At 55.3% G+C, this 112,646-nt stretch carries 109 protein-coding genes and 3 pseudogenes (2 of these 112 cut by a window edge); 58 read left to right on the top strand and 54 right to left on the bottom strand.

Annotated elements, in window-relative coordinates; genetic code table 11:
* From ACMGGX_RS22045 to ACMGGX_RS22025, 5 genes and pseudogenes are all read left to right on the top strand, one after another.
* Positions 1-667: the 3' end of a host specificity protein J gene (locus ACMGGX_RS22045; RefSeq protein ID WP_420299011.1), read on the top strand. The gene continues 2,519 nt to the left of window position 1, outside the view; 667 of the gene's 3,186 nt are visible here — the last part of the coding sequence; the start codon falls outside the window, past its left edge; the stop codon is at positions 665-667.
* Positions 667-968 (top strand): annotated as a pseudogene (locus ACMGGX_RS22040) (hypothetical protein). The gene ACMGGX_RS22045 and the pseudogene ACMGGX_RS22040 overlap by 1 nt, the downstream one beginning before the upstream one ends.
* Positions 968-1,642 carry a hypothetical protein gene (locus ACMGGX_RS22035; RefSeq protein ID WP_420299010.1) on the top strand — a complete coding sequence of 225 codons (675 nt, stop codon included), beginning with the start codon at positions 968-970 and terminating at the stop codon, positions 1,640-1,642. The pseudogene ACMGGX_RS22040 and the gene ACMGGX_RS22035 overlap by 1 nt, the downstream one beginning before the upstream one ends.
* A gap of 110 nt (positions 1,643-1,752) precedes the next feature.
* A complete protein-coding gene (gene cor, locus ACMGGX_RS22030; protein WP_233456529.1) occupies positions 1,753-1,992 on the top strand; it encodes a phage exclusion lipoprotein Cor in 240 nt (79 codons plus the stop codon).
* A gap of 56 nt (positions 1,993-2,048) precedes the next feature.
* Entirely contained in the window at positions 2,049-3,452 is a 1,404-nt protein-coding gene (locus ACMGGX_RS22025) for a tail fiber domain-containing protein (protein WP_420299009.1), read from the top strand.
* A gap of 286 nt (positions 3,453-3,738) precedes the next feature.
* On the opposite strand, the gene ACMGGX_RS22020 is transcribed toward ACMGGX_RS22025, so the two are convergent.
* Positions 3,739-4,272 (bottom strand): DUF2778 domain-containing protein, encoded by a 534-nt coding sequence (locus tag ACMGGX_RS22020; protein ID WP_063440026.1) that lies wholly within the window; start codon positions 4,270-4,272, stop codon positions 3,739-3,741.
* Positions 4,273-4,626: 354 nt separating this feature from the next.
* Between ACMGGX_RS22020 and ACMGGX_RS22015 the strand changes: the two genes are divergently transcribed.
* Together ACMGGX_RS22015 and ACMGGX_RS22010 are read left to right on the top strand one after the other, a co-directional pair.
* On the top strand, positions 4,627-5,046 hold the full coding sequence (locus tag ACMGGX_RS22015) for a translesion error-prone DNA polymerase V autoproteolytic subunit (RefSeq protein WP_182383647.1): 420 nt from the start codon (positions 4,627-4,629) through the stop codon (positions 5,044-5,046).
* 2 nt (positions 5,047-5,048) lie between these two features.
* The gene (locus ACMGGX_RS22010; protein WP_182383646.1) at positions 5,049-6,326 is read left to right on the top strand and encodes a Y-family DNA polymerase; all 1,278 of its coding nucleotides are present in this window, start codon (positions 5,049-5,051) and stop codon (positions 6,324-6,326) included.
* 64 nt (positions 6,327-6,390) lie between these two features.
* Here ACMGGX_RS22010 and ACMGGX_RS22005 read toward each other — a convergent pair whose 3' ends face one another.
* The 3 genes and pseudogenes from ACMGGX_RS22005 to ACMGGX_RS21995 all read right to left on the bottom strand — a co-directional run.
* Positions 6,391-7,344: an HNH endonuclease gene (locus ACMGGX_RS22005; RefSeq protein WP_182383645.1), complete on the bottom strand. Its 954-nt coding sequence runs from the start codon at positions 7,342-7,344 to the stop codon at positions 6,391-6,393.
* Between the two features lie 76 nt (positions 7,345-7,420).
* Positions 7,421-8,095 (bottom strand): SOS response-associated peptidase, encoded by a 675-nt coding sequence (locus ACMGGX_RS22000; RefSeq protein ID WP_182410823.1) that lies wholly within the window; start codon positions 8,093-8,095, stop codon positions 7,421-7,423.
* 313 nt (positions 8,096-8,408) lie between these two features.
* Positions 8,409-8,477, bottom strand: a pseudogene (locus ACMGGX_RS21995) (hypothetical protein); the annotation flags it as partial.
* Between the two features lie 141 nt (positions 8,478-8,618).
* Here ACMGGX_RS21995 and ACMGGX_RS21990 point away from each other — a divergent pair.
* A complete protein-coding gene (locus ACMGGX_RS21990) occupies positions 8,619-8,939 on the top strand; it encodes a cupin domain-containing protein (RefSeq protein WP_023312014.1) in 321 nt (106 codons plus the stop codon).
* Positions 8,940-8,955: 16 nt separating this feature from the next.
* On the opposite strand, the gene ACMGGX_RS21985 is transcribed toward ACMGGX_RS21990, so the two are convergent.
* Complete coding sequence (locus ACMGGX_RS21985) at positions 8,956-9,063, bottom strand: YnaM/YnfT family protein (protein ID WP_407065670.1); 108 nt, start codon at positions 9,061-9,063, stop codon at positions 8,956-8,958.
* A gap of 305 nt (positions 9,064-9,368) precedes the next feature.
* Positions 9,369-9,596, bottom strand: coding sequence for a hypothetical protein (locus tag ACMGGX_RS21980; RefSeq protein WP_348561240.1), 228 nt, complete (start codon positions 9,594-9,596; stop codon positions 9,369-9,371).
* 90 nt (positions 9,597-9,686) lie between these two features.
* On the opposite strand from ACMGGX_RS21980, the gene ACMGGX_RS21975 reads away from it, so the two are divergent.
* Positions 9,687-9,857 carry a YnfU family zinc-binding protein gene (locus ACMGGX_RS21975; protein WP_320205348.1) on the top strand — a complete coding sequence of 57 codons (171 nt, stop codon included), beginning with the start codon at positions 9,687-9,689 and terminating at the stop codon, positions 9,855-9,857.
* A 187-nt stretch (positions 9,858-10,044) separates the two neighbouring features.
* Here the strand turns inward: ACMGGX_RS21975 and ACMGGX_RS21970 are convergent, their stop codons facing one another.
* Entirely contained in the window at positions 10,045-10,263 is a 219-nt protein-coding gene (locus ACMGGX_RS21970) for a cold shock domain-containing protein (RefSeq protein ID WP_109843992.1), read from the bottom strand.
* Positions 10,264-11,049: 786 nt separating this feature from the next.
* On the opposite strand from ACMGGX_RS21970, the gene ACMGGX_RS21965 reads away from it, so the two are divergent.
* From ACMGGX_RS21965 to ACMGGX_RS21940, 6 genes are all read left to right on the top strand, one after another.
* On the top strand, positions 11,050-12,573 hold the full coding sequence (locus tag ACMGGX_RS21965; RefSeq protein WP_420299008.1) for an EAL domain-containing protein: 1,524 nt from the start codon (positions 11,050-11,052) through the stop codon (positions 12,571-12,573).
* A gap of 497 nt (positions 12,574-13,070) precedes the next feature.
* Positions 13,071-13,415, top strand: a complete 345-nt coding sequence (locus tag ACMGGX_RS21960; RefSeq protein WP_420299007.1) for a DUF1294 domain-containing protein — start codon at positions 13,071-13,073, stop codon at positions 13,413-13,415.
* A 143-nt stretch (positions 13,416-13,558) separates the two neighbouring features.
* A complete protein-coding gene (locus ACMGGX_RS21955; RefSeq protein WP_420299006.1) occupies positions 13,559-14,008 on the top strand; it encodes a hypothetical protein in 450 nt (149 codons plus the stop codon).
* A 40-nt stretch (positions 14,009-14,048) separates the two neighbouring features.
* Positions 14,049-14,246 carry a hypothetical protein gene (locus ACMGGX_RS21950; RefSeq protein ID WP_023616678.1) on the top strand — a complete coding sequence of 66 codons (198 nt, stop codon included), beginning with the start codon at positions 14,049-14,051 and terminating at the stop codon, positions 14,244-14,246.
* 3 nt (positions 14,247-14,249) lie between these two features.
* Positions 14,250-14,672, top strand: coding sequence for a GFA family protein (locus ACMGGX_RS21945; RefSeq protein ID WP_420299005.1), 423 nt, complete (start codon positions 14,250-14,252; stop codon positions 14,670-14,672).
* 68 nt (positions 14,673-14,740) lie between these two features.
* Positions 14,741-14,818 carry a hypothetical protein gene (locus ACMGGX_RS21940; protein ID WP_223239581.1) on the top strand — a complete coding sequence of 26 codons (78 nt, stop codon included), beginning with the start codon at positions 14,741-14,743 and terminating at the stop codon, positions 14,816-14,818.
* A gap of 64 nt (positions 14,819-14,882) precedes the next feature.
* Here ACMGGX_RS21940 and ACMGGX_RS21935 read toward each other — a convergent pair whose 3' ends face one another.
* The 3 genes from ACMGGX_RS21935 to nifJ form a co-directional block, all read right to left on the bottom strand.
* Positions 14,883-15,008, bottom strand: a complete 126-nt coding sequence (locus ACMGGX_RS21935) for a hypothetical protein (protein ID WP_255319991.1) — start codon at positions 15,006-15,008, stop codon at positions 14,883-14,885.
* A gap of 148 nt (positions 15,009-15,156) precedes the next feature.
* Complete coding sequence (gene ompC, locus ACMGGX_RS21930) at positions 15,157-16,266, bottom strand: porin OmpC (RefSeq protein ID WP_023312005.1); 1,110 nt, start codon at positions 16,264-16,266, stop codon at positions 15,157-15,159.
* Positions 16,267-16,651: 385 nt separating this feature from the next.
* A complete protein-coding gene (gene nifJ, locus ACMGGX_RS21925) occupies positions 16,652-20,176 on the bottom strand; it encodes a pyruvate:ferredoxin (flavodoxin) oxidoreductase (RefSeq protein ID WP_420299004.1) in 3,525 nt (1,174 codons plus the stop codon).
* Positions 20,177-20,447: 271 nt separating this feature from the next.
* Between nifJ and ACMGGX_RS21920 the strand changes: the two genes are divergently transcribed.
* Positions 20,448-20,714, top strand: coding sequence for a DUF333 domain-containing protein (locus ACMGGX_RS21920; RefSeq protein ID WP_023312003.1), 267 nt, complete (start codon positions 20,448-20,450; stop codon positions 20,712-20,714).
* Here the strand turns inward: ACMGGX_RS21920 and hslJ are convergent, their stop codons facing one another.
* From hslJ to ACMGGX_RS21900, 4 genes are all read right to left on the bottom strand, one after another.
* Complete coding sequence (gene hslJ, locus ACMGGX_RS21915; protein ID WP_420299003.1) at positions 20,715-21,152, bottom strand: heat shock protein HslJ; 438 nt, start codon at positions 21,150-21,152, stop codon at positions 20,715-20,717.
* Between the two features lie 128 nt (positions 21,153-21,280).
* On the bottom strand, positions 21,281-21,409 hold the full coding sequence (locus ACMGGX_RS21910) for a DUF2474 domain-containing protein (RefSeq protein WP_008501283.1): 129 nt from the start codon (positions 21,407-21,409) through the stop codon (positions 21,281-21,283).
* Positions 21,409-22,419 carry a cytochrome d ubiquinol oxidase subunit II gene (gene cydB / locus ACMGGX_RS21905; RefSeq protein WP_033145694.1) on the bottom strand — a complete coding sequence of 337 codons (1,011 nt, stop codon included), beginning with the start codon at positions 22,417-22,419 and terminating at the stop codon, positions 21,409-21,411. The genes ACMGGX_RS21910 and cydB overlap by 1 nt, the downstream gene beginning before the upstream one ends.
* Positions 22,419-23,819, bottom strand: a complete 1,401-nt coding sequence (locus ACMGGX_RS21900) for a cytochrome ubiquinol oxidase subunit I (RefSeq protein ID WP_420299002.1) — start codon at positions 23,817-23,819, stop codon at positions 22,419-22,421. Before ACMGGX_RS21900 ends, cydB begins: the two co-directional genes overlap by 1 nt.
* A 391-nt stretch (positions 23,820-24,210) precedes the next feature.
* Here ACMGGX_RS21900 and ACMGGX_RS21895 point away from each other — a divergent pair, with 391 nt between their 5' ends.
* From ACMGGX_RS21895 to ACMGGX_RS21855, 9 genes are all read left to right on the top strand, one after another.
* Positions 24,211-24,399, top strand: a complete 189-nt coding sequence (locus ACMGGX_RS21895) for a cold-shock protein (RefSeq protein WP_325759805.1) — start codon at positions 24,211-24,213, stop codon at positions 24,397-24,399.
* Between the two features lie 82 nt (positions 24,400-24,481).
* Complete coding sequence (locus tag ACMGGX_RS21890; RefSeq protein ID WP_033145692.1) at positions 24,482-25,891, top strand: PLP-dependent aminotransferase family protein; 1,410 nt, start codon at positions 24,482-24,484, stop codon at positions 25,889-25,891.
* Positions 25,892-26,162: 271 nt separating this feature from the next.
* Entirely contained in the window at positions 26,163-27,308 is a 1,146-nt protein-coding gene (ydcS, locus tag ACMGGX_RS21885; protein ID WP_109844060.1) for a putative ABC transporter substrate-binding protein YdcS, read from the top strand.
* A 17-nt stretch (positions 27,309-27,325) separates the two neighbouring features.
* Positions 27,326-28,339: an ABC transporter ATP-binding protein gene (locus tag ACMGGX_RS21880; protein WP_348561233.1), complete on the top strand. Its 1,014-nt coding sequence runs from the start codon at positions 27,326-27,328 to the stop codon at positions 28,337-28,339.
* 1 nt (position 28,340) lies between these two features.
* Positions 28,341-29,285: an ABC transporter permease gene (locus ACMGGX_RS21875; protein ID WP_033145689.1), complete on the top strand. Its 945-nt coding sequence runs from the start codon at positions 28,341-28,343 to the stop codon at positions 29,283-29,285.
* A complete protein-coding gene (locus ACMGGX_RS21870) occupies positions 29,275-30,081 on the top strand; it encodes an ABC transporter permease (RefSeq protein ID WP_420299001.1) in 807 nt (268 codons plus the stop codon). Before ACMGGX_RS21875 ends, ACMGGX_RS21870 begins: the two co-directional genes overlap by 11 nt.
* Before the next feature lie 24 nt (positions 30,082-30,105).
* A complete protein-coding gene (gene patD, locus ACMGGX_RS21865; protein WP_420299000.1) occupies positions 30,106-31,530 on the top strand; it encodes an aminobutyraldehyde dehydrogenase in 1,425 nt (474 codons plus the stop codon).
* Positions 31,531-31,713: 183 nt separating this feature from the next.
* On the top strand, positions 31,714-31,887 hold the full coding sequence (locus tag ACMGGX_RS21860) for a GhoT/OrtT family toxin (protein WP_063441963.1): 174 nt from the start codon (positions 31,714-31,716) through the stop codon (positions 31,885-31,887).
* An 86-nt stretch (positions 31,888-31,973) separates the two neighbouring features.
* Positions 31,974-32,729: an alpha/beta fold hydrolase gene (locus ACMGGX_RS21855; protein ID WP_420298999.1), complete on the top strand. Its 756-nt coding sequence runs from the start codon at positions 31,974-31,976 to the stop codon at positions 32,727-32,729.
* Between the two features lie 121 nt (positions 32,730-32,850).
* Here ACMGGX_RS21855 and ACMGGX_RS21850 read toward each other — a convergent pair whose 3' ends face one another.
* The 3 genes from ACMGGX_RS21850 to ACMGGX_RS21840 are packed head-to-tail and all read right to left on the bottom strand — an operon-like array spanning position 32,851 to position 39,360.
* Positions 32,851-35,028: a virulence factor SrfC family protein gene (locus ACMGGX_RS21850; RefSeq protein ID WP_420298998.1), complete on the bottom strand. Its 2,178-nt coding sequence runs from the start codon at positions 35,026-35,028 to the stop codon at positions 32,851-32,853.
* Complete coding sequence (locus ACMGGX_RS21845) at positions 35,025-38,006, bottom strand: virulence factor SrfB (RefSeq protein WP_420298997.1); 2,982 nt, start codon at positions 38,004-38,006, stop codon at positions 35,025-35,027. Before ACMGGX_RS21845 ends, ACMGGX_RS21850 begins: the two co-directional genes overlap by 4 nt.
* A 4-nt stretch (positions 38,007-38,010) precedes the next feature.
* Complete coding sequence (locus tag ACMGGX_RS21840) at positions 38,011-39,360, bottom strand: SrfA family protein (protein ID WP_420298996.1); 1,350 nt, start codon at positions 39,358-39,360, stop codon at positions 38,011-38,013.
* Between the two features lie 283 nt (positions 39,361-39,643).
* On the opposite strand from ACMGGX_RS21840, the gene ACMGGX_RS21835 reads away from it, so the two are divergent.
* Together ACMGGX_RS21835 and ACMGGX_RS21830 are read left to right on the top strand one after the other, a co-directional pair.
* Positions 39,644-41,242 (top strand): ABC transporter substrate-binding protein, encoded by a 1,599-nt coding sequence (locus ACMGGX_RS21835; protein ID WP_420298995.1) that lies wholly within the window; start codon positions 39,644-39,646, stop codon positions 41,240-41,242.
* A gap of 95 nt (positions 41,243-41,337) precedes the next feature.
* Positions 41,338-41,571, top strand: coding sequence for a YdcY family protein (locus ACMGGX_RS21830; protein WP_181595025.1), 234 nt, complete (start codon positions 41,338-41,340; stop codon positions 41,569-41,571).
* 3 nt (positions 41,572-41,574) lie between these two features.
* Here ACMGGX_RS21830 and ACMGGX_RS21825 read toward each other — a convergent pair whose 3' ends face one another.
* Positions 41,575-42,024, bottom strand: coding sequence for a DMT family transporter (locus tag ACMGGX_RS21825; protein ID WP_114977116.1), 450 nt, complete (start codon positions 42,022-42,024; stop codon positions 41,575-41,577).
* Entirely contained in the window at positions 42,021-42,539 is a 519-nt protein-coding gene (locus ACMGGX_RS21820) for a GNAT family N-acetyltransferase (RefSeq protein WP_420298994.1), read from the bottom strand. The genes ACMGGX_RS21825 and ACMGGX_RS21820 overlap by 4 nt, the downstream gene beginning before the upstream one ends.
* A gap of 148 nt (positions 42,540-42,687) precedes the next feature.
* Between ACMGGX_RS21820 and ACMGGX_RS21815 the strand changes: the two genes are divergently transcribed.
* The 3 genes from ACMGGX_RS21815 (at position 42,688) to ACMGGX_RS21805 (ending at position 45,293) form a co-directional block, all read left to right on the top strand.
* A complete protein-coding gene (locus ACMGGX_RS21815; RefSeq protein WP_023311983.1) occupies positions 42,688-43,263 on the top strand; it encodes a helix-turn-helix domain-containing protein in 576 nt (191 codons plus the stop codon).
* 65 nt (positions 43,264-43,328) lie between these two features.
* Positions 43,329-44,369, top strand: coding sequence for an NADP-dependent oxidoreductase (locus ACMGGX_RS21810; RefSeq protein ID WP_420298993.1), 1,041 nt, complete (start codon positions 43,329-43,331; stop codon positions 44,367-44,369).
* A 255-nt stretch (positions 44,370-44,624) separates the two neighbouring features.
* Entirely contained in the window at positions 44,625-45,293 is a 669-nt protein-coding gene (locus ACMGGX_RS21805; protein WP_348561225.1) for a GntR family transcriptional regulator, read from the top strand.
* A 119-nt stretch (positions 45,294-45,412) separates the two neighbouring features.
* Here the strand turns inward: ACMGGX_RS21805 and pqqU are convergent, their stop codons facing one another.
* Positions 45,413-47,527, bottom strand: coding sequence for a TonB-dependent receptor PqqU (pqqU, locus tag ACMGGX_RS21800; protein WP_126795563.1), 2,115 nt, complete (start codon positions 47,525-47,527; stop codon positions 45,413-45,415).
* Between the two features lie 242 nt (positions 47,528-47,769).
* On the opposite strand from pqqU, the gene ACMGGX_RS21795 reads away from it, so the two are divergent.
* On the top strand, positions 47,770-48,831 hold the full coding sequence (locus ACMGGX_RS21795; protein WP_063408835.1) for a YncE family protein: 1,062 nt from the start codon (positions 47,770-47,772) through the stop codon (positions 48,829-48,831).
* 49 nt (positions 48,832-48,880) lie between these two features.
* On the opposite strand, the gene ansP is transcribed toward ACMGGX_RS21795, so the two are convergent.
* Both ansP and ACMGGX_RS21785 read right to left on the bottom strand, forming a co-directional pair.
* The gene (ansP, locus tag ACMGGX_RS21790) at positions 48,881-50,377 is read right to left on the bottom strand and encodes an L-asparagine permease (RefSeq protein ID WP_420298992.1); all 1,497 of its coding nucleotides are present in this window, start codon (positions 50,375-50,377) and stop codon (positions 48,881-48,883) included.
* A 322-nt stretch (positions 50,378-50,699) separates the two neighbouring features.
* Positions 50,700-51,596, bottom strand: a complete 897-nt coding sequence (locus ACMGGX_RS21785) for a LysR family transcriptional regulator (RefSeq protein ID WP_348561223.1) — start codon at positions 51,594-51,596, stop codon at positions 50,700-50,702.
* Between the two features lie 112 nt (positions 51,597-51,708).
* Between ACMGGX_RS21785 and ACMGGX_RS21780 the strand changes: the two genes are divergently transcribed.
* Positions 51,709-52,107 carry a cupin domain-containing protein gene (locus ACMGGX_RS21780; RefSeq protein ID WP_023311976.1) on the top strand — a complete coding sequence of 133 codons (399 nt, stop codon included), beginning with the start codon at positions 51,709-51,711 and terminating at the stop codon, positions 52,105-52,107.
* On the opposite strand, the gene ACMGGX_RS21775 is transcribed toward ACMGGX_RS21780, so the two are convergent.
* Entirely contained in the window at positions 52,104-53,639 is a 1,536-nt protein-coding gene (locus tag ACMGGX_RS21775; protein WP_045400023.1) for a methyl-accepting chemotaxis protein, read from the bottom strand. The genes ACMGGX_RS21780 and ACMGGX_RS21775 overlap by 4 nt on opposite strands.
* 345 nt (positions 53,640-53,984) lie before the next feature.
* On the opposite strand from ACMGGX_RS21775, the gene ACMGGX_RS21770 reads away from it, so the two are divergent.
* The 11 genes and pseudogenes from ACMGGX_RS21770 (at position 53,985) to ACMGGX_RS21720 (ending at position 64,263) form a co-directional block, all read left to right on the top strand.
* Positions 53,985-54,524 (top strand): AAA family ATPase, encoded by a 540-nt coding sequence (locus ACMGGX_RS21770; RefSeq protein WP_420298991.1) that lies wholly within the window; start codon positions 53,985-53,987, stop codon positions 54,522-54,524.
* 110 nt (positions 54,525-54,634) lie between these two features.
* Positions 54,635-55,636 carry an LLM class flavin-dependent oxidoreductase gene (locus ACMGGX_RS21765; protein WP_126795553.1) on the top strand — a complete coding sequence of 334 codons (1,002 nt, stop codon included), beginning with the start codon at positions 54,635-54,637 and terminating at the stop codon, positions 55,634-55,636.
* Positions 55,633-56,754 (top strand): M20 peptidase aminoacylase family protein, encoded by a 1,122-nt coding sequence (locus ACMGGX_RS21760; RefSeq protein WP_039262859.1) that lies wholly within the window; start codon positions 55,633-55,635, stop codon positions 56,752-56,754. The genes ACMGGX_RS21765 and ACMGGX_RS21760 overlap by 4 nt, the downstream gene beginning before the upstream one ends.
* A gap of 16 nt (positions 56,755-56,770) precedes the next feature.
* Positions 56,771-59,034, top strand: a pseudogene (locus ACMGGX_RS21755) (NtaA/DmoA family FMN-dependent monooxygenase).
* A gap of 9 nt (positions 59,035-59,043) precedes the next feature.
* Positions 59,044-59,553: a GNAT family N-acetyltransferase gene (locus ACMGGX_RS21750; RefSeq protein WP_032656866.1), complete on the top strand. Its 510-nt coding sequence runs from the start codon at positions 59,044-59,046 to the stop codon at positions 59,551-59,553.
* 9 nt (positions 59,554-59,562) lie between these two features.
* On the top strand, positions 59,563-60,489 hold the full coding sequence (locus ACMGGX_RS21745; RefSeq protein ID WP_420298990.1) for an amino acid ABC transporter permease: 927 nt from the start codon (positions 59,563-59,565) through the stop codon (positions 60,487-60,489).
* Positions 60,473-61,246, top strand: coding sequence for an amino acid ABC transporter ATP-binding protein (locus ACMGGX_RS21740; RefSeq protein ID WP_024909602.1), 774 nt, complete (start codon positions 60,473-60,475; stop codon positions 61,244-61,246). Before ACMGGX_RS21745 ends, ACMGGX_RS21740 begins: the two co-directional genes overlap by 17 nt.
* A gap of 9 nt (positions 61,247-61,255) precedes the next feature.
* The gene (locus tag ACMGGX_RS21735) at positions 61,256-62,143 is read left to right on the top strand and encodes an ABC transporter substrate-binding protein (protein WP_181595038.1); all 888 of its coding nucleotides are present in this window, start codon (positions 61,256-61,258) and stop codon (positions 62,141-62,143) included.
* Positions 62,144-62,184: 41 nt separating this feature from the next.
* Complete coding sequence (locus ACMGGX_RS21730) at positions 62,185-62,802, top strand: glutathione S-transferase family protein (RefSeq protein ID WP_196366177.1); 618 nt, start codon at positions 62,185-62,187, stop codon at positions 62,800-62,802.
* A 37-nt stretch (positions 62,803-62,839) separates the two neighbouring features.
* The gene (gene pptA, locus ACMGGX_RS21725; protein ID WP_023311964.1) at positions 62,840-63,070 is read left to right on the top strand and encodes a tautomerase PptA; all 231 of its coding nucleotides are present in this window, start codon (positions 62,840-62,842) and stop codon (positions 63,068-63,070) included.
* Between the two features lie 191 nt (positions 63,071-63,261).
* The gene (locus ACMGGX_RS21720) at positions 63,262-64,263 is read left to right on the top strand and encodes a Kdo(2)-lipid IV(A) acyltransferase (protein ID WP_420298989.1); all 1,002 of its coding nucleotides are present in this window, start codon (positions 63,262-63,264) and stop codon (positions 64,261-64,263) included.
* Positions 64,264-64,308: 45 nt separating this feature from the next.
* Here the strand turns inward: ACMGGX_RS21720 and ACMGGX_RS21715 are convergent, their stop codons facing one another.
* Entirely contained in the window at positions 64,309-65,994 is a 1,686-nt protein-coding gene (locus ACMGGX_RS21715; RefSeq protein WP_420298988.1) for an NAD-dependent malic enzyme, read from the bottom strand.
* A 32-nt stretch (positions 65,995-66,026) separates the two neighbouring features.
* Complete coding sequence (locus tag ACMGGX_RS21710) at positions 66,027-66,974, bottom strand: AEC family transporter (RefSeq protein ID WP_023311961.1); 948 nt, start codon at positions 66,972-66,974, stop codon at positions 66,027-66,029.
* 404 nt (positions 66,975-67,378) lie between these two features.
* On the opposite strand from ACMGGX_RS21710, the gene ACMGGX_RS21705 reads away from it, so the two are divergent.
* Both ACMGGX_RS21705 and ACMGGX_RS21700 read left to right on the top strand, forming a co-directional pair.
* A complete protein-coding gene (locus tag ACMGGX_RS21705) occupies positions 67,379-68,710 on the top strand; it encodes a 2-hydroxycarboxylate transporter family protein (RefSeq protein WP_033145663.1) in 1,332 nt (443 codons plus the stop codon).
* Positions 68,711-68,831: 121 nt separating this feature from the next.
* Positions 68,832-69,473, top strand: coding sequence for a DNA-binding protein (locus tag ACMGGX_RS21700; protein WP_348561216.1), 642 nt, complete (start codon positions 68,832-68,834; stop codon positions 69,471-69,473).
* On the opposite strand, the gene ACMGGX_RS21695 is transcribed toward ACMGGX_RS21700, so the two are convergent.
* Entirely contained in the window at positions 69,466-69,765 is a 300-nt protein-coding gene (locus tag ACMGGX_RS21695; protein WP_029741089.1) for an ArsR/SmtB family transcription factor, read from the bottom strand. The two genes, ACMGGX_RS21700 and ACMGGX_RS21695, sit on opposite strands and share 8 nt — an antisense overlap.
* Positions 69,766-69,925: 160 nt before the next feature.
* Here ACMGGX_RS21695 and fusA point away from each other — a divergent pair, with 160 nt between their 5' ends.
* Complete coding sequence (fusA, locus tag ACMGGX_RS21690; protein ID WP_348561215.1) at positions 69,926-72,028, top strand: elongation factor G; 2,103 nt, start codon at positions 69,926-69,928, stop codon at positions 72,026-72,028.
* Between the two features lie 79 nt (positions 72,029-72,107).
* Here fusA and ACMGGX_RS21685 read toward each other — a convergent pair whose 3' ends face one another.
* The 3 genes from ACMGGX_RS21685 to ACMGGX_RS21675 all read right to left on the bottom strand — a co-directional run bounded on the left by ACMGGX_RS21685 (position 72,108) and on the right by ACMGGX_RS21675 (position 73,594).
* Complete coding sequence (locus ACMGGX_RS21685) at positions 72,108-72,533, bottom strand: DUF3828 domain-containing protein (RefSeq protein ID WP_420298987.1); 426 nt, start codon at positions 72,531-72,533, stop codon at positions 72,108-72,110.
* Positions 72,533-72,895, bottom strand: coding sequence for a CHAP domain-containing protein (locus tag ACMGGX_RS21680; protein WP_420298986.1), 363 nt, complete (start codon positions 72,893-72,895; stop codon positions 72,533-72,535). Before ACMGGX_RS21680 ends, ACMGGX_RS21685 begins: the two co-directional genes overlap by 1 nt.
* Before the next feature lie 126 nt (positions 72,896-73,021).
* Complete coding sequence (locus ACMGGX_RS21675) at positions 73,022-73,594, bottom strand: flavin reductase family protein (protein WP_420298985.1); 573 nt, start codon at positions 73,592-73,594, stop codon at positions 73,022-73,024.
* 108 nt (positions 73,595-73,702) lie between these two features.
* Here ACMGGX_RS21675 and nhoA point away from each other — a divergent pair, with 108 nt between their 5' ends.
* Positions 73,703-74,548, top strand: coding sequence for an N-hydroxyarylamine O-acetyltransferase (nhoA, locus tag ACMGGX_RS21670; protein WP_420298984.1), 846 nt, complete (start codon positions 73,703-73,705; stop codon positions 74,546-74,548).
* A gap of 95 nt (positions 74,549-74,643) precedes the next feature.
* Positions 74,644-75,093, top strand: a complete 450-nt coding sequence (locus tag ACMGGX_RS21665) for a hypothetical protein (RefSeq protein WP_126795524.1) — start codon at positions 74,644-74,646, stop codon at positions 75,091-75,093.
* A 255-nt stretch (positions 75,094-75,348) separates the two neighbouring features.
* Here the strand turns inward: ACMGGX_RS21665 and ACMGGX_RS21660 are convergent, their stop codons facing one another.
* The gene (locus ACMGGX_RS21660; protein WP_420298983.1) at positions 75,349-75,924 is read right to left on the bottom strand and encodes a TetR family transcriptional regulator; all 576 of its coding nucleotides are present in this window, start codon (positions 75,922-75,924) and stop codon (positions 75,349-75,351) included.
* Positions 75,925-76,040: 116 nt separating this feature from the next.
* Here ACMGGX_RS21660 and ACMGGX_RS21655 point away from each other — a divergent pair, with 116 nt between their 5' ends.
* Together ACMGGX_RS21655 and ACMGGX_RS21650 are read left to right on the top strand one after the other, a co-directional pair.
* Positions 76,041-77,528 (top strand): MFS transporter, encoded by a 1,488-nt coding sequence (locus tag ACMGGX_RS21655; RefSeq protein WP_420298982.1) that lies wholly within the window; start codon positions 76,041-76,043, stop codon positions 77,526-77,528.
* 77 nt (positions 77,529-77,605) lie between these two features.
* Entirely contained in the window at positions 77,606-79,489 is a 1,884-nt protein-coding gene (locus ACMGGX_RS21650; protein ID WP_420298981.1) for a potassium transporter Kup, read from the top strand.
* 39 nt (positions 79,490-79,528) lie between these two features.
* Here the strand turns inward: ACMGGX_RS21650 and ACMGGX_RS21645 are convergent, their stop codons facing one another.
* The 7 genes from ACMGGX_RS21645 to ACMGGX_RS21615 are packed head-to-tail and all read right to left on the bottom strand — an operon-like array spanning position 79,529 to position 85,980.
* Positions 79,529-80,755, bottom strand: a complete 1,227-nt coding sequence (locus ACMGGX_RS21645; protein ID WP_420298980.1) for a Zn-dependent hydrolase — start codon at positions 80,753-80,755, stop codon at positions 79,529-79,531.
* The gene (locus ACMGGX_RS21640) at positions 80,752-81,234 is read right to left on the bottom strand and encodes an L-2-amino-thiazoline-4-carboxylic acid hydrolase (RefSeq protein ID WP_045354104.1); all 483 of its coding nucleotides are present in this window, start codon (positions 81,232-81,234) and stop codon (positions 80,752-80,754) included. The genes ACMGGX_RS21645 and ACMGGX_RS21640 overlap by 4 nt, the downstream gene beginning before the upstream one ends.
* A gap of 18 nt (positions 81,235-81,252) precedes the next feature.
* Positions 81,253-82,410, bottom strand: coding sequence for a branched-chain amino acid ABC transporter substrate-binding protein (locus ACMGGX_RS21635; protein ID WP_420298979.1), 1,158 nt, complete (start codon positions 82,408-82,410; stop codon positions 81,253-81,255).
* Between the two features lie 28 nt (positions 82,411-82,438).
* Positions 82,439-83,158 carry an ABC transporter ATP-binding protein gene (locus tag ACMGGX_RS21630; RefSeq protein WP_420298978.1) on the bottom strand — a complete coding sequence of 240 codons (720 nt, stop codon included), beginning with the start codon at positions 83,156-83,158 and terminating at the stop codon, positions 82,439-82,441.
* Positions 83,151-83,918: an ABC transporter ATP-binding protein gene (locus ACMGGX_RS21625; RefSeq protein WP_039262838.1), complete on the bottom strand. Its 768-nt coding sequence runs from the start codon at positions 83,916-83,918 to the stop codon at positions 83,151-83,153. Before ACMGGX_RS21625 ends, ACMGGX_RS21630 begins: the two co-directional genes overlap by 8 nt.
* A complete protein-coding gene (locus tag ACMGGX_RS21620) occupies positions 83,915-85,021 on the bottom strand; it encodes a branched-chain amino acid ABC transporter permease (RefSeq protein ID WP_420298977.1) in 1,107 nt (368 codons plus the stop codon). Before ACMGGX_RS21620 ends, ACMGGX_RS21625 begins: the two co-directional genes overlap by 4 nt.
* A gap of 8 nt (positions 85,022-85,029) precedes the next feature.
* Positions 85,030-85,980 carry a branched-chain amino acid ABC transporter permease gene (locus ACMGGX_RS21615; RefSeq protein ID WP_420298976.1) on the bottom strand — a complete coding sequence of 317 codons (951 nt, stop codon included), beginning with the start codon at positions 85,978-85,980 and terminating at the stop codon, positions 85,030-85,032.
* A 170-nt stretch (positions 85,981-86,150) separates the two neighbouring features.
* On the opposite strand from ACMGGX_RS21615, the gene ACMGGX_RS21610 reads away from it, so the two are divergent.
* Positions 86,151-87,095, top strand: a complete 945-nt coding sequence (locus tag ACMGGX_RS21610; protein ID WP_420298975.1) for a LysR substrate-binding domain-containing protein — start codon at positions 86,151-86,153, stop codon at positions 87,093-87,095.
* 55 nt (positions 87,096-87,150) lie between these two features.
* Here the strand turns inward: ACMGGX_RS21610 and ACMGGX_RS21605 are convergent, their stop codons facing one another.
* On the bottom strand, positions 87,151-88,260 hold the full coding sequence (locus ACMGGX_RS21605) for a porin OmpC (protein WP_033145646.1): 1,110 nt from the start codon (positions 88,258-88,260) through the stop codon (positions 87,151-87,153).
* Positions 88,261-88,890: 630 nt separating this feature from the next.
* On the bottom strand, positions 88,891-89,769 hold the full coding sequence (gene yddG, locus ACMGGX_RS21600; protein WP_420298974.1) for an aromatic amino acid DMT transporter YddG: 879 nt from the start codon (positions 89,767-89,769) through the stop codon (positions 88,891-88,893).
* Between the two features lie 221 nt (positions 89,770-89,990).
* On the opposite strand from yddG, the gene fdnG reads away from it, so the two are divergent.
* From fdnG to fdnI, 3 genes are read left to right on the top strand one after another with little or no spacing between them, the layout of a single operon-like run.
* The gene (fdnG, locus tag ACMGGX_RS21595; RefSeq protein WP_420298973.1) at positions 89,991-93,038 is read left to right on the top strand and encodes a formate dehydrogenase-N subunit alpha; all 3,048 of its coding nucleotides are present in this window, start codon (positions 89,991-89,993) and stop codon (positions 93,036-93,038) included.
* Positions 93,039-93,049: 11 nt separating this feature from the next.
* Complete coding sequence (gene fdxH / locus ACMGGX_RS21590) at positions 93,050-93,934, top strand: formate dehydrogenase subunit beta (RefSeq protein ID WP_420298972.1); 885 nt, start codon at positions 93,050-93,052, stop codon at positions 93,932-93,934.
* Complete coding sequence (gene fdnI / locus ACMGGX_RS21585; RefSeq protein ID WP_420298971.1) at positions 93,927-94,583, top strand: formate dehydrogenase-N subunit gamma; 657 nt, start codon at positions 93,927-93,929, stop codon at positions 94,581-94,583. Before fdxH ends, fdnI begins: the two co-directional genes overlap by 8 nt.
* Before the next feature lie 51 nt (positions 94,584-94,634).
* On the opposite strand, the gene ACMGGX_RS21580 is transcribed toward fdnI, so the two are convergent.
* The 3 genes from ACMGGX_RS21580 to ppk2 all read right to left on the bottom strand — a co-directional run bounded on the left by ACMGGX_RS21580 (position 94,635) and on the right by ppk2 (position 96,067).
* Positions 94,635-94,958: a CcdB family protein gene (locus ACMGGX_RS21580; protein WP_045619889.1), complete on the bottom strand. Its 324-nt coding sequence runs from the start codon at positions 94,956-94,958 to the stop codon at positions 94,635-94,637.
* The gene (locus ACMGGX_RS21575; RefSeq protein WP_181595058.1) at positions 94,958-95,146 is read right to left on the bottom strand and encodes a hypothetical protein; all 189 of its coding nucleotides are present in this window, start codon (positions 95,144-95,146) and stop codon (positions 94,958-94,960) included. Before ACMGGX_RS21575 ends, ACMGGX_RS21580 begins: the two co-directional genes overlap by 1 nt.
* A 102-nt stretch (positions 95,147-95,248) precedes the next feature.
* Positions 95,249-96,067, bottom strand: coding sequence for a polyphosphate kinase 2 (gene ppk2 / locus ACMGGX_RS21570; RefSeq protein WP_348561201.1), 819 nt, complete (start codon positions 96,065-96,067; stop codon positions 95,249-95,251).
* Positions 96,068-96,321: 254 nt separating this feature from the next.
* Between ppk2 and ACMGGX_RS21565 the strand changes: the two genes are divergently transcribed.
* The 3 genes from ACMGGX_RS21565 (at position 96,322) to araJ (ending at position 98,561) form a co-directional block, all read left to right on the top strand.
* Positions 96,322-96,690 carry a hypothetical protein gene (locus tag ACMGGX_RS21565; protein WP_221702299.1) on the top strand — a complete coding sequence of 123 codons (369 nt, stop codon included), beginning with the start codon at positions 96,322-96,324 and terminating at the stop codon, positions 96,688-96,690.
* On the top strand, positions 96,690-97,196 hold the full coding sequence (locus tag ACMGGX_RS21560) for a YbjP/YqhG family protein (protein WP_420298970.1): 507 nt from the start codon (positions 96,690-96,692) through the stop codon (positions 97,194-97,196). The genes ACMGGX_RS21565 and ACMGGX_RS21560 overlap by 1 nt, the downstream gene beginning before the upstream one ends.
* A 189-nt stretch (positions 97,197-97,385) precedes the next feature.
* On the top strand, positions 97,386-98,561 hold the full coding sequence (araJ, locus tag ACMGGX_RS21555) for an MFS transporter AraJ (RefSeq protein ID WP_348561200.1): 1,176 nt from the start codon (positions 97,386-97,388) through the stop codon (positions 98,559-98,561).
* Positions 98,562-98,567: 6 nt separating this feature from the next.
* On the opposite strand, the gene ACMGGX_RS21550 is transcribed toward araJ, so the two are convergent.
* The 12 genes from ACMGGX_RS21550 to ACMGGX_RS21495 form a co-directional block, all read right to left on the bottom strand.
* Positions 98,568-99,659, bottom strand: a complete 1,092-nt coding sequence (locus ACMGGX_RS21550) for an alkylhydroperoxidase domain protein (protein ID WP_348561199.1) — start codon at positions 99,657-99,659, stop codon at positions 98,568-98,570.
* Positions 99,660-99,670: 11 nt separating this feature from the next.
* Entirely contained in the window at positions 99,671-100,660 is a 990-nt protein-coding gene (locus ACMGGX_RS21545; protein WP_420298969.1) for a putative FMN-dependent luciferase-like monooxygenase, read from the bottom strand.
* Positions 100,657-102,264, bottom strand: coding sequence for a dipeptide ABC transporter ATP-binding protein (locus ACMGGX_RS21540; RefSeq protein WP_420298968.1), 1,608 nt, complete (start codon positions 102,262-102,264; stop codon positions 100,657-100,659). The genes ACMGGX_RS21545 and ACMGGX_RS21540 overlap by 4 nt, the downstream gene beginning before the upstream one ends.
* Positions 102,264-103,112 carry an ABC transporter permease gene (locus ACMGGX_RS21535; protein ID WP_420298967.1) on the bottom strand — a complete coding sequence of 283 codons (849 nt, stop codon included), beginning with the start codon at positions 103,110-103,112 and terminating at the stop codon, positions 102,264-102,266. Before ACMGGX_RS21535 ends, ACMGGX_RS21540 begins: the two co-directional genes overlap by 1 nt.
* Positions 103,109-104,053, bottom strand: a complete 945-nt coding sequence (locus ACMGGX_RS21530) for an ABC transporter permease (RefSeq protein WP_024909556.1) — start codon at positions 104,051-104,053, stop codon at positions 103,109-103,111. The genes ACMGGX_RS21535 and ACMGGX_RS21530 overlap by 4 nt, the downstream gene beginning before the upstream one ends.
* Before the next feature lie 10 nt (positions 104,054-104,063).
* Entirely contained in the window at positions 104,064-105,683 is a 1,620-nt protein-coding gene (locus ACMGGX_RS21525; protein WP_420298966.1) for a TIGR04028 family ABC transporter substrate-binding protein, read from the bottom strand.
* 149 nt (positions 105,684-105,832) lie between these two features.
* A complete protein-coding gene (gene adhP, locus ACMGGX_RS21520) occupies positions 105,833-106,843 on the bottom strand; it encodes an alcohol dehydrogenase AdhP (protein ID WP_023311899.1) in 1,011 nt (336 codons plus the stop codon).
* Between the two features lie 196 nt (positions 106,844-107,039).
* Positions 107,040-108,752, bottom strand: coding sequence for an ABC-F family ATP-binding cassette domain-containing protein (locus ACMGGX_RS21515; protein WP_420298965.1), 1,713 nt, complete (start codon positions 108,750-108,752; stop codon positions 107,040-107,042).
* 325 nt (positions 108,753-109,077) lie between these two features.
* Positions 109,078-110,775, bottom strand: a complete 1,698-nt coding sequence (locus ACMGGX_RS21510) for an NAD-dependent malic enzyme (RefSeq protein WP_023311897.1) — start codon at positions 110,773-110,775, stop codon at positions 109,078-109,080.
* Positions 110,776-110,951: 176 nt separating this feature from the next.
* Positions 110,952-111,089, bottom strand: coding sequence for a stationary-phase-induced ribosome-associated protein (sra, locus tag ACMGGX_RS21505; protein ID WP_008501714.1), 138 nt, complete (start codon positions 111,087-111,089; stop codon positions 110,952-110,954).
* Positions 111,090-111,184: 95 nt separating this feature from the next.
* Entirely contained in the window at positions 111,185-111,400 is a 216-nt protein-coding gene (gene bdm, locus ACMGGX_RS21500; protein WP_013096534.1) for a biofilm-dependent modulation protein, read from the bottom strand.
* A gap of 232 nt (positions 111,401-111,632) precedes the next feature.
* The gene (locus ACMGGX_RS21495; protein ID WP_420298964.1) at positions 111,633-112,484 is read right to left on the bottom strand and encodes a Vmh family MBL fold metallo-hydrolase; all 852 of its coding nucleotides are present in this window, start codon (positions 112,482-112,484) and stop codon (positions 111,633-111,635) included.
* Positions 112,485-112,594: 110 nt separating this feature from the next.
* Here ACMGGX_RS21495 and ACMGGX_RS21490 point away from each other — a divergent pair, with 110 nt between their 5' ends.
* On the top strand, positions 112,595-112,646 hold the 5' portion of the coding sequence (locus tag ACMGGX_RS21490; RefSeq protein ID WP_420298963.1) for a LysR family transcriptional regulator. It continues 824 nt past the right edge of the window; 52 of the gene's 876 nt are visible here — the first part of the coding sequence; its start codon is at positions 112,595-112,597; its stop codon lies off the right edge, out of view.

The following is a 112,646-nucleotide window of genomic DNA, read 5'->3' as shown; positions in this document are numbered from 1 at the left end:
TGATACCAATCTTGAAGCTGCAATGCAGAACGCGCTGGCCAACTATGGAACAGTTGAACATCAATGGGCGCAATACGGAGAAGTACGCGCCGATATCCTGGTTGTGAAAACGACTATTGCTGAGGTAGATAGGGCAATGGCCGAAATGTCGACACAGGTGCAGGCGCAGATCGACAACGTCACCGCTTCCCTGGAAGACAAGCTCACAGCCGTCGTCGATGCCTCTGGTGCTTCGGCAATCTACACCCTCAAAACAGGCGTGAGGATAAACGGCGTGATGTACAACGCCGGGATGTCGATTGCTGTGCTTGCTGAGGCCGGGAAACCGGTAGTTACCCGTATTGGGTTCAACGCTAATCAGTTTGTACTTATGAGTGGCAGTGGCGACGCGCAGTATTCACCGTTCGCGGTGGTTAATGGTCAGGTCTTTATGAGCTCAGCATTTATTCAGGATGGCACGATCACAAATGCCAAAATTGGCAATTTCATCCAGTCCAACAATTACGTTGCCGGACAATCCGGATGGAAACTGGATAAAGGTGGTACCTGGGAAAACTACGGTAGTGACGGTCAGGGTGCAAGAAAGACCACGAACATTACTGACAGCATCAGGGATGAGAACGGTGTCCTCCGCGTACAGATTGGCAAACTGACAGGAGTGTTCTGATGTCATGGGGTATACAAACATGGGATGCGAGTGGAAGTCCAAATAACTATGGCATTAAGCCAGTTTCGGTTGTTGGGCGTATTCCACTAGCGGCAGGGCAGAACTCAGGGGCATGGAGCTTTAGCCTACCTCAGGGGTTTAAAGTGGGGTTTGTTGTTTCTCTTGACGAGGGGGAAACAGTGTCGGACGCAGAATTGTAGCGAGCGGGAACACCATTGCTGTGACACCCGCATCAGAAACGGGCTTGGGCAATTATCCGGCATCTAAATGCGAGCTGATTATTTTTATGGAGAAAGCATAATGGCTGATTATGGTGCGATGATATTGATGGATAATGGAAATCCCTTTGTTACGCCGCAATCAACTCCATTCTGTCTCTACGGTAAATACACGTATAACTCCTCACCTAACGGCAGTTCACAGCAGGTAACGCAATATCTTTCTGTACTCGCAGATTATCCGGTAATGGTGTTTATCAAAACTACTGATACGGCGCAGCCGACACCAGTCATGTCATATCGACTCGGAGGAAATGTATATATTGGTGGTGTGAATCCGTATAACCAGAGCTTTACGCTTACTGCATACGTCTTCGCAATATTCCCGCAAACACTACCAGCGTGGGGATTTGCTATCTGGGATGCCACGGGAAAACTTGTTCTGACAAACGAATCAAGGGTGCTTTCTGATCTGCAAACAGTGGGCGATGCTGGTGCAAACGGAGGCATAAACATAGACCAGACACTGTCTGGATCTTGGGCTGTAGCTCCTGCACAGCTTGGTCAGACAATTATCACTAATAACGCGACCAAGCCTCCGACCATTTATACGATCAACGCGTATTCATCGTGCAGATTTAACGGAGGCAGTACAAGAATAAACGCAGGTGGGACATCAACCGGGACAGGATCACCAGGCGGAGGTACCAATACGGGGACGTCTTTGACCGCCATCAATACATCTGCTTACGATTAAACGATCGTTCAAAACGATCAATCTAAAGATATTGATCTATAAAATCTATTTTCATAGTTTTTTCCTCCAGGTTAACGTTTTAGAGCGTTTATTTAGCTCAGGGATGAATGATGAAACCTTTAATTGGCTGTGCACTTATATGCTGTTTTCTTTCCGCTTGCTCGTCACCCCTAATCGAGAAACAAACTCCCGTTTGCGAAGCCACCACATTGATCGGGGGAAATGAAGTATCGGTGCAGATTTACGGCGTGCGTAAAGTAGCTAATCAGACAGAATATAGGGCAGGCTTCCCCTTCAATTGGCGATGGGTGAGCAAAAACAACTTCACCAGGTCGACCTGTTCAAAATGAACAACACGAAAACCCGCTCCGGCGGGTTTTTTATTATCTGAATTCAGGAGTCCTTTATGTCGGCAGGTACCATCACCCTGACAAACGGGTCCGCTATTGTTGGCGGTTCCGGAACTGCTTTTGCAACTGAACTCTCTGCAGGTGACTTCATTGTCTCTACTGTGGGCGGCGTGCCCTATACGCTCCCAGTGAAAACGGTTGACAGTGGCATGCAGCTCACGCTTGTCAGCAACTTCACCGGGCCAACGCAATCTGGTGCGGCCTGGTCAGCCGTCCCCCGTGTGGCGCTGAATATGGTAACTGCCGCGCTGGTGGCGCAAAGCGCTGAAGCACTGCGTGGACTGAATTACGACAAACAGAACTGGCAACAGGTTTTCAGTGCTGCTGGCAACATTACTGTGAAGCTACCAGACGGTACAACGTTTACGGGACCATCATGGCCGTATGTAATCAGCCAGACAAGCTCGTTGAACGGGAAAACGGGTGGAACAGTAACCGGGAATTTAATGGTAACTCAGGGTAGCAGCATTGGCGTATCTACTCAGGAAGGTGGTGATAAGACTGTAAAGCTATACAACATCACAGGGGATGGGAGTGTAGGAGGTTATGTAAACGCTGTGGGAGGGGCCTGGTATAACGGGAACTGGTCTCTAGGCGGTGTTCGGGGGAGCGGGACTAATTTAGACAGAGCGCAGTTAAATGTTAATAGCGGAACTGGTACGGCGGGTTCATTTTTGTTTTACCCCGATGAGAGATTCAAATCATCTTCGTGTGGAGCTGATGGGGCTGGTTATGGTGGCTCATGGTCAGACATTAACACATGGCAAAGAAATATCTCTTTTTTCCGAGGTAACGTGTCCGTTAATAATGATGCAGGGTTTATCCCTTTTGCCCGCTGGCATAGTCAATGCAGTGGTGGATATTCTTCAACAGTAGGGCTTGGTTCTATAGCTACCGGGCCTAGTTCGTGGGCGGATGTAGCAATAACAACGCTCGGGGATGGTGGTTCTGCCGGGCAACGTATATTTCAATTCACGACAGCAAACGGTGATATATATGCTAATGCTGGTGGAAATCTTTCCGGTAACTATATTTTCCAGAAACAGCCTAACTGCGACATTACGCTGAAGCACGATATTAAATATGATGATGGTTATCAGTCATACGAGAATATCAGGAAATTCCTGCCAGCAACTTACGTCTACAACGATGACCCTCGTGAGAGAGTTCGCCGGGGTGTAATCGCTCAGGACGTCATGAAGATTGATAGTGAGTACGTAAAGCTGGTCCCTGCTGCGCCAAAGTTTGATAGCGAAGGAAACAGAGTTGATGCTGATGATACGTTGGCACTGGATAACAATGTTATCATGCTCGATACAGCACTGGCTCTCAATTACGTCATTAAGCAGTTGGAAAAAACACAGAAAGAACTTGATGAGCTTAAGAAAAAATTTTCTTAGTCATGGAAGTTTAGCGCCGCGGCCCAATCGAAAGAACAAGCAGCGGCGGCATCGATAATTCTGATGACCAAAAATTATTTCTTCAGAAGTTTCTTCAGTCTTATCAGCAAGAACGCAATTAATGCGGACAGAGAAAATTTAATCAAAATTATTGTGAAATCATAGTTATTCATGGCCTCTTCTCCATCACCTGATATCCGAATATGTTGCATGAAAACATCATTAATCCAGCTATCTGGGATGAGGATAAAACAGACGATAAGCAAAGTAACGAATATTATGATTTTCATCTCACACCACATTTACTGAAGTCAGGAACACCACGTACATCAATACGCCCGTATGCCATTAATCCTTTTCCGCCGGGTACAGTCACTTTTTTCCGTTTGAGTAATGCATTACGAAGAATCTGGAAATCGGCTGCTCTGTAAAGGGTGATGCAGCCCCACGATACACCAGAACCATCAGTATTGAGAGGATGGAGTCTGAAACTGCCACGTTTCGTACCGTTAACATAGACGTAATCGCTCATGGTTTGCGCACTGTACAAACCGAACCATTCAGAGTGATGGTTTTTATACAGGTGTGCCAGATCAATTATTTCAGCTCTCGCCTGGTTAACGAAACTGCCAGTGGGTCGATCAACAATCCAGTAAGTACCGGGTGGAATCGCGGCTTTTTCAATATCTGAGCAGTTAGGATTGTTGATATATCGTTCGATCCCTGACAGAACGTCAAATGATCCAATACCATAACAGTCCAGCTTGAGCGTTTTCCCATCTGACGACAGCCGGCCATAATCCATCATGCAAATCTGCAAGCTCTTACTCCTGTTCTCGATTATCAATTCGCCGGAATGATAATAGATAATAAACGGCTGGTTAACCTACTAATTTTTCAGTGTAAGGTAGGTTAGTTATACACCAGTTTGGTAGTAAGTAGCGGTGATGCCGGTAATGCCCAATGCCTTTTGCTGGCGGAGATCACTCAGGGTTGGTCTAAATATACGCATCTGAGTCAGAACTCGAAAAATTTACAAAGGTTATAATTCGAGGAGAGATAGAAACTTACAAGCGAAGCGGTGAAGCTTTGTACAGCCATAAGGAATCCGCAGTATTGCGAACCCTCAAAAAGAAAACTACTGTATATAAAAACAGTATTTGAGGTGTGCGCAATGGACTTCATTAGGCCAACAGAACTGCGAGAAATTATCGCTCTCCCGCTATTCAGTGACTTAGTTCAGTGTGGTTTCCCAAGCCCCGCAGCTGATTACGTTGAACAGCGTATCGATCTCAATGAGTTACTTGTCGCTCATCCGAGCTCCACCTATTTCGTCAAAGCCGCAGGTGATTCAATGATCGAAGCCGGGATCAGCGATGGTGATCTGCTGGTGGTGGACAGCTCGCACACAGCTGAGCACGGTGACATTGTCATCGCCGCGGTGGAAGGGGAATTTACTGTTAAACGCCTGCAGCTACGCCCGACAGTCCAACTCATCCCAATGAATAGCGCCTACAGTCCGATTGTTGTAGGCAGCGAAGATACGCTGGACGTTTTCGGCGTTGTTACTTTCATCGTCAAATCGGCGAGCTGAGTATGTTTGCGCTCTGTGATGTGAATTCGTTCTACGCATCATGCGAGACCGTATTCAGGCCTGACCTGAGAGGGCGCCCGGTTGTCGTTCTCTCGAATAACGATGGCTGTGTAATCGCACGCAGTGCCGAGGCCAAGGCCGCTGGAATTACAATGGGAGAGCCTTTCTTCAAGCAAAAGGACTTATTTCGGCGCGCTGGGGTTGTTTGCTTCAGCAGCAACTACGAGCTGTACGCAGACATGTCGAACCGTGTAATGACGACGCTTGAGGAAATGAGCCCCCGCGTTGAAATTTACAGCATCGACGAAGCTTTTTGCGACCTGACAGGTGTTCGCAACTGCCGGGACCTGACGGAGTTCGGCAAAGAGATCCGCGCTACGGTTCTGAAGCGCACGCATCTGACTGTCGGGGTTGGCATTGCCCAGACGAAGACACTGGCTAAGCTGGCCAACCACGCCGCGAAGAAATGGCAGCGGCAAACGGGTGGGGTAGTGGACCTGTCCAATATCGATCGCCAGCGACGACTCCTTGCCCTCGTACCTGTAGAGGATGTGTGGGGCGTTGGTAGACGCATCAGCAAGAAGCTGAACGCAATGGGCATTAAAACTGCCCTCGACCTTTCGGAGCAGAGCACGTGGATAATCAGAAAGCACTTTAACGTTGTACTCGAGCGGACAGTCCGGGAGTTGCGCGGCGAGCCTTGTCTCGTTCTTGAAGAGTTTGCACCGGCAAAGCAGGAAATCGTCTGCAGTCGCTCATTCGGCGAACGCGTTACCGAGTACGAACAGATGCGTCAGGCTATCTGCAGTTATGCGGCAAGAGGTGCTGAAAAGCTTCGGGGCGAGCATCAGTTTTGCCGGTTTATCTCGACGTTCGTTAAAACCTCTCCCTTTGCGCTGAATGAACCGTATTACGATAATAGTGCTTCAATGAAGCTTCTCACCCCTACACAGGATTCCCGCGACATAATCAACGGCGCGGTAAAGTGCCTGGACAAAATCTGGAAGGATGGTCACCGGTACCAGAAAGCCGGCATTATGCTTGGGGACTTCTTTAGCCAAGGAGTGGCCCAGCTCAACCTGTTCGACGAGAACTCGCCGCGGGCAGGTAGCGAGAGGTTGATGGAGGTTCTCGATCATCTCAACGCGAAAGACGGGAAAGGCACGCTCTACTTTGCTGGGCAGGGCATACAGCAGCAGTGGCAGATGAAACGTGACATGCTTTCTCCTCGGTATACTACACGTTATTCAGATTTGTTAGTTGTTGATTGCTATAAATAAATATTGGAGGTAATGAATGATTACATTACCACCAAAGCGATTATAAAAAGATTTTAAACATATCTTATTGACTTTCAAAACCATGCATATTGCTAAATAATTGCCATCTTTCGGTAAGGGCGGGATTATTAAGTTTATGCTTTACATTAACTCTTTTATGATGATATGCGCTATATTCACTCTCTAATAGCACAGGGGCAAAATGGATTGTTAAATTTATGGGGTGTATAGCGAAAAGATTTAAATCATAAAGCGTATGGATATCACTTCTTAGAAGTAATCCATTACTGATGTCATTATGTGAATCATTCCTGTAGGGTGTGATATGTGCTGCCTCAAGAATGTCAACAATTGCACAACCGGTAACAGAGCATTTTTCGTGTTTTACTAATAGTTTTTCACGAAATTTTCTCTGGCCTCTTCTTTGTTTAATCTGTCTAATAACAGCCAGCCTTCCATCAGTAGCATCTAAAGGTTTCTCGATTGTGTCTGCTTCAGTGGGGAGTAGATTTATATCTTTTGTTTTCAGTAGATTACGAGCCCATTCGATATCGACTTCTTGTATAGAGCCCTGAACGTTAAATCGTGGAGTCATTGTTTTGAGTGAGTCCATTGATATTCCATGGAGTTCTTTATAAGTGGTGCCGTAGTGTGCTATAAATTCAGTGGCATCAATGTGTTCAATCAATGGTTCATGAAATTCACAACCATTACTACAGCGCCACTTCAGTGGTTTGGTTTTTCTAAAATTAATCTTTTTAGGTGTGCAGTTTTTTGTTGGGCATTTATTTCTTTTTTTTATGTATGGCTGGGATGGTATTGATTCAATTATTGCTATGCCTAATAAAGCTTCGCGGTCAGTTATAATTGCAATGTCACCTTCTTTAACATTAGTGTAATTGCCGACGAAGTTGTCATATCTATAAAGTTTCGTTGGGTCGTCGTGATAGCCTGTATTTCCATGATAGCGAAGGTCATCCTGATCTACTGCTTTAAAGGACCAAGCTTTTTGAGTCATAATTATACCCTTATTATTTTAAATTCATCCTGTCATATCTAATACGCTTATCATACATACTTGAAAAGTAGATACTCTACTTTTTTAGGGGGGCGACAAGGTAATCGTCATTAATTTTAACATTTCCCACGGCGCGCGTCACAGTGTGCCAGATAAACTTGTCGGCTGGAACAGCGCCGTCGACGACAATCTCTTCGGCTTCTTTCCCACTAATATCCTGGCGCATCCATTCCCGGGCAGCTTTCGGTGACAGAACCAGTGGCCGACGGTCGTGAATGTCGATCAGACCTTTGTCGGCTGCTGATGTCATGATGAGAAAACCCTCCGCTTCATCACCGCACTCAAATGGCGTGCTGCCTATCGCCGCCATAAAGATTGGCTGACCGTCTTCCCGATGAATGAAGTAGGGCTGTTTCTTGTCGCCTTCCTTCCTCCATTCGAACCATCCATCGGCAAAACAGATCGCTCGGCCATGCTGCCATAACGGTTTGAACATGCGACTCGTAGCCGCAGTCTCGACGCGTGCGTTAATCAGTGGCGGCTTATCCCACCACTCAGGTGCGTAACCCCAGAAAACAGGATCAAGGTGCAGCTGCTCGTCACGTTCGCTCAGCAACAGAACTTTGGTACCTGGCGCCACGTTGTAACGTCCAATAGGCTCAGGGTCGTATGCGATGCCGCGATCGGCTTCATCGGCCAGGTAAGCCAGATATTCTTCACGCGTTTGAGCTTGTGCAAAACGTCCACACATAGAAACCTCGAAACAGATGTCACATCCAAAGTATAGGGCAGGGAGAAAAAGGAGGGCACACTGGCTAAAGTTAGGGGCAAATTTAGGGGCAAAACTGAGGAATAGGGGCAAAAAAAGGGCATTAAAAATGTAGTGCTGGGTAGCTTTAGGGAGAAGTTATTATGCTATAACTGATTGAATTAAATGATAAAATAAATGATATCAATGGATTGGCAAAATCAGCGTAGCTTATTCAGGTTGTATTGTTCTTTTTTGTTAATCTCTTGATTCTCTTGCATTTAGTACTACCTTCGGGGCCAGCAGGGGCAAACATTGTATGCCGCGTATGGTACGGATTCCGGCGGCGAATGCCAGCTCGTTTTACAGCGGGGTTATAACTGGCGCAGCAACGCCGTTAGCGTGCGGTGTGATTTAAGGACCTCATATAGCATTTTACTCGTGTTAGTTTTCCATATTTGTTATATGACCGCGGGGAACTTATATGGCATAAGAGCGTTAAATGAACATAAAAAGGAATGACTTTATGTCGCTTTATGACCTAAAAACCGAAGCACTTGCCTTACCGGAGACCTGGCACTCTCGTGTATTGGGCCGCATTGGAACTGCAAATCTTAAAGTTTTACGAATGGATGAACGCTCAGTGATTGAAGAGGTACATGAGTATGACGAGGGGTTACTGGTCATTGATGGACGTCTGGAGCTGGGCGTGAAAGGTAAAAAAATCTCTGTAACGGCTGGACAGCTCTATATCGCTAAAGCTGGCACTCCCCATACTGTAGAAACAGGCAGTTTTGGTACACTGGTTATCATTGATTTACCAGAAACGGAAGTGGCCTCGCTTTAAGCGGCTTGCGATAAGGTCATAGATTGTCAGGATTGTTCGACGTGCTAATCCAAACTTTAATCAGACTCAACGTTATCAACCCCATCACAACGGCAACAGTGGTTACTACAATACAAGATGTCATAAAATAATCTTTTCTGGTAAGGGTCTTCATTTGACTCCTTTCTTTTGCATTAGTTCCCGCAAAGAGCCAGATTTTAATGAAAAGAAGTGTCGAGTTTTAGCCTGTGTTGTGTAAATAAAAGTTGGGCGGTGTAATATTACAGTTCTATAAAAAAGCCTGCATTTAGCAGGCTTTAATTGTTAGGCGTTTTTATTATTTTAATTCAAAAGATAAAACCTAAAAGCGCTCGCCGCAAATATCGGCGATTTTACTGAGGTTTTATCTTTCCATTTGTGAAGTGGCTGAGTTTTTTCCGGAAACGCACATCACAAATGGATTTTTGCGGCATCAAGTATCTTCTGAGAGGTGAGTTCTCTATCAGAGGCAACATAAAGAAAGCTGCGATCGCCGGTTAAAGATGGGAAACCGGCAGACATAATCTGAAGGTGTATTTCTTCACCGTCCGGATATTCTTGTCTTACGGACGTAGTTGCTTGTTGCACTGTGACAACTTTACCTGGTTTTCCATTGAAAAAAACGATTACATTCTTCATAAATCACCCTGTGTTATTGAGATCTTTCCAAAACTAAAGCAAGCATTTTTTAGCTTTAACGTGTATGGTGGCAGTCCGTAAAATCAGGAGATGCCTATGTCTGGACGTAAAAATACACAATCCCGTCGAAATCATTTAGTCAAATGTCCATGCCCAAATTGCTCTAAAGATTCAGAGCATAGCTTTAATCGCGTACAAAAGGGCGCTCAACTTGTCTGCCCGTACTGCCACGCTTTGTTTAAAACCACTCAACGATTATAAATCAAAGTAGTGGAAAAAATGAGTTAGCTTTGAGTTTAGATTACCTGTGCACCAGTTCTGCACTTCATCACATTGGTTAGCGTACTGGTTAAGAAAATATGTCGGCTGTTGATATGAATAACAGTCATATAATCCAGGGCCCGTTTACTCAGGAAACCTTGTTGGTAATCACGGGCCATTGATAATATTATCTATCCAGAAGAATGACATTTGCAGCAGAAGGGCCTTTGTCGCCGCTTAGAATCGCAAATTCGACTTTCTGACCTTCAAATAGTGTATTAAAACTTTCTCCCTGCAGGGCAGAGAAACGAACAAGAACATCTTTACTGCCATCAAGGGGAGAGATAAAGCCAAAGCCTTTATCTTCATTAAACCACTTAACCAGACCTTGAATTCGTGAAGACATAAATACTCCTTTAAAGACTCTTTAAATGATAAGAAATGACTAAAATGTATGGACTCAAAAGGAGGGGATATCAGCGATAGCGCCTGGTTATGAGGACTGCGTGGTAAAATATTGTATTCAGTATTGCATCGAACCAACTAAATCATTAAGGCACGGACTGAGTTGATAAGCAAACGTTATTTTAGCCATCTGGATGGCTTCCGTGGCGCGTTTCCGGTCACGTTGAATCTGCTGTAAATTTCGATAAAAAGTCGTCGGCTTGATGTTCGCCTCTGCGAGTCCGGGGCAGGGAAAAGGGTTGTGCGCATTGACCTTGTGAATATATTTTGATTAGGCTATGTATGTTCAGCACCACGCTTTTTCTTAAAATTTTATCCCATTGGAAGGGTTTAACGTGTTCAAGCTTAGTTCATCTCTACTGGCTATTTTCCTGCTGTCAGGCTGTAGCTCCGATCTGGTTCTCAGTCCACCTAAACAACCCGAATACAAGTCAATGCCTGAAATAACCCAGTCTGTGACGCCAACGCAACAGCGTGCAATCATGGCCGGCGAAAGACCAGACTGGTCAGAAAGAACCCCGATCAATACAATAAAGCGATATTAATAGACATTTATCCACCAGGGCTGCCGTTCGGCGGCCTTTTGTTTCCCCTCAATCTGGCTGGCAATAACATTTCTGACGCCTGGCATGGTAATTATTACGTTATCGACCATGCTTAAGACAATGACAATTCAATCACTTCACCATCGTTGAAGCGGCTACTTCACTTAAATCGAGAACCCTAAATGCGCCATGCATCTATCCCCGTAGCTGCAGCCACGACAATGTTCTTGCTCGGCGTTTTTATCATCAATTTACAGGTCTGGTATTCTGCACGGGCTGATAGCCTGGCAGAGGCGCACTACGTCGTGCGGAACATGAATGTTATTCTTAAAGAAGCCCGTCATGCGACTGAGATGGCAATGCAACTTGCCGAGAATGAGTGTGATGCTGAAGGGCAATATCGGCTGGGCACCGAGGCGGCATTACAGCCTCACCTGAGAACGATCGTTATTCTGAAAAATGATGCGGTCTGGTGCTCCTCGTTACCGGGAAACCGCGTATTGTTGGTCAACAGCTCAATCCTGCCTGAGTCATCACTGCTCCTCGTCCCTTCGGCCAGTACCGTCAACGGTCTTCCGGTTCTCTTATACCAGACAATTCACGCTGGAAGCCGAATCATCGTTAGCATCAGCGATAGCCATATTCGGGATGCGCTGGATATGCCATTAAATGGCGTTGAATATTCACTGAGAGTGGGCAATACCCTTTTAGGTCTGACAGGGGATGTTACGACGGCAGACCCTACGAAGAAACAGGTATTAACGGTAAAAGCCTCTGGTTATCCTTTCTCGGTACAATTTAACTCTCCACCTCTTTTTAGCCTTAAGAGATTACTCAATCGAGCCGGAGGCGTGGTGTTATTCCTGCTGATAATATCCTCTCTCTCTGCTTATATTCTTCAACGCTATATTTCTAAGGATGTCTCACCCGAAGAGTCACTGCGCATCGCCATTTACAGAAATGAAATTATTCCGTATTACCAACCCGTTGTGAGCGGTAAAGAGGGTACCTTACGGGGTGTGGAAGTGCTGGCCAGATGGAAGCATCCTCAATCAGGGTTTATTTCTCCCGCGTCCTTCATTCCTCTTGCTGAGAAATCCGGTTTAATTATTCCTTTGACCCAGAGCTTAATGAGGCAGGTTGCAATACACATGAATGCTATTGCGACATTGCTGCCTGAAGGGTTTCACGTAGGGATTAACTTCAGCGCTTCTCATATCGTTGCGTCCACCTTTGTTGAAGAGTGTCTCCACTACAAGCGCAGCTTTACTCAACAGGATCTTAACCTTGTCGTGGAAGTGACGGAGCGTGAACCTCTCGACATTGATGCACATCTCGTTAATACATTGAATGAGTTACATAACAATGGATTTGCCATTGCGCTGGATGACTTTGGTACGGGTTATTCCGGCCTGTCCTATCTGCAAGATCTGCATATTGATTACATTAAAATCGACCAGAGCTTTGTTGCCAGGGTTAACGCGAATGAGGACTCAACGCGAATCCTTGATTCGGTACTGGAGTTGGCCAAAAAACTCTCAATTAGCATCGTGGCGGAAGGCGTTGAAACAGAAGAGCAGCTCGATTACCTCACACGCAATCATATCCGGTTTTTACAGGGGTATTTCTTTTACAAACCCCTTCCTTTCAAGGAACTGGTCAAAGTTCTCTTGTCGAAGCCAAAAGTTAAGGTCAGGGTGGAATAATGTTTATTCGGTTGTTTCTAAGAAAATAAAAAGGGGGGACATCATCCCCCAAAAAATGCAGACCATTATTGCTTTAACCACGGCAATATTTTGTTATGCGTTGACCGAATGGTCAAATTAATTGTTTTCAACATTGTTTTTGAAAATATGAAGCGGATGGGTGATCTTGAATATTAGCTGCCTAACGTTTAATTTGATTCTAATCAATATTGTCGCACCCCTCTTTAGATTAATGGATGCAATAATTGTTGTTTTGTTAAAACAATGCGCCTACGCTGTGTTTTCGACGTAAGATGTTTCAGGTTAATTTTTTAAGAAAAAAATGCTGGCCGCTAAAGCAAAATGAAATAATGCTTACTTATTACCGCAGTTTAAATGTTAGCCAGTAAAGGCCCGGGGCGCAGTTTGCTTTTAGATTAGCCGTCTCACTCTGAGATTTTCGTCAGTTAGCGTATAATGCGTTATCCAAAACTGCTAAACACCCCGTGACTGGTGCTATGACCCTTAATCGCTTTTGTTATTTATTCCTGATTATCGCTGCGATCGGCAGCCTTCTTGCTACCCATCCTCTGGTCATGTGGTTTCTGACGATCAATGTGCTGACGTTGGTCATGTATGGCGCCGATAAAATGGCGGCGCGGAAGGGGATGCGCAGGGTTCCGGAAGCGACTTTGCTGATATTTGGCGTGACAGGTGGCTGGCCTGGCGCCATTGTCGGCCAACAACTCTTTCGCCATAAAACCCAAAAGCAGCCCTTCAAAAGCTACTTTTTCATCAGCGTCGTCGTCAGCATCGCCATGATGGCGGCCGTTTATCATTTTTCTTCTTATTCTCTTTTATGAGCGTTGGCAGGGACCGTTGACGGTAAGGCATATCTTTAATTCATTCCTCCGGCACTGCCAATACTAGTAGGACTATTCTTAAGTGGTTGCTGTTTTTTGCACAATCTGAATAATACGTGCAACAACACGGACGACAACATCCCATGAAAATAGAATCTCTTATCCTGGCAGTGCTGGTGCTCTTTTCTGCGCCTTCCTGGTCTGCTTTTCAGGAGCGGGAATATAATACCTGGTATATAAAAAATGCGGTCCTTTATGATATGACACAGACATCGGAAGGTTTCCCTGTCATGGTGAGCGTCTCCCAGCCTGGAAGAAAATCCGCTAATTTACTGGTGTCATATATTACTAAAGGCCGCTGTGGTGAGAATAATCTGCCGCTTAATGTGAACGGTAAAGTACTGCCCGCCAAATATTATTGTGTTCAGGTAGGACAGAACAGAATAGAACATTTTTCAGTGGTTGATGCGGACAGCGTTAATGGCATGGTGACGCATTTAAAATCCGATTTCACGATCCTCCTGCAAAACGATATCAAGATTTGGGCTGCAAACATCAAAACGCCAAAATACGGTTTGACGCCGCGTTTTTAAAAATCCTGCTAAGCTTGTTGGTTGGATCAGGAGCGTGAGCATGATGAACAAAGATGAACAAACCGGATTAGTGGGGCTGGCGATTGGGGCCGCCGTTATTGGGCTGGTTTCAGCGCAAAAACCGATCCATCGCAACAGCATTGTCGATGAACTGGTCAGGCTCGGCAGGCAAAAAGGCGATGGCGTAGAAGATGAGGTTTTCGTGAAGGCCGCCGAGCTGGTGAGAAAAGGGGTATAGCTCATGGCTGAAAGACGTAATGCGAAGTGCCATTGCGGCGCGGTGGCGTTCACCGTTGAGCTCACTGATGGACTCAATACCGCGCGGCGCTGCAGCTGTTCCTTTTGTCGTATGCGGGGCGCGGTCGTCGTTTCTGCGCCGTTGTCAGGCATTAAGGTGACCAAAGGTGAAGATAAGCTCACCGAGTACCGCTTTAACACGGGAACGGCACGGCATTTCTTCTGCTCGGTGTGCGGGATCTACACGTTCCATCAGCGGCGTTCTAACCCAAACGAATATGGCGTTAATGTCGCCTGTTTTGAAAACGTTTCACCTTTTGATTTTCCAGAGGTGAAGGTGATGGATGGCGTTAACCATCCCATGGATGGGGAAAGTGGGGTATTTGGATATCTTTCTTTTCGCGAGAAAGGTGGAGAGCAGGCATGATTGCCGCCTGGCCACTCTTTTACTCCTCCGGCTATAGTAGGCAGTGGGTAACTGAAACAGGAGAAACTATGCTCTGTGTTGAAAAAGACGATCCGCGTGAGGCCCCTGAATCAGGTGATAAAAAGCCTCAACCTGTGAAAAAATAACGCGACATACGCGTTTACCCGCCACCGGCACTGCTGGTGGCTTTTTATTTCCGAGGCAACCCTGTTAACTGCCATCCAGATGGTTTAACAGCGCGCCGAGATGCCCGACGATATCACCAAAATCAAAAATTAACGCCATCCACAGCAATGCTAAAAGGGTAAGTACGGCAAGGGATACACGACCAAACAACGCTGTTATCCTTAGTGACGAAAGGGCTATCACCGCAGTTTAACCAGCTTTCTTTCAACTTTCCCTCAACCAATCCTTTTCTTAAACTGTCTTTTGTTACGAACTTCAAAAAACAAGCGAGCCCGCATGATTATGCGGGCTCTGACAATCAGAACTGGTAAACCAGGCCTAACGCTACAACATCATCGGTGCTGATGCCGTTGTCTTTGTAGAAGCTGTCATCTTCATCCAGCAGGTTGATTTTGTAATCAACGTAGGTGGACATGTTTTTGTTGAAGTAATAAGTGACCCCTACGTCAGCGTATTTAACCAGATCCTGGTCGCCCTGACCGTTGCCCAGGTCCTTACCTTTCGACTGCAGGTAGGAAACGGACGGACGCAGGCCGAAGTCGAACTGGTACTGCGCGGTCACTTCGAAGTTCTGGGTTTTGTTCGCCACGGCGTCGGTATTATCACCATACGGTGTCATATTGCGGGTTTCAGAATACATTGCCGCCAGATAGATGTTATTAGCGTCATACTTCAGGCCCGCCGTCCAGGCATCCGCCTTGTCTCCACCCGCAGTGGTATTCATGACCTGCTCGTTGGTGCGGTCAGAAGAGGTATACGCGGCCCCTGCAGTAATCCCCATGCCGAAGTCATAGGTAGTAGAGATACCAAAGCCGTCACCGTTCTCGTGACGCGTGTCGCGACCGTTGTTGGTGCCTTCCTGGTTGTTGCTGGCGTCTTCATTTTTGCCCTGGTACTGCAGCGCAAAGTTCAGGCCCTGCACCAGACCATAGAAGTCGGTGTTACGGTAAGTTGCCACGCCGTTGGCGCGGCCGGTCATGAAGTTGTCGGCTTTGGTGTAGGAGTCGCCACCGAACTCAGGCAGCATATCGGTCCAGCCTTCCACGTCGTACAGGACACCGTAGTTACGACCGTAATCGAAGGAGCCGTAGTCACCCACTTTTACGCCGGCGAAGGCCAGACGCGTCCAGGACTGATTATCAGACCCTTCCGTGTTATTAGCCTGAATGTTGTATTCCCACTGCGCATAGCCGGTCATCGTGTTGTTGATCTGCGTTTCACCCTTGAAACCCAGACGCATATAGGTTTGATCGCCGTCAGCACCTTTGTTATCGGAAAAGTAGTGCAGACCATCTACTTTTCCGTACAGATCTAATTTGTTACCGTCTTTATTATAAATTTCTGCTGCATGTGCAGAACCAGCCATTAACAGAGCCGGAATCATCAGAGCCAGTACTTTTCTTTGCATTGTGATATTCCTTTGCAGTTGTTTTTATTTAATTGCCTGTTGAACTTTCAGAATGAGAAAGTTGTCTCATGCTAAATCACTCCCGTGTAAGAGTAATAAAATATAATTGTTACGAACTAAGTAAAATCTAAACCGAATAAATCGGCGGAAATGGTCATTGGTTTGATGAATGATTTAAAAGTGACTATATTAAATTGAAATTATTAATCAGGCGTTAATTAAGCTAATCTTGCCGGCGTTATATGCCTGTAAGATGATTTATCCATAATTAACGTGAATGCTATTAAGGAAACTAAATAGATATTCAATAATTATCTGGATTCGCCCGGCTTGTCCGGGCATTTTTTTATGGCAAAAAAATGCCCGGACAAGCCGGGCAGGGGAACTAGTCGCTGGTCGGTTTTTCGGCTTTACCCGCCATCTGCGCCAGGAAGTCATAGCGTTTTTGCAGATCAGCAGCGGCATCTTTCCAGAGCTGTTCAGCCACTTCCGGCTGCTGGGCGTTAAGGCGACGGAATCGCTGTTCCTGCATTAACGTCTCGGCCAGGGCATCCGAAGGCGGACGCGAATCCAGCGCCAGCGGTAATTTACCCTCGTCAGCACGACGCGGGTCGAACCGGTACAGCGGCCAGAAGCCGGTCGCTGTCAGCTGACGCATCTGGTCGTGGCTGAGGGCCAGATCGTAGCCATGCTCTTCGCAAGGGCTGTAGGCAATGATCAGCGACGGGCCAGGATACGCTTCCGCTTCCTGAATCGCTTTCACCGTCTGGTTAAGCTGGGCACCCAGCGAGATTTGCGCGACGTAAACGTGACCGTACATCATCATGCTCACGCCGAGATCTTTGCGCGCCTTGCGTTTACCGTGTTCGCCGAATTTCGTTACCGCGCCTAACGGCGTGGCTTTCGACGCCTGGCCGCCGGTATTGGAATAACACTGCGTATCCAGAACCAGGATGTTGACGTTTTCGGTCAGGCTCAACACGTGATCCAGTCCGCCAAAGCCGATATCGTAAGCCCAGCCGTCGCCGCCAATCAGCCAGATTGATTTTTCGACCAGGGCGTCGGCGTCGGTCAGCAGCTGTTCAGCTCCCGCCACGCCCTGCAGCGCACGGCGCAGCTCAGCAACCTGCTCACGACGTTCTTCTGGCGTCGCGTCCGCATGAAGCGCGTCATTGAGCTCAGCAGGGATCTGCCCGGCAAACTGCTCCAGCAGGCGCATAACGCGCGCGCGGTGCTGGTCGACGGTCAGGCGGAAGCCCAGGCCGAATTCGGCGTTGTCCTCGAATAGCGAGTTTGCCCACGCCGGACCGCGCCCATTCGCATCGGTGGTGTACGGCGTAGAAGGCAAATTGCCCCCGTAGATGGATGAACAGCCGGTTGCGTTGGCAATCAGCATCCGGTCACCGTACAGCTGGGTAAGCAGCTTGATATACGGCGTTTCACCGCAGCCGGAGCAGGCGCCAGAGTACTCAAACAGCGGCGTAATCAGCTGTGAGGTACGAATATCAATACGTTCCAGTTTGCTGCGATCGATTTCCGGCAGATTCAGGAAGAAGTCATAGTTGACCTTCTCCTCTTCAACGTGCTCCAGACGCGACATCATATTGATGGCTTTGATCTCCGGATCCTGCCTGTCTTTCGCCGGGCAGACCTCGACGCACAGGTTACATCCGGTGCAATCTTCCGGCGCGACCTGCAGAACGTATTTCTGTCCGCGCATATCACGAGATTTCACATCCAGCGAGTGCAGGCTGGCCGGTGCGGTTTCCATCTCTTCTGGAGAAACCACCTTGGCACGGATGGCAGAGTGCGGGCAGGCCGCAACGCAGTGGTTGCACTGGGTACACAGCTCTTCTTTCCAGATAGGGATCGCTTCGGCAATGTTGCGTTTTTCCCAGCGCGTGGTGCCCATCGGCCAGGTGCCATCCGGCGGTAGCGCAGAGACTGGGAGGGCATCGCCCAGGCCGGCCAGCATCGCCGCCGTCACGGTCTTAACGAAATCAGGTGCCGCATCGGACACCACCGGAGGGCGGTTCGGGCTTGCCGCATTCACCGGCTGCAGCGGTACCTCAAACAGCGATTCGCGTGCCAGCGCCAGCGCCTGCCAGTTTCGCTCGACCAGCTCCTGGCCCTTGCTGCTGTAGCTTTTGGCAATCGCACCCTGCAGCTCCACCAGCGCGCTGTCGCCCGGCAGAATATTGGTCAGATGGAAGAAGGCCATCTGCATAACGGTATTAATACGCGCAGCCAGGCCACATTCGCGGGCTATTTTCGCAGCGTTGACCACGTAGAAACGGGCTTTTTTCTGATTCAGCACCGCCTGAACTTCCTGCGGCAGGCGCCCCCAGACTTCGTCTGCGCTGTACGGCGTATTCAGGAGGAAAATACCGCCGGGCTTCAGGCGCTCGGCCATCTGGTATTTATCAATAAACTGCAGCTGGTGGCAGCCAACAAAATCAGCCTGAGAAATAAGATACGCGGAGCGAATGGGCTGTTCGCTCACGCGCAGGTGGGAAACGGTCAGGCCGCCTGCCTTTTTGGAGTCGTAGACGAAGTACCCCTGGGCGTACCATGGCGTTGAGTTGCCGATGATTTTGATGTTGTTTTTGGTCGCGGAGACGCTGCCGTCGCTGCCCAGACCATAGAACAGCGCCTCAAGTTTGGCGGTCGAGGGCAGGGTATTTTCCGGCAGCGACAGGGACAGGTTGGTCACATCATCATAAATGCCGACGGTAAAGCGCGGCTTGGGTTTCGCTTCGCTTAACTCGTTGAATACCGCCAGCACGCAGTCCGGCCCAAACTCTTTGGAGGACAAACCATAGCGACCCCCGATAACGCGCGGCAGCGTTTCACGTTCGCCCTGATTAAAGGCTTCTGCCAGGGCGGTCATTACGTCCAGATAGAGGGGTTCCGCCTGCGCGCCAGGCTCTTTGGTACGATCGAGCACCGCCACAGCGCGGGCGCTTTCAGGCAGAGCCGAAAGCAGATGTTTAGCCGAGAACGGGCGATAGAGACGCACCTTAAGCACGCCAACTTTTTCGCCGCGCGTCAGCAGCTCGTCAACCACCTCTTCACAGGTACCAATGGCTGACCCCATCAGCACGATCACCCGTTCCGCCTGCGGATGTCCGTAGTACTCAAAGGGTTTGTACTCCCGGCCGGTTGCGGCGGCAAAGTCATTCATTGCCTCTTCAACATGGTCGTAAACCGCGTTGTACCAGGGGTTCGTGGCCTCGCGGGACTGGAAATAGGTATCCGGGTTCGCCGATGTCCCGCGAATAACCGGGTGTTCAGGGTTCAGAGCCCGGGCGCGATGCGCGTCGATTTCCGCCTGCGGCAGCAGATTCAGGATAGTATCGTCGGCCAGCGGGACGATTTTGTTGATTTCGTGAGAGGTGCGGAAACCATCAAAGAAGTGAATAAACGGCACGCGGCTTTTAAGCGTGGCGATATGCGAAATTAAGGCAAAGTCCTGGGCTTCCTGAACGCTGCTGGCGCACAGCATCGCGCAGCCGGTCTGGCGCACGGCCATCACGTCAGAGTGATCGCCAAAGATAGAGAGCGCGTGGGTGGCAACGGTACGCGCGGCAACGTGCAGTACGAAGGGCGTCAGCTGGCCGGCAAGTTTGTAAAGCGTAGGGATCATTAACAGCAATCCCTGTGAGGAGGTAAACGACGTTGAAAGCGCGCCGGTCTGAAGCGCACCGTGTACCGTGGCAATCGCACCGGCTTCAGACTGCATTTCAACCACTCTCGGGACATCGCCCCAGACGTTTTTTAACCCGTTACCCGCCCAGGCATCCGCCTGCTCGGCCATGGTGGAACTTGGCGTAATCGGGTAGATGGCGATAACTTCACTGGTGCGAAACGCGACTGAGGCAACTGCACCATTACCGTCAATAGTTTGCATAGGACAACACCCTTACATTGCGCAAAAAATAGGGGTCTGTATTACGGCAACAAACCCTGAATATTATCTGTGTATTCTAGCAAACGAGGGATTTTACGATTTTCGCTTTTGTGTCCTTGGTATTCTTGCCATCAATGAGTAGATCAAACTTTTGGCGAAAAAATTGCGAGAAATTGTTTCTGAAGCGCATAAATACGCACTTCCGCTCTCGACGACACGGGATGTGATGCCTATTATGCATAGGTTTCGCATTATTCATGGGGGAGAAAGCATGCGTTCAGCATTTTGGGTAGGGTGTGCCGCGTTATTGTTGTCGGCATGTAGCAGTGAGCCAGTCCAGCAGGCAACGGCAGCCCACGTGGCGCCGGGAATGAAAGCGGCGATGTCCAGTTCTGGTCAGGCCAACTGCGCAATGATTGGCGGTTCGCTGTCTGTCGCCCGCCAGCTTGATGGTTCTGCTATTGGGATGTGCGCCTTGCCAAACGGCAAACGCTGTAGCGAACAGTCGCTTGCCGTTGGAAGCTGCGGTAACTACTGATTATTCTACACGCTTAAACATCAGCGTTTTATCGGCTGTCGCCAGCGTTAACTGGTCCTCAGTCAGGTCAACCTGTGCCCCTTTGCGCAGCATGTCGCCGATGGCCTGATCCAGCTCATTCAGCTGCTGCTCAGTACAGAGCTTGCGCGTCATGGCCAGCGTTTTCACCTTAAGCTCGCCTTCGGACAATTTCCCCTGTCCGTTGAAGCGGTTACACATCTGGCCAGAAACGCTGATGTTATTCACCAGGCTGAGATCTGTCAGCGCGCTAAAACCGATCTCAGGTTGCGTTGTCGCGGTCTTCACGGCCTTACCGTTTACGTTTTCCAGCACAAAGCGGTGGTTTTTAAGTTGCTCCGGCTGTACGGAGGCTTTACCCGGATTAACGCAGCCGGTAAGGACAAGACTAATAACGCTTAACGCAATGAGCTTTTTCATTTTTCTTCTCAAACTATAAATACCGTGAATCTTTTTCCAGTGTAACGATACTCTGCCGTGCGTTAATGGGGTTTATCTGAAAGTGCGGGGAGAAGTACCGGGCAACGCAGCGGTTGCCCGGAATGACGTTAATGCGATTTAAATCCTGCCGCCGTCATCAGCATGCGGAAGAGCATACTGACAGCAGCCAGCGCCAGTACGCTGCCGCCCCAGATAATGGCCAGCCACAGTAATCTTTTCCAGACCGGTTGTTGCATCAGTGATAACCCTCCCCATGCTGAACTTTGCCGCGAAACACGTAGTAGCTCCAGAAGGTGTAGACCAGAATAACGGGAATGATCAACAGCGCGCCCACCAGCATAAAGCCCTGGCTTTGCGTCGGGGCGGCGGCCTGCCACAGGGTGATCGACGGTGGAATAATATGCGGCCAGATGCTTATCCCAAGCCCGCTAAAGCCGAGGAATATCAGCCCCAGCGTCAGAATAAACGGACGGCTATGGCTGGCGGGATTATTCAGGCAGCGCCACTGGTAGAGGCTAAAAATCACCACCAGAGCAGGGACCGGCAGCAGATAAAACAGATTTGGTAGCGTAAACCAGCGCGCAGCGATGGCCGGTTGCGCCAGCGGCGTCCAGAGGCTGATCGCCGCAATAAACGCCAGCAGCACGATTAACAGCGTTTTCGACACCTCACGCATCCGCTCCTGCAGCGCGTTTTCGCTTTTCATCACCAGCCAGGTAGAGCCTAACAGCGCATAAGCCACCACCAGCCCCGCGCCGCAAAACAGGTTAAACGCGGTAAACCAGTCAAAGGGGCCGCCGGTATAGGCCCGGCCGGTGACGGTAAAGCCGTTAATGACGGCGCCTACCGTCACGCCCTGGGTGAACGTTGCCAGAATGGAACCGCCAATAAACGCCTTATCCCAGAAGGGGCGGTGGGCCGGCGTGGCTTTAAAGCGAAACTCAAATGCCACCCCGCGGAAAATAAGTCCGATCAGCATTAATGTTAGCGGAATGGTGAGGGCATCAACGATCACCGCATAGGCCAGCGGGAATGCGCCGAACAGGGCGGCACCGCCAAGCACCAGCCAGGTTTCATTTCCGTCCCAGACCGGCGCGACGCTGTTGACCATCACGTCGCGATCGTCGGCGTTCTGCGTGGCTGGGAACAGAATGCCAATCCCCAGATCAAAACCGTCCATCACGATATACATCAGTGTGGCGAAGACGATGATCACAAACCAGATAATGGAAAGATCGATACCCATTATGGCTGCTCCTTATGTTCAGTTGTGACGGCAGAAAGCGGGCGCGCCGGACGTCCGTCGGACTCGGTAGCGAAAGTTTCATGCGACTGCGGGCCTTTTCGGATGAGGCGCACCATATAGCTGTAACCCACGCCGAATACCGAGGTATAGACGACGAAGAAGGCCAGCAGGCTCACGCTCATATGCAGGTCACCGTGGGCAGACACCGCATCCTTCGTTCGCTGGAGTCCGTAGACCACCCACGGCTGGCGGCCCACTTCGGTGGTGATCCACCCGGCCAGGATGGCAATCAGCCCGGTTGGCCCCATCAGCAGGGCAAACCACAGAAAAGGGCGCGACGAATACACGCGTTTTTTGTAGCGCAGCCAGAGTGCCGTTACCCCGAGCAGCAGCATCAGCATGCCCAGGCCCGCCATAATGCGGAATGACCAGAACACGATGGTGGAATTCGGACGGTCTTCCTTCGGAAACTCTTTGAGTGCCGGAACCTGTTTATCCAGGCTGTGCGTCAGGATAAGACTCCCCAGCGCCGGGATCTCCAGCCCAAAGCGGGTGCGCTCCTGTTCCATATCCGGCCAGCCAAACAGCAGCAGCGGGGTAGGCTCACCCGGCGGATTTTCCCAGTGGCCTTCAATGGCGGCAATCTTGGCGGGCTGATGCTTTAAGGTGTTCAACCCGTGCATATCGCCAACCATGGCCTGGATAGGGGCGACAATCAGCGTCATCCACAGCGCCATCGAAAACATCGCGCGGATGGCAGGGGTATTATTGCCGCGCAGCAGATGCCATGCCGCGGATGCGCCCACAAACAGGGCGCTGCTCAGGAATGCGGCTATCGACATATGCAGCAGGCGGTAAGGGAAGGAGGGGTTAAACACCACGGCGAACCAGTCCACCGGCACGACCTGACCGTTGACGATCTCATAGCCCTGCGGGGTCTGCATCCAGCTGTTCGACGAGAGGATCCAGAAGGTGGAAATAATTGTGCCCAACGCCACCATGCAGGTGGAGAAGAAGTGCAGACCCGGCCCGACTTTGTTCCAGCCGAACAGCATCACGCCGAGGAACCCGGCTTCGAGGAAGAAGGCGGTCAGCACTTCATACGTCAGCAGCGGGCCGGTAATGCTGCCCGCAAACTGTGAAAATCCGCTCCAGTTAGTGCCGAACTGGTAGGCCATCACCAGCCCGGAGACCACGCCCATGCCAAAGTTGACGGCAAAAATCTTCGACCAGAAATGGTACAGCGAGCGCCAGACCGGATTTTTGGTTTTCAGCCACAGCCCTTCGAGTACGGCAAGATAGCTTGCCAGGCCGATGGTGATGGCCGGGAAAATAATGTGAAAGGATACGGTAAAGGCAAACTGTATCCGTGCAAGGTGAAAAGCATCTAAACCAAACATGCACAGCCTCAATGTCAAACGGTGTGCTGTTATGGTATAGGGGCAAAGTTCGGACTATCAGACGCAGAAAAGTGATTTTTAACCATAACAGTTGGCTTAAAGCTCATCCTTTAGACATCTGATATACCTCGCGTGAGGAATAAAAACCGTTTTTTTATGAATTTTACGCATAAAACTGCTTGCCTTGTCGTCTGCGCCGTGCGTTAATGGTCATCTGGTTTTGAGTCCAAATAAATATCTGACGTAGTTTTATAAAGCAGTTCTCATCACGTTGTGCCTCTCCGCAGCCTCTCTTGGGTCTTTATCAACTTTCCGATTCGTTTTGTTTAAAACCATTATTGCCCAATCGGCCCATTAGTAATTTACGTTTTTACGTTCACAGGAGAATCCTATGACTTCTTATGTTCATTTCCGCTGCCCGTGCTGTCATGGCTCGCAGTACCGTACCTCAGTCTTTGATATGTCTGAGAAAAACCCACTCGGCGCGAAATGCATCTTTTGCAAATCGTCGATGATCACGCTCGATCACCTGGCCGCCGCGCGTCAGGCGCAAAGCCACGTTACCGAGTACCGTAAGTAATTTGTTTCACGAACCATAACAGTTAGCTAAATCTTCTCTTTTTCTCCTGCTGATATACACTGTCGGTCACAAGGAGAATTTGATGAAAAAATACCAGCGTCTGGCGCAACAAATTATCTCGCAGATTGAGCTTGGCGTATGGCTGCCGGGCGACAAGCTGCCTTCGCTGCGAGAGCAGGTGGCGAGCAGCGGCATGAGTTTTATGACCGTTGGCCACGCGTATCAGATGCTGGAAAGTCAGGGGCGCATTGTCGCCAGACCGCAGTCGGGCTATTACGTTGCCTCGCGCCCGACCGCACATCAGCCTGCTCCACCTGCCCAGGTGATGCGTGACGAAGTGGTGGATATTAACACCTACATCTTCGACGTCTTACAGGCCAGCCGCGACCCGTCCGTTGTTCCTTTTGCCTCCGCGTTTCCCGATCCCCGACTTTTCCCGCTGCAGCAGCTCAACCGTTCGCTGGCGAACGTCAGCAAAACCGCGACGGCGATGAGCGTGATTGAGAACCTGCCGCCGGGTAACGTCGATCTCCGCCACGCCATTGCCCGTCGCTACGCGCAGCAGGGGATGAATATCTCCCCGGAAGAGATCGTGATCACCGCAGGCGCGCTTGAAGCGCTCAATCTCAGCCTGCAGGCGGTAACCGAGCCGGGCGACTGGGTGATAGTCGAAAACCCGTGTTTCTACGGCGCGCTGCAGGCGCTGGAACGCCTGAAGCTTAAAGCGTTGTCGATTGCGACGGATGTCCGCGAGGGGATTGACCTGAATGCCCTTGAACAGGCGTTGAAGGAGTACCCGGTTAAAGCCTGCTGGATCATGACCAACAGTCAGAACCCGCTTGGCTTCACGCTGAGCGCGGAGAAAAAAGCGCAGCTTGTCGCGCTGTTAACGCAGCACAACGTCCCCCTGATTGAAGACGATGTCTACAGCGAGCTCTATTTTGGCCGCGAAAAGCCGCTCCCGGCGAAAGCATGGGATCGCCAGGACATGACGCTTCACTGCTCGTCCTTTTCAAAATGCCTGGTGGCCGGTTTTCGCATCGGCTGGGTTGCGGCAGGAAAACACGCGAGACGCATTCAGCAGCTGCAGCTGATGAGCACGCTCTCCACCAGCTCACCCGTGCAGCTGGCGCTGGTGGATTACCTGGCGACGAAACGTTACGACGCCCATCTGCGCCGCCTGCGGCGTACCCTTGCAGAGCGAAAACAGCAGGCCTGGCAGTCTCTTTTGCGCCATATGCCTGCCGGCGTCAAAATCCACCATAACGACAGCGGCTACTTTTTATGGCTGGAGCTTCCGGCGCAGCTGGATGCGGGTCTGCTCAGCGAAAAAGCCTTAACGCACCACATCAGCATTGCGCCCGGAAAGATGTTTTCCACCTCCGACGCGTGGACACCGTTCTTCCGGTTTAATACCTCCTGGGCCTGGGGAGAGCGAGAAGAGCAGGCGGTCATTCAGTTAGGAAAATTAATTAGCACGATGCTGGAATAAACTTTTCTCCGTTATTTAAATAATCAATTCTTATCCTGATGACGGCACGGCGAATATTTCGCGGTGCCCTGTCATAGGAAATCTGCATACCGTCTCTCGCGGCTAACTCCTTGTCTATAATCCAGTTAACGGGGAATGCGCCCTCGGTCACACCTTGATGAAATTTCCTGAAGCCGTACGGTGCGGCGCATTTGCGCGGTCTACGTTTAATAAGGGAGATATTTTTACGGCACGGCTGCCGCTAAATTTCATTGCGACAGGAGTAACTCTTATGAGCAAACATTTTGCCCGCAGCAGCCTGTGCGCGCTCGGCATGACTATCATGACAGCGCAAGCCGCAGAACCACCAAAGGCCATTGGCGACGGGGAAGGTCGGCTGGATATTATCGCCTGGCCGGGATACATCGAACGCGGACAGACGGATAAAAACTACGACTGGGTCACCCAGTTTGAAAAAGAGACCGGATGTGCGGTCAACGTCAAGACGGCGGCCACGTCGGATGAAATGGTCAGCCTGATGGCGAAAGGGGGCTATGATCTGGTCACCGCCTCGGGTGACGCCTCCCTGCGCCTGATCATGGGTAAACGCGTTCAGCCCATCAACCCCGACCTCATCCCCAACTGGAAAACCCTCGACGCGCGGATTGTGAAAGGGGAATGGTTTAACGTCGGCGGGAAAGTCTACGGCACGCCGTATCAGTGGGGGCCAAATCTGCTGATGTACAACACCAAAACCTTCCCGACGCCGCCGGACAGCTGGAGCGTGGTCTTTACCAAACAGGATCTGCCGGACGGTAAAACCAATCAGGGACGCGTGCAGGCGTATGACGGCCCGATTTATATCGCCGATGCCGCGCTGTTCGTCAAAGCTACCCAGCCGCAGCTGGGTATCAAAGACCCTTACCAGCTCACCGAAGCACAGTATGCCGCCGTGCTGAAAGTGCTGCGCGACCAGCACGCGCTGATCCACCGCTACTGGCATGACACTACCGTTCAAATGAGCGACTTCAAAAATGAAGGCGTCGTGGCCTCCAGCGCCTGGCCGTATCAGGCGAATGCGCTGAAGGCTGAGAACCAGCCCGTTGCTACCGTCTTCCCGAAAGAGGGAGTGACCGGCTGGGCGGATACCACCATGCTGCACGCGCAGGCAAAACACCCGATGTGCGCCTATAAGTGGATGAACTGGTCGCTGACGCCTAAAGTGCAGGGCGATCTGGCGGCGTGGTTTGGCTCCCTGCCCGTGGTTGCAGAAGGGTGTAAGGCCAGCACGCTGCTGGGTGATAAAGGCTGCGAAACAAACGGTTATAACGAGTTCGACAAAATCATGTTCTGGAAAACCCCCATCGCCGAAGGCGGCAAATTTGTCCCTTACAGCCGCTGGACGCAGGATTACATCGCCATCATGGGCGGTCGTTAATTGCCCGGGAGCAGAACATGACGTACGCGGTAGAGTTTAACAACGTTTCCCGTCTGTACGGCGACGTACGGGCGGTGGATGGGGTCACCATTGCTATTCGTGACGGAGAATTTTTCTCCATGCTGGGGCCTTCGGGCTCCGGCAAAACCACCTGCCTGCGTCTGATAGCGGGTTTTGAACAGCTGTCAGGCGGCACGATTTCTATCTTCGGCAAAGAGGCGAGCGAACTGCCTCCCTGGGAGCGGGATGTGAACACCGTCTTTCAGGACTACGCGCTGTTCCCGCATATGTCGATTCTCGACAATGTTGCCTACGGGCTGATGGTCAAAGGCATCGACAAGAAAAAACGCCATGCGCAGGCTCGTGATGCCCTGGAAAAAGTGGGCCTGGGCTTTGCCGTTGCCCGCAAACCTTCACAACTTTCCGGCGGCCAGCGGCAGCGTGTCGCCATCGCCCGGGCGCTGGTCAATGAGCCGCGCGTCCTGCTGCTGGATGAACCCTTAGGTGCGCTCGATCTCAAACTGCGTGAACAGATGCAGTTCGAGCTGAAGAAGCTTCAGCAGGAACTCGGTATCACCTTTATTTTTGTCACCCACGATCAGGGCGAGGCCCTTTCCATGTCAGACCGGGTGGCGGTGTTCAATAACGGGCGCATCGAGCAGGTGGATACCCCGCGCGATCTCTACATGCGTCCGCGCACGCCGTTTGTCGCTGGTTTTGTGGGTACGTCCAACGTCTTTGATGCGGGCCTTGCGCAGAAAATATGCGGCATGGAAGGCAGCTATTCCCTGCGCCCGGAACATATTCGCCTTAATGAGGGCGGAGACGTTCAGGTTCAGGGCATCGTGCAGGCCGTTCAGTATCAGGGAGCGGCCACGCGGCTGGAGCTGAAGCTCGCAGATGGTGCCAGGCTGCTGGTGAGCCAGGCCAATCTCAGTGAAACCTCGCCGCTGAGCGGCATTGCGCCGGGGCAGGCGGTGATGGCGTCGTGGTCACGCGAGGCGATGATTCGCCTGCACGAGGAGAGGTGAAATGGCTATGAGTGTCGCGCATCCTCCCGCCTCGCACGGCCGCTTAAGCCGCATGACGGCGCTGTTCTGGCGTAAACCGTCGCTCGGCCTGTTCCTGCTTCTGCTCGCGCCGCTCATGTGGTTTGGCATCGTCTATTTAGGATCGCTTCTGACCCTGCTGTGGCAAGGTTTTTACACCTTTGACGATTTCACCATGGCCGTCACGCCGGATCTGACCCTGGCGAACATTCAGGCGCTTTTCAACCCAGCAAACTACGACATCATCCTGCGCACGTTAACCATGGCGATTGCGGTGACGATTGCCAGCGCCATCCTGGCCTTCCCGATGGCCTGGTACATGGCGCGATACACCCGCGGCAAGTGGAAAGCGTTTTTCTATATCGCTGTGATGCTGCCAATGTGGGCGAGCTACATCGTCAAAGCCTACGCCTGGACGCTGCTGCTGGCGAAGGATGGGGTGGCGCAGTGGTTTCTCAACCATATGGGGCTGGAGCCGATCCTGACCTCACTCCTTACGCTCCCGGCGATTGGCGGCAACACCTTGTCCACCTCCGGGCTGGGGCGGTTTCTGGTCTTCGTCTATATCTGGCTGCCGTTTATGATCCTGCCGGTCCAGGCGGCGCTGGAACGCCTTCCGGCCTCGCTACTGCAGGCCTCAGCCGATCTCGGCGCGCGCCCTCGCCAGACCTTTCGCTACGTCGTTCTGCCGCTGGCGATCCCGGGTATTGCGGCAGGCTCAATATTCACCTTTTCCCTGACGCTGGGGGATTTCATCGTTCCGCAGCTGGTGGGGCCGCCGGGCTACTTCATCGGTAACATGGTCTACTCGCAGCAGGGTGCCATTGGCAATATGCCCATGGCCGCCGCGTTCACGCTGGTGCCCATCGTGCTGATTTCACTCTATCTGGCGTTCGTGAAACGTCTGGGAGCATTCGATGCACTCTGAACGCGCACCGCTGTTCCTGAAAGTGGCAGCGTGGGGAGGCGTTATCTTCCTGCACTTCCCGCTGCTGATTATCGCGACCTATGCCTTTAATACCGAAGACGCGGCCTTCAGCTTTCCGCCGCAGGGGCTGACGCTGAAGTGGTTCAGCGTGGCGGCGGGGCGCGGCGATATTATTGAATCCGTGACGTTGTCACTTCAGATTGCCGCGCTCTCCACCGCAATTGCCCTTGTGCTTGGCACGCTTGCTGCAGCGGCGCTGTGGCGAAGCGAGTTTTTTGGCAAGAATGCGATCTCGCTGCTGCTGCTGTTGCCGATTGCGTTGCCGGGGATCATCACCGGTCTGGCGCTGCTGACGGCATTCAAAACGATCGACCTTGAGCCTGGGTTTTTCACCATCGTGGTCGGACACGCCACCTTTTGCGTGGTGGTGGTGTTTAACAACGTGATTGCCCGGTTCAGACGCACCTCCTGGAGCCTGGTGGAAGCGTCGATGGATCTCGGGGCTGACGGATGGCAAACCTTCCGCTATGTGGTGCTGCCCAATCTGGGTTCCGCGCTGCTGGCCGGGGGAATGCTGGCGTTTGCCCTGTCGTTTGACGAGATAATCGTCACAACGTTTACGGCGGGACACGAGCGCACGTTACCGCTGTGGTTGCTCAATCAGCTCGGTCGTCCGCGCGACGTTCCGGTCACCAACGTTGTAGCACTGTTGGTGATGCTGGTGACAACTATCCCCATTCTGGGAGCCTGGTGGCTAACCCGTGACGGTGAGAACATCGCCGACAGCGGGAAATAACAGTGAATTCAACAGGAAAATGCTATGCAAACACAACTGCTGATAGAGGGAAAACTGGTAACCGGAGAGGGAGAAAAGCAGCCGGTCTATAACCCGGCCACTGGAGAACTCCTGCTGGAGATTGCCGAGGCGTCAGCGGCTCAGGTCGACGCGGCGGTTCAGGCGGCCGACCGTGCTTTTGCGGAATGGGGGCAAACCACGCCGAAAACCCGTGCCGAGTGCCTGCTGAAGCTGGCGGATGCGATTGAAGCGCATGGGGAGGACTTTGCCCGGCTCGAATCCCTCAACTGCGGCAAGCCGCTGCACTGTGCTCTGGGTGATGAAATTCCGGCGGTGGTCGACGTTTTCCGTTTCTTTGCCGGGGCCGCCCGCTGTCTGAACGGGCTGGCCGCCGGGGAGTACCTTGACGGCCACACGTCGATGATCCGCCGCGATCCGGTGGGCGTGGTTGCCTCTATTGCCCCCTGGAACTACCCGCTGATGATGGCGGCCTGGAAGCTGGCGCCCGCGCTGGCGGCAGGGAACTGCGTGGTGATTAAGCCCTCAGAGATCACGCCCCTGACCGCGCTGAAGCTGGGAGAGCTGGCAAAAGATATCTTCCCGGCAGGCGTTCTGAACGTCCTTTTTGGCCGGGGGAAAACGGTGGGCGATCCGCTTACCGGGCATGAAAAAGTCCGTATGGTCTCGCTGACCGGTTCGATTGCTACCGGTGAACATATCATCGGCCATACCGCGTCATCCATTAAACGCACCCACATGGAGCTGGGCGGTAAAGCGCCGGTTATCGTCTTTGATGATGCCGACCTGGATGCGGTTGTCGAAGGGGTGCGGACGTTTGGTTTCTACAATGCCGGGCAGGACTGTACGGCGGCCTGCCGGATTTATGCCCAGAAGGGCATTTATGCCGCGCTGGTGGAAAAGCTGGGTGCAGCGGTCGCCAGCCTTAAAATGGGTGCGCCGGAGAATGCCTCTACCGAACTGGGACCTCTCAGCTCGGCCGCCCATCTTTTACGCGTCTGTAAGGCCGTCGATGAGGCGAAAGCGCTCGGTCATATCCGCGTTGTCACGGGTGGGAGCAAAAAAGAGGGGGCGGGCTACTACTTCCAGCCAACCCTGCTGGCGGGGGCAAAGCAGGACGACGCTATCGTTCAGCGCGAGGTGTTTGGCCCGGTGGTGAGCGTCACCGAGTTTGATGACGAGGCGCAGGTGCTGGCCTGGGCGAACGATTCGCAGTATGGCCTGGCGTCATCGGTATGGACCAAAGACGTGGGTCGTGCCCATCGCCTGAGCGCGCGCCTGCAGTACGGCTGCACCTGGGTGAATACCCATTTTATGCTGGTGAGCGAAATGCCGCACGGGGGCATGAAATTATCCGGCTACGGCAAAGATATGTCGGTCTACGGGCTTGAGGATTATACGGTTGTCCGGCATGTGATGATCAAACACTAAGCCCGTCATGCCTGGCCGCATTCGCGGCCAGGCGTATCCAACGCCCGCCGTGAGTGTTACGTAAGATACTCAATTGTTATTATCCGTAATCTTTAAGTGGTTATTCTGTAACGAAAAAACTTGATCTGTATCAACATATGACGCATATTGCGTGCGGTTATTTTTTCGGCTCTGGTATACAGAATGACGTTGTATCAAAAGATGTTGGTTTTTTACGCAGTTATGGCTTCCATCTGCGCATTAATTACCTGGTTCCTCTCTAAAGACCGCAAACGTATCCGCCTGCTCAGCGCTTTTCTGGTGGGGTCAACCTGGCCAATGAGCTTTCCCGTTGCGCTGCTGGTCTCGCTTTTCTGAAGCACGCTTCCATTTTTAAAAGATGAATATGGCATTCCAGATACGGTAACTGTATAAATACACAGTGCATCGTAAAAGGAGTGCTTATGAACAGTTTTTACTCGCAGCAGGCCGGCTGTACCGTGCGCTGGCATGATCTGCCCGGCACCGGCGATCCCGTGGTGTTCATTCACGGGCTGGGCTGCGCCTCTTCCTATGAATATCCCCGTGTCGTTCATGACCCGCTGTTTGGCGCGCGCAGAGCGATTCTCATCGACTTGCCCGGCAGCGGCTACAGCGACAAGCCCGAACGCTACAGCTATAAAACCACCGACCAGGCGCACGTTGTGGCGGAGCTGATTGACCACCTTAAGCTGGATGCCTTCTGGTTATACGGCCACAGCATGGGCGGCAGCATTGCAATCGAAACGGCGGGGCTGCTTGCAACGCGCGTGAAGGGGCTGATGGTGTCAGAGCCCAATTTTCATGCGGGTGGGGGGATGTTTAGCCGGTCTATTGCAGCGCAAACCGAGCAGCAGTTTCTGACGCAGGGCTATGACGCCATGCTCAGCGCGGAAAAAACGGCGTGGGCAGGGTGTCTGCAGAGCAATGCGCCGTACGCCGTCTGGCGGGGCGCATCGAGCCTGGTGGCGGGCGTAGAGCCCGAATGGGAAGCGCAGTTCCTGTCACTTCCTTGCCCGGTAACGTTGATTTTCGGCGAGCTGTCTCTGCCGGATGACGATGTGGAAAGTCTGAAGCAAAAGGGCGTTGAGGTAAAAATTATCCCAGCGGCGGGGCATTCGATGTCGTGGGAAAATCCGTCTGCGCTGGCACAGACGTTAGCCGGGTGTATGACGGAGTGATGTGCGCAAAAGTTTCGCCCGGCGGCGCTACGCTTGCACGGGCCTACAACGATGAAGAATGTAGGCCGGGTATGCGGCAGCGCCACCCGGCAAGAAATGCGGCTACATTGTTAATCAGCGTTCAGCGCAATAACGCGTGCAAGGCCTGACGTGCGTCAGGCTGAACATCATGCGGATGCTGGTAATCAATGTTCTCTATCGCGCGGCTATAGAGTGCGACCAGCCAGTCGTATACGTACGCGGTGGCCGCATGCACAGGCTGTTCTCCCAGTCGCGTCAAGCGAGGCTCGGCGCTGCTGACCACTGGCGTAACGAAGATTGCCTGCCCCTTGCGGATGCGGCTTGCCGGACGTGTTGCCACGGGCGTCTGGTCGTAACCCAGCCAGCCAATGAAATTGCCCATCACGGCATGCAGCTGTGCCGCGCTGCTTTTATCAGCTTCGACGATACGCTGAAGCTGTTGTGGCAGATTAAGCCGGTAGCTGGTGACCACCAGCACATCCGCGATTTGCTGTAATACCGAAGGCTCCAGCCCGAGGCGCGCGGCCGTGGCCTCATTGCGGCTCCACTGACGCAGATGATTTATCCAGACTCTGTGCGCCAGACGCGCTTTGTCTTTTGTCTGGAACAGGCCGCTGCTTTCCTGGGTATTCTCGGCAAACAGGTCAATAGTGTCCGTAAACAGCCCGTTCACCTGCTCCTCGCGCGGCTGCTGAACGGCGAGCAGCGTTTCAAAGGCTTTCAGCGGCGGCAGCAGGCCTTCAAGCAGTTCGCCGTGGCGGGCGGCGCTGCTTTGCAGCGTACGCACCATGCTTTCGGCCTGAGCGCGTCTTGTCCCCGGCTCTTCAACCAGCGGTGCCAGATAGCTCTGCATCAGCGATGAGAGCTCCTGTCGCAGCAAGCCTTTCAGCGTGCCGAGACGCTTCTGTCGCTGCGCGGGCAGCGTGGCCTGAGAGAGCCACTCAATGACGCGCTGCATGCTGTGGCTGTCCAGCGCCTGAAGCGTGCCCCAGCGCAAACCCGGCTTCCCGAGCAGATGCTGTACGGCTTCATCGAGATTCTGCCGGGTGGTAAAGCGGGCGTCGTGAGGGGTAATCGCCCATACCAGCCCCGGCAGGGCCGATTCTTCAGCAGGCTGCGTCTCCTTGACCCAGTTCATCAACACTTTTGCTTTTTTCGCCGTCTGCTCGTGCTGCGCCGTCGCATTGCAAATCACCAGCACATCCGGCTGAAGCTGTTGACGGTAATGCTCGAGCAGCCACTGGGACTTCGCCTGGCGTAGCGGGTCGGCACGGTTATCTTCAAAAACCGGAAGATCAATAATATCGACGTTATCCAGCGCGCCGTTCTCAACCGGCAGCACCAGCTCGCGGGTCAGGAAGGCCAGCACGTCGACGGGGATGCTGATGGCGTTTAGCATTTCACCGCTATTCAGCGGATGAAGCAGCGTCTCCTGCGCGTCCTGAAGATCTAACGTGCCGTCGTGCGTCAGGAACCCTTCACCCGGCAGGCCAAAGCTGTCCACCAGCAGGCTAAGCGGGGCAGCAAGCTCGCCGGCATGACTGGTCTGGTGCAGCACATGGGCCAGTTTTAACCACTGCTGGGTCAACTCCTGCTGCTCGCCCCACAGCAGCGACCAGACGCTGGCCCGCGTGCTGAGATCGAGAGAAGGCACCAGCCGGGCGAACTCATGCCACAGGGCATCATCAATTTGCTGCTTAGCGGCGGGTACGGTGCTTTGCCAGAAGCGGGCTATCGCACCCACTTCCTGAGCCGTGATGCCGGGAACTCCCTGCGGCTGGCGCAGCCCACGCCATTTGTCCAGACGTGTCTCAATGACCGCCTTATCCACCGCGCGCATCTGCGGATGCAGCGTCGTGCGGGCAATAAACAGCTGTACCAGCTCGGCCTCGGTGACCAGGCTCAGACGCAGCGGGAACGCCTCATCCGCCACCTCCGGGCTTTCCGGCGTGAAGCGGACTGCCATGTTGGTCAGGGCATGTCCCGGATTGATATGCGAAAAATAGTCAAAGGTGCGCTGGCCCGGCGTCACGTTCAGGCGTCCATTACCGCTGCCGCACAGGGATAACAGCAGATGGGCTTTCGCGCTCTGCGAATGACCGTAAAGCCCAATGCTGCTCTGGCGCGTCATGGCGCGTTCAATGGCCTGCTCCCGCGCCTGCGCCGCGTTGATGCGAGCAAGCAGGGCGTCAGCATCGTTATCCAGCACAGGGGCGTTCAGGCGCGTCTCATTAATCCACCCGATTAAGGCCTGAGTGGTGGTCGTCGTCGCTGTCATTTCAGGTATACGCTCCCGCTGTCGATCCAGTAGTGGCTACCGCTGTGTCGGCGATCGGCCAAAGTATTCAGTTTGAAGGTTAATGCGTCAGGGGCAACCGGCGTGCCGTCCTGCAGCCAGGCATCGCTCAGCTCGAAGGCCTCAGGACCTTCCTGCTTGCTGCCGCCGCAGAGCTTCAGCCGCACGTTCAGCACGCCGTCACCGGCAATGGCTTTCGCCAGTTCAGCCGAGTTGATGCTGAGCGTGTAGAGCGGCGTGGCGGGCCAGCGTGCGTTCGCCAGCTGGCGGAAGCCGAGGGTAACGTTACCGCGCAGCGGGAAGTGCAGACGCGCGTCGAGCTTCGCACCCGGCTTATCGAGGTCGATATCCTGATACCAGACGTTTTCCTCGCGCAGGGTATTAACGGTGTTATCCAGCACGCCGAGATACCGCACGGTTGAATACGCGCCAATGTCCGCGGCTTTAAAGTTGAAGCGCGGCAGACGCAGGTCCAGCGCCAGGCTGCAGAGCATGGCCCCCACGGCGGCCGTCGATTTCGGGTTGCCAATGCGCCCCTGCTGGCTGAACGGATACCACTCGTGCACCTGGTATTTATCCAGCCAGACGATACGGTTTACCGGCACCGGCTGCAGATGACGAATCAGCGCCTGAACGCCAGGCAGGCAGCCGGGGCGTCCGGTGATCAGCAGAATATCGCAGCTGTAATGGGATATCGCCTCGCACACCGCGTGAAGCGGCGAGGCCAGCGTAAACTGCCCGGCCAGCATCGCATCCTGCATTTCGCGGAAGTTCACGTGCAGCGGCACCTCGAACAGGTCAAACGCGTCTGAACCCGCAGGCAGGGCATGGTCGATCGCCTGCTGCAGGTAATTCATTACGTTGCGGGTCGGTTTCTGCGGCAGGAGATCGCCAAAGGTGGCATGCAGACCGGCCAGCGGATCGTCAACGTCGCTCGATTCCCACGCGGCAAGAATGGCGTGGCCAATCGGCATAAACAGCTGAAGCGCCGTCTGCTGACGGAGCACGGCCTGGGTATCGATGCGCCCGGAGTCGCCGAACAGCGACGCCATCAGCAGCGAGGCGTCCGCGATACCGGATTTCTGCAACTGCGTTTGCAGCGCGGGCAACACGTAGCGCTGAATCACGTCCAGAAGCGTGTCGTCGCCCGCGACTTTAAAACCTTCACGGAACAGCAGCTGCGGGGTGATTTTGACGTTATTGCCGGAGCCGTCATCCAGCTGATAATGGGTGATCGCCATATCCGTTGTGCCGCCGCCGATGTCGATGGAGGCGACGCGCAGCGCGCGGCCCGGCTGGCTACCCGGCTCAGGCTCACGGTCCGGGCGGGCCAGGGAGGCGAAGAAGGCTTCGGTCTGACCGCCAAAGCGGGAGATCGCTTCGTTATACAGCCAGACCAGCTGACCGCAGCTGGCTTCATCCCACTCCATCTGGATTTCAGGAACCGGCACCACGCTTTTATCCTGCTGTTTGCGGGTGACAAAATCCTCATCCTGCGGGTGCCAGCCCATCGCTTTCCAGACGATGGCGATGGCTTCAAACATGCGGCGACGGAAAATCTCGCGCTCCTGCTTGGGCATGGCCGAGGGCAGGGTCAGGATGAGGGTGCGCAGCTGGCGCGGTGACGCCGGGAAGCCCAGACGCAGGCGCGTGGCGACGCTGTTGATTTGCCCCAGCGCCTGCGCCAGCAGCTCGCACAGCATGTGCGTCATCAGCGTGCTGCGGCTGTACTGCGGCGAGAAGACCGGCAGGCGCTCGTCCTGCGGCAGCGTGAAAAGCGGTTCGCCGTCATCGTTCATCAGGTTCATCAGCGGAAACGCGGTGGCAAGCGGTTCACGCTGGGTTTTACTGTTCATCTGGCTAAAGCGCCAGTCCTGCACGACCGGCGTTTCATCCCACAGGTAGCGACGCGGGCTGGAGATGCCGCTGTTGCCTTCGGTCCCCAGACGCTGCATCGCCAGCTTGCGGGCTTCATCACCCACGCGAACAATCGACGGCCAGACAAAGGCATCTTCGCGACCGCTTTCAACCGAGAAGTGCTGCTTGCCAAAGCGCGCTTCCGAAAACTCAAGACGGCTGGTGAACAGGGGCGCATTCAGGAACTGCGGCTCGCTTAGCGAGCGAACCTGCAGCTCGGCGGTCTGGCGCAGTCCATCGTTCGCATCGCCGTGGTCTTCAATAATGACGCCGCAGGTGTGAGTGTTACCCACGTCGAGGATCAGGTCGACCGGAATGGCTGGCGTGCTGAGCGTATGGGTGACAAATTTCACTTCGGGTACGGTGAGCTGTTCACCGAGCATGGTCAGCAGATTAAGCCAGTGGGCCTGATATTCAAAACTGCGCATCGCCTGCTGGAGATCGCGTTCTGAGCGGTTTTCAACGCCGTCGGCATACTGGGTAAACGCCTCGCGCAGCCAGCCGTCAATCCAGGTCTGGTCGAGGAAACTTTCAACCTCATTGTCTCGCCAGGCCAGCGCGAATCGGGTCCCGTTCAGAATATCGTTTTCAACCGGGGACAGGGCGGACGTGGCGTGTTCAGCTATCTGGCTGTCGAGGGCGAGCGTGACGCGGTGCGTATTGCCCGCCGTGTCGGGTGTTTCCAGCCTGCGCACCTGAACGCGGGCCCAGTTATCTGGCCCTTCAACGAAGGTTCGCGGCGGGTTGAAGCGCAGGAACGGAACCGGAAGCCAGACGCCGTCCAGCACCGCCAGGGACTGATGCAGCGGGATGGTGGTTTCCGGCTTAACCACTTCAGGCTGTCCGCCGTTCGTTCCCGGCACGGTATAGCGCCCGTTAACCAGGTCGAAATCGAGCCGCAGCAGCGGACCGTTCGCGGTTTTACGTACGAAGCGCCCGTTGCTGGCGGTGTCCTGCGGCGTCAGACCGAAATCAAGGAACTGCACGCCGCTGTTGGCAATAAGCGTGACGCTTTGTTTATAGTCGCAAAGATTAACCAGCATAGGATCAGGCACCTGCTTTCTTGAACGTCAGGGGAACGACGGTATTGGCATCATAACGGGCGCGACATTCTGCGATATCGCTGGCGCCTGCTTTACAGGCAACCTCCGGCATCGGGTAGCGGGAGCCGTCGGTGCAGCGGGCAGTACCGCGACTTTTAATCATCAGCTCGCCGTTGCTGTGCAGGCCGGAGAAGACCTCCGCGCGGCAGACAACGTTGTCGCCATGGACAACCCTGGCGAAGCCTTTATTGTTCTGGATCTGATAGCGCATTGACGGCGGTTTGCCGGTAACCGGATCTTTCACGTCCAGAACCGCACGCCAGGTGCCGTTCAGGAAGCGCGTCGATCCCGCTTTCACCTGATTCGCTTCCATCACCATGGCGTCTTTCGGGATGGCGACAATCACCACCGGGGCAGGCTGTGGCGCAGGAGCGGCCGGAGCCGCTTCTTTTTCTTTGCTGGCCACGACCTCTGCCTGATGCAGCGGTAATTTCAGGGCCAGCGGCTCAACCGCTTTGATCGGCTTTGGCGCAATCTCTACGGGCTGAGGTGCGGGCACCGGGGCGGGCTCAGCGGAAGGCGACTGTTTTGGCCACAGCAGCGGTGCGGCAATGGCGGCAACGATCGCGACGGCAACCGGCAGCGTCCACAGGGGGATACGGCGCTTTTTCGCGACGATCGGTACAGCCGGTTCCTGAACGGGTTGCGCAACGGCCGGGGCCGGCTCAGGTTCATACAGTTCTTCCGGCGTGATACGCACCACCGTGGAAGGGGCGATCAGCGGCTCGTCGGCGTGTTCAAAGGCCACCACCGGTTCTGGCTCAGGCTCGGGTTCAGGATCTTCAATCACAACGGGGGCGGGTTCAGGGACCAGCGATTCACGCAGGCAGTCGAGAACATCGTCGCGCGCATTCTCGTTCAGGTTGACGAACCCCCAGAAGCTGATGACCGGCTTTCCGTCCACCAGGAAGAGGAAGTTTTCACCCGGGAACTGAAACGTCTTCGACAGCAGAGAACCAAAAAGCTGCTGCGCGGTTTTGGGCGACTGGAGGCATTTCTTGCTTAACGACTCAACGCTGGCTAGCGTGTTTTCCAGATAGCGCAGGGCGCGATAACGGTCATCTTCATCGGCCGCTTTCCAGCTGGTTACGCTCCCTTCAACGGGGGAATACCAGTCCACGCGGTCACCGCTGTCGTTGACCTGAGGAATAGCCAGACAGTCGACGATGGCCTGTTGTTTGCGCAACCGGAGCGCTTCCCGGATTTGTAACGCTGATTCAAAAACGGCTTGTCCGCCGCCGCCAACGGCCTGAAAGTCATCCAGGTTACCGCTGCGTAAAAGAGTTTTTGCCACGATTTGATCCCATATACTTCTTCACACCGTTACTTTAACGAAACGAGGAAGCAACCAAACGGGGGAAGAGACGCTAAAAGGACCGATTTCTTGCGGCATAGAAAGTGACGGTTGTGCTTGACGAATAACGGCCCTTAAGGCAAATCACCTTTTTGGGCGCTGGCTGTTAAAACAGCAAAAAACGCGGCTTTAGAATAACCTGATAGTGTTTCGTTATTTGCCAGGTCATATCGCCTGTGCTGTTATTACTGTCTTATATAATAAAACTGTCAGGGTTATAACCATGTCTACAGGGAAAACACTGCTCGCCCTTGCGCTGAGCGCGCTGTTACCAGCCGGTGCCGCATGGGCGGCGAACAACGACACCCTTATTTACTGTTCTGAAGCGTCCCCCGAGTCCTTCAACCCGCAAATCGCCAGCTCTGGCCCGTCTTTTGTGGCCAGCTCTCAGGTGCTTTACAACCGCCTGATCAATTTTGACCCGGTGAAAAACACCCCGGTCCCGTCGCTGGCGGAGTCCTGGACGATTTCGCCGGACGGTAAGACGTATACCTTTGCCCTGCGCAAAGGGGTGAAGTTCAACAGCAATAAATACTTCAAGCCGACGCGCGACTTTAACGCCGATGACGTTATTTTCTCGGTTCTGCGTCAGAAAGACCCTAAACACCCGTATCACAACGTGTCGCAGGGCAACTACGAATACTTTAACGATGTCGGGCTCGATAAGCTGATTCAGGACGTGAAAAAGGTCGACGACTATCACGTTCAGTTCACCCTCAGCGAGCCTAACGCCGCGTTTCTGGCCGACTGGGGGATGGATTTCGCCTCCATTCTCTCCGCTGAATACGCCGACGCGATGCTGAAAAAAGGCACGCCTGAAAACGTAGACACCTGGCCGATTGGCACCGGGCCTTATGTCCTGCAGCAGTACAAGGTGGATTCGCTGATCCGCTACGTCGCTAACCCGAACTACTGGGAAGGCGAGGTGCTGACGAAGCATCTCATCTTCTCCATCACGCCGAACGTGGAAACCCGTCTGGCGAAGCTGCAGACCAACGAGTGCCAGATCATTCCTGCACCGTCCCCGGTTCAGTTTGACGCCATCAAGAACAACAAAGACCTGACGCTGCATTCGGTCGATGCGCTGAACGTCGGCTATCTGGCGTTTAACACCGAGAAAAAACCGTTTGATAACGTGCTGGTGCGCCAGGCGCTTAACTACGCGACCGACAAGAAGGCGATCGTTAATGCGGTCTTTATGGGATCCGGTACGGTGGCAAAATCGCCGATCCCGCCAAATATGCTGGGCTTTAATAAAGACCTGAAGGACTACAGCTACGATCCTGAAAAAGCGAAAGCGCTGCTGAAGCAGGCGGGGCTGGAGAAGGGGGCGGAAGTCACGCTGTGGTCAATGCCGGTTCAGCGTCCGTACAACCCGAACTCGCGTCGTATCGCAGAGATGATCCAGAGTGACTGGGCGAAAGTCGGCGTGAAGGCCAAAATTGTCTCTTACGAGTGGGGTGAATATCTCTCCGGAATGCGTAAAGGCGAACATGACTCCGCGCTGTTTGGCTGGATGTCCGATAACGGTGACCCTGATAACTTTGCCGACGTGCTGCTGGGCTGCAACAGCATTAAAACCGGATCAAACGCCGCGCGCTGGTGCGATAAGGGTTATGATGCTCTGGTGCAAAAAGCGAAGCTGACCAGCAGCCCGGCCGAGCGCGCGAAACTCTACGGCCAGGCGCAGGAGATTTTCTACCAGCAGGCGCCGTGGATCGCACTGGCAAACGGGAAAACGTTCTATGCAACCCGCAGCAACGTAACCGGATACAGCGTGAGCCTGATGGGCAGCGATTTCTCTAAGGCGAAGCTTAACTAATATGTTGCCCGGTGGCGCTGCGCTTACCGGGCCTACGGTTCCCATGTAGGCCGGGTAAGGCGCAGCCGCCACCCGGCGATTCACAAGGAGTGACAATGTCACATTTAAACGAAGTTACCGCCCGTGTCGATGCCGCCATTGAAGAGAGCGTCATCACCCATATGAATGAACTGCTGATCGAATTAAGCGATGACGCAGAGCTCAGCCGTGAAGAACGCTACACTCAGCAGCAGCGTCTGCGTACCGCGATTTCGCACCACGGTAAGCAGCATAAAGAAGAGATGGACGCGCGTGAGGAACAGTTGACCAAAGGCGGCACCATACTTTAGCGTTCAAAACTGGCGTCGCGCCACCAGCCAGGCCCCGACGACCAGCATCACTGCGCCGCATACCGGGCCAATCAGGGCGCGCAGCGGAATGCCGTTGCTTCTCAGCACGTCCATCACCAGCCCGCCAATCAGCTGGCTTGCTACCAGCACGGCGATAGTCGTCGCCGCGCCAACGTTCTGATACCCGCTGATGCTGGCAAACACGAAAAATGACCCCAGCAGTCCCGGGATAAGCGTCCACCAGCGCACCGTTGCGGCCAGCTCGCTGAATCCTGCGAAGCCCTGTTTCAGCAGCAGAATGCTGACAAACAGCACAATGCCGACCAGGGAGTTCAGCAGCATCGCAATAAGTATGGTGGAGGAGGACTGGGTTATACGCACCATTAAGGTATTTTGCACCACCAGACCAATTCCCGCCGCCACCAGAAACGCCAGGGTCAGTGACTGATTCATGGGATGGCGTCCGGATCGCTGCGCTCGTCCAGCTGCAGCTGCATAAAGGTCAAGTCCAGCCAGCGGCCAAACTTGGTTCCAACCTGCGGCATCTGCCCCGTGGTGACAAAACCAAGCGTTTCGTGGAGGTGAATCGAGGCATGGTTTTGCGCTTCAATACCGGCCACCATTACGTGTTTACCGATGGCGCGGGCCTCGTTAATCAGCGCGACCATCAGCGTGCGGCCAATGCCTTTTCCCTGATGGTCCGGGTGGACGTAGACCGAATGCTCAACCGTATGACGGAAACCGTCGAAGGCGCGCCAGTCGCCGAAAGAGGCGTAACCGGTGATCGCACCGTCCTCTTCACTCACCAGAACCGGGTAACCCGCGAGCGTGCGCGCCTCAAACCAGGCGATTCGGTTATCGGTATCGACGGTTTTATCGTTCCAGATCGCGGCAGTATGCAGCACCGCGTGGTTGTAGATTTCGCCTATCGCAGCGCAGTCTTCCTTGCAGGCATGACGAACGATCATGATTAACCCTCTGTGTGTTGTTCACTATAGTATTACGTTATCCCTACGATATTACACAACCGTATAGCCCGAACGCTACGGCATAAGCCATATTTTTTTGTTATCAAAAGCCCATTGAAATGCCTTTCATACACTATAGTATGACGTCATGAACACCATAACAGACACGATGAATCAACGGATTAGCGCAAGAATTCGCCTTGAACGCGAGTCTCGCGGATGGTCCCTGAGCGAGCTTGCTGACCGGGCAGGGGTCTCGCGCGCGATGATCCACAAGATTGAACGCGGAGACAGCAGCCCGACGGCCACCTTGCTTGCCCGCCTGTCCGGTGCGTTTGGCATCAGCATGTCAACGCTTATTGCCCGGGCCGAAATGCAGGAGGGCAAGCTGCTGCGCCTTGCAAACCAGCCCGTCTGGCGAGATCCGCAGACGCACTACCTCCGCCGCCATGTTTCTCCCCGCACCGATCTGCCCATCGACCTTGTTCAGGTTGAACTGCCCGCGGGCAGCGATGTTCCGATGCCTGCATCTTCTTACGCGCTGGCACGTCAGCTTATCTGGCTCCAGTCCGGCGAGCTGGTGTTTCAGGAGGGCGATACGCGCCACGAAATGCACGCCGGAGACTGTCTCGAGCTGGGGCCGCCAAATGACTGCCGGTTCATCAACGAAACGAATGAAACCTGCATCTATCTGGTTGTACGGCTTAACCAGTCTGCCTCGTAATGCTAATGCGATAACGCCGATCGTGAGCCAGGCTGTAATGATATTTGTACCAGAAGGAGATCCCGATGAATCAACCTGTTTCGCAAAATCGCCGCTGGGTACTGGCCTCTCGTCCTCAGGGTGCGCCGGTCGCGGAAAATTTTCGTCTCGAAACGCAGCCTGTTCCCGCCCCGGCTGAAGGGCAGCTTTTGCTGCGCACCGTCTGGCTGTCGCTGGACCCTTACATGCGTGGGCGCATGAGCGATGCGCCATCCTATTCACCACCGGTTGAGCTGGGCGCTGTGATGGTGGGGGGAACGGTTAGCCGCGTTGAGCAGTCAAATCATCCCGACTTCAAAGCCGGGGAGTGGGTGCTGGGCTACAGCGGCTGGCAGGAATATGAACTCTCGGACGGAAGCGGCCTCGTGAAGCTGGGCGAAAATCCGTCACATCCTTCCTGGGCGCTGGGTATTCTGGGCATGCCGGGTTTTACCGCCTATATGGGATTGCTGGATATCGGGCAGCCAAAAGCGGGCGAAACGCTTGTGGTCGCCGCGGCGACAGGCCCGGTTGGTGCGACCGTCGGGCAGATCGGCAAAATTAAAGGTTGCCGGGTGGTCGGCGTCGCCGGTGGGGCTGAAAAATGCCGCCATGCCGTTGAGGTCCTCGGGTTTGACCTGTGTCTGGATCACCACGCGGCTGACTTTGCCGAACAGCTGAAACGCGCCTGCCCGAACGGGATTGACGTCTATTATGAAAACGTCGGCGGGAAAGTATTTGACGCCGTGCTGCCGTTACTGAATACCTCCGCGCGCGTGCCGGTCTGCGGCCTGGTGAGCGGCTACAATGCGACGGGCCTGCCCGAGGGGCCGGATCGCCTGCCGCTCCTGATGGCGACCATCCTGAAGAAACGCATTCGTATGCAGGGCTTTATCATCGGTCAGGATTACGGTCACCGCATTAAGGAGTTCCAGGAAACGATGGGGCGCTGGGTGCAGGAGGGCAAAATTCACTATCGCGAACAGATAACGGACGGGCTGGAGAACGCGCCCGAGGCGCTGATTGGCCTGCTTGAAGGGCGTAACTTCGGCAAAGTCGTGATTCGCGTCGCGAGTGACAATAAATAAACAGCACTATGGCGGGGTTTCCCGCCATATTTATTTGTGAAGATACGATATATTGTCTTTAATTAATGGACATGGCATTTCGCGCCTGCTCCCCGGATGGGCACGGAACCAATAAAAAAAACAAACTTTGCTTTTTTGATGTTTTTACGTACTTCCCACCACCAGGCATGACGATACAGGATATATCGGACCAGCGTCGTTTTATTAAAACTGGCGTTTAAAAATAGCATTAAGTTTTAGCTACAGGAATTGAACATGCTTGATTTGGACAACTTAGAAAAAGCCCAAAGGGTCAGTCTTACCATGCAAGTTGAACACAGTTTGAAAGGAGCGTTAATTACAGGCTCACTCAAACCTGGGGCACGACTGATTACGAAAGAGATCGCCGATAAATTAGGAACCAGTATTACCCCTGTTCGCGAGGCGCTGTTGCGCCTGGTGTCATCAGGGGCGTTACACGCCACGCCGGCGCAGGCATTTCTGGTTCCGGAGGTCACGCTGGAGCGCTATAACGAGATTAACGCCATCCGCAAGCAGCTTGAGCCGATGGCGGTCGCCGCAGCCTGTCAGAATATGTCTGATAGCAAACTGGAGGCGTTGCGCAAATTGTCGGATGCCTTTCATGAGGCCATGCGCAACGGGAACGTCCAGCAGGCGTTGCATGCTAATCGCGTCTTCCGGTTTACGCTTTATCAGTATGCAGAAATGCCTACGCTTAATGCCTTAATTGAGCAGCTGTGGGTGCGCATCGGGCCCTGTATGAACTATCTGCATCAGGAGCTCAACGACATCAAAGCCTCGACATATCACTATGACGAACTGCTTTCCGCCCTAGAGCGAAGAGATGTTGTTGCCTGCCAGAAGGCGATTGATAAGGTGATTGATGAAGCGAATTTGCTTTTACAGCGACAATATTTTAACTAAGAGATTATTTAGCAGAGCGACTATATTCCGCCCCTAATTATTTATCTGGTGAATAACTCCTGATGGTTTATTGCCATCAGGAGCGTTATTTCATTAATAAAATAAACTTTTCTTTTCGCTTACTCGAAGCGATAAGAGACCGACAGCCCGACCCCGTAGTTACGGCCTGGTGCAGGCTCGTAATAACGACCGTTAGACTCGTTGACAATAACCGAGCCCGCGTACTCTTTATCGAACAGGTTATCGACGCGGCCAAAGACATCCATGCCCCAGCTGCCGTAGTTGAATTTGTACCCGGTGTTCAGCCCGACCACAGTATACGACGGCGCTTTCGCCGTATTCTCGTCGTCGGCCATGATATCGCTCATGTAGCGCACGTCAGAGCCCGCGTACCAGCCTTCCTCCGGCTGCCAGCCAAACGAGGCGTAACCCATGTTGCGGGCAATGCCCGGCATCCGGTTACCGTTACAGTCCGCGTCGCTGCACACGTTAGTCCGGTAGGTGGCATCCAGATACGTCCACGCCATCTTCAGCTTCCAGTTCTCAGCAAACTGCTGGTCGAGGGAGACTTCCACCCCCTGACGACGGGTTTTACCGGCATTTTTATAGCTGGTACGCCCGCCAGAGCTGGCATCCACCACGATCTCATCATCCGTATCGGTGCGGAACAGCGCCGCGGTCAGCAGGCCATTGCCGATGCGGGTTTTGCTGCCCACTTCATACGTGTTGTTGGTGGACGGCTGCAGGCCGATGTTCAGGCCGCCCTGGTTATCGGCGCGATAGGACAGTTCGTTGATGGTTGGCGTTTCGAATCCACGACCTGCGGCAGCGTAGAGGTTCCATGCGTCCGTCACCGCATACTTCACGGAACCGGCCGGGAGCCACTTGTGATAGCTTGCGTCACCGCTGTCGTCACCGTTGCCCGGCGTAACGTAATGGTCGTTGGAATCAAACCAGACCGAGCTGTAGCGCACTCCCGCATCCACCGACAGCTTCTGCGTCAGCTGCCAGCTGGTTTGCAGGTAAGGGTCAACGTTCCACATCAGGTTACGTTCGTTTCGACGCTTGTCACCCTTCACGCCGTAATCCGGCACGCCGTTGTTCATCACGAAGTTCTCGTATCCGCGACGATCTTCGCTCAGATTTTCGTAGTTCAGGCCGGTAGTAAAGGTCACCGGCACCAGCAGCTCGCCACGGTGCGTCCAGCGGGTATCGATACCCTGATAATGACGCTGCATATCAATCACGCCGCCGGAGTGGGAGGCTTTCAGCTGCGGCTGATACGGAATCGACTGGTACTGCGTCATTTCACGCTCGCCGGCGTACATCATCACGCTGAGATCGTCCTGAGTGCTGAGCTGACGATCGTAGCGCAGGCCGGCCTGAGTCTGTTTGATGGTCTTGCGGGTGTTGTACTGATCGCCGCGCGGAGACTGACGCGGATTGTTCTGCCACTCCTGATAGCTCAGCCCGCCCGGATCGTTGGCCTTCATGTCCACGCTGTTGAAAATCAGCGTCAGCTTGCTGACGTCGTCAATGCGCACGCCCAGTTTGGCGTTAGCGAGGTTCTTCCGCGCGCCGCTGTGATCGCGGTAGCCTTTGGTGGTGAAACGGGTGGTGGAAACGGTGTAATCCACATCGCCCGCGTGGGTGCCGTCACCCATCGCGCCGGTGGCTTTCATGCCGTAGCGCCAGGTACCGTAGCTGCCGTAATAGCTGCTGGCTTCAATGGTCGGCGGCTGCTGCCCGGTCTGGGTGTTGATGTTAATCACGCCGCCGGAGGCGTTGCCGTAGAGGGCAGAGAAGGGGCCGCGCAGCACTTCAACGCTTTCCACGCTGGAGAGATCGATGTTGGAGGTCTGGCCCTGTCCGTCCGGCATGGTGGCAGGGATACCGTCGACATACATACGGATACCGCGCACGCCAAACGTTGAGCGGGCGCCAAACCCACGCATTGAAAGCTGGAGATCCTGGGCATAGTTCTGGCGGTTCTGAATTTGCAGTCCCGGGACGCTGCCCAGAGATTCAGACAGGTTGATGCGCGGCGCGGCGTGGCGCATGTCATCGCCATTGACGACGCTGACCGCGGCCGGGGTATCCAGTTCCGATACGGTTTGCGGCGTGGCGCTGACGATCATGGTCTGTTCCTCCGCGCTCATTGCAGTTAGCGGCGCGAAAATAACGGGAACCAGCAGCAGCGGGAGAGAAGCCTTACGGGCAGAAATGATTTTCATGAATAAAACCGGTTGTGGTGTATAAACGAACCAAATGGAACATGTCCATACATGTTAAAGGTTTTGTAAATGTTTTGAAAACTATAACCGCACATTGCGTTAATGAAAGGCGAAGCGCGAAAGAAAAACTCCACATTCAGTCCATTAATGATTACTATTCTCATTATCAAAAGACGATGCCATGACGTTGTCTGCCGGAAGTGATGTCAGCGGAAACCCCTCTTTTCAGAAAAGGAATTGTTATGTCTTTACGTCATCTGTGCTCGCCGCGTCTGAGCCTGTCACTGCTGTCTGCCACTTTACTGCTCGCCGGGACGTTCCAGGTGCATGCCGCCGAAGAGGTGCTGCGTAAAGCGGTGGGCAAAGGGGCGTATGAAATGGCGGTCAGCCAGCAGGAGAATGCGCTGTGGGTGGCGACCTCGCAAAGCCGCAAAACCGATAAGGGCGGAGTTATCTATCGCCTTGATCCGGTCACGCTGGACGTGACGCAGGCGATTCACAGCGATCTCAAACCCTTTGGCGCCACGCTCGACGGCGCGACGCAAACCCTGTGGTTTGGCAACACCCTCAACGGCGCTGTGACGGCCATCGATGCGAAAACGGGCGACGTGAAAGGGCGACTGGTGCTCGATAATCGCCAGCGCAGTGAAACGGTCAAACCGCTGCAGCCGCGCCAGCTGGTGGCGGATGACGCGAGCAACACGATTTACATCACCGGTGTCGGCAAAGAGAGCGTGATTTGGGTGGTGGACGGCGCAACGCTGAAGCTGAAAGAGACCATTGCCAATACCGGTACGTACAGCACCGGCCTGGCGCTGGATGCGCAGGCAAAACGTCTGTACACCACGAATGCGGACGGCGAGCTGGTAACCATTGATACGGCCACCAATAAAATCCTGAGCCGCAAAAAAGTGCAGGATGACGGCAAAGAGCACTTCTATCTGAACCTCAGCCTCGATACCGCCGGCCAGCGCGCGTTCCTGACCGATTCAAAACAGCCGGAAGTGCTGGTGGTGAGCCTGAAAGACGGCAGCGTGATGGAGAAGATCGCCGCGCCTGAATCACTGGCCGTCCTGTTTAACCCAACGCGCAATGAGGTTTACGTGACGCACCGTGAAGCCGGTAAGGTGAGCGTGATTGACGCGAAAACGTATAAGGTCACAAAAACCTTCGACACGCCGGTCTACCCGAACAGCCTGGCGCTCTCTGCGGATGGCAAAACCCTGTACGTGACGGTGAAACAAAAATCCACTCGCCAGCAGGAAGCCACTCAGCCTGACGACGTCATTCGTATCGCGCTGTAAATAAAAAAGGGAAGGCATTTGCCTTCCCTTTTTAATGCTTACCGGATGCTTAACGCGAGGTTTCTTCCACCAGCGGTGCGTCGTGTTTTTCATCGTCGTGATGAACCGGCGCGGTGCTGTGAATTTCGTGAACGCGCTTACGCACGCCGAACCAGCCGGCAATCAGCAGCACGGCCAGAAGCGGAATGGTCGCGATGGTGTAGGTACCGTTCGGGTAGTCGAACGCCATCAGCACCAGCACGCTGAACAGGAACAGCAGGGTGAGCCAGGAGGTCACCGGTGCGCCCGGCATCTTGAAGCTCACATCAGCCGCTTTGCCTTCTTTGATCGCTTTGCGCAGACGCATCTGGCAGACCACGATGAAGGCCCAGGAGGCGATAATCCCCAGTGCAGCCACGTTCAGAACGATCTCAAATACGCGGGACGGCACCAGATAGTTCAGGAACACGCCAAAGACGTAAACCACCAGCGTTGCCAGAATCCCCGCATAGGGAACCTGCTGCTTGCTCATCTTCGACATGAACTTCGGCGCAGAACCGCCCATCGACATAGAGCGCAGGATACGGCCGGTAGAGTAAAGGCCTGAGTTCAGGCTGGAGAGCGCTGCCGTCAGGACCACGATGTTCATGATGCTGCCAACGTAAGGCACGCCGAGCTTAGAGAAGAAGGTCACAAACGGACTCTGACCGGCCTGATAGGCAGTCCACGGCAGCAGCAGAACCAGCAGCACCACGGAACCGACGTAGAACAGACCGATACGCCAGATCACGCTGTTAATGGCTTTTGGCACCATGGTCTGCGGATCTTTACATTCACCTGCTGCGGTGCCCACCAGTTCGATGGAGGCGAAGGCGAACACCACGCCCTGAACCAGGACCAGCGCAGGCAGCAGACCGTGCGGGAATAATCCGCCGTTATCGGTTATCAGATGGAAGCCGGTGGCATTGCCGTCCAGCGGCTTGCCGCTGCCGAGGAAGACGGTACCCACGACCAGGAACACCACGATGGCCAGCACTTTAACCAGCGCAAACCAGAACTCCATCTCCGCGAACCACTTCACGCCGATCATGTTCATGGTGCCGACAATCGCCAGCGCGCCAAGCGCAAAGACCCACTGCGGCACATCGCCAAACGCGCCCCAGTAGTGCATATACAGCGCAACGGCGGTGATATCGACAATACCGGTCATCGCCCAGTTAACGAAGTACATCCAGCCCGCAACGTAGGCCGCTTTTTCACCGAGGAATTCACGGGCGTAAGAGACGAAGCTTCCGCTGGAAGGGCGATGCAGTACCAGTTCGCCCAGTGCACGAAGAATAAAGAAAGAGAAGATCCCGCACACCAGATAGACCAGGGCGAGAGCCGGGCCAGCCATTTGCAGACGCGCACCCGCACCTAAAAACAGACCCGTTCCGATAGCGCCGCCGATGGCGATCATTTGAACCTGACGGTTGCCCATCGCTTTGTGGTAGCCCTCTTCGTGGGAGTTCAACCAGCGACGTTTAGCAGCATGATGATCGGCTGCGCTTTTATTGCTTGTTTTCATTGAGTTACCTGTTTGCCTGTCTGAACCATTATCGTGATAGTCCTGCCTGGCAGAGCGCAATACAAACGATTGCTTCTGCGCAAACACATGTCGCCTTCCCAGTCATTCTGCGTATGGATAAGGCGAAACATGGCGAGGCATCCTACCTGCAATTCATAAGCGACGCAAAATATAACCGTGCCGAAAGTGATGCACGTCGAAGGAAATCGTGTGGTCAGAGCAGACGGCGATCACAACACGCTGAATCGTGGTGAGTTTTTAGACAAAACATTCGGAGGGTTGATTATTTAATCATCAGATTTTCTTAATTATTACCAGGTGGTCAAGATTTTGACTGCTGGAGAGCATCTAACAGTAACCTGAAAGCGGTAGTGTGCTGGCGACGGCTCGGATAATAAAGGTGATACCCCTCGAAAGTAGGGCACCACGATTCAAGGACCCTGACGAGCCGTCCGTGATTAAGCGCCTCCAGAACCGACGCCTCCGGCACGTAGGCTAATCCGAGTCCATTCTCAGCGGCGTCGATGCGCTGCGGCAGGCTGCTCAGCGTAAGCTGCCCATCAACCCGAACGCGAAGCTCGCGCCCGTCGCGTTCAAATTCCCAGTGATACAGTCCGCCGCGCGTGGGCAGGCGCATGTTGATGCAGCGGTGTTCAGCGAGCTGCTCCGGCGTCTGCGGCACGCCAAAGCGAGCCAGATAATCCGTAGAACCGACCACGGCCATGCGCATGTCCGGCGCGATCCGTACCGCAATCATATCTTTTGCCACCTGTTCACCCAGGCGTACTCCCGCGTCGAAACGGCCATCCACGATATCCGTCAGGCCGTTATCTACCGTCACTTCGACGTTAATCTCAGGATACTGCACCATAAACGCCTTCAGGACCGGCCAGAGCACGGCGTCCATCGCGTGTTCGCCGGCGACGATGCGAACAGAACCTGCGGGTTTGTTGCGTGCGCTGCGAAGCGCCGTAAGCTCCTGCTCAATCTCAAGCAAATGCGGGCTTAAGCGCGTAAAGAGCTGCTCACCCGCCTGGGTGGGAACCACGCTGCGGGTTGTGCGGGTTAAAAGGCGAACGTCCAGTCGCGCTTCAAGCTTGCGCATGGCATGACTCAGCGCCGATTGCGAGACGCCCAGCTGCGCCGCCGCGCGCGTAAAGCTGCGCTCGCGGGCGACTACCATAAAAGAGAGCAGGTCGTTGAAATTATCTTTTAGCATCGCGATTGCCTCTATTTATGAATTTCAATCATATTTCCTATCTGATTATGCACGCTAATGCTCCGGATTGCTTTGCGCTACTGTTAACGCAACAGTAAACGAGGAGCATAAGATGAAAATTATCCGCAGCGGATCATTACCTTCAGCAAAAGGACCGGAAGCCTGGTTCACCGGCACCGTCCGCATTGACGCGCCATTTCAGGCGAGCGAACCTGCCAGCGTCGGCGGGGCAACCGTGACCTTTGAGCCGGGCGCGCGCACCGCGTGGCATACGCATCCCCTTGGGCAAACGCTGATTGTGACGCAGGGTCGCGGCTGGTTACAGGAGTGGGGCAAAGCGGCGGAAATATTGAATCAGGGCGATATCGCCTGGATCCCACCCGGCGTAAAGCACTGGCACGGCGCAAGCGCGCAAACGGCGATGACGCATATTGCCATCGCCGAATCCGTTAACGGCAGCCCGGTTGCATGGCTGGAAAAAGTCACCGACGAGCAGTATCCGAACGGCTAACCGCCAAAAACGGCAATCGCCTGCTGCAGGCGCGTGGTGCGCTGCGTCAGGTGATTCGCGGCGTGAGTGACGTTATCCACCATCCCCGTATTGTTGTGGGTCATTGCGCCGATACGGGAGATGGATGCGTTGATGAGCGTCAGCGCCTGGGTTTGCTCCTGCGTGGCGTGGCCGATCTCCTTAATCAGGGAGGAGACCCGCAGCACGTTGTCGATCATAACCGTCAGCTGCGTTTCGGTCTGTTCTACCTTCTCTACGCCTGCGTTGACGCTGGCGACGTTTTTCTCAATCAGCGCTTTGATCTCTTTCGCCGCCGTCGCGGAGTGCTGCGCAAGATTGCGCACCTCAGCCGCCACCACGGCAAAACCGCGCCCGGCTTCACCTGCGCGCGCCGCTTCCACGGCCGCATTCAGCGCAAGAATGTTGGTCTGGAAGGCAATACGATCGATAACGCTGATAATATCGACGATCTGGCTGTTATCCTGCGACACGGATTGCATCATACCGATGGTCTCTTTCATCATCGCTTCGCCGCGGTGGGCGCTGTCGCGAGTGCGATCCGCCATCTCCGTGGCTTCTTTCGCGGTTTCTGCCGTCTGCTCCACCGCGCTGGCGATCTCTTCTACCGCAGACGCGGTTTGCTGCAGAAAATCTGCGGTCTCTTCTGAACGCGTCTGCAGCGCCGCACCTTCTTTCGCGACCTGCTGGCTGATGGTGCCAATCCCGCTGATTTGCGCCCCGACATCGTCAACCAGCGAATTGAGGTTCAAACCTGATTGATTGACCAGACGCATCATCAGCCCGATGTCGTCGATCCTGTCAAAATGGTAATAGTCCGTTTTACGTCCTGAAACCACGCGCTGCATCTGTTGCACAATAGATTTTACCGGACGGGCGATCTGCGCATGAAGATAATAGGTCAGGGCAATAAACAGCAGCGCCAGACTTCCCGACTGCATAAGTTTATCAGGGAATAAATACACCGCCAGGCAGGAGAGTAACGCCGTCGTCGCAATACCCAGATGGATGCGTTTACTGGTGCTAAGACATTTAAAGAGCGACATAAACGAAAATAAGCCGCGCCGAACCAGTAACCCTTTATAAAAGCGGTAATGTTTTAATTCGTTATTACGCACTTTTGCATACAGTTTTTCACTGGCCGCAATCTCTTCCCGTGCGGGTATATTTCGCACGGAAATATAGCCCGTCAGGGATCCACCCTGCCAGACCGGCGTCACGTTAGCCCTTACCCAGTAGTGGTCGCCATTATGACGACGGTTCTTCACCAGCCCCGTCCAGGTCTCGCCTTGCTGCAGGGTATACCACATGTCGCCAAACGCTTCGGCAGGCATGTCGGGATGACGGATGAGGTTATGCGGCTCACCCAGGAGATGTTCTTCTTTATATCCGCTGGCTTCAATAAAAGCGGAATTAGCATAGGTAATATGGCTTTTGGTATCGGTGGTCGACATTAACGTCGAACCATCGTTAAGTAAATACTCGTTTTGTGTAACGGGACTGTTACGCCTCATGAGTAACTCCATGATGATGTGCAAGAATAAAAAATGCCCGGAAAAAGCTCCGGCAAGATTAATGTGATTATTTTTATATAACGGCCTGCTGCATATTCTCTCTGAAATTCTGACCGCCTGAAATACCCGTTGTTCATTATTTTTAATCTGTTAATGCTGGCGAATGTAATAAAAATGAAAATATTTTCAGGGGCGTATTCTGGAGTCGCTGCAAATAAACGACATAACCCAAACTGAAAGAGGGAGATCGTCTCTCAGGAAAAATTGCCATGCTGAAATAGCATTTCGTTAACAGGATGAAAACGCTATGATTTGGGCTGTTTTCGATAACACAGTGAGGCTGAGGTGAAAATTAACGTCATCGGGACCAGCGGGAGCGGAAAAAGCACGCTGGCGAAGCAGATTGCGACCGAACTGGCTATTCCCTATATCGAGATGGACAGACTCTACTGGCGACCTGACTGGCAGGGAACGCCGGACGATGTGTTTCAGAAAAAGCTGGAGCAGGCGCTGCTGGCTTCGCCAGACTGGGTGCTTGACGGCAACTATAACCGCACGCGGCCGGTGAAATGGCGTGATGTCGACGTTGTGGTGTGGGTGGATTATGGCTTTGCACGCACCCTCTGGCAGGCGGTCACCAGGGCAGTCAAACGCGCCTGGCATAAGCGCGAGCTCTGGCCCGGCACCGGGAACAAAGAGAGTTTCCGGCGCGCGTTTTTCAGCAGAGAGTCCATTCTCATCTGGACGATGAAAACCTGGCGTAACAACCGCACGCGTTATGAAGCCGATCTGCAAAACCCGCAGTATGGGCATATTCGCTTCGTCCGCATTACCCGGCGCGGGCAGGGGAAAACGCTGATTGCCGACTTAAAGTCTTATTCTTAGCATGGTTTTATATATCTGATTTCCGGCAAACTAAATGTAAATTAATTGTTTCTCAGTGGTGAAATGCGCCTTTAATAATGTCGACATGTTAAGTCAAACGAGAACGCAACATGTCATGGCGAATCAGCATTCTGGATAAAAGCCCCATCGCTGAAAACGAAACGGCTGCCGATGCACTGGCGCGTACCCTGGCGCTGGCGCAACAGGCAGAAAATCTGGGCTATCACCGCTTCTGGATTGCCGAACACCACAACACTCCCCACCTTGCCAGCCCCTCGCCGGAGCTGCTGATTGCCTGGATCCTCGGGCAGACAACGCGCATCCGCGTCGGATCCGGCGGCGTGATGCTCCAGCACTACAGCCCTTATAAAGTCGCCGAGAATTTTAACGTGCTGGCCGCGCTGGCGCCCGGCCGCGTGGATCTCGGCGTCGGAAAAGCCCCCGGCGGGCTGCCGCTCTCAACCCGCGCGCTGCAGCAGGGTCTGAATCAAGAGGAAAAGGGCAGCTTCGCCGAACAGCTGGCCCAGCTCGATCGCTGGATCCGTCCTGAGCATCAGTCTCATGAAGAGGCCGTTCGCGCCACGCCTCTGCCGCCGCTGCCTGCAGAGGGTTTCCTGCTGGGCGCGAGTATCGATAGCGCGCTGCTGGCCGCCGGGCTCGGCTGGCACTTTGTGTTTGCCGCGCATCTGAACGGTGACCCTGAGCTGCTGCGCGAGGTGGTCTCGACCTGGCGTAAGAACAGCGCGCGGGACGTGATTGTGGCGGTACAGGCGATTGTTGCGCCGACGCAGGCAGAGGCGGAAGCCCTGGCGCAAAAGGTCGAAGTGTGGGGCGTCGAGCTGGCAAACGGCCAGCGTGTCACCGTGGCCAGCGAAGAGCAGGCCTACGCCTTTGCGCGTCAGGCGGGCAGCGAGCCGGTGCGCATTGCACGTCGGGCGCAGTCGCTGCTGGCGGGTACGGCTGAGTCGGTGCTCGAACAGCTTAACGCCCTGCATGAAAAGTGGGGCATTGACGAATTTATCATCGACACGCCGGTAGCGGAGGGGGCAACGCGCGTAGCGTCGCTGCGCCTGCTTGCCGAGGCGCGTCTTAACAAGGAGGTCACCGTATGAGCTTTGGCGAACAGCTGATTGCCTGGCGTCGCGAGCTGCACCAGAACCCGGAGCTCTCCGGCCAGGAAGTGGAGACCACGACGCGCCTGCGCCAGTGGCTGACGAATGCCGGGATTACCCCGCAGCCTTACGACCTGTCTACCGGGCTGGTGGCGGAAATCGGCTCGGGCAACAAACTGATTGCGCTGCGGGCCGACATTGATGCTCTGCCGATTGAAGAGCGCAGCGGCGTGCCGTTTAGCTCCCAGCGTGCAGGCGTAATGCATGCCTGCGGACACGATATCCACACCAGCGTGATCCTCGGCGCCGCGTTGAAGCTGAAAGAGCGGGAAGCGTCGCTTAACGGCCGGGTGCGGATCCTGTTTCAGCCTGCCGAAGAGAACTTTGGCGGTGCGAAGAGCATGGTGCGGGCCGGTGCCCTGCGCGACGTCAGCGCCATCTTCGGCATGCATAACGAGCCCGGCCTGCCGGTCGGTGAGTTCGCTACCCGCGGCGGGCCGTTTTATGCCAACGTCGATCGCTTCGTGATCCGCATTACCGGTAAGGGCGCGCACGCCGCACGTCCGCACGAAGGTAACGACGCCATCGTGCTGGCGAGCCAGCTGGTAACGGCGCTGCAAAGCGTCGCCAGTCGCAACGTCAATACGCTGGATTCGGTGGTGCTGAGCGTGACGCGCATTGCAGGCGGTAACACCTGGAACGTGCTGCCGGAAAGCGTCGAGCTGGAAGGCACGCTGCGCACCCACCGCACGGAGGTGCAGCAGAACGTTAAAGCCCGCGTGGGCGAAATCGCCGCCGGGTTTGCCAGCGCCTTTAGCGCGCAGATTGACATCACCTGGTATGCCGGGCCCACCGCGCTGGTGAACGACGAGCGCTGGGCCGATTTCGCCACCTCGGTCGCCAGAGAAGCTGGCTACGAAACCCGGCACGCCGAGCTGCATATGGGCGGGGAAGATTTCGCGGTCTATCTGCAGCAGATCCCGGGGGCGTTTGTCAGCATCGGCAGCAACAGCCCGTACGGTTTACACCATCCGGCCTTCAATCCGGATGAGGCATTAATTGAGCCCGCTGCCCGCTATTTTGCACAGCTTGCGGAAAAAGCCCTGCAACACGTTTAATTCTTAAGAGGTGAATATGTCTGCACATCGTCAACTGCGGCTGGGGACCATTTTGCATGGTGCATCCGGAAATATGTCCGCCTGGCGTCACCCTGAGGCCGTCGCCGATGCCAGCATCAATTTTGACTTCGTCAAAGCGACGGCGTTAAAGGCGGAGGAGGGCAAACTCGATTTTTTATTCGTTGCCGACGGTCTCTATATCAACGAGAAATCGATCCCGCATTTTTTAAACCGCTTTGAACCGCTGACGGTGTTATCCGCTCTCGCCAGCATCACCTCGCGCCTGGGGCTGGTGGGAACCTTATCCACCTCCTACAGCGAGCCTTTCACCACGGCGCGACAGTTCGCCAGCCTCGACCACCTGAGCAACGGGCGCGCGGGCTGGAACGTGGTGACTTCGCCGCTGGAAGGATCAGCAAAGAACTTCTCTCGCGAAAAACACCCCGAGCACGCGCTACGCTATCGCATTGCGGATGAGTATCTCGACGTGGTGAAAGGGCTGTGGGATTCCTGGGAAGGCGACGCCTTTGTGCGCAATAAGGAGAGCGGTCAGTTTTTTGACCCGGCAAAATTGCATACCCTGGACCACCACGGTGATTTCTTCCAGGTCGCCGGGCCGCTGAATATTGGGCGAACGCCACAGGGGCGGCCGATTGTCTTTCAGGCGGGCGCGTCGGATGACGGGAAAAAGCTGGCGGCGAAACATGCCGACGCCATTTTTACCCATCACGAAACGCTCGACGAAGCGAAAGCCTTTTACCGCGACGTGAAGCAGCAGCTGGAAAGTAACGGACGCCGCGCGTCAGATTTACATATCTTCCAGGGCGTCAGCGTGATTGTGGGTAAAGACGCCGATGACGTGGAAAACCAGTATCAAACCACGGCGGCGCTGGTGTCGATTAACGATGCCCTCAACTACCTCGGACGCTATTTCGAACATCACGATTTCAGCCAGTATCCGCTCGACGAGCCGTTCCCGGATATCGGCGACTTAGGCAAAAACAGCTTCCGCAGCACCACCGATGAAATCAAGCGTAACGCCCGCGAGCGCAGCTTAACCCTGCGTCAGGTGGCGCTTGAAGCCGCCTCGCCGCGCCCGCGCTTTTCCGGTACGCCGGAAGAGGTGGCCGACGGCCTGCAGGCCTGGTTTGAAGGCTATACCGCAGACGGCTTCATCATTCAGGGCGGTACGCCGGACACCTTCCCGCGCTTTGTTGACCAGGTGGTGCCTGTTTTACAGGCGCGCGGCCTGTTCCGTACCGACTACCCGGGCACCACGCTGCGCGAAAGTCTGGGTTTAGACGAACCTAAAAACCAATACACACAACAATAAAAGAGAACCCCGCTATGCAGAAGACAACGCTTATTCTGGCGCTCGCGCTGGCCTTTACCCCTGCCGTCTGGGCAGAGAATGTGAATATTAACGGCACCGGCGTGAGCATCGAGGCCAATAAAACGCCGGTTAATACCGCTAAAAACAATGATGCGGTGGCACAGCTGCCGAAAGATTATCGCTTTGCCGTCCCGGGGAAATTTACCGTGGCGGTGGCGGGGCTCAATCAACCGCCGCTGACGGTGTTTTCCGATGATAACAAAACGCTGCTGGGAAGTGAGGTTGACGTCGCCCGTCTGGTCGCTGACAGCCTGGGGCTGGAGCTAAACGTGGTGCCGACCTCATGGGAAGACTGGCCGCTGGGCGTGGCCTCCGGGAAATATGATGCCGCCATCAGCAACATCACCGTCACCAAAGAGCGTAAAGAGAAATTTGACTTTGCCACATACCGCAAAGATTCCCTCGGGTTCTACGTGAAATCAACCAGCCCGATCAAGTCGCTGCAGAAGGCGGAAGACATCGCCGGGCTGCGGATTATCGTCGGCTCCGGCACCAACCAGGAGGCCATCCTGCTGGCCTGGAATGCCGAAAACCTGAAGAAGGGCCTGAAGCCCTTTACCCCGATCTACACCAAAGACGATGCGGCACAAACGCTGGCGCTGCAGTCCGGGCGCGCGGATGCCTACTTTGGTCCGAACGTGATTGGCGCCTGGAAAGCGGCGCTGAACGGGAAAACCAAACTGGTGGGTAGCGTCGACGGCGGCTGGCCGAAGGCGGCGCACATTGCGGTCACGCTGAAGAAAGGCAGCGGGCTGGTTGAGCCGGTGCAAACCGCGCTGAACGGGGTCATCAAAAACGGCGACTACGACAAAGTGCTGAACCGCTGGGGGGAAGGCGTTGAGCGTATTCCTCAGTCAGAAGTGAACCCGGCTGGCCTGGGCGATTAAGGAGGCGTGATGAGCGAACGATTTCGTGATGTTTCACCGGAAGACGCCGAGCTTCAGCCCATTATCGAAGGGCTGTTCGGTGAATATGCCGCCCGCTACGGGGACTACTTCTCCAAAGACGCGGAAGTTGAGCTTACAGAGTGGTATTTAGCGCCGCAGGGGCTGTTTATCGTGCTGGAGCGCGACGGGAAGATTATCGCCACCGGCGCGTACAAACCTTTCGACGAACGCACCGCGGAAATCAAACGCATCTGGACGGACAAAACCCTGCGTCAGCAGGGGCTTGCCGGGCGCGTGGTGCAGGAGCTTGAGCGCAGGGCGGTGCTGGCAGGATACAGCCAAATTTATCTGACAACCGGCTTTCGCCAGCCGGAAGCGGTACGGCTCTATCTCAGCCAGGGCTATCAGGCGCAGTTCGATCTGAACCGCGATCCGGAAGAGTACAGCCAGCCGCCGTTTGACGGTCGGCTGCGCTTCACCAAAACGCTGGTACGCGAAGCGTTCAGTAAAACCGCATGAGGAACGACGATGAGCAACGTTGAAACCATTAAGGTGGTCCCGGCGCGTTATCCGCTGCGGGCCGTCGGCGCCGCGGTGGCGCTGTTTGTCCTGGCGGTCGTGATTCAGTCCGTGGCCTTTAACCCGCGCTGGGAGTGGGCGGTGTTTGCCCGCTGGTTCTTTGACCCGGTGATCCTTGAAGGTGTCGGGCAGACCCTGCTGCTGACGCTGATCGGCGCCGCGCTGAGCGTGGTGTTTGGCGGCATGCTGGCGCTGGCGAGACTCTCTTCATCCTGGCTGCTGAGCAGCCTGGCGTGGGCCTATATCTGGCTGTTTCGGTCGCTGCCGCTGATCGTGGTGCTGATCATTCTCTACAACTTTTCCTATCTCTACGACACGCTCTCGCTCGGCGTGCCGTTCACCGGCATCACCTGGGGCAGCTTTGAAACCATCAACGTGCTGGGGCAATTTTCTACCGCCGTGGTGGGGCTCACCCTGGTGCAGAGCGCCTATACCGCCGAGATCATTCGCGGCGGATTCCTCGGGGTCGATCACGGTCAGTATGAGGCCGCCGCCGCGCTCGGCCTGCCGGCCTGGAGACGCACGGTGCGCATCATTTTGCCTCAGGCGCTGCGCACCATTCTGCCGTCGGGGTTCAATGAAATCATCAGCCTCGCCAAGGGCACGGCGATGGTGTACGTCCTGGCGATGCCGGAACTGTTCTATACCATCCAGATGATCTACAACCGCACGCAGGAGGTGATCCCGCTGCTGATGGTCGGTGCGGCGTGGTACCTGGCGATCACCACCGTCCTGTCCGCTATTCAGTATGGCGTCGAACGCGCGCTTGCCCGCAGCGAACGCCGCTCTGCCGTTAACCAGAACCGTGCCGTCCGTCGCACCCGTTCTGTCACCACCACGCCAGCACAGGAGCCCGTCCATGCAAGCCTCTCCTGAAGGACATATTTCGATTACCGGCGTCAGCAAGTTTTTTGGTCGCCATAAGGCGCTCGACAACGTTTCGCTTGAGATCCCCCCCGGGTCCGTGACGGTGATCCTCGGGCCGTCCGGCTCCGGTAAATCGACGCTGCTGCGCACTATTAACCACCTGGAGCGCGTCGATGAAGGCTTTATTCAGATCGACGGAGACTACATTGGCTATCGCCGTCAGGGCGACAGGCTGTATGAACTGAAGGAGAAGGAGATCCTCAAGCAGCGCGTCAACGTGGGCTACGTGTTCCAGAACTTCAATCTCTTTCCGCACCTCACGGTGCTGGAAAACCTGATTGAGGCGCCCATCGCGCATAAAAAGCTCAGCAAAAAAGAGGCGGTGGAAAGGGCGTACAGCCTGCTGGACGTGGTCGGGCTGCGTGATAAAGCCGATGCCTGGTCGCGCCATCTTTCCGGCGGTCAGCAGCAGCGTATTGCCATTGCCCGCGCGCTGGCGCTGCGTCCCCGCGTGATGCTGTTTGATGAGCCCACCTCGGCGCTGGATCCGGAGCTGGTGGGGGAAGTGCTGGACGTGATCAAAAAGCTGGCCCGGTCCGGCACCACGCTGGTGGTGGTGACGCACGAGATCGGCTTTGCCCGGGAAGTGGCGGATCAGGTGGTGTTTATGGTCGACGGAAAAATTGTCGAGCAGGGAAGCAGTGACGAGGTATTAAACCGTCCGTCACATGCCAGAACGCGCCAGTTCTTGTCAAAAGTGCTGTAAGGAGCGCCAATGAAATACGGACTTCTGGCGGGGCTGATCTTCACGACGGTGAGCCACGCCAGCATTGATTTGAAAGCCAACGAGCAGCCGCTGCCGGTGACGGTGGATCGGCAGGCCGTGGCGAAGATCCCCGCCAATTACAAATTCGTTGAGCCGGGTACGCTGACGGTCGCCGTTTCGGCGCTGAATTCTCCGCCGCTGGCGCTGCTGGCCAGCGATAACCGCACGCGCATTGGCAGCGACCCGGATATCGCCCGCCTGCTGGCGGGCAGCCTGGGACTAAAGCTGAAGCTGGTGCCGACGGCGTGGGAAGACTGGCCGCTGGGGATCGCCTCCGGGCGCTACGACGTGGCGCTAGTGAACATTGCGGTGACCGAACAGCGTAAAGAGAAGTTTGATTTTGCGACCTACCGCGTCGATTCGCTGGCGTTTTCTGTGAAATCCACCAGCGAAATTCAGTCAATCAAAAGCGCGGAAGATCTGGCAGGGAAAAAGGTGATTGTTGGCTCCGGTACCAATCAGGAACGCATCCTTTTGGGCTGGAACGAAGAGAACAAAAAGGCGGGAAGGGCGCCTGCGCTGCCGGTCTATCTCCACGACGATGCCTCGGGCAATCTCTATATTCAGTCCGGCAGGGCGGACGTGTTCTTTGGTCCGCAGTCGGTATCGGCCTATAAGGCTGCGCTCACGGGCAAAACCCGCGTCGTCGGTTTAGGGCCGAAAAAAGCCTATGTCGCGACCACCACCAAAAAAGGCAATGAGCTGGTGTACGCGCTGCAGGCCGCGCTGGACGGCGCGATTAAGCGGGGTGATTACCAGAAGGTGCTGGCGCGCTGGGGTGAGCAGGGCGAAGCGGTGGCGCAGTCGGAGGTCAACCCGCCTGGGATAACCTACTAATGGTGCTCTACACTTAGGGTTTTCATCCCGCAGGGGGCAACATGATTAAACTCTATGGCGTACCCGGCTGGGGCTCGGCGATCGGTGAAGTGATGCTAACCCTGGCTGATATCCCCTATCAATTTATCAACGTGGACGGGTTTGACCAGCCCGGCCCGCAGCGCGAGCTGCTGCAAAAGCTCAACCCGCTGTGTCAGGTGCCTACGCTGGAGCTGGAAAATGGCGCCATCATGACCGAAACGGCGGCGATTGCCCTGATGGTGCTCGACAGATGCCCCGATCTCGCGCCGCCCGTGGGGCAGGCCGAACGCCAGCAGTTTCAGCGTCTGCTGATCTGGTTTGTGGCTAACGTCTATCCCACATTTACGTATGCGGACTATCCCGAACGCTGGGCGCCGGATGCGCCAGAACAGCTGCAGAAAAACTGCATCGAATACCGGAAGTCCCTCTATTTGTGGTTCGAAACTCAGCTCAAGGCCGCCCCGTTTGCGTTGGGGGAACGGCTGACGCTGCTGGATGCGTATATCGCGGTGGCGCGAACCTGGGGACCTCGCCATGACTGGTTTGCGACCAATACGCCGAGGTTTACGGCTATTGCGGACACCGTATGCCAGCTGCCGGAACTGCACAAGGTGTTAAAGGCCAACGATATTATCTGATAACGTGGAGCCCTGACTCACAACTGGAAGCCTGCATATGCCACACGTAGATATCAAATGTTTTCCCCGCGATTTGAACGACGAACAAAAAGCCGCACTGGCCGAGGATATTGCTGAGGTCATTATTCGCCATTTCAACAGCAAAGACAGCTCGGTGTCCGTTGCGTTGAATCAGGTGAACCAGGAGGACTGGAAAGCGCAGGTCTGGGATACCGAAATAGGACCGAAGCTGGACGAATTAATCAAAAAGCCAGGCTATTCAATGTAAGCACAATTGCCGGGGGGACTCTCCTCCCCGGTTTTTCCCCGCCTCGTCTTCCCGCTTTTCGCAAAAATCGATAAAAATGCGTTTTATCTTATCCGTTACACTTTACGTTTCTGGCTGACAGCCCATCAATCCTTAGGAAAGATCTCAAACAGAATCAGTTAAGGACAGACACGTTAAAGGATAATTTTCTCATGACAAAATTACCCCGTTTTTCACTCGCCTTTCTTCATCCCCGTTACTGGCTAAGCTGGGCCGGCATTGCCGCACTGTGGCTTATCATGCTGCTCCCTTATCCAATTCTATTCAGAATCGGTCATGGCCTGGGTCGACTGGCGATGCGCCTGCTTCCGCGCCGCGTCGAGATTGCCCGCCGCAACCTGGAGCTCTGTTTTCCGGAGATGAAAAAGGATGAACGCGAGTCGCTGCTGCAGCGTAATTTTGAATCGGTAGGAATGGGGGTGATCGAAACCGGAATGGCATGGTTCTGGCCTGCATGGCGGGTGCGGAAATGCTTTACCGTGACGGGTTATGAGCACATGGAAAAGGCCAGGGCGCAAGGAAAGGGCGTAGTGCTGGTGGGGATGCATTTTCTGACGCTTGAGCTGGGCGCGCGGATATTTGGCATGCTTAACCCCGGTATTGGGGTGTATCGTCCCAACAATAATGCGCTGCTGGACTGGCTGCAGACGCGCGGACGCCTGCGCTCAAATAAAACCATGCTCGATCGCCATGATTTAAAGGGCATGATCCGCTCGCTGAAGCAAAATGAGATTTTGTGGTACGCCCCGGACCATGACTATGGCAAAACCAATAGCGTCTTTGTGCCGTTTTTTGCGGTTCCGGATGCCGCCACGACCGCGGGGAGCTATATGCTGGTCAAAAGCGCTAAGCCTGCCGTCATTCCCTTTGTGCCGCGCCGCAGGGCGGACGGCACCGGCTACGAACTGATTATTCTGGAGGATATCAGCGAGGCGCTGCAGGGGGGAGATAAAGAATCTGTTGCGACGCAGATGAACAGGGCGATTGAGCAGGCGGTACGGATGGCGCCAGAACAGTATATGTGGCTGCACCGGCGCTTCAAAACGCGTCCTGAAGGTCAGCCTGACCGGTATGCCCGCCGCAAGAGCGTGGCACCAAGGGCTGATATCCTGTCTGCCGCCGATCTTTCTGACCGGTCGGGCGTCCAGCACTGAGGCAGTGATTCTGCCCTCACCGTGCAGTGAGGGCAGGATCGAGGCTTACAGCGCAGATCTGCGGTACGGCGCATAGTCCGCCTGCCACCAGGTCTTCTCGATACGCGCCATCAGCGTCTCATCATCTATCGCCGGAGCCACGCCCTGTTCAATCGCGGCCCGGGCGACGGCGACGGCAATCTGGCGTGAAACCGTTTCAATCTGATCTACCGGCGGCAGCAATCCGCCTTTTTCCGCGGTGACCAGCGGAGACTGCGCGGCCAGGCTGCGGCTTGCTGCCATCAGCATCTCTTCCGTCACCCGGCGCGCGTTGCAGGCCAGCACGCCCAGCCCCAGGCCCGGGAAAATATAGGCGTTGTTACACTGAGCGATCTCGTAGTGTTCATTCTCCCAGAATACCGGGGCGAACGGGCTGCCGGTGGCCACCAGCGCGGCACCCTGGGTCCAGGCGATAAGATCCTGCGGCTGGGCTTCCGCCCGCGAGGTCGGGTTCGAGAGCGGCATGATGATTGGGCGCGTACAGTGGCGATGCATCTCTTTAACAATCTCTTCGCTGAACAGCCCCGGCTGGCCCGAAACGCCGATCATCACCGTAGGATGCGCGTTCTTCACCACGTCCAGCAGGGAAATATTCTTCGCGTCTACCTGCCAGCTGCAAACGGCGTCGCGCGCGGTAAGCAGGTTTTTCTGGAAATCGAGCAGGTTGGTCATGTCGTCGGTCAGCAGGCCGAAGCGATCGACCATAAAGATCCGACTGCGCGCTTCCGGCTCGGTCAGGCCGTCATCCACCATCAGCGCCACAATTTTTTCAGCTATCCCGCATCCGGCAGAGCCGCTGCCCAGGAAGACCACGCGCTGGTCGCGAATGCGCGTGCCCGCCGCATGTGCCGCCGCCATCAGCGTACCGGCGGTCACGGCGGCCGTGCCCTGGATATCATCATTGAAGCAGCACAGCTGGTCGCGGTAGCGCTGGAGCAGCCTGGTGGCGTTTTTCTGCGCGAAGTCTTCAAATTGCAGGAGCACACTGGGCCAGCGCGCTTTAACGGTGCTGACAAACATATCCATAAACTCAGCGTACTGGTCGTCGCTGATGCGCGGGTGGCGCCAGCCCATGTACATCGGGTCGTCGAGGTGTTGCTGATTATTGGTGCCGACATCCAGCATAATCGGCAGGGTAGAGGCCGGATGGATCCCTCCGCAGGCGGTATACAGCGACAGCTTGCCAATTGGGATGCCCATTCCGCCGATACCTTGATCGCCAAGCCCTAAAATACGTTCCCCGTCCGTCACCACAATCACGCGAACGTCGTTGCGCGAAAAGCTTTGCAGCATCTCATCAATACGATGGCGATTCGGCCATGAAATAAACAGGCCGCGCGCGCGTCGATAAATCGTAGAGAAATGCTCGCAGGCTTCACCGACCGTCGGGGTATAGATAATCGGTAACGTCTCTTTCAGGTGCGAACGCAGGAGGTTATAAAAAAGAGTTTCATTGGTGTCCTGAATATTTCGCAGATATACATGACGCGAAATATCGCTTTTAAAATGACAGAACTGCACCCAGGCGCGCTCGGTTTGTTCCTCAATCGTTTCAACGTTGTGCGGCAATAACCCATGCAGATTAAAATTGTCACGCTCTTCTTTAATAAATGCGAGCCCTTTATTTAGCAGCGGATTTTCCAGCAATACGGCCCCGTTATAGGGGGTGTACAGAACTTCTTTCCGGGACATGGTTAACTCCTGATTTTTTTATATAAAGCGGATTAAGAAATAAAATAGATCATAATGCCTTCGGTCACGACCCCGACGGCAGTGCCAATTAATATGGAAGAGGATGCGGTATCAATATAGGTATCGCTGCGTAAGGCAAACATCCCCGCGGCAATAGCGGAAGGCGTTGCGCCAATAATAACGACCTGCTGCAGTAAGGTATGGCTCAGGCCAAAGGCGATCCCCGCGGCGGCCATCATTGCCGGCTGAATAAGGTTTTTAATACTGATATTGGTAAACGTCTGCACGTTCAGTTTTGGACGCTCACCGTAAAACAGCAGGCCGAGGGCAAACAGGGACAGCCCGCCTGAAACTTTGCCAACCATTTCGATGGGCATGCTGAGAATGGACGGTATCTGCACGCCGGCCAGACTGAGCAATACGCCGGAGACCGGGATCCAGACGATAGGATTGCGTGCCGCCTTGATGAGGTTTTGCACGATCATCGCGCCCGGGTGCAGCGCCTCCAGGCCATCTTGACCGTTTTTATCACCCATACGAATCAGGACGATAGTCAGAGGGATCATGATAACGCTGGTAATAATATTGCCAATCAGCACGCCGATAAATCCTTCCGGCCCAATCAAGACCGCCAGGACCGGTGCGCCAAAGTAGGCCATATCGGGAAAGGCGCAAACCAGAGACTGAATGGCGCTGGTTTTGATATCGTGGCGAAAAACGTAGCGCGAAATAAATAGCGTCAGTAAATACGACCCCATTAAACCGACAACTAAAACGGCCATAAAGGTCAGGTTCTTAATTTTATTGGGATCGGTATGCAATGCACCGATAAAAAGATGGAAAGGAAGGGCGAAACGAATCACCACGGTTGCCATGACGTTTGCATCTTCACGCCGGGAATATCCCAGCTTTCCACTTAGCCATCCAAGTAACATTATAAAGACGAGCGGAAACAGTGACTGTAATAGTAATGAAGGCATAGTATTTCCTGTAGGGTATTTTATGTGTTTTATTGCAGCGCTAATCTAGCGCTTAGAAAGAGGGGCAGGAGTGACAAGGGTCACACTCTCTCTGGTTTTATTAATTTCAAAAAGATTGCATTAGTTGGATAAGTAATACTTCCGTCAAATCTTGATAAGACGCAAAAAATCAGTGTTAGCCGTTATAAATAACTTTAGTTACTTAATGCTGAATTAAGTTATTTAAAAGCAAAGAGCCAGATTGTTCACATTTCTACCCGCAGGCCCGTGATAATTTCATCGTGAGCCTGTTTTTAGAAAAGGCCATCTAAGTCTTTATTTATATTTAAGAACATTTATTCGTATCAGGAATAGTTTCAGTTATTCCTTTCTCTGTTTATCCGAACACAAATTCAGGTGATTATATGAAAGATAATCCTGTACCGACTTCTGAACTGTCGACCTCGCGTTTTGCCTTTGGGCTCAACAATACCGAGGTGGGCACGGTCCCGTTGATGCTGTTCGTCGGGATTGCCGCGATTGTGGCGACGTCCGCCTGGGCAGGGCTGCTGCCGAAAAATATGATAGGTGGACTCGCGGTCATCATGACCCTCGGTTTCGCCTTTGCCAAAGTGGGGCGTCAAATTCCGGTGCTGAAGGATATCGGCGGCCCGGCGATCCTGTGCCTGATGGTGCCCTCCGTGCTGGTCTATTTTGGCGTATTCGGGAAACATACCCTTGATACCGTGCATCTGCTGATGAAAGAGGCGAACCTGCTCTATTTCGTCATCGCCTGCCTGGTGGTCGGCAGCATTCTGGGGATGAACCGGGTGCTGCTGATTCAGGGGATGATGCGCATGTTTGTACCGCTGGTGGCGGGGACATGCATGGCCGTGCTGAGCGGCCTCATTGTGGGCTCACTGTTTGGTTATACGCCTTACCACACCTTCTTCTTCATCATTGTGCCCATCATCGGCGGCGGGATCGGCGAGGGGATTTTGCCGCTGTCCCTGGCCTATTCGGCAATACTGGGGCAAACGCCGGACGTCTACGTTGCGCAGCTGGCACCCGCTGCGGTCGTCGGGAATATCTTTGCCATTATTTGTGCGGGCTCGCTGGCGCGTCTCGGCGCGAAACGTCCTGCGCTTTCGGGAAATGGCATGCTTACGCGGAGTAAAGACGACGCCAGCCTGTTTGCCGGGGCGCAAAGCACGCAGCAGACGGATTTTCATCTGATGGGGGGCGGATTGCTGATGGTGTGCGCGTTTTTCATCGTCGGCGGATTGTTTGAAAAACTAGTCCACATTCCCGGCCCGGTGCTGATGATCCTGATTGCCGTTCTGTGTAAATACTTCAGGGTGATCCCGGCCTCAATGGAGCAGGGCGCGCACAGCTGCTATAAATTCGTCTCGGCTGCGCTGGTCTGGCCGCTGATGATCGGCCTCGGGATGTTATACGTGCCGCTTGAGAGTGTGGTGTCGGTCTTCTCGGTGGGATACGTGGTGGTATGCGGTTCGGTCGTGATTGCGATGGCGCTGAGCGGCTACTTTATCGCGTCGCGTCTGAATATGTATCCTGTGGAAGCGGCCATTGTGACCTGCTGCCACAGCGGGCTGGGCGGAACGGGGGACGTGGCCATTTTGTCCGCGTCTAACCGGATGTCGCTCATGCCGTTCGCGCAGATTGCCACCCGCATCGGCGGCGCGTCGACGGTGATTTTCGCCACGCTGCTGATGGGCTGGATTATGGCGCACTGATCCGAAACGTCAGGATGCTGAATCGCAACGACATTTTCAGGTTGCCGCTGCGGTTCAGTCCTTTATAAAACTCACCGCGCTGTATAGAATTACCGCATCCACAGCGACGGGATACCACACGATGACCGGAAGAGTTGATTATCAGATTGAAAAATATCTCCTTACCGAAGCCGCCGAGCCGGAGCGCCTGACGCGCCAGTGGGCAGAGGTGATGGAGGAGTGTCGTGAGCAACAGTCCGGTGCTGAGGAGCGGCTGCGCCTCGCGCTGCTTAATGTGGATTACGTCACCAGCTTCGAGCTGCCCTTCAGGCTGCTCCTTACCCGTGCGCCCCAGCTCATAGACGTTGTCAGAAAAGAGCTTCAGCTCAGTCAGAAAAATGTTCTGTTTAACGGCAAGCGCTTTGGCTGCGTCTATAGCCTGAAAAGAGATCTGGACGGAATACCCGACGAGTTTACCTATCAGCTGAAAACGCGGATCCAGCGCAGTGACGCGACGGGATGTAATGAATTACCTTACAGGCAAATTGCTCAGCAGGTTAAAGCCCCCCGCGAACGACTTAAGCTGGCGCTGGAAAATGGGTTAGCGGTAACGGCACTCGACGGGCTTTTCTGGTTTGGCATTCAGCGCATCGCGGCCGATGTGCAGAGATTACGCAAAACAGGGATGAGGATCGTGACGTCCGACGCCGAGGTGTTTGATACGCTCACCAAAACTACCCGGCGGATCCCGGTCTATCGCCTGGAAGGGACTGAAATTATTTAACCTGCAGCAGTATCTCCATCAGCCCTGGAAAACGGGCATCCAGATCGTCTCGGCGTAACGAAATCATGTTCTCCCGCCCCTGCGGGCGCTGCCAGATAACACCGCTGTCGCGCAGTACGCGCCAGTGGTGCGTCATTGTCGACTTTACTACATCCTCCGGGCGCAGCGCGTTACAGCTGAGTTCGCTGCCATCGGCCAGCCGGCGTATGATCGACAGCCGGAGCGGATTTCCGAGGGCAAACAGCACATTTTCCAGCAGTATTTGTTCAGTTTCAGGGTGGTTTGGGATCATCGTTTTCCTGCGTTTGGCGTCAGATTGAGCTATATCAACAATAGGTCAACCGTTAAAAAATAGTTCGATAATACTCGTACAATAGGACTATTATAGCAAACGAACGAATGCACGACCATCCTGGTCGTCACAGACAAGTCATAGTGACTAAGGAAATATCATGCCCCGACCCATCCCTCTCGAACGTTATCGCAACATCGGTATCTCCGCGCATATCGATGCCGGTAAAACCACTACCACTGAGCGCATCCTGTTTTATACCGGGATGAGCCACAAGCTGGGTGAAGTACACGATGGCGCGGCAACCACTGACTGGATGGCGCAGGAGCAAGAGCGCGGGATCACGATCACCTCCGCGGCCGTCAGCTGCTTCTGGCCTGGTATGGACAGAGGCTATGAGCCGCACCGGATTAACATCATTGACACCCCGGGGCACGTGGATTTCACCATTGAGGTGGAACGTTCCATGCGCGTACTCGACGGCGCCGTTATGGTGTATGACTCCGTGGGAGGCGTGCAGCCGCAGTCGGAAACCGTCTGGCGTCAGGCCAATAAATATCACGTTCCGCGTCTGGCCTTCGTCAATAAAATGGACCGTCCGGGTGCCGATTTTTTCCGCGTCGTACGGATGATGCAGGAGCGCCTGAAGGCCAATCCGGTGCCGATTGTCATCCCGGTGGGCGCAGAAGATCATTTCACCGGCGTGGTGGATCTCATCAAGATGCGCACCATTCTGTGGGACGACGCGACGCAGGGCATGGTGTTCACCTATGCGCCCGTGCCGGACGATTTGGTCAGTACCGCCAAGGAATGGCGGGAAAAAATGGTCTCTGCGGCGGCGGAAGCCAGCGATGAACTGATGGATAAGTACCTGGAAACGGGCGACCTGACGGAAGCGGAAATTATCAAAGGGCTGCGTATTCGCACCATCTCGGGTGAAATTCAGCCGATGCTGTGCGGCAGCGCTTTCAAAAATAAAGGCGTGCAGCGCATGCTCGATGCGGTCATTGAGCTCATGCCGTCGCCGCTGGACGTGCCGGCCATTGATGGCGTGGATGAAAAAGGGCAGCACGCGGAGCGTCATCCGAGCGATGATGAGCCGTTCTCGGCCCTGGCGTTCAAGCTGATGAGCGACCCGTACGTCGGTCAACTGACCTTTATTCGCGTTTACTCTGGCGTGCTGCGCAAAGGCGACGCGGTGTACAACCCGGTGAAAGGGAAGAAAGAGCGTATCGGGCGTATCGTGCTGATGCATGCCAACGATCGCCACGAGGTGGACGAACTGCGCGCGGGAGACATCGCGGCCTGCGTTGGGCTGAAGGATGTGACCACCGGCGACACGCTCACCGATCCGAATGCAGTGATCACGCTTGAACGCATGGAGTTCCCGGACCCGGTTATCTCGCTGGCGATCGAGCCGAAAACCAAAGGCGATCAGGAGAAAATGGGGATCGCGCTGCAGCGTCTGGCGGCGGAAGATCCCTCTTTCCGCCTGCATACTGACGAAGAGTCCGGGCAGACCATTATCTCCGGGATGGGTGAACTACATCTTGAGATTATCGTCGACCGAATGAAGCGTGAGTTTGGCGTCGAGGCGAACATTGGCCGCCCACAGGTAACCTACCGTGAAACACTGCGTAAAACGGTGAAGGATATCGAAGGTAAATTTGTTCGTCAGTCCGGCGGTAAAGGGCAGTACGGCCATGTGGTGCTGAGCCTGGAGCCGCTGGAGCCTGGAAGTGGCTTTAAATTTGAAGATGCCACCAAGGGCGGCGTTGTGCCGCGCGAGTACATCCCGTCCGTTGAGAAAGGGCTGCGGGAAGCGATGAACAGCGGCGTGCTGGCGGGCTATCCGGTCGTTGATGTTAAAGCGACGCTGACGTTTGGCTCGTATCACGACGTCGACTCCTCGGAGATGGCGTTCCGCATGGCGGCGATCCTCGGCTTCAAAGAGGGCGCCCGCAGGGCGGATCCGGTGATTCTCGAGCCGATCATGCACGTGGAGGTGGAAACGCCGGAAGAGTACGCTGGCAACATCATGGGCGATCTCTCCTCCCGGCGCGGCATGGTGCAGGGAATGGCAGAGCAGTACGGAAGCCAGATTATTCGCGCTGACGTGCCGCTGGCAGAGATGTTTGGTTATGCCACGACATTGCGCTCGATGTCCCAGGGACGCGCGACGTATACGATGGAGTTCCATCATTTTGCGGAAGCCCCGCGGAATGTTGCGGATGAGATTATTTCACGACGTGCGAAGAGTTAATTAATTGCACGCGGTAGCCGCTGGGCTACCGTGTGCTTTTTCCTCTGCAACAGAGGGCGTTTCCTTTCATATCACATTGTTACTTTATCAGCGTGGCCGAGCGAACTTTCCATACGCCTTTTTCCTGGACGAGACAATCTGCTACAACGTGATCTTGTTTCTTACCAAACGCGATATAGACGTTTGTGCAAACGGCATCAAAATCAGAATGTAAGACGGTTATCTGATTCCAGTCTTCATCCCAATCCTGCGATTTGATGAACATATCCGCATCTGGCATGTCTTTTTCGTTACTGTCGCCAGAGTACATTTCTCTAATTGCTACGATAGTCTCTGCGGCAACGTAATCATTCATAATGTCCGGATTGAGTACGGGCGGTTTGTTCTGATCTAACTGCGCGATATACCATTGATTGAATTTAAGCGCCGCCTGGCCCGGTGCATAAATGTTATCTGCGACAGCGAATGGAGACAGGGCGAAAAGTAAAAAGAAGAGTGTTTTCATTATTCATGCCTGAACAGCACGTAATGAGGCTGTATGTTTCGGTAAGCCTGTCCTGGATACAGAGAGCGTTGTACAAAATCGCTGATCCACTGCTGACCATCATATATGCAAACGTGCCCGCTATCGTGGCCCGCAATATTCTGGATAACGGCTATGTCACCGGCATGAGGTTGATCGTATACCAGGCGGAATCCAGCATTGACCAATGTCCGCCCCATGTCTTTTGCCAGACGCGTATTGGGGATTTTTAATCTTCCACCCGTTCTGATCGCTTCGGTGACGTAGTGAGCACAATAACCCGTGCTCTTCGGTTGGGCGTGTGATTTGGCATACGAGATTGCGCCATCTTTATTCCATGTCATTGATATTTCCTTAACGCGCGAATGCTAATGCAGCAACTCCGGAAATATCCTCCGTTTTAAAACGCAATGGTAAACATAAAATGCCATAGAAGTTTAATATAATTCAGTAGGATATGATTAAGTAAATCAATCCAGCGCCTTCACCATCTTCCCGATCGCGACAAACGTCCCGGCCCCAAGATGATGCAGGGTATTCAGCTTATCCCCGTCAAACTGCCAGCGCCCGGCGATAAACGCGCGTTCATCGGCTGCCGCTGAAACCACTTCCCCAAACAGCGTATCGTATTTTTCTGCCGCTGAGGTGACGGGTAATAACCGACACTCCATCCACGCCAGACATTTTTCTTCTATCACCGGCAGGCCAAGTTCAGGACCGTTCACGACCGGGATCCCGTAGCAGTTAAATTTGTCTTCATCGCGCCCGCTGACGCTACCTACCGCATAAGTCCAGTTGGCCGCTGCCACGCCGGGGATGACGATGCCAAATTTTCCGCTGCGCTCAATCAGCTCGCGCGACCAGGTACTTTTATCCACGACTATTGCGATGCGCGGCGGTTCAAACTCAACGGGCATTGACCATGCGGCGGCCATCACGTTGCGTCTGTCGAGGCTTTCATCCCGACTGGTGATAAGCACAGTAGGGCCGTGGTTCAGCAGACGGCTGGCATGACGTAATTCAACAGGGCGAAAGTGGCTCATAGGATCTCCTCATCTACACCGATGAGTATGACGAAAAAGCACGTAAATCAAAGTGGATGCGTAAAATTAGTTTATAAACAGAACATCTCAATCAAAGGAAACTGATGTATGTCCCCATTTCTGACCGCCTATTTTGCCCGCATCGGCTGGGCGCAACCGACGCGGGTGGATATCGATACCCTGCGCGCGCTGCATTTACATCACAACTGTGCGATCCCTTTTGAGAATATTGATGTTGTTCTTCCTCGCCAAATCCAGCTTGACGATCGGTGCCTGGTCGATAAGCTGGTCACCGCACGTCGCGGAGGGTACTGCTTTGAGCAAAACGGCCTGTTCGAGCGCGTCCTGCGTGAAGTCGGGTTTACGGTGCGTAGCGTGCTGGGGCGCGTGGTATTAGCGAATCCGCCGCAAATGCCGCCGCGCACGCACCGTCTGCTGCTGGTTGAGCTTAACGGTGAGCGCTGGATTGCCGATGTTGGCTTTGGCGGCCAGACGCTGACGGCGCCGATTCGGCTGCTCGCTAATGAAGAACAGGAGACGCCTCACGGGCTGTATCGTCTGCTGAGCGAGGGGAACGACTGGGTGCTGCAGTTCCGTCACCACGAGCACTGGCAGTCGATGTACCAGTTTGACCTGACGACGCAGTTTTTCAGCGATTACGTGATGGGGAATTTCTGGTCGGCGCACTGGCCGCAGTCGCATTTTCGTCATCATCTGTTGATGTGTCGCCATCTGCCGGACGGCGGCAAGCTGACGCTAACCAACTTCAACTTTACCCACTGGCAGAACGGTCATGCAGAAGAGCAGATCCATCTGCCGGATGCTGAGGCGCTTTACCAGCTGATGCAGGAACGCTTTGGGCTTGGGGTTGACGATCCCAAGCATGGCTTTACACTGTCAGAATTGACGGCGGTGATGGCAGGGTTTGATACGCATCCGCAGGCAGGAAAATAGCCCGGTGACGGCTACGCCTTACCGGGCCTACAAGGGCTCGTACGTAGGTCGGGTAAGGCGTAGCCGCCACCCGACAATATCAAAGGTATACTGATATGGAAATCTTGATTCGGAATAAATTCAGTTCAGTGGGGATGTTGCTCGGGGTTATTGCACTGCTTCTCTCATTAGCTCAGTTCACCCTCGGTCCGTTTTCTTCAAAGTCGACAGCGCTTGAAGTTGTTGTGGCTGAAAAGGTTTCGGCGGTAAAAAAAGGAATAATGGCTGGTATAAAAGGAGAGCAGCCGACCGTTGAGAAGAAAAAGGAACCGGTAGATATTGACCGGTTACTGATCGCTAGCGGAATAATGTTATCTGTGATGGCGTTGGGACTTGCTTTCATTAGTGGCCTGCGTAAAGAGAACAAATGGACCGTGAGTGGGGCACTCTTTTTTTCCGGGGCCACGATCGCTTTTCATGCGGCGTTACTGGCTTTTGGTGTTATCGCTGCGGTTTTGCTCCTCATGTTAATTGTTTCAATCATAAGCGGAAGCACTCCGTTCTGACCTTATAGCCCGGGGGGCGGCTACGGCTTACCGGGCTACAGGGTTCGAACGTAGGTCGGGTAAGGCGAAGCCGCCACCCGACACAGTCAGCGGCGCGTTCCACACGCGCACCAGGCGGGTGAAGGGGAAGATAAGAACGATCGGCACGATGCCGTTGTCTATGGCACCGCTCGGGGAGGAAGCCACGCTGCCTGGCTTGAGGCAGTGCTCGCACTAATTATAAATTTTATAAAGAATAATATTCCGTTTGGAGTATTAAAATAACTCGAGTGAAATAAGCTTATCGAGATGCTTATTAAATGCCGCGTCGTCCATTTCTGGCATATTCAATACCGTAATCCCATCCAGGCCACATACCAGGCCTATCAAGCGCCAGGCAATATTTTCCGGCCGGTCAGTGAGCGTAAAGGCCCCGGCTTCAGCTCCTCCCCGAATAATCACCACCGTTTCCTGGTGCCACATCTCCATGGTCATCACATAGGCGCCTTTGATATCGGCATCGCGGCTGGCCAGGATCTGCGCCTCACGCCACAGGCGAATATAGGGTTCAAACCTCCCGTCATCGCTGCCGAGCATGGCATGAAGCTGTTCCCGCCAGCCGGCCTGTTTACCCGCGACATCCGCATCCAGCAGCTCGCGAATTAGCCGTACGAAGGCCAGCGATTTGAGTTCGCCGCCGGACGTAAAATGATGATGCACCTGGCCGGTGGCGACTCCGGCCTCGGCGGCAATACGGCGTACCGTCATTGCAGCCAGTCCTTCAACCAGCGCCACTCGCATGGCGGCCTGTAAGATGGCTTCCCGCCGTTCATCCTTGCTCAGATATCGCATATTTACTCACTCTCAATGGGAATGAAACGAGTGTAACAAAAAGCTGGACATGTGTTCAACTTTACGTAGGATCGCATCCTGGACATGTGTCCATGTTTTAAAAGAAAAGGAAATTTATGTTTCGTCAGTGGTTAGCGTTAGTGATTATCGTGCTGGTGTATATCCCGGTGGCGATCGACGCGACGGTGCTGCACGTGGCGGCGCCGACATTGAGCATGATGCTGGGCGCCAGCGGCAATGAATTGCTGTGGATCATCGATATTTACTCGCTGGTGATGGCGGGAATGGTGCTGCCGATGGGCGCCCTGGGTGACCGCATTGGTTTTAAACGACTGCTCATGATTGGCAGCACGCTGTTTGGCCTGTCGTCGCTGGCGGCAGCATTTGCCCCGTCAGCAGTGTGGCTGATTGCGGCGCGCGCCTCGCTGGCAATCGGCGCGGCGATGATTATTCCGGCCACGCTGGCTGGGATCCGCACGCTGTTTATCGACGCGCGGGATCGTAATATTGCGCTCGGCGTCTGGGCAGCGGTGGGCTCCGGTGGCGCGGCGTTTGGCCCGCTGATTGGCGGTATGCTGCTCGAGCATTTCTACTGGGGCTCGGTGTTTTTAATCAACGTGCCGATCGTGCTGGTGGTGGTTTCGCTGGCCGCACGTTTTGTGCCTCCTCAGCAGGGCCGCCCGGAGCAGCCGCTGAATATTAGCCATGCCATCATGCTGATTGTGGCGATTTTGCTGCTGGTCTACAGTGCGAAAACCGCGCTAAAAGGCGTCCTGTCGCCGTGGGTGGTCGCGTCCGCGCTGGTGACCGGCTCGGTGCTGCTGTTTATCTTCGTGCGTATTCAGCTCCGCGCCCGCGTGCCGATGATCGACATGCGTCTGTTCTGCCATCGCATCATTTTGAGCGGCGTGGTGATGGCGATGACCGCCATGATTGCCCTGGTCGGGTTTGAGCTGCTGATGGCCCAGGAGCTGCAGTTTGTTCATGGTTTTACGCCGTTTGAAGCGGGAATGTTCATGCTGCCGCTGATGGTGGCGAGCGGGTTTAGCGGCCCGATCGCGGGTGTGCTGGTGGGACGTCTCGGTCTGCGCATTGTGGCGGCTGGCGGAATGGGGCTCAGCGCCGTCAGCTTTATCGGCCTGTCGATGCTCGACTTCAGCACGCAGCAGCTGCTGGCTTCTGCCCTGATGGTTCTGCTCGGCTTCAGCGCCGCCAGCGCGCTGCTGGCCTCGACCTCGGCGATTATGGCCGCTGCGCCGAAAGAGAAAGCCGCCGCGGCAGGGGCGATTGAAACCATGTCCTATGAACTGGGCGCCGGGCTGGGGATCGCCATCTTTGGTCTGCTGTTGACCCGCAGCTTCTCGGCGTCGATTGACCTGCCGCAGGGGCTGAACGCCTCGCTCGCAGATAAAGCCTCGTCATCCATTGGTGAGGCGATGAAGGTGGCGCAGGATCTGACCCCGACGCTGGCGGAGTCGGTGATTGAGGCGGCAAAAAGCGCGTTTATCACTTCGCACAGCGTGGCGCTGGGCAGCGCGGGCGGAATGCTGCTGCTGTTGGCTGTGGGGATCTGGTTTAGCCTGGCGAAGGCCAAGCCGCAGTAATACAGGGCGCGCGGTTGGCGCGGGTGGGGCAGATGGGCTATGTTTTTTATAGGATTATCTGACTCTTGCTGGAAAATATGAGCCCTCGCCACAGCAGTGAACCGTCCCAACCGCTCTCCCGGTTAACCCTGCTTGCAGGGGGCGCGCTGGGCGTCGTTTTTGGTGATATCGGCACCAGCCCGCTCTATACCTTCCGCACGGTGCTGTCGCTCTCTGAGCATGACCCGACGCCCGGCGTCATCCTGGGCCTGCTCTCCCTGATTACCTGGACACTCATCCTGGTAACGTCCATAAAATATGCCGCCTTCGCCATGCGAATTGATAATCATGGCGAGGGCGGCATCATGGCCCTGATGTCGCTTCTGGTGGAGAAAGGCAAAGGCGGGCGCTGGGTTATTTTTTCCGCCCTTATCGGTGCCGCATTAATTTACGGTGACGGCGCGATAACCCCGGCTATCTCCGTGCTTTCTGCCCTTGAAGGGCTGGAGATGGTCATTCCTGAATCTCAGCCGTACATATTACCCCTGACGGTGGCGGTTCTGCTGGCGCTGTTTCTTCTTCAGCCTTTTGGTACCGCTCGCATAGGGAAAATATTTGGCCCGGTTATGGCGGTTTGGTTTTTGGCGATTGCTGCGCTGGGCGTGCGAGGGATCGTTCAACATCCCTTGGTATTGCTGGCCCTCAACCCTGCGTACGGCATCGCGTTTTTGTTTTCGAATGGGTACACCAGTTTTCTGGTCCTGGGCGGCGTTTTTCTCTGCGTGACGGGTGCCGAGGCCCTGTATGCAGACATGGGGCATTTTGGCAAAAAGCCCATCTGGCTTGCCTGGTACGGCATCGTCTTTCCTTCGCTGCTGCTCAACTATGCCGGCCAGTCAGCGCTGATTCTGGCCGGTGCCGACAGCAAGCAAAACCTTTTCTACACGCTCTGTCCGCCTGTGCTCCAGGTTCCGCTCATCGTTCTTGCCGCGCTGGCGACGATCATCGCCAGTCAGGCGATTATCACCGGCGCTTTTTCCATGACGCGCCAGGCTATTCAGCTTGGCTGGTTACCCCGATTACGCATCAAGCAGACGGCGGCGGAAAGCTACGGCCAGATTTATATCGGGATAATCAACTGGCTGCTGATGGGGGTGACCATCGGTCTGGTGGTGTTCTTTAAATCCTCCGATAAGCTCGCCGCCGCGTACGGCATTGCCGTGTCGTTAACCATGCTGATGACCACGGGGCTGCTGTTTGTGGCAATGCGCGAAGTGTGGCGCTGGAGCCTGACCAGCAGCGCGGTGATTGCCCTCTGCTTCCTGGTGATTGATGCCACCTTCTTGTTTGCCAATCTGATTAAGGTCCTGGAGGGCGGCTATATTCCGCTGCTGATGGCCGCCGCTATTTGTACGGTGATGCTGATCTGGCACCGCGGCGTTAAGGCGGTATCCGCATCGGTGGGCGAGAAGGGCGTCAGCGTGGATGCGTTCTTTGCCCAGCTTCAGCAAAAAACGGTGCCCAGAGTGGCGGGCTCCGCCGTCTTTTTGACCCGGACACAGAACAATATTCCGCCGGTCATGCGCTGGCACGTCGCGCGAAACCGGGCGCTACAGCAGGACGTGTTGTCGCTTACCATTGATATTCTGAATGTGCCCTACGTGGGGGAAGAACAACGCATCAGGGTAGAGCAGCGCGCGCCGGGCTACTGGCACGGCGTGGCGCAGTATGGCTTTATGGAACACCCAGACATCCCGCGTTTGCTGCAGGGTGTCAGCGAGATTAACGCGCTGTTTGCCACGGATGACGCCACCTGGTATGTCGGGCATGAAACCATTGTGGCAGGCGAAGGTGAGGCAGGAATGGCGGCCTGGCAACGGCACATCTTTGCGTTCATGAAGCGCAACTGCACGCACGTCATCAACCACTATCACCTTCCCAGCGATCGGGTTGTCGAAATCAGCCGACGCGTTGCCGTTTAGATTCTGGCGAAAGCAGATGTCCTCTGCTTTCGCACCGTTCTATCTCTCCAGGGCCGCGGACAGAACGCTATGCAATAACACGTTCGCCCCTTTTTCCGCCCACTCCGGCAGGATCCTCTCCGCTTCGTTATGGCTGATGCCTTTCACGCAGGGGATAAAGATCATGCTGGCGGGCGCAATTTTGCTGACATAGCAGGCGTCGTGTCCCGCCCCGGAGACCATCGGTTTCGACGAATAGCCCAGTTCCGCCACGGCCTTCTCCGAACGCGCCAGGCATTCGGCATCAAACGCGATGGGCGCGTAGTCAAAAATGCGCTCAACGGCAGCAGCGACGCCGCGCAGACTGAGGCTTTCAGCAACCTTATGCAGCGCCGCTTCCATGGCTTCCAGCGCCTGCTGCATAGGGTGGCGAAACTCAACGCTGCATTCCACGCGAGACGGCACAACGTTGCGCGAGTTTGGCGTAACCTTCGCCATACCGATCGTCGCGCGTCCGTCCGGCGCATGCCGGTAGCCAATCTCTTCCACCTTCAGCGCCAGCTCTGCGAAGGCGGTCAGCGCGTCGCGGCGGCTGTGCATCGGCGTCGTGCCCGCGTGGGCGGCGAATCCGTCCAGCGTCAGGGTAAACCAGCGCTGGCCCATTGCCGCGCGGACTAACCCGATATCGATGGCTTCATCTTCCAGGATCGGGCCCTGTTCGATGTGCAGTTCGTAGCAGGCGTGAACGGGAAACGCACGGGCAGGGGTTTCACCCCGGTAGCCAATGCTCTCCAGCGCTTCGCCCACGGTAGTGCCTTCGTTATCCGCGCGGGCATGCGCGTACGCTTCGCTAAACTGTCCCGTCCAGACCCCTGAAGAGAGCATGGCCGGCGCAAAGCGCGCGCCTTCTTCGTTAGTCCAGTTCACCAGCACAACGTCACGTTCAGTCTCAACGTTATGGTCGTTAAGGGTTCGCAGCAGCTCCAGCCCGGCCAGCACGCCGTAAACCCCGTCGTAGTTACCGCCCAGCGGCTGGGTATCCACATGTGAACCCGTCATGACCGGGGCAAGCTGCGGGTTTTTCCCCGCGCGACGGATAAACATATCGCCCATGCTGTCGACCTCGCAGGTGAAACCCGCGTCCAGCGCCCAGTCGCGCAGCAGGTTACGCGCAATACGATCTTCCTCGCTCAGCGCCAGACGGGTCACGCCGCCGGCGAGCGTGCCGCCGATCTGCGCCATCATCTCAAGCGTTGACCACAGCCGTGCGGCGTTGACGCGGATCATGGCTTGTCCTTACTGCTGCGGTAGCGGAAATCACAGCACGAACCGCCCTGCATGATGGTGGTCGTGCGGGTCAGCTTTACGTCCGGCGCATAGCCAACGATGAATTTTTCATCGCGCGCGCAGGAGAGCAGATGACCAATCTCGCCCAGCCCCATTTCGTGATACATCTCCGCGTAGCGGCAGCGGGTCACGTTGTAGTTGTACTGCTGGTCGTCGGCGTCGATCACCTTCACGTCCAGGGCGTTATCTTTTTCCCACAGATACTGCAGGGCGATGAAGCTCTTGACGTCCGTGCCGTTGGGTTCTTTGCTGGCAAACGCTTTGCCTGCGTCAATCGCGGCCTGCTCAATGGCCTCGCCAATGACCGCCTGGGCGCGGGTTTTCCCTATCTCGCGCACCAGGATTTCATAAATTGGCTTTATAATTTCTGCTTCAATTTTGCGGCGGGCGAGAATGCCCAGCTCGTTATTATCACTCATCACATTGCCCTCGCTGCGTTACTTCGCTTTTGCGCCACCCAGCACGGTCTGCGGCTGCCATTTACCGTCGACAACTTTGTAAACGGTGAAGGACGGCGATTTCAGGTTACCTTCTTTATCAAACGCGATCTGTCCGGTGACGCCGGAGTAGCTGATGGCGCGCAGGGCGGGCAGATAGTCGGACGGCTCAACGGAGTTTGCTTTTTCCATCGCCGCAACCAGCACGCGGGTGGCGTCATAGGCGAACGGGGCGTGCAGTTCGATATGGGTGTGGTACCGTGACTGGTACGCCTGCTCGAACGCTTTACCGCCCGGCATCTGGTCAACGGGCAGACCCGGCTCCAGCGCGACCACGCCTTCGCCTTCTTTCTGCGCCAGCTGCAGGAACGTCTGGCTGACAAATCCGCCTGCGCCCATCAGGGTGGCGTTCATGCCCAGCTGTTTGATACGACGCGCCAGCGGTGCGGCCTGGCTGTCGACGCCGCCGAAGAAGATCAGATCGGCGTTTTTACTGCGGATGGCGGTCAGCACGGCGCTGAAATCCACCGTTTTGTCATCAACGTACTGACGATCGACAATCTTCACGCCCTGCGCTTCAAGCGATTTAATAAACTGGTCCGCCAGACCCTGACCAAATGCGGTGCGGTCGTCGATCACCGCAATGCGTTTGGCTTTCAGCGTATTAACCGCGTACTGGCCGGCTAGCTGACCGCCGTCGTCGTCGTGGCCCATCACGCGGAAGCTGGTATCAAAACCCTGTTTGGTATAGGCGTGACCGGTCGCGACCGGTGCCACCTGTGCGATGCCCGCATCGTGATAGATACGTGCGGCAGGAATGCTTGTTCCGGTGTTCCAGTGACCGACAACGCCCGCCACGCCGCTATCCACCAGACGCTGCGCCACGGCCACGGCGGTGCGCGGGTCGGACTGATCGTCTTCGGACTGCAGTTTGAAGGTCACCGCTTTGCCGCCGATGGTCGGGTGCTGCTTGTTAATGTCGTCAATGGCCAGCTGCGCACCGTTCTCCAGATCCTTACCGATACGGGCAGACGGGCCGGTGAGCGGGCCTGCCAGGCCGATAACCACGGTTTCACCGTCGGCGGCCCAGGCTCCGGTAGAGGCAACGCTGCTGAGCAGAATAGCGGCGCTGAGCGCACTGATTTTTACTGTTTTCATTGTATTTCCCTGATGTTGGCTGGTGTTGTTAAACGGGCATTTCGCCCAAATAAATTTGTGCAATCTGGTCGTCATTGAGCAGCGCTTTCGATTCGCCGTGATGGACGATGCTGCCGCTGTCCATCACCCACGCGCTGTCGGTCACCTCCAGCGCGAGACGGGCGTTTTGTTCGATGAGCAGCAGGGCAACGCCGCGCTCGCGCAGGCCGGCAATGACGGCAAAAATGTTTTCGACCATCTTCGGGGCAAGGCCCATCGAGGGTTCGTCGAGGATCAGCAGTCGCGGGCGGCTGAGCAGGGCGCGGTTAAGGGCCAGCAGCTGTTGTTCTCCGCCGGAAAGCAGGCCAGCGAGCTGATGCTGGCGTTCTCCCAGGCGCGGGAAGCGCTCGAAGATCTCGTTCATCTCGCGCTTAACGGTGACAGTGTCACGCCTGAGCCAGGCGCCCATCTGCAGGTTTTCCAGCACCGTCATTCGGGAGAAGATCCCCCGGCCTTCCGGGACCATCACCAGTCCGTCACGGAGCAGGGTTTCGGGCCTGTGCTTACGGACCGATTTACCGTTGAATTCAATACGGCCGCTAAAGTTTTCCAGCCCGGTAATGGCGCGTACGGTGGAGCTTTTCCCCGCGCCGTTAGCACCGATCAGCGTAGCCTGTTCGCCCTCGTGCAGGGTAAATGAGACATCGCGTACGGCCTGAATGCCGCCGTAATGCACGTCCACACGTTCAATCTTCAGTAATTCAGACATGGGCGTTGCCTCCAAGCCAGGCGGCGATCACTGCCGGGTCGCGACGCACGCTCTCCGGCGTGCCGCTGGCGAGCGTTTTGCCGTAATCAAGCACCGTCAGGCGATCGCAGATGCCCATCACCAGCTTGACGTCATGTTCAATCATCAGCAGGGTTTTGCCGTCATCGCGCAAGCGGATGAGCAGCTCGCCGAGCGCCACTTTTTCCGCTGCGTTCATCCCGGCGGCGGGTTCGTCCAGCGCCAGCAGCAGCGGATCCGTTGCCAGCGCGCGGGCAATCTCCAGACGGCGCTGATGACCATAGGCCAGATCGCAGGCGCGGTAGTGGGCGAACTTCGCAATGCCGGTGTACTCCAGCCAGTGCCAGGCCAGCTCCCGGGTCTGTTTCTCTTCTTCGCGAGCGCGTTTGTGGCGGCTCAGCGCGGCCCACAGGCCGTTACGGGTGCGCACGTGGCGGCCCACCATCACGTTTTCCAGCACCGACATGTCGTTAAAGAGGCGCACATTCTGGAAGGTGCGTGCGATCCCGGCGGCGGTGACTTTCTCAATGTGCTTTGGGAAATAGGGCTTGTCGGCAATGGAAAATTCACCGCTGTCCGCCGGATAAAGCCCGGTGATCAGGTTAAAACAGGTGGTTTTTCCCGCCCCGTTAGGACCAATCAGGCCGTAGATCTCGCCTTTGTTCACGGCGATCGAAACGTCATCCACGGCGGTAAGCCCGCCGAAACGTTTGGACATGTTGCGTACGGTTAACAGACTCATGTATTCACCTCCTTGTGGCGTACCGGCCAGATCCCGGCAGGACGCACCAGCATGACCAGCACCAGCGCCAGGCCGTAGAACAGCTGACGCAGCACTTCCGGGTCAATCAGTACCGTACCGAACAGCGCCTGCTGAACCGGAGCTGCCTGACTGCGCAGCAGTTCCGGCAGGGCGGTAAGCAGTACCGCACCGAGGATCACACCCGGAATATGTCCCATCCCGCCCAGCACCACCATCGCCAGCACGGCAATGGATTCCTGTAACGTGAAGGATTCGGGGGAGACAAAGCCCTGGAACGCGCCGAACAGGGCACCCGCCACGCCGCCAAAAGAGGCACCCATCGCAAAGGCCAGCAGCTTATAGTTACGCACGTTGATGCCCATCGCGCGGGCCACATCCTCATCTTCACGGATGGCGTGCCACGCGCGACCAATACGGGAATGCTGCAGGCGCAGGCAGACAAAAATAATCGCCACAATCACCAGCATCAGCAGGTAGTACCACAGCCACAGCGCGGGCACTTTGAAACCTAACCAGTGGTATACGCCGCTAAACTTCAGGCCGAACAGATTCAGCGTATCCACCCCGGTAATGCCCTTCGCACCGTTGGTGATATTCACTGGACGGTCGAGGTTGCGCATCAGGATGCGGATGATTTCGCCAAAGCCGAGGGTCACTATCGCAAGGTAGTCCCCGCGCAGCTTCAGCGTGGGAGCGCCCAGTAAAATGCCGCAGACCGCAGCGACGAGCGCCGTCAGCGGAATAATCAGCAGATATGAGGTGTGCAGCCCGTCCGGGAACCAGACACCGAGGATCGGAAACACTTCCAGCAGGTGTGGGGAGGCCAACAGCGCGGCGAGATAGGCGCCGACCGCGTAAAAGGCTATAAACCCCATATCCAGCAGGCCGGTATAGCCGACCACAATATTGAGCCCCAGCGCCAGCATGATGTAGAGCAGGGCGAAGTCGATAACGCGCACCCAGTAGTTGCCGCCAAGCTGCGTGGCCACCACGGGAGCAATCAGCAGCGCGAGGCAGAACAGAACCATGCCTGACCAGAATTTGCGCGTCGCCGCTGGGGTTTGTAGTTGAAGCGTTGTCATTGTTTCCCTCACGCCCTGTGCGCTACGCGCTCGCCCAGCAGGCCTGCCGGACGGAAGACCAGCACCAGAATCAGAACCATGAAGGCAAAGACGTCCTGATAGTTGCTGCCGAAGACGCCGTGGGTCAGTTCACCCAGGTAACCTGCGCCCAGCGCTTCGATAATGCCGAGCAGGATCCCGCCAATCATTGCGCCACGAATGTTCCCAATGCCCCCTAGCACGGCGGCGGTAAAGGCTTTTATTCCGGGCAAAAAGCCCATCGAGAAGCTGGCGTTGCCGTAGTTGCTGGCCATCATTACGCCTGCCAGCGCGGCGAACACGCCGCCAATGGCGAACGTCAGGGTAATAATGGCATTGGGGTTAACCCCCATCAGCGTGGCAACGCGCGGGTTTTCCGCCACGGCGCGCATGCCGCGGCCCAGGCGGGTGTATTCAACCAGCAGCCATAGCCCGGTCATCACCGCAAGCGCCAGCGCCACGGTAACAATGCCGGTGACGGTCACAATGGCGGGGGGATGTTGTTCACTTCCTGACGTCACGGCGATCGGTTCCATGGGCAGGATCTGCGGTAACATCAGCGGGTTGCGCGTCCAGATAATCATCGCCACGGTTTGCAGCAGGACCGAGACGCCGATACCCGAGATAAGCGGTGCCAGGCGCGGGGCGTTGCGCAGTCGACGATAGGCAAAGCGCTCCACGGCCATTGCCAGCAGTGCGCAAACGGCCATGGCAATCACCAGGGCAACGCCAAGCTGTAACAGCAGCGGCATGTGAGGGAAGGTGGCGTTCAGGGCGTTAATGGAGGAAAGGGTGGTGAGCGCACCGACCATCAGAATATCGCCGTGAGCAAAGTTAATAATGCGCAAGATGCCATACACCATGGTATAGCCCAGCGCGATCAGCGCGTAAATGCTGCCCAGCATCACACCGTTGATCAGTTGTTGTATGAGTGTATCCAACGTCTGTTCCCGCAAAGTCTTTTTTCTGCGGCTACCATCCGATAAATGAATTAAATTGTAAAATACACATATATTATTTCTTATGATAAACCGATATTGTTTTATCTTTATGATTTATATAAAGATAATGTAATCTCGCATTAAGGTGAAAAGCCTAAAGAAATCAACATATGAATAAAATAGAACAATCGTCAGGTTTGTCTGCGTATGCAGACAGCCGTCTGGCAAACGACCCGCCGCTTCGGGCCGTCCGGGCCTTTGAGGCCATCGCCCGGCTGGGCAGCGTCACGCTGGCCGCGCAGGAGCTGGATATCTCACCGTCGGCGGTCAGTCATCAGCTCAAGGTCCTCGAAGGTTATCTGCAAATGCCGCTGACGGAACGTCAGGGGCGCAGGCTGGTACTGAGCCAGCACGGACGTGAATATTACCGTTCGATCCGTGCGGCGTTTAACGTGCTGCGCCAGGCAACGGAGCATCTGGCCGGGCAGGCACAAACGCGTCAGGTCACCATCAGCCTGATCCCGCTTTTTGGCATGGGGTGGTTTATCCCGCGTCTGCCTGATTTTATGCGTGCCAACCCGCAGACCGAGATCAACGTTGTGTATGCCAACCATCGTAACTATCTGAGCGATGCGTCGGATATGTCGATTCGTTTTGGTAACGGCCAGTGGGCGGGCTATCAGAGCGAAAAGCTGATTTCCGGACAGATGGTGCCGGTGTGCAGCCGCGCGTTTTTGCGCATTCATGGGCATATCGATACGCCTGAGCAACTGCTGCAAATGCCGCTGCTGCATGATGAGGAGCGCACCAGCTGGCCGCAGTGGTTTCAGTTGCAGGGGGTAAAACGATCTCTGCGGCGCAGCGGCCCTCTGTTTGAAGACGGGCTGTTGACGCTGGCGGGCGTACAGGCTGGGCTGGGCTGCGCGCTGATGCGCGAGCCGCTGATCGCGCCTTATCTTGAGAGCGGCGAGCTGGTTAAGATATTTGACTTACCCATTGACGACGGCCGCGACTATTATCTCTGCACGCGTGCCGATTCAGAGATGACCGAGGACGGTAAGCTGCTGCAAAACTGGCTGCGTCGGGCGGCGAGCGGGGAGCCGTCAGCCGGGTAAAAGTGACGGATAAAAAAAAGCCAGCTTATTCAGCTGGCTTTTGTACAGACAAGATTTAGAACTGGTAGGTCAGACCCAGCGCAACGATGTTGTCGGTACCGATGCCTGCCTGGCGAGTGAACTGGTTGTCGTCGAGCAGGTTGATTTTGTAATCCACGTAGGTGGACATGTTTTTGTTAAAATAGTAGGTCGTGCCAACATCGATGTATTTAACCAGATCCTGGTCGCCGAAGTTCTCGATGTCTTTACCTTTAGACTGCAGGTAAGCAATGGATGGGCGCAGGCCAAAGTCGAACTGATACTGAGCCACAACTTCGAAGTTTTGCGCCTTGTTTGCAAAACCGTAGATGTCGCTGCGATTACCGTTAGAGGTACCGAAGCGGGTTGCGTTATAGGTCTGAGAGTACTGTGCAGCAAGGTAAATGTTGTTTGCGTCGTATTTCACACCACCGCTGTACACTTCAGCGCGGTCGCCTTCACCGTATACGCCAGCCGCATTCTGGTCAGCGGTACGACGTGAAGAGGACATTGCGCCACCCACGCTGAAGCCTTCACCCAGATCGTAAGTCAGGGACGCGCCGTAGCCGTCGCCGTTCTGGTTCAGCAGGCTGCGACCGCTGGTGTTTTCACCGCTTACGCTGCCGTTTTTGCCCTGATACTGCAGAGCAAAGTTCAGGCCGTCAACCAGACCAAAGAAGTCCTGGTTACGGTAGGTCGCAACGCCGTTTGCACGAGACTGCAGGAAGTTGTCGGCACCGTAGGTGTCTCCGCCGAATTCTGGCAGGACGTCGGTCCAGGAGGTCACGTCGTAAATTACGCCGTAGTTACGACCGTAATCAAAGGAGCCTGCTTCAGCAAACTTCAGACCTGCAAACGCCACACGGGTCCAGGACTGGTTGTCGCCTTCGTCTTTGTTACCCTGAATCTGATATTCCCACTGGCCGTAGCCGGACAGCTGGTCGTTAACCTGGGTTTCGCCCTTGAAGCCGATACGCATGTAGGTTTTATCGCCATCTGCGCCAGCGTCATCAGAGAAATAGTGCAGACCTGTTACTTTACCGTACAGATCCAGCTTGTTACCGTCTTTGTTGTAAATTTCGGCAGCGTTAACAACGCCTGCTGCCAGCATGGAAGTGACTGCCACTGCAACTAATTTAAGTTTCATCTTAAATGTTCCTTATAATTTTTTTTGAGTATTTCCTGAACCACTGTGAACGATTTCTAAACGAGGCTGCTCGTCAATGGCATGCTATTTTTAAAAATCTCGTAGTCTTATTTCAATAATAAGTTTCAAAATATTAGAGATAATTTCAATTAGTGTGATCTCGATCGTGCCAAAAGGCGATTATTCAAACAATGCGATCGAATTTCATACGATTAATAATTATGTGTTCTGCGGGACTATTGCTATCGCTATAATTTCTGTGTGTTTTAGTCTATTACGTTAGATTTCGGTATTATCGATGCTTTGAGGGGGGTGTTATTACTGTTTTGACTTAATAACAGTATGTTAGGGGTAAATCACAACGTATATTGCGAATATTGCCATGAACACGTCAGAAATGAATTATTGCACTCAATGCTATCCATGACGTTAATATTCGCAGTTAATTAATTCCATAGTGTTGTCAGTTTGTGTCAATTATCTTTTCTGCCGTTTACAGAAGGCGGTGAATATAAACCGAATTTAAACGGAAATGCGATAATTATGATAAATATTCTGAGGAGCGATCACACTTTAAATTAATGTTAATTATGTTGCCGGGCTGAAATTCGCCCGGCCGTTAGAGAAGCATTATTTTCTTGTTGCGTACCAGCAGAGCAACGACCCGGCGCAGACCATCAGCGCGCCCTGCCAGAACGAGAATGAGAGGGGCGAACTCAGCACTGCGGCGGCAAGCGCGGCGGAGAGGACAGGGGTAAAATAGGATACGGCGGCAAGTACCGTGACGTTACCGTGAAGGATGCCAATATTCCATGCGGCGTAACCAAACCCAAGCGCTATACCGCACATGACGAGTTTCACGACCACCGGAATCGTGAACACCATCTCGGGCTGATCGCTCAGGAAATATTTCACCCACAGGCTCAGCGCGGTCAGCAAAACAAACAGCGTAATGCCGTTTTGTCCTTTCGCAAATTTGCTGGTGACCGTGCAGTAGGCGGCCCAGATAAATGCCCCGGCAAACGCCAGCGCGTAGCTCAGCGGGCTGGAAACGATATTGCGGGTTATTTCATCAAGATGTAAACCCTGTTCACCGCCCAATACCCAGCAAACGCCCAACAATGAGACGGCTAAGCCGAGGATCACCCACAGGGTCGATTTCTGCCCGTTGAATAAGATGGCAAACACAATGGTCAGGCTTGGCCAAAGGTAATTGACCATGCCCACTTCAATCGCCTGCGATCGCGTTGCGGCATAGCCCAGCGACAGCGCCAGGCATATTTCGTAGCTGACAAATAAAATGCTGCCGGCAATAAGATAGCGGGGTGAAAACCGCCTGATATCAGGAAATCCTACCGTCACCAGACACAGTAATCCGCTCAGCGTGTAGATCATCGCCGCGCCGCCTACCGGCCCCAGTCCCTCACTCACGCTGCGAATAAGGCCGACCATGGTGCTCCATAGCAGTATTGCCGCCAGCCCAATAAGCGTTGCTCTTTTTCTGTCCATTACTTCGCCATTGCAATAAAAATCAAAGGAAAAATGTATCGCATTCATCCTGACGCTGTCGCCAATTATTCTCTTAAACCGTTAATCAAAAAGGAGTATTTAAAGGTTCCGGTGGTGACTATTAAGGGGGTGAAGGCAGATGACCTTGATTTGACGCAAATAAAACAGGGGCTTTGCTGTTAGTTTGCGGCGCGAAGTCTCATACGAAAACGAGGACAACAATGGACGTCAGCCGCAGACAATTTTTTAAAATCTGCGCGGGCGGTATGGCCGGAACAACGGCAGCCATGCTGGGATTTACTCCCAAAATGGCGCTGGCTCAGGCACGCAACTATAAGCTGCTGCGCGCGAAAGAGATCCGTAACACCTGCACATACTGCTCCGTAGGTTGTGGGCTTTTAATGTATAGCCTGGGCGATGGCGCGAAGAACGCCAGAGAAGCGATTTACCATATTGAAGGGGATCCGGATCATCCGGTAAGCCGTGGGGCGCTTTGCCCGAAAGGGGCGGGGCTGCTGGACTATGTACACAGCGAAAACCGCCTGCGCTACCCGGAATATCGCGCGCCGGGTTCCGACAAGTGGCAGCGTATCTCCTGGGATGAGGCCTTCTCCCGTATTGCCAAATTAATGAAAGCCGACCGCGACGCCAACTTTATTGAAAAGAACGCCCAGGGCGTAACGGTTAACCGCTGGCTTTCCACCGGGATGCTGTGCGCCTCTGCGGCGAGTAATGAAACCGGCACGCTGACGCAAAAATTTGTGCGCTCTCTCGGCATGCTGGCGGTAGACAACCAGGCGCGCGTCTGACACGGACCAACGGTAGCAAGTCTTGCTCCAACATTTGGTCGCGGTGCGATGACCAACCACTGGGTTGATATCAAAAACGCTAACGTCGTGGTGGTGATGGGCGGTAACGCTGCTGAAGCCCATCCGGTGGGGTTCCGCTGGGCGATGGAAGCGAAAAACAACAACGATGCGACGCTTATCGTCGTCGATCCGCGCTTTACGCGTACGGCATCGGTGGCCGATATCTATGCACCAATCCGTTCCGGCACGGACATTACGTTCCTGTCCGGCGTGCTGCTGTACCTGATCGAAAACAACAAAATTAACGTGGAATACGTTAAGCACTACACCAACGCAAACCTGCTGGTGCGGGATGATTTTGCCTTCGATGACGGGCTGTTTAGCGGCTATGACGCCGAAAAGCGCCAGTACGATAAAACGTCCTGGAACTATCAGTTCGATGAAAACGGCTACGCGCTGCGTGATGAAACCCTGACGCACCCGCGCTGCGTGTGGAACCTGCTGAAGCAGCACGTTTCCCGCTATACGCCGGACGTGGTGGAAAACATCTGCGGCACGCCGAAAGCGGACTTCCTGAAGGTGTGTGAAGTGCTGGCCTCCACCAGTGCCGCCGACAGAACCACGACGTTCCTCTACGCGCTGGGCTGGACGCAGCATACCGTGGGCGCGCAGAACATCCGCACCATGGCGATGATCCAGCTGCTGCTCGGCAACATGGGGATGGCGGGCGGCGGCGTGAACGCGCTGCGCGGTCACTCAAATATTCAGGGGCTCACCGACCTTGGTCTGCTCTCGACCAGCCTGCCGGGCTACCTGACGCTGCCGTCTGAAAAGCAGGCCGATCTGCAAACGTATCTTGAGGCCAATACGCCGAAAGCGACGCTGCCGGACCAGGTGAACTACTGGAGCAACTATCCGAAGTTCTACGTCAGCCTGATGAAATCCTTCTACGGCGATGCGGCGCAGAAGGAGAACGACTGGGGCTTTGAGTGGCTGCCGAAGTGGGACCAGGCGTACGACGTCATCAAGTATTTCAACATGATGGATAAGGGTAGCGTCACGGGGTATATCTGCCAGGGCTTTAACCCGGTGGCCTCCTTCCCGGACAAAAACAAAGTCGTTCGCAGCCTGAGCAAGCTGAAGTACATGGTGGTTATCGATCCGCTGGTGACCGAAACGTCCACCTTCTGGCAGAACCACGGGGAATCGAATGATGTCGATCCGGCGTCGATTCAGACCGAAGTGTTCCGCCTGCCGTCTACCTGCTTTGCAGAAGAAGACGGTTCCATCGCAAACTCCGGCCGCTGGCTGCAGTGGCACTGGAAAGGTCAGGATGCGCCGGGCGAAGCGCGTAATGACGGTGAGATCCTCGCCGGGATTTACCACCGCCTGCGCGAGATGTACCGCACCGAAGGCGGCAAAGGCGCTGAGCCGCTGCTGAAAATGGGCTGGCACTACAAGCAGCCGGACCATCCTGAGTCTGAAGAGGTCGCAAAAGAGAACAACGGCGTGGCGCTGGCGGATCTCTATGACGCTAGCGGCAACCTGGTGGCGAAGAAAGGCCAGCTGCTGAACAGCTTCGCGCTGCTGCGCGACGACGGCACGACGGCGTCGTCCTGCTGGATCTACACCGGCAGCTGGACGGAGCAGGGCAACCAGATGGCCAACCGCGACAACGCCGATCCGTCCGGGCTGGGCAATACGCTGGGCTGGGCATGGGCGTGGCCGCTGAACCGTCGCGTGCTGTACAACCGTGCGTCTGCTGACGTAAACGGCAGGCCGTGGGATCCGAAACGCATGCTGATCCAGTGGAACGGGGCGAAATGGACGGGGAACGATATCCCGGACTACAACACCGCCGCGCCGGGCAGCAACACCGGGCCGTTCATCATGCAGCCGGAAGGGCTGGGACGCCTGTTTGCCCTCAACAAGCTGGCAGAAGGGCCGTTCCCGGAACACTACGAGCCGATGGAAACGCCGCTGGGCACCAACCCGCTGCATCCAAACGTCATCTCCAGCCCGGTCGTGCGTATCTACGAAGAGGACGTCCTGCGCCTCGGCAAAAAGGACAAGTTCCCGTACGTAGGAACAACCTACCGCCTGACCGAGCATTTCCATACCTGGACCAAGCACGCGCGGCTTAACGCCATCGCGCAGCCGGAACAGTTTGTGGAGATCAGCGAGACGCTGGCGAAGGCGAAAGGCATCGCCAACGGCGACCGCGTGAAGGTGAGCAGCAAGCGTGGCTTTATTCGCGCGGTGGCGGTGGTGACCCGTCGTCTTCAAAGCCTGAACGTGCACGGACAGCAGGTGGAAACCGTCGGGATCCCGCTGCACTGGGGCTTTGAGGGCGTGGCGCAGAAAGGCTACATCGCCAACACCCTGACGCCAAACGTCGGCGATTCCAACTCGCAAACGCCGGAGTACAAGGCGTTTCTGGTCAACATCGAGAAAGCGTAAGGAGCGATTAAATGGCGATGGAAACACAAGACGTTATCAAACGCTCCGCGACCAACCCGATGACCCCCGCGCCCCGCGCGCGGGACTACAAGGCAGAGGTCGCTAAGCTTATCGACGTCTCCTCCTGCGTGGGCTGCAAGGCCTGCCAGGTGGCGTGCTCGGAGTGGAACGATATCCGCGACGAGGTGGGGCACTGCGTGGGGGTCTACGACAATCCGGCGGATCTGAGCGCCAAATCCTGGACGGTAATGCGCTTTAGCGAAACCGAGCAGAACGGCAGGCTGGAGTGGCTGATTCGCAAAGACGGCTGCATGCACTGTGAAGATCCGGGCTGCCTGAAGGCGTGCCCGTCTGGCGGCGCGATTATCCAGTACGCCAACGGGATCGTTGACTTCCAGCAGGACAACTGCATCGGCTGCGGGTACTGCATCGCGGGCTGTCCGTTTAATATCCCGCGCCTCAATAAAGAGGATAATCGGGTATATAAATGCACCCTGTGCGTGGACCGCGTCAGCGTCGGGCAGGAGCCTGCCTGTGTGAAAACCTGTCCGACAGGGGCGATCCACTTCGGCACCAAAAAAGAGATGCTGGACGTGGCGCAGGCGCGAGTGGACAAGCTGAAAGCGCGCGGCTACGAGAATGCGGGCATTTATAACCCGCAGGGCGTGGGCGGTACGCACGTGATGTATGTGCTGCACCATAACGACCAGCCTGAGCTGTACCACAACCTGCCGAAGGATCCGGCGATCGATACCTCCATCAACCTGTGGAAAGGTGCGCTTAAGCCGCTTTCGGCGGCGGGCTTTATCGCCACCTTTGCCGGGCTGATTTATCACTACATCGGGATCGGGCCGAACAAAGAGGTGGATGACGACGAGGAGGAACACCATGAGTAAGTCGAAAATGATTGTGCGCACAAAGTTTATCGACCGCGCCTGTCACTGGACGGTGGTGATCTGCTTCTTCCTGGTGGCTGTGTCGGGGATATCGTTCTTCTTCCCGACGTTGCAGTGGCTGACCGAAACCTTCGGCACGCCGCAGATGGGGCGCATTCTGCATCCGTTCTTTGGCGTGCTGATTTTTGTGGTGCTGATGTTTATGTTCGTGCGCTTTGTCCATTACAACATCCCGGACAGGCAGGATATCCCGTGGGTGAAAGGGATCGTCGAAGTCCTGAAGGGCAACGAGCATAAGGTCGCGAAGGTGGGGAAATACAACGCCGGACAGAAGATGATGTTCTGGACCATCATGAGTATGATTTTTGTGCTGCTGGTGACCGGCGTGATTATCTGGCGTCCGTATTTTGCGCACTACTTCCCGATTCAGGTGATTCGCTACGCACTGCTGATCCACGCCACGTCGGCCATCATTCTTATCCACGCCATCCTGATCCATATGTATATGGCGTTCTGGGTAAAAGGATCGATTAAAGGGATGATTGAAGGGAAGGTGAGCCGCCGCTGGGCGCAGAAACACCACCCGCGCTGGTATCGTGATGTGGAGCGACTGGAAGCGAAACAGGAAAGCACGGAAGGAATTAAGTAAGACCTGAGCCGTCGGCTTTGCCCGGCGGCGCTGCGCTTGCGCGGGCCTACGTTATGTATTGGTCACTAACGCATCTATCGCCGCGATAACAGTACTTCTCGCGCTGCGAAGATTACATACATAATCTTTATTATTTAGTTTCTGTTTCTCCACGTGTGTTATGCCAGCGGTGTTGAGGAAATATCGTTCGAAATCAATATTCACTAAAGGCATCGCGGCATTGATATGTCCACGTAGATAGCTATGGTAGCTTAATGGAATAATCAGTCTTGTTGATAAATCATCATAATAGTCATGTTGAATTATCATAAAATAAGGCTGGTAGTCCCGTGTTCTTTCTGAAGGGTTACGGTAAACGTCAAACTGAAAGCACATTAAATCCCTCCAAAGAAAGGATCGTCTGATAATAATCCCGCTTTAGCCGTAAATTCATTCATGGCTCTTATCAATTCTTTATCTTGCTGATGCTCTCGTCTTCGCGCCTCTGGTGTAGGGGCCTCGCGGGAGACTCCACTCGCCATGCTCTCCCTTTTGCCATAGTCTTTGTTTCGGTTTGGCTTCATTTTTAGCTCCTTTTTTGGTGCGGTCATTATCAACCGCAGCCAACAAAAAACAATACCGTATCCCCTGGTAATCTACATTCTGCGAGGCGTATTCCAGTAATTTCAGAACCGCTCTTCCACATACCGGAACGGATATTTTGTGGGTTTGACTTTACCAATTTTACGTTTCGGTAAATCCACCTTTTCGACGTGAATTTCTTTATAGGGAATTTGGGTGAGCAGGTGCGAAATAATATTCAGGCGCACGCGTTTTTTATCTTCTGAACGTGCGACAAACCACGGCGCCCATGCTGTATCTGTCGCTTCAAACATGGCGTCGCGCGCGAGAGTATACTCGTCCCACAGGTTAAAGGACTTAATATCCATCGGCGATAGCTTCCAGATTTTACGACCATCGTTAATACGGTCGCGCAGGCGGCGCTCCTGCTCTTTAGGCGTGACCTCCAGCCAGTACTTCAGCAGGATAATCCCGGCATCCACCATCGCTTTTTCCATCACCGGCGCACCATCAAGAAACTTCTCAACCTGCTCGGGGGTGCAGAATCCCATTACCCGCTCGACGCCCGCGCGGTTGTACCAGCTTCGGTCGAATATGACGATCTCACCGGCGGCAGGCAGATGGGGAACATAACGTTGAAAATAGAGCTGGGTTTTCTCTTTCTCGGTGGGTGCAGGGAGGGCAACAACGCGAAACACGCGAGGGCTGACGCGCTCGGTGATCGCTTTAATGGTGCCGCCTTTACCGGCACCGTCGCGTCCTTCAAAAACAATACACACTTTTAGCCCTTTGGCGACGACCCACTGCTGGAGCTTAACCAGTTCAACGTGGAGGCGACGTAGCTCTTTTTCATACTCTTTGGTCTTTAACGGTGCATTCTTTACGACATCAACAACGACACTGGTTTTCTTTTTGTTTCCCATGATGGTCATCCTCAGATTGTCCGGCGCGGAAAAAAGCGAGGCCGCACTATGAAGTGTAATCCACCTGATATTATGCGTAATTTTTTTAGGTAATTAATTTCACAACACTTTTTTTAAGCAGATACTGAGGTATTCGCGAAGGTGTTTAGCACCCATTCCCCTATGTAGATGCAATAAAATCAGCACTTTTAAACCCACACGCAATATGTGGTTAGAGTAATAATTTCATTTTTATTTACTTAAAGGAACTAAGAATGAGTTGGAATAAAGAAGCTGCGGTTTCGTATCTCCGTTCACACGCTCTGGGGCACTCTCATAGTGAATGTGCTAAGTTTACCCGCCTGGCCATTCTGGCTGGAGGCGTTAAGGTGCCGAACACAGATTATGCAAAAGATTATGGGGTGCAGTTATTACGTGCTGGGTTCAGTGAACTGCCGCCCGGTTCTACTTTAATTTCTGGCGATGTGGCTGTGATACAGCCGTATCCTGGCGGAAATGGCATAGGTCACATGACTATGTATGACGGTACACAGTGGATTTCTGACTTTGTTCAAAAAAGCATGTATCCGGGGCCTGGATACCGCAAAATGCAACCATCCTTTAAAATTTACAGGATGCACTGATGAAAAGGATATTTTTATCATTCGTTATGCTGCTGGTGGGATGTAGTTCGGCTGTCAGTCAAGATCAGAGTGCGCAAGACGCTACCGAATCATTTTATAAATCCTATCTTTCCGCATTCGGCAGCGATGAAGCCAGACCTTATCCTGCCGACGCACTGCGTAAATATGTTTCTGCTGATACTATTGCTCGCATTAGCACCATTCAGGAAATCTCTGAACAAGAGTTAATCGAATCTGATTATTTTACGTATACCCAGGATTACTCTCGCGAATGGATACCTGCGTTGCGAGTGGGGAACGCAAGACCATTTTTAAACGGTGAAGTAGTCCAGGTCATTGAGGGGGCAGGTGACGGGAGAAGCATACATCTTGAAGTATTTCTTCGTCGTGAAGGTGATGCATGGAAAATCTACCGCGTTCGTGACATAACGAACAATCACGAGCACCCAATTTTCAATGCTGGCGCTATTACACGCGCTAAATCAGCGGCAGAAAGCGAACTGTAAAAGCTAAACCTTAAACCCTTTGAAGCCCTGACACCAGTCGGGGCTTTTTGTTTGCCATTCCCGCCTCGTAGCAATGGGAGAAAACTCCTGAATTAATGGATTAACCTGCCAGCCGGCGGATTTGAGCTGGCTCACCATACAAGATTATTCAATAATGTCCGTCGCGTGTGATTAACCAGTGGTTGAAGTATGAAAAAGACAATTTTTTCGTTGGCGCTTGGCACATTTGGCCTGGGAATGGCCGAATTTGGCATTATGGGCGTGTTAACCGAGCTGGCACATGACACCGGTATTTCGATTCCCTCCGCCGGGAATATGATCTCGTTTTATGCGTTCGGCGTGGTGATTGGCGCCCCGATTGTGGCGCTGTTCTCAGGCAAGTTTTCGTTAAAGACCACGCTGCTGTTTCTGGTGGCGATGTCCGCTGTCGGCAATGCCCTGTTCACGTTTTCCACGTCCTATTTCTGGCTGGCGGTGGGGCGGCTGATCTCCGGCTTTCCGCACGGGGCTATTTTTGGCGTCGGGGCGATTATCCTGTCTAAAATTGCGCCACCGGGTAGGGTGACCGTCGCGGTGGCAGGGATGATCGCCGGCATGACCGTGGCCAACCTGGTGGGCGTTCCGCTGGGGACCTGGCTCGGGCACCAGTTCAGCTGGCGTTATACCTTTTTTCTGATTGCCGTGTTCGATGCGCTGGTGATCCTCTCGGTGCTGCTCTGGGTGCCGGACATCCGCGACACTTCAGAAATCAAATTGACCGAGCAGTTCCACTTTCTGAAAAAACCAGAACCCTGGCTGATTTTTGCCGCCACCATGTTTGGCAACGCCGGGGTGTTCGCATGGTTCAGCTTCGTTAAGCCGTTTATGGTCAACGTTTCCGGTTATTCAGAAGGGATGATGACGGCCATCATGATGCTGATGGGGCTTGGCATGGTGTTGGGCAATCTGCTGAGCGGTAAGCTCTCGGGGCGTTTTAGCCCGCTGCGCATTGCGGCCACCACCGACATGGTGATTGTCGCCTCGCTGCTGCTGCTTTTCGCCTTTGGTGAACTGAAAACGGCCTCGCTGGTCATGGGCTTTATCTGCTGCGCCGGGCTGTTCGCGCTCTCTGCGCCGCTACAAATTCTGCTTCTGCAAAATGCGAAGGGCGGTGAGATGCTGGGGGCGGCAGGGGGACAGATGGCGTTTAATCTCGGCAGTGCGATTGGCGCGTACTTTGGCGGAATGATGATTGTCCTCGGCTTTAGCTGGCGTTACGTCACGCTGCCGGCGGCAATACTCTCTTTCTCGGCCATGAGCGCACTGCTGATCTACGGTCACCTGCGGGCCAGACGGGCTCAGGCTAACGCTCGCGCGCTAGCCTGACAGATTTCAGGCAAGCCAGGGCTCACCCAGGGTCAGCATCAGGCGGTTGGCCCAGGCGAAGAACGCGGCGGACTGCACCAGATCAAGCTGCGCTAAGGTATCCAGCCCCTCTTTTTCCAGCGCGGCAAGATGCAGCGGCGTGGCGGCAGGCGGCGTGACCGACAGCGCCGCCGCAAAATCGATTTCCGCCTGCCAGCGTGCGGATTGCCCCTCGCTCAGGGACCGCCCCGGCCTCACGGCCAGCAGGGCTTCTACCGCCGCGTCATCCTTTGACAGCTGGCTGGCTTTACGCGCATGGACAGATGCGCAGTAAATGCAGCCGTTGATTTTACTGGCGACCGTTGCGGCCAGCTCGCGCTCGGCGCGCGGCAATCCTCCCGATGTATAAAAAATCCCTTTATCCGTTAACGTGCGCTGTTCAAGCACCGGCAGGTTGCGCGCCAGCAGGCGGAAGTAGTCGGAATCGGTATGGCCAAATTTCGTCAGGATGGCTACCTCATCGTCACGGAAATCCGCCAGCGGTTTGGCCGCTATCCACGGTTCCCATCCCAGCTCCTGCTGGGTAAACGCGACGGGGGCCGCCTTCCCGGTGACCGTTGTTGCGGTCGTGTGCCAGACGCCTGCCGCCACCGGCGCATCGCTTTTGGCGACGGGCCTGTCGTTCAGCAGCCGCAGCCCGGTGATGAGTCGGCTCTGGAAGCTTACAAACGCAATAAGCTGCGCCAGGGTAACAATGCCTTCCTTGCTCCATCCCGCCTGGGTCAGCGCTTTTAACGCTGCGGGCGTCGCTTCGACGGGGGAGAACGTCAGCAGGCGCGCGAAGTTCAGCGCCGGGGTCAGGCGTTCTGAGGTGGGATCGGCCAGGCCAAACCCCGCATAGTGCGCGGCCAGCGCCTCCGCGCTGTGCCACCTGGCGACTTTTGCCGCCACGGCGAAGCGCTCGTCCAGTGCAAAATCAGCATCCTGCTGGCTAAACAGGATTTCGTAGCTGCCCTGCGCGTGGCGCGTGGCGGCATCACGCGTGGCGCGCGCCTCTGCCAGAGGGGAACCGGGTTTAATTTCCGCCAGCTCGGCGAGAATGTCCTGACTTAACGACATAGGTGTTCTCCTCAAAGGATGTGGGGGGCAATACGTTCGGCGATCAGTTCGATGGACCGCAGTGTGTCGCGATGCGTGGGTTCGACCGAATGGACCTGGAATGAGATATCCGTGGCGCGCCTGAGAATGGAGTCAGCATTTAGAGAATTCAGCACCGTATCGGGCGAACCAACATGGGCGTCAAACTGGCGGCGATAATCGGTGACGTTGTCACCTTTAACTACGTGCCCGGCAGCGCGATGCTGCTGGGCCTGTTTCGTAAGGCCCGGCGTCGCGACCCTGAGCGCATAGTCGTCGCTGTCGGCGACGAACGCCGTACGGGAGGCCAGAATGCGCGGTGTGATGCCCTCAGGCAGCGCATCGAGGTAGGCATCCACAATCGGGTTCTGGATCTCGTCGAGCGTTAAATCCAGCCGATCTGCCGGGCGCGGCTGCGTGCGGGAGAGCATTAAACCGTGTCCGGCCCGGGCGGCGCGAACGGCTCCGTCCACAGAGAAGGTGGCAATCCAGATACGGTCGGCAAGCTGTGGCGCCGGCGGGTAAAGGTGGTTATCCGGATGGGTCAGCGAATCCCCGCGCCAGGCGCTCTGGATCACATGCAAATGGTCAGCAAAGGCCGCGCCGCGCTCCTCAAACGTCAGGCCGAACGGCAGAAATGAGGTCGGTGTGCCGCCCGAACCAAAACCGACCTCAAGACGACCATCGGCGAGTAAATCGAGCACGGCGGCATCTTCCGCGACGCGCAGCGGGTTTTCCATCGGCAGGGTGATGATAGCCGTGCCCAGTCGGATGGTTTCGGTATGCGCGGCGACGTGCGCCAGAAACAGCAGCGGCGACGGCAGGCCGCCTTCACTTTCGTGGAAGTGGTGCTGGGCAATCCAGGCGCTGTCAAAACCGTGGCGTTCGGCGTGGCGGATCTGTTCAGTTGCCAGACGATAGCGCTCCTTCGGCGTAGCGTCGTCAAGCAGGCGGGTGAAAAATCCCAGGCGTTTTCGCGTCATGCGAACTCCTCCGTAGCGGGTGAAAAATGGGGAATGGCGTCAATCAACTCGCGGGTATAGTCGTTCTGCGGAGACGCGAATAAGGTTCCGACGTCGCCCTGTTCGACCACCTGACCGCCGCGCAGCACCGTGACGCTGTGGGCGATCCGGCGGACGGTAGACAGATCGTGCGTGATAAAGAGGTAGGTCAATCCCAGCTGCTGCTGCAGCTGCTGAAGCAGAGCCAGGATCTGCGCCTGCACGGTGACGTCCAGCGCGGAGGTGGCTTCGTCCAGCACCAGAATGGTCGGCTCCAGGATCAGCGCCCGGGCGATGGCAACGCGCTGCCGCTGTCCGCCTGATAGCTCACGGGCGGTGCGGGTCAGGAGTTCGACGGGCAGGGCAACCCGCTGCGCCACGGTCTCCACCCGGACCTTTCGCTGCGCCTTACCGAGGCGAGAAAAGTTCTTCAGGGGCTCTTCGATGATGTCAAACAGCGTCTGACGCGGGTCGAGAGAGGCAAACGGGTTCTGGTAGACAAACTGGATCTTCTGGCGCAGCTGACGGCGTGCCTCGCGGCTGAGCTCGGTGGCATCAATATCATCAATGACGACCTGTCCGCTGTCGGCCTGTTCAAAACCCAGCAAAATACGGGCGAGGGTGGTTTTCCCGGAGCCGGATTCACCGACCAGCGCATGCGTGCTGCCGCGCCTGACGTCAAACGTTACCCGATCCAGCGCCTGAAGCTGATGACCTTTGCCCAGGGAGAATTGCTTGCTGATGGCGCGGGCGCGAATGGCCGGGGACGCGAGCGGCCGACCGGCCACCGGGGCGATGGTCAGGCGCTGTCCCTGGAGATCGCTCAACAGCTGGCAGGTGTAGGCGTGCTGCGGCGTGCGGACGATATCGGCGGTGTTGCCCTGTTCCTGAACCTCGCCATCGCGAAACACCAGCAGCCTGTCCGCGCGCTGTGCGGCCAGCGCCAGATCGTGGGTGACAAACAGAACGGCGGTACCCGATTCCCGGCGCAGGATATCCAGCAGATCGAGAATGCGTTTTTGCACCGTCACATCCAGCGCGCTGGTGGGCTCATCGGCAACGATCACGTCCGGACGCAGGGCAATGGCGATGGCAATCAGCACGCGCTGTTTCATCCCGCCGGAGAGCTGATGGGGATACTGCGTCATGCGCTGTTCGGGGTGGCTCAGGCCGACCTTTGTCAGCAGGGCGAGCACCTGCTCGTCGCGCTCGGCGCGGGTCACCTTGTGGTGTAGATGAATAATTTCTCCGACCTGTGCACCGATGGTCTTCACCGGGTTGAGCGAATTACCCGGATCCTGCGGTACCAGGCTAATTCGCGCCCCGCGAAGGGTATCGAGACGCTTAGCGGACCATCGGCTAATCTCCTCGCCGTTGAGCGATATTTTTCCCGCATCGCGCCGGGCGTTATCGGCCAGCAGGCCAATGATTGCCTGCGCCGTGGTCGTCTTGCCGGATCCGGATTCGCCGACGAACGCCAGCATTTCCCCCCGTCCGAGCGTGAAGCTGACGTTATGCACCACCTCTCGCCACTGGCGCGCGGTACGGTAGCTAATCGACAAATTTTCTACTGAGAGCACGGTCATTAGCGACCTCCGCTGAACTGTTGGCTGATACGGTTGGTGGCCAGCACCACGGCGATGACGACCACGCCGGGGAAGGTGGTGAGCCACCAGGCGGTAGAGAGATAGTTACGGCCTTCGGCAATCAGTAAGCCCCATTCCGGCACGGGCGGCGGGGTGCCGTAGCCGAGAAAGCTCAGCGTGGAGAGCGCCAGGATGGCCTGACCAAACTGCAGCGTGGCAAAGGCGAGTACGGCGGTTAACGCGTTGGGCAGGATGTGTCGCCACAGCACGGCGAAAAACGTCCCGCCGCTGCCGAACGCCGCCTCGACGTAATCCGTGTGGCGGATGCGCACCACTTCACCGCGCGCGAGGCGGGCGAAGCTGGCAATGGAGGCAACGCCGACGGCAATCGCGGCGTTAACGGTGCCAAACCCGAGCAGAATAATCACCGTCAGCGAGAGCAGCAGAGACGGGATGGACAGCAGCACGTCGACGAAGCGCATCAGCAGAGACTCGACGCGTCCGGCGAACGCCCCGGCAACCACCCCTAAACCGGTGCCAACCACCAGACCCATCGCCACGGCGGCCAGCGCCGCGCTCAGGGAGTGGGAGGCGCCATAAACGATACGCGTATAAACATCCCGGCCAAGCTGATCGGTCCCGAGCCAGTGACCGGCCTGCGGTGCCAGGCGCTGTGCCCCGGCGATGCCTTCAATCGGGCTGAAGTGGGTTAACAGGCCGGGCGCCACGGCGGCAAAAGCGGCGAGAATAATCACCGCCCACGCCAGCCATAGCCCCGGCTGCCATTCCACGCCCTGCCACGCTGGAACGCGTTTTCGCGCGGCGGCCGCGTAATCGACCAGACTCATGATGCACCTCCGGTAACGGTTTGCAGACGGGGATCCAGCAGCGGCATCAGCAGATCCACCAGCAGATTGATCAGGACAAAACCGAGGGCGGAAATCATGACCACCGCCTGAAGTACGGCGATATCCTGATTATTCACCGCCTGCTGGGTCAGCTGCCCGAGCCCGCTGCGGCCAAAAACGGTTTCGGTGATCAGCGCCCCGGCAATCAGCTCGCCCAACAGCAGCCCGGCAATGTTCAGGACCGGCAGCAGGGCGTTGCCGGTAACGTGGCGCCACAGGACGGCGGTTTCACTCAGCCCTTTGGCCCGGGCGACGGCGACAAACGGCTGCGTCGCCACCTGGTCCAGGCTGCGCATCAGAATTTGCGCCAGCGGGGCGGAGATCGGGATCGCGACGGTCACGATCGGCAGGATCAGCCCCTGCAGCGGCGTCGGGTTAATCACCGGGATCAGCCGCAGCTGAAAAGAAAAAAGCTGGATGAGGGCAATCCCCAGCCAGAACGTTGGTAAGGAGATAAACAGGACCGGCAGAGACTGAAGGGTATTGCTCAGCCAGCGCAGACCCGGCAGACGGGATGCAAAGGCCAGCGCAAAGGCCAGCAGGACCGCGAGCACAAACGCGGGCAGGGCGAGGCTCAGGGTATCCGGCAGATTGCTGGCAATCAGCTCGCTGACCGGCACGCCGGCCTGTAGCGAATAGCCGAAATCCCCGCGCAGCATCGCCAGCAGCGTGTGGCCGTATTGTTGCCACAGCGGGCTGTCCGCGCCGTAGGCCACGCGCATCTCCTCGATTTGCGCCGGGCTTAAGCCCAGGTCCGGGTTCTGAAATTTAATCAGCACCGCGTCGCCCGGCAGCACCTGGAGCAACACGAACGAGAGGGTAAAGGCGGCCCAAAGTACCAGCAGCCCGTGCCCAAAGCGTTGAAGAAGTGCGTGGCGCATCGTCAGCTCCTCAGTGTTTCTCAATCCACGCGCCGTAGAACGACGGGCGGCCTACCGCTTCAAAATTGACGCCTTTCAGCCACGGTGCGCCGGCAAAGACCTGCGGCTCCTCGAAAATCGGAATGACGTAGGCGTTATCCAGCAGGTAGCGCTGGGCGTCCCCCGCCAGCTGCAGGCGTTTTTGCGGATCGACCTCAGCGGAGATGTTCACCAGCAGTTCATTCAGCTTGTCGTCACGGAAGTTTTTGACCTTGTCGCTGGATCCGCCTTTTTGCAGCAGCGCGTCGCGGTTAGCCGGGTAGAACATGCTTTTCACCACGTCCGGATCGGCGCGGCCTACTTCGGAGACGGTTAACGGGGTTTTCAGCGGGTCAAGGTTATCCAGCGTGCGGCTGCCTGCGTCTCCGGCTTTGACGCTCAGCGCCACGCCCACCTGTCGCCATTGCTGGGCAACCAGCTGCAGTACCTCTTTGTTTTGCGGCTGCGGCAGGGATTCATACACCGTCAGCGCCAGACGTTGGCCGTCTTTGGCGCGGATCCCGTCGCCGCCTGCTTTCCAGCCCGCCTCGTCCAGCAGCTGGTTGGCTTTTGCCGGGTCAAAGGTCAATTTGTCGCTGAGATCGACAAAGCCTGCGGCGGAACCGGCAATCACGGACTTCGCCTGCGGATAGTTGGCCGAGAAGAGGGTCTCGACTACCTGTTTTGCATTGGTGGCATGCAGCAGCGCCTGGCGAACGCGAACGTCGGCGACCAGAGGGTTATCCGGGCGGAAGCTGATGCTGTCGTTCACCCCGCGGGTCGGGGCGGCGTAGATCTTATAGCCCTGGTCTGTCGCCTGCTTTTCGTCATACGCCTGCACCTGGCGAATAAAGTCGGCCTGACCCGCCAGCAGGGCGCCGACACGCACGCTGTCTTCCTGGGTCACGATAAACTTGATGCCGTCGAGATTAGCGGGCCCCTGCTGCGCCAGGTTTTTCGGTCCCCACTGGTAGTCTTTGCGGGCTTCGAGCGTCACTTCACGTCCCAGCTTCTCGTCCTTCACCACAAACGGGCCGGAACCGATGATGTGGCGGGCATCTCCCAGCTCTTCGAAGTTGCGCTTTAGCGTGCTGAGCGAGACCAGACCCGAGCCAATGGTGGCGGTGCCCTGCAGGAACCCCGGCGACGGTTTTTTGAAGTAGAACTTCACGGTCAGCGGGTCGATGACTTCGCTGCGATCGTAGTTATTGATCACTTCTGACACCGGCAGGCGCTGCGCCTTATTGCCTGAACCGTAGGTATCAAAGTTTTTCGCCACGGCGTTGGCGTCCAGCGGCGTGCCGTCGGAGAAGGTGATGCCGGGACGAAGCTTAAAGGTGTATTCGGTTTTATCGGCGTTGGTGGTCCAGCTTTCTGCCACCCAGGGTTCGACCTGCAGCGTCTTTGGGTTCTGCCACGTCAGTTTGTCGGTGATTTGATTCAGAATGCCGCCGTTCGGGTAAAAGCCACCGGCAGGCGGATAGAGGTTGGTGTGCGCCTGTTGCTCCAGATAAATCAGCGTGCCGCCTTTGACGGGCGCATCTGCTGCCCAGGCTGCGGTTGTCGCCAGAATCAGCGCCGTCAGCAGCGGCAGACGAAATGGGGTTTGCATGGTGAATTCCTTTGTTATCTTCTTGTTAGCGTCGGATTCATCATCGGGCGCGGGGGAAAACAAGGGAACAAAGGAATTAAGATAAGGATTGCCGGAAAATGGCTATAAAAAAACCGCCCCAGCGAGGAGCGGTAATGAAAAATGAACGATTATGAACGTAGGTCGATCACCATACGGCCGCGGATCTGGCCCTGTTCCATCTCTTTAAAGATGGCGTTGATGTCCTCGATTGGACGCATCGTGACTTTCGGCACCACCTTACCTTCAGCGGCGAACTGGAAAGCTTCCTGCAGATCCTGACGGGTGCCGACCAGGGAACCTACCACCTGGATGCCGTCCAGCACCAGACGCGGAATGTCGAGGCTCATCGCTTCCGGCGGCAGGCCAACCGCGACCACGCGGCCACCGGCACGCACGGCGTCAACGGCTGAGTTAAAGGCCGCTTTTGCGACGGCAGTAACGACTGCGGCATGCGCGCCGCCGGTTTTCTCCTGCACAATTTTCGCGGCGTCTTCGCTGCGGGAGTTGATGGTTAAATCCGCACCCATGCTGGCCGCCAGCTTCAGCTGTTCGTCGTTAACGTCGAGAGCGATTACCTTGGCGTTAAAGACGTTTTTGGCGTACTGCAGCGCAAGGTTGCCCAGACCGCCCAGACCATAGATTGCGATCCACTGGCCCGGTTTAATACCCGACACCTTCACCGCTTTGTAGGTGGTGACGCCAGCGCAGGTGATGCTGCTGGCCGCAGCGGATTCCAGACCGTCCGGCACTTTTACGGCGTAGTCAGCGGTGACGATGCACTCTTCCGCCATGCCGCCGTCAACGGAGTAACCGGCGTTTTTCACGTCGCGGCACAGGGTTTCGTTGCCGGTATTACAGTATTCGCAGTGGCCGCAGCCTTCGAAAAACCAGGCCACGCTTGCGCGATCGCCGACTTTCAGCGACTTCACGCCGGGGCCGACTTCTTTTACGATACCAATCCCTTCGTGGCCCAGGATAACCCCGGTTTTATCGCCAAAATCACCGTTCTTCACGTGGAGGTCGGTATGGCATACGCCGCAGCATTCCATCTTCAGCAGGGCTTCCCCGTGCTTTAGCGGGCGTAAGGTTTTTTCAGTGACATTAACCTGATGATCCTGAGTGACAACAGCAGCCTTCATGTGTATCTCCTTGTTCATGATGAGTATCTGCATAGCAGGTGTAATACCCCTCAAGGATTAGTGGTTTGGCGCTGTAATGCAAGGCAACGGCAACATAATGTCATTATTTAATCCATTTTCAGAATAAGAATACGGCGTTCCTCTAATAATTTAGGGGGAAAATACTGGCCCGACGAGAGACTCGCCGGGCGCAGACTTACAGCTGTGCCTCTATCTCCTCTATCTCTTTACGCCATTGCGCCTGCAGATGCGGCTTTTGATGCTTCGGCTTACGCGCCAGATCGTCTTCCAGCAGCGTTTCCAGCGCGACCAGCCGTTCGAGCAGATCGTCATACGGCGAGGGTTGAACCGTCGCAGCGTCGATGACGGGCGCGGTGGATGTCGCCAGCCCCGCGCTTTCACGCAGGCGCTCAAACACCGCTTCTGCATCGTGCCACTCGCTCAGCTTTCCCTCTTCAATCAGCCAGAAACGGTTGCAGCTTTGGCTAATTAACTGACGATCATGGCTGACCAGCAGCACGCCGCCTTCAAACTGCTGAAGGGTTTGCGCCAGCGCCTCTTTGCCTTCCATGTCGAGGTGGTTGGTCGGCTCATCCAGCATCAGCAGGCTATAGCGGGCAAGCGTCAGGCCAACGAACAGCAGGCGCGAGCGTTCGCCTCCGCTGAGCGTGCTGACCGTTTGCCCGTGACGCGCCCACGGGAAACCCGCGCTTATCAGCGCCATTTTGCGGTTCTGCGGATCCGGTGCGAAAGGCTCCAGCGCGTCGAGCAGCGTGGCGTTGTCCGCAAGCTGGTGAAGCGTCTGGTCGTAATAGCCTGGCGACACGCGCGGATGGATTTTCAACCCGCTTTCTGCGGACTCATCGGCAAACTGTTGCCAGATAAGCCTCATCAGCGACGATTTGCCGCAGCCGTTACGACCGACAATCGCCACGCGATCGCCGCTTTTTAGCCGCGCCATTTCGATTTTGAACAAGGCCGGCAGGCCTGGCGCAGGAGGCACATCGAGGTTTTCCATCTCCAGCAGACGGTCGGCCCGCAGCGCGTCGCCGCGCAGGGTTAACGTCCACTGGCTGCCTGCCGTGAGCGCCGTCTGGCTCTCCTTCAGCCGTTCGACCTGTTTTTCCATCTGTTTTGCTTTGCGGGCCAGGTCTTCGTTGTCGTAAACCTTGCCCCAGGTCGCCAGCCGCTTCGCGCTGGCGGTCACGCGGTCGATCTCCTTTTGCTCCGCCTTGTGGCGCTGCGCGTCGCTTTCATCCTTTGCTTCAAGCGCCTTGCGGGCGGCCGTGCAGGGAAGGGCGAAGTAGTGCAGCGTTTTATCGCGCAGGATCCAGCTGCCGTTAGTGACGGCATCCAGCAGCTGTCGGTCATGGGAGACCAGCACGAAGCTGCCTGACCAGTTCTGCAGAAAGTGTTCTAGCCAGAGCATGGTCGGCAAATCAAGGTGGTTGCTGGGTTCATCGAGCAGGAGCAGATCCGGCTCATGAATCAGCGCCCGCGCCAGCAGCAGGCGCGTGTGCTGTCCGCCGCTCAGCGTGGCGGATTGCAGCATCATATCCTGCGGCGTGAAGCCCATGCTCGCCAGCAGCGTTTCGGCTTTCCAGCGCAGGCTATCGCGCTCGGCAAAAGGCAGCTGTGCGAGTACGGCATCCAGCATGGTCAGCGGGAAAATGGCGTCCGGGAGATGTTGCTCAACGCGCGCCATCAGGCAGTGCCCGGCCAGCGCGACCGTACCGACAGCGGGGGAGTCAGTGCCGTCCAGCACCTTCAGCAGCGTGCTTTTGCCGCAGCCGTTGTCGCCCAGCAGGCCAATGCGGTCGCCTTTTTTCAGCGTAAAGGAGAGTGAGTCGAAGAGCGTGCCAAACGCCGTATCAACGCGTAAAGATTGTGCAGTGAGTAAAGTGCTCATTGTTGCTTACCCAAGAGTTACAGGCATGTTTATGCCTCGTCAAACATCGCTGACGATAACTCAGTAAGCCCGAGAGAAGGGATTTCAGGGGTTGGTGTCTTCGCTCAAGCAGAAGTTATCGCAGCACGATACCGATAACGCTTGAGCTGGTGCGATCACCAAATGTATGTGAAACATTGAAAATTTCACAGTACAGCATAATTGGCCTCCTTATATATTCAGTAGGTTAATGGATGAAGGGAGTGTAGCGGGGGAAAAGGGGTTTGGCTAGTGGGGGACGAATCTAATTCCCTCTCCCGAAGGGAGAGGGACCGGTCGTAATGAATTAAATCGAGGTACGGCGATAGCTGCGGTATTCAGGTTTCCAGAAGTTGTCGTCGATGGCCTGCTGCAGCGCGTCGGCAGAGGTTTTCACCGCCACGCCCTGCTGCTGCGCCATTTTACCTACCGCAAACGCGATAGCGCGCGACACCTTATGGATGTCTTTCAGCTCCGGCAGCACCAGCCCTTCACCGTTGTTGACCAGCGGCGAGTAGCCCGCGAGGGTTTCGCTCGCCGACATCAGCATCTCATCTGTAATGCGGGACGCGCCGGAGGCGATCACGCCCAGACCAATACCCGGGAAGATGTAAGAGTTGTTGCACTGGGCGATCGGATAGGTTTTATCCTTCCACACCACCGGGTCGAACGGGCTGCCGGTCGCAACCAGCGCGTTACCTTCGGTCCAGGCGATGATGTCCTGCGGCGTCGCTTCCACGCGGGAGGTCGGGTTGGAAAGCGGCATCACGATAGGGCGTTCGCAGTGCTTGTGCATCTCGCGAATGATCTCTTCGGTGAAGAGGCCGGTTTGCCCGGAAACGCCGATCAGAATATCCGGCTTCACGTTGCGCACCACGTCCAGCAGGGAAAGGACTTCGTTGTCGGTATCCCAGTTTTTCAGGTTCTCGCGCTTCTGCACCAGCTTGTTCTGGAACGGCAGCAGGTTCGGCATAGCGTCGGTCAGCAGGCCGAAACGGTCAACCATAAAGACGCGGGAGCGGGCCAGCTCTTCGCTTAAGCCTTCGCGCTGCGTCTGGGCGATGATCTGCTCGGCGATGCCACAGCCCGCAGAGCCTGCGCCCAGGAAGACGATTTTCTGGTAGCTCAGCTGGCTGCCTGCTGCGCGGCTGGCGGCGATAAGCGTACCCACGGTCACGGCTGCGGTGCCCTGGATGTCGTCGTTAAAAGAGCAGATTTCATCGCGATAGCGGTTCAGCAGCGGCATCGCGTTTTTCTGCGCGAAGTCTTCAAACTGCAGCAGAACGTCCGGCCAGCGGTGCTTCACGGCCTGGATGAAGTCGTCGACAAACTGATAGTACTCGTCGTCGGTAATGCGCGGATGGCGCCAGCCCATATAGAGCGGATCGTTGAGCAACTGCTGGTTGTTGGTCCCGACGTCCAGCACCACCGGCAGGGTATACGCCGGGCTGATGCCGCCGCAGGCGGTGTAGAGAGAGAGTTTACCTATTGGGATCCCCATCCCGCCAATGCCCTGGTCGCCGAGGCCGAGAATACGTTCGCCGTCGGTCACCACAATCACTTTGATATTGTGGTTCGGCACGTTCTGCAGAATATCGTCCATGTTGTGACGGTTCTGATAGGAGATGAAAACCCCGCGTGAACGACGGTAGATCTCTGAGAAACGCTCGCAGGCCGCACCCACCGTCGGGGTGTAGATCACCGGCATCATCTCTTCGAGATGGTTCTGCACCAGGCGATAGAAGAGGGTTTCATTGGTGTCCTGAATGTTGCGCAGGTAGATGTGCTTGTCGATTTCGGTTTTGAAACCCTGATACTGGATCCACGCACGCTCCGCCTGTTCTTCAATGGTTTCAACCACTTCTGGCAGTAAACCCAGCAGGTTAAAGCTGCTGCGCTCTTCCATGCTGAAGGCGCTGCCTTTGTTGAGCAGGGGGAATTCGAGTAAAACCGGTCCGGCGTATGGGATGTATAAGGAACGATGTTTTTTCAGTTTGTTGTCCATGTCACTCACTCTTTTTATGAAGATCCGTCCCTGACACTGCTGTTTGTCATCTTTCTGGCCTGTGCGATGGGGTGCGGTCAGGCGGTATTATAAAGGAGCTAAATATTAATTACCGCAACACATAAACAAAAACACCATCGGGATTACCGATGGTGTTCTGGATCTCAGTCTGGAACTTACTTGCCGGCGTGGCGTTTTCTGCCGGTGGCGTGCGTGACCTGCGTTTCGTGGTCGCCTTCAATCACCACTTTACGCTGATTTGAAAGCTTGTAGTTCAGTCCCAGAATATGGCGTGCCTGACGGTTCGATTTCATGTTAACTCCTCAATCCTGTTGATAGTTTTAAGGACCAGTTTGCTTACGCAAACGAAATGTAACCCCTTAGGTTGCAGATCCAGCTTAGCAGGTTTTTACAAGGGTGCGTTTTGCCCGCTGACGACGTAGTTAATAGTCTGCTGGTAGATGTCACTGAGGATGTCATTATCCGTGGATTCCACCCATTTGGTCAGTTCCATCAAAATGTCATCTTCAGTCACAGCACCGTGCTCGGCGTGAAGACCCTGCGCAATCGCGTTAACGAGTTCAGGTTGTGCTGCTGCGGTATTAGCCGGGTAATAAGTAAACATGCTGCCTCCGTGTCGTTGTCTGTTTAATGGTACGGCTCGCAAAAAATTTAATTCATAAACAGAATGGCAAATATTTTCCCGGTTGTGGTTCAGATTCATCTTAGAAATAAAAATGACATAAGTGCATGCTTTTATGCACTTTTAAAAGGTGTGGCTATATCGACGGGTAACGGCGGGGATATTTTGGCGGGGCTCCTGCTATCGCGGAAATATAGCAGGAGCCGTTTTTAAATTACCACTTCATTTCGCCAGTATTCACTTTGGCGCTTAATTCCAGCGAGCTTTCATCAGCCAGGCCCGGATACTGTTTTTTCAGGGTATTGATAACGCCTGCGGAATCTTTATGCGCGGCTAAAGCCTTTTCAAAGCGCTGCAGATAGTCGCGGGTAAACTCAATCGCGCCAGTACCCGCTGGTGGGGTGCCCAGATAGTGGCCCGGGATCACGCGCTCAGGTTTATGCGCGGCCATATTCTCCAGCGTTTCCTGCCACTGCTTGCGGCTTTCCGGCGTCTGGGTGTCTGCCGTCCAGACGTGAATACCCCAGGCTACCCCGGTGCCGCCGAGGATCGTTTTTGCTGACGGGATCCACACATAGGCCGCGTAGCTGTCTGGCTGCTCGATATCGACCTTTTCCCCGTCAACCATGAACGTGGTGGAGGCAAGCACCTGCGGGACAACCAGCTCCGTTGGCGCGCCGTCCTTCATCTGCGGCCCCCAGAAGGCGAGCTTGGCGTCTTTGGTGGCTTTAATATGGTCAACCACATGCTGTGTGGCCACCACTTTGGCATTCGGGAAGGCTTTGACCAGCGGCTGCAGGCCAAAATAGAAATCCGGATCGCCGGAGGTGATCACAATCTTATTCAGGGTTTTACCGCTGCGGCGGATTTTTTCTACCAGCGCTTCGCCATCCTTGACGCTGAACTGCGCGTCAAACAGCACCGCCTCTTTCGGGCCGGAAACCAGCGTGGAGGAGACCGGGAAAATGCCTTTTTCCTGCGGGTTATAGGTATCGATGGTCAACGGCGCGGCAAAAATCGCCGGCGTGAAAAGGCTGGAAAGCAGGGCAAGGTGAGTGAATTTCATGCTGTTGTCTCTGTTGTTCAGGAATGTCTCTATTGTACGGATATTCGCATTTGCCAGAATTCCTGAAACAAGACATGCTTAGTTTCATAAATCGAGCAAATGGAGCTTTTATGGATCGCGTTATCGCCGCTCAGGTCTACAACCGGATATGCGAGCTGGGCA

The organism is Enterobacter sp. BNK-29 (genome assembly GCF_048684785.1).
GTDB lineage: Bacteria > Pseudomonadota > Gammaproteobacteria > Enterobacterales > Enterobacteriaceae > Enterobacter > Enterobacter cloacae_M.
This window is presented reverse-complemented; position numbering and strand designations above follow the sequence as displayed.

What these genes read in the sequence shown, in the direction of transcription:
- ACMGGX_RS22035 (WP_420299010.1), top strand. Translation starts at nt 968, where the DNA reads ATGGCTGATTATGGTGCGATGATATTGATGGATAATGGAAATCCCTTT.
- cor (WP_233456529.1), top strand. Translation starts at nt 1,753, where the DNA reads ATGAAACCTTTAATTGGCTGTGCACTTATATGCTGTTTTCTTTCCGCT.
- ACMGGX_RS22025 (WP_420299009.1), top strand. Translation starts at nt 2,049, where the DNA reads ATGTCGGCAGGTACCATCACCCTGACAAACGGGTCCGCTATTGTTGGC.
- ACMGGX_RS22015 (WP_182383647.1), top strand. Translation starts at nt 4,627, where the DNA reads ATGGACTTCATTAGGCCAACAGAACTGCGAGAAATTATCGCTCTCCCG.
- ACMGGX_RS22010 (WP_182383646.1), top strand. Translation starts at nt 5,049, where the DNA reads ATGTTTGCGCTCTGTGATGTGAATTCGTTCTACGCATCATGCGAGACC.
- ACMGGX_RS22005 (WP_182383645.1), bottom strand. Translation starts at nt 7,344, where the DNA reads ATGACTCAAAAAGCTTGGTCCTTTAAAGCAGTAGATCAGGATGACCTT.
- ACMGGX_RS22000 (WP_182410823.1), bottom strand. Translation starts at nt 8,095, where the DNA reads ATGTGTGGACGTTTTGCACAAGCTCAAACGCGTGAAGAATATCTGGCT.
- ACMGGX_RS21990 (WP_023312014.1), top strand. Translation starts at nt 8,619, where the DNA reads ATGTCGCTTTATGACCTAAAAACCGAAGCACTTGCCTTACCGGAGACC.
- ACMGGX_RS21985 (WP_407065670.1), bottom strand. Translation starts at nt 9,063, where the DNA reads ATGACATCTTGTATTGTAGTAACCACTGTTGCCGTTGTGATGGGGTTG.
- ACMGGX_RS21980 (WP_348561240.1), bottom strand. Translation starts at nt 9,596, where the DNA reads ATGAAGAATGTAATCGTTTTTTTCAATGGAAAACCAGGTAAAGTTGTC.
- ACMGGX_RS21975 (WP_320205348.1), top strand. Translation starts at nt 9,687, where the DNA reads ATGCCTATGTCTGGACGTAAAAATACACAATCCCGTCGAAATCATTTA.
- ACMGGX_RS21970 (WP_109843992.1), bottom strand. Translation starts at nt 10,263, where the DNA reads ATGTCTTCACGAATTCAAGGTCTGGTTAAGTGGTTTAATGAAGATAAA.
- ACMGGX_RS21965 (WP_420299008.1), top strand. Translation starts at nt 11,050, where the DNA reads ATGCGCCATGCATCTATCCCCGTAGCTGCAGCCACGACAATGTTCTTG.
- ACMGGX_RS21960 (WP_420299007.1), top strand. Translation starts at nt 13,071, where the DNA reads ATGACCCTTAATCGCTTTTGTTATTTATTCCTGATTATCGCTGCGATC.
- ACMGGX_RS21955 (WP_420299006.1), top strand. Translation starts at nt 13,559, where the DNA reads ATGAAAATAGAATCTCTTATCCTGGCAGTGCTGGTGCTCTTTTCTGCG.
- ACMGGX_RS21950 (WP_023616678.1), top strand. Translation starts at nt 14,049, where the DNA reads ATGATGAACAAAGATGAACAAACCGGATTAGTGGGGCTGGCGATTGGG.
- ACMGGX_RS21945 (WP_420299005.1), top strand. Translation starts at nt 14,250, where the DNA reads ATGGCTGAAAGACGTAATGCGAAGTGCCATTGCGGCGCGGTGGCGTTC.
- ACMGGX_RS21940 (WP_223239581.1), top strand. Translation starts at nt 14,741, where the DNA reads ATGCTCTGTGTTGAAAAAGACGATCCGCGTGAGGCCCCTGAATCAGGT.
- ompC (WP_023312005.1), bottom strand. Translation starts at nt 16,266, where the DNA reads ATGCAAAGAAAAGTACTGGCTCTGATGATTCCGGCTCTGTTAATGGCT.
- nifJ (WP_420299004.1), bottom strand. Translation starts at nt 20,176, where the DNA reads ATGCAAACTATTGACGGTAATGGTGCAGTTGCCTCAGTCGCGTTTCGC.
- ACMGGX_RS21920 (WP_023312003.1), top strand. Translation starts at nt 20,448, where the DNA reads ATGCGTTCAGCATTTTGGGTAGGGTGTGCCGCGTTATTGTTGTCGGCA.
- hslJ (WP_420299003.1), bottom strand. Translation starts at nt 21,152, where the DNA reads ATGAAAAAGCTCATTGCGTTAAGCGTTATTAGTCTTGTCCTTACCGGC.
- ACMGGX_RS21910 (WP_008501283.1), bottom strand. Translation starts at nt 21,409, where the DNA reads ATGCAACAACCGGTCTGGAAAAGATTACTGTGGCTGGCCATTATCTGG.
- cydB (WP_033145694.1), bottom strand. Translation starts at nt 22,419, where the DNA reads ATGGGTATCGATCTTTCCATTATCTGGTTTGTGATCATCGTCTTCGCC.
- ACMGGX_RS21900 (WP_420299002.1), bottom strand. Translation starts at nt 23,819, where the DNA reads ATGTTTGGTTTAGATGCTTTTCACCTTGCACGGATACAGTTTGCCTTT.
- ACMGGX_RS21895 (WP_325759805.1), top strand. Translation starts at nt 24,211, where the DNA reads ATGACTTCTTATGTTCATTTCCGCTGCCCGTGCTGTCATGGCTCGCAG.
- ACMGGX_RS21890 (WP_033145692.1), top strand. Translation starts at nt 24,482, where the DNA reads ATGAAAAAATACCAGCGTCTGGCGCAACAAATTATCTCGCAGATTGAG.
- ydcS (WP_109844060.1), top strand. Translation starts at nt 26,163, where the DNA reads ATGAGCAAACATTTTGCCCGCAGCAGCCTGTGCGCGCTCGGCATGACT.
- ACMGGX_RS21880 (WP_348561233.1), top strand. Translation starts at nt 27,326, where the DNA reads ATGACGTACGCGGTAGAGTTTAACAACGTTTCCCGTCTGTACGGCGAC.
- ACMGGX_RS21875 (WP_033145689.1), top strand. Translation starts at nt 28,341, where the DNA reads ATGGCTATGAGTGTCGCGCATCCTCCCGCCTCGCACGGCCGCTTAAGC.
- ACMGGX_RS21870 (WP_420299001.1), top strand. Translation starts at nt 29,275, where the DNA reads ATGCACTCTGAACGCGCACCGCTGTTCCTGAAAGTGGCAGCGTGGGGA.
- patD (WP_420299000.1), top strand. Translation starts at nt 30,106, where the DNA reads ATGCAAACACAACTGCTGATAGAGGGAAAACTGGTAACCGGAGAGGGA.
- ACMGGX_RS21860 (WP_063441963.1), top strand. Translation starts at nt 31,714, where the DNA reads ATGACGTTGTATCAAAAGATGTTGGTTTTTTACGCAGTTATGGCTTCC.
- ACMGGX_RS21855 (WP_420298999.1), top strand. Translation starts at nt 31,974, where the DNA reads ATGAACAGTTTTTACTCGCAGCAGGCCGGCTGTACCGTGCGCTGGCAT.
- ACMGGX_RS21850 (WP_420298998.1), bottom strand. Translation starts at nt 35,028, where the DNA reads ATGACAGCGACGACGACCACCACTCAGGCCTTAATCGGGTGGATTAAT.
- ACMGGX_RS21845 (WP_420298997.1), bottom strand. Translation starts at nt 38,006, where the DNA reads ATGCTGGTTAATCTTTGCGACTATAAACAAAGCGTCACGCTTATTGCC.
- ACMGGX_RS21835 (WP_420298995.1), top strand. Translation starts at nt 39,644, where the DNA reads ATGTCTACAGGGAAAACACTGCTCGCCCTTGCGCTGAGCGCGCTGTTA.
- ACMGGX_RS21830 (WP_181595025.1), top strand. Translation starts at nt 41,338, where the DNA reads ATGTCACATTTAAACGAAGTTACCGCCCGTGTCGATGCCGCCATTGAA.
- ACMGGX_RS21825 (WP_114977116.1), bottom strand. Translation starts at nt 42,024, where the DNA reads ATGAATCAGTCACTGACCCTGGCGTTTCTGGTGGCGGCGGGAATTGGT.
- ACMGGX_RS21820 (WP_420298994.1), bottom strand. Translation starts at nt 42,539, where the DNA reads ATGATCGTTCGTCATGCCTGCAAGGAAGACTGCGCTGCGATAGGCGAA.
- ACMGGX_RS21815 (WP_023311983.1), top strand. Translation starts at nt 42,688, where the DNA reads ATGAACACCATAACAGACACGATGAATCAACGGATTAGCGCAAGAATT.
- ACMGGX_RS21810 (WP_420298993.1), top strand. Translation starts at nt 43,329, where the DNA reads ATGAATCAACCTGTTTCGCAAAATCGCCGCTGGGTACTGGCCTCTCGT.
- ACMGGX_RS21805 (WP_348561225.1), top strand. Translation starts at nt 44,625, where the DNA reads ATGCTTGATTTGGACAACTTAGAAAAAGCCCAAAGGGTCAGTCTTACC.
- pqqU (WP_126795563.1), bottom strand. Translation starts at nt 47,527, where the DNA reads ATGAAAATCATTTCTGCCCGTAAGGCTTCTCTCCCGCTGCTGCTGGTT.
- ACMGGX_RS21795 (WP_063408835.1), top strand. Translation starts at nt 47,770, where the DNA reads ATGTCTTTACGTCATCTGTGCTCGCCGCGTCTGAGCCTGTCACTGCTG.
- ansP (WP_420298992.1), bottom strand. Translation starts at nt 50,377, where the DNA reads ATGAAAACAAGCAATAAAAGCGCAGCCGATCATCATGCTGCTAAACGT.
- ACMGGX_RS21785 (WP_348561223.1), bottom strand. Translation starts at nt 51,596, where the DNA reads ATGCTAAAAGATAATTTCAACGACCTGCTCTCTTTTATGGTAGTCGCC.
- ACMGGX_RS21780 (WP_023311976.1), top strand. Translation starts at nt 51,709, where the DNA reads ATGAAAATTATCCGCAGCGGATCATTACCTTCAGCAAAAGGACCGGAA.
- ACMGGX_RS21775 (WP_045400023.1), bottom strand. Translation starts at nt 53,639, where the DNA reads ATGAGGCGTAACAGTCCCGTTACACAAAACGAGTATTTACTTAACGAT.
- ACMGGX_RS21765 (WP_126795553.1), top strand. Translation starts at nt 54,635, where the DNA reads ATGTCATGGCGAATCAGCATTCTGGATAAAAGCCCCATCGCTGAAAAC.
- ACMGGX_RS21760 (WP_039262859.1), top strand. Translation starts at nt 55,633, where the DNA reads ATGAGCTTTGGCGAACAGCTGATTGCCTGGCGTCGCGAGCTGCACCAG.
- ACMGGX_RS21750 (WP_032656866.1), top strand. Translation starts at nt 59,044, where the DNA reads ATGAGCGAACGATTTCGTGATGTTTCACCGGAAGACGCCGAGCTTCAG.
- ACMGGX_RS21745 (WP_420298990.1), top strand. Translation starts at nt 59,563, where the DNA reads ATGAGCAACGTTGAAACCATTAAGGTGGTCCCGGCGCGTTATCCGCTG.
- ACMGGX_RS21740 (WP_024909602.1), top strand. Translation starts at nt 60,473, where the DNA reads ATGCAAGCCTCTCCTGAAGGACATATTTCGATTACCGGCGTCAGCAAG.
- ACMGGX_RS21735 (WP_181595038.1), top strand. Translation starts at nt 61,256, where the DNA reads ATGAAATACGGACTTCTGGCGGGGCTGATCTTCACGACGGTGAGCCAC.
- ACMGGX_RS21730 (WP_196366177.1), top strand. Translation starts at nt 62,185, where the DNA reads ATGATTAAACTCTATGGCGTACCCGGCTGGGGCTCGGCGATCGGTGAA.
- pptA (WP_023311964.1), top strand. Translation starts at nt 62,840, where the DNA reads ATGCCACACGTAGATATCAAATGTTTTCCCCGCGATTTGAACGACGAA.
- ACMGGX_RS21720 (WP_420298989.1), top strand. Translation starts at nt 63,262, where the DNA reads ATGACAAAATTACCCCGTTTTTCACTCGCCTTTCTTCATCCCCGTTAC.
- ACMGGX_RS21715 (WP_420298988.1), bottom strand. Translation starts at nt 65,994, where the DNA reads ATGTCCCGGAAAGAAGTTCTGTACACCCCCTATAACGGGGCCGTATTG.
- ACMGGX_RS21710 (WP_023311961.1), bottom strand. Translation starts at nt 66,974, where the DNA reads ATGCCTTCATTACTATTACAGTCACTGTTTCCGCTCGTCTTTATAATG.
- ACMGGX_RS21705 (WP_033145663.1), top strand. Translation starts at nt 67,379, where the DNA reads ATGAAAGATAATCCTGTACCGACTTCTGAACTGTCGACCTCGCGTTTT.
- ACMGGX_RS21700 (WP_348561216.1), top strand. Translation starts at nt 68,832, where the DNA reads ATGACCGGAAGAGTTGATTATCAGATTGAAAAATATCTCCTTACCGAA.
- ACMGGX_RS21695 (WP_029741089.1), bottom strand. Translation starts at nt 69,765, where the DNA reads ATGATCCCAAACCACCCTGAAACTGAACAAATACTGCTGGAAAATGTG.
- fusA (WP_348561215.1), top strand. Translation starts at nt 69,926, where the DNA reads ATGCCCCGACCCATCCCTCTCGAACGTTATCGCAACATCGGTATCTCC.
- ACMGGX_RS21685 (WP_420298987.1), bottom strand. Translation starts at nt 72,533, where the DNA reads ATGAAAACACTCTTCTTTTTACTTTTCGCCCTGTCTCCATTCGCTGTC.
- ACMGGX_RS21680 (WP_420298986.1), bottom strand. Translation starts at nt 72,895, where the DNA reads ATGACATGGAATAAAGATGGCGCAATCTCGTATGCCAAATCACACGCC.
- ACMGGX_RS21675 (WP_420298985.1), bottom strand. Translation starts at nt 73,594, where the DNA reads ATGAGCCACTTTCGCCCTGTTGAATTACGTCATGCCAGCCGTCTGCTG.
- nhoA (WP_420298984.1), top strand. Translation starts at nt 73,703, where the DNA reads ATGTCCCCATTTCTGACCGCCTATTTTGCCCGCATCGGCTGGGCGCAA.
- ACMGGX_RS21665 (WP_126795524.1), top strand. Translation starts at nt 74,644, where the DNA reads ATGGAAATCTTGATTCGGAATAAATTCAGTTCAGTGGGGATGTTGCTC.
- ACMGGX_RS21660 (WP_420298983.1), bottom strand. Translation starts at nt 75,924, where the DNA reads ATGCGATATCTGAGCAAGGATGAACGGCGGGAAGCCATCTTACAGGCC.
- ACMGGX_RS21655 (WP_420298982.1), top strand. Translation starts at nt 76,041, where the DNA reads ATGTTTCGTCAGTGGTTAGCGTTAGTGATTATCGTGCTGGTGTATATC.
- ACMGGX_RS21650 (WP_420298981.1), top strand. Translation starts at nt 77,606, where the DNA reads ATGAGCCCTCGCCACAGCAGTGAACCGTCCCAACCGCTCTCCCGGTTA.
- ACMGGX_RS21645 (WP_420298980.1), bottom strand. Translation starts at nt 80,755, where the DNA reads ATGATCCGCGTCAACGCCGCACGGCTGTGGTCAACGCTTGAGATGATG.
- ACMGGX_RS21640 (WP_045354104.1), bottom strand. Translation starts at nt 81,234, where the DNA reads ATGAGTGATAATAACGAGCTGGGCATTCTCGCCCGCCGCAAAATTGAA.
- ACMGGX_RS21635 (WP_420298979.1), bottom strand. Translation starts at nt 82,410, where the DNA reads ATGAAAACAGTAAAAATCAGTGCGCTCAGCGCCGCTATTCTGCTCAGC.
- ACMGGX_RS21630 (WP_420298978.1), bottom strand. Translation starts at nt 83,158, where the DNA reads ATGTCTGAATTACTGAAGATTGAACGTGTGGACGTGCATTACGGCGGC.
- ACMGGX_RS21625 (WP_039262838.1), bottom strand. Translation starts at nt 83,918, where the DNA reads ATGAGTCTGTTAACCGTACGCAACATGTCCAAACGTTTCGGCGGGCTT.
- ACMGGX_RS21620 (WP_420298977.1), bottom strand. Translation starts at nt 85,021, where the DNA reads ATGACAACGCTTCAACTACAAACCCCAGCGGCGACGCGCAAATTCTGG.
- ACMGGX_RS21610 (WP_420298975.1), top strand. Translation starts at nt 86,151, where the DNA reads ATGAATAAAATAGAACAATCGTCAGGTTTGTCTGCGTATGCAGACAGC.
- ACMGGX_RS21605 (WP_033145646.1), bottom strand. Translation starts at nt 88,260, where the DNA reads ATGAAACTTAAATTAGTTGCAGTGGCAGTCACTTCCATGCTGGCAGCA.
- yddG (WP_420298974.1), bottom strand. Translation starts at nt 89,769, where the DNA reads ATGGACAGAAAAAGAGCAACGCTTATTGGGCTGGCGGCAATACTGCTA.
- fdxH (WP_420298972.1), top strand. Translation starts at nt 93,050, where the DNA reads ATGGCGATGGAAACACAAGACGTTATCAAACGCTCCGCGACCAACCCG.
- fdnI (WP_420298971.1), top strand. Translation starts at nt 93,927, where the DNA reads ATGAGTAAGTCGAAAATGATTGTGCGCACAAAGTTTATCGACCGCGCC.
- ACMGGX_RS21580 (WP_045619889.1), bottom strand. Translation starts at nt 94,958, where the DNA reads ATGTGCTTTCAGTTTGACGTTTACCGTAACCCTTCAGAAAGAACACGG.
- ACMGGX_RS21575 (WP_181595058.1), bottom strand. Translation starts at nt 95,146, where the DNA reads ATGAAGCCAAACCGAAACAAAGACTATGGCAAAAGGGAGAGCATGGCG.
- ppk2 (WP_348561201.1), bottom strand. Translation starts at nt 96,067, where the DNA reads ATGGGAAACAAAAAGAAAACCAGTGTCGTTGTTGATGTCGTAAAGAAT.
- ACMGGX_RS21565 (WP_221702299.1), top strand. Translation starts at nt 96,322, where the DNA reads ATGAGTTGGAATAAAGAAGCTGCGGTTTCGTATCTCCGTTCACACGCT.
- ACMGGX_RS21560 (WP_420298970.1), top strand. Translation starts at nt 96,690, where the DNA reads ATGAAAAGGATATTTTTATCATTCGTTATGCTGCTGGTGGGATGTAGT.
- araJ (WP_348561200.1), top strand. Translation starts at nt 97,386, where the DNA reads ATGAAAAAGACAATTTTTTCGTTGGCGCTTGGCACATTTGGCCTGGGA.
- ACMGGX_RS21550 (WP_348561199.1), bottom strand. Translation starts at nt 99,659, where the DNA reads ATGTCGTTAAGTCAGGACATTCTCGCCGAGCTGGCGGAAATTAAACCC.
- ACMGGX_RS21545 (WP_420298969.1), bottom strand. Translation starts at nt 100,660, where the DNA reads ATGACGCGAAAACGCCTGGGATTTTTCACCCGCCTGCTTGACGACGCT.
- ACMGGX_RS21540 (WP_420298968.1), bottom strand. Translation starts at nt 102,264, where the DNA reads ATGACCGTGCTCTCAGTAGAAAATTTGTCGATTAGCTACCGTACCGCG.
- ACMGGX_RS21535 (WP_420298967.1), bottom strand. Translation starts at nt 103,112, where the DNA reads ATGAGTCTGGTCGATTACGCGGCCGCCGCGCGAAAACGCGTTCCAGCG.
- ACMGGX_RS21530 (WP_024909556.1), bottom strand. Translation starts at nt 104,053, where the DNA reads ATGCGCCACGCACTTCTTCAACGCTTTGGGCACGGGCTGCTGGTACTT.
- ACMGGX_RS21525 (WP_420298966.1), bottom strand. Translation starts at nt 105,683, where the DNA reads ATGCAAACCCCATTTCGTCTGCCGCTGCTGACGGCGCTGATTCTGGCG.
- adhP (WP_023311899.1), bottom strand. Translation starts at nt 106,843, where the DNA reads ATGAAGGCTGCTGTTGTCACTCAGGATCATCAGGTTAATGTCACTGAA.
- ACMGGX_RS21515 (WP_420298965.1), bottom strand. Translation starts at nt 108,752, where the DNA reads ATGAGCACTTTACTCACTGCACAATCTTTACGCGTTGATACGGCGTTT.
- ACMGGX_RS21510 (WP_023311897.1), bottom strand. Translation starts at nt 110,775, where the DNA reads ATGGACAACAAACTGAAAAAACATCGTTCCTTATACATCCCATACGCC.
- sra (WP_008501714.1), bottom strand. Translation starts at nt 111,089, where the DNA reads ATGAAATCGAACCGTCAGGCACGCCATATTCTGGGACTGAACTACAAG.
- bdm (WP_013096534.1), bottom strand. Translation starts at nt 111,400, where the DNA reads ATGTTTACTTATTACCCGGCTAATACCGCAGCAGCACAACCTGAACTC.
- ACMGGX_RS21495 (WP_420298964.1), bottom strand. Translation starts at nt 112,484, where the DNA reads ATGAAATTCACTCACCTTGCCCTGCTTTCCAGCCTTTTCACGCCGGCG.